The sequence below is a fragment of the Desulfobaculum senezii genome (genome assembly GCF_054657395.1).
The window spans coordinates 807402-922744 of sequence record NZ_BAAHYU010000003.1; the positions used below are offsets into that span (position 1 = coordinate 807402).

Sequence of the window (115343 nt, forward strand, 5' to 3'; positions counted from 1 at the left end):
GGGCGACAATATCCACGGCAAAGCCGAGAATCCAGTAGCACAGCACCGCCAGAGCCAGCATGCCGCCCAGAATCGCCACAAGGTTGCGCAGGGGGTGCTCGTCGGAGACGTTCACGTTGGTCCGCGCGCGGCGGGGAAGGATGCGGGGGCTAGCCACGCAGCACAACCGCCGTACCATAGGCAACGGCTTCTACGCAGCCGACGGCCTTGTTGGAGCGCCCTTTGCTAATGGAGGAGGTCTCCACGCGGACGTTGATGATCATATCGGCCGTCTGGGCCTGCTCCTTCATGCGCAGGATGGCCTCGCGCCGGGCCCTGTCGAGCAGGGGCTCGTACGAGGTCACGCGGCCGCCGATGATGGCGTACAGGCCAGCCAAAAAGCGCTTGAAGAAGTCCACCGAGATGACGGCGCTGCCATAGACGACCTTGGCGGAGCGGATGTCGTCATCGGAGGCCGTGAGATGGCGGGAGGGAAAGGTCGGCACGGCGACCTGTTCCTCTTCGCGCCGTTCGATGGAGGCGTAGTGCTTGCGCTCAACGCTTCGGCCAATGGCGTAGCCAATGGCAAGCAGGGCAAGGAGGAAAAGGAGATCGAGCATGCGGCCTCCTAGTCCACCAGCACGGCGGAGCCGTAGGCGTAGAGTTCGGCGGCGCCGCCGGTGATGGACGAGGTGGCAAAGCGCACGTTGACGATGGCGTTGGCGCCCATCTGTTCGGCCTCGGCCACCATGCGGTCGATGGCTTCCTGGCGGGAGTCCTGCAGCAGCTTGGTGTAGCCGCGAAGCTCGCCGCCGAATATATTTTTAAACTTGGCAATGATGTCGACACCGATGTGCCGGGCGCGGATGGTGTTGCCGGAAACGAGCCCGTAGTGCTCGGTAATGGTCTTGCCCGGGACGGTTTCGACATTGGTGATGATCATGATCAGTTCCTTCTTGAGACTGTTTGAGGGTGAAAGAGAACAGTCTCATAGGTGAGGGGGGTATGCATGTCAACACGAATAATTGCAGGGGCGATAATGACAAAAAAATGACATTGGTGACACGAAGGGTGCTGGGCTTAGGCGCAGACGAGGCGGTTTCGCCCTTGCTGTTTTGCCTCGTAGAGGTTGTCATCCGCGCGCCGGAGCACGTCCTCCAGCGTGGTGTCGGTGTCCCTGAGGGTGGACAGGCCGATGCTGGCGGTAAAGTGCAGGGGCTCGCCCTCGCTGCTAACGGACGAGATGCTCTCAATGCGCTGGCGCAGGCGTTCGGCAACGTCGCAGGCGGCTTCTGCGGTGGTTTCCGTGAGGATGACGGCGAATTCCTCGCCGCCAAGGCGGCCAAAGACGTCGGAGTCGCGCAGGGTGTCGTGGCAGGCGTCCACAACGGCCCTGAGCACTTCATCACCGGTGTGGTGGCCGTAGGTATCGTTGATGACTTTAAAATGGTCAAGGTCCAACATGAGGGCGGTAAGGGCGTGGCCGTAGCGGCGCGCGCGGCGGACTTCGTTCTCTCCCTTTTCCATAAAGCGCCTGCGGTTGAGTGCGCCGGTGAGGGCGTCCCGCGTGGCCATAAGGCGCAGTTCCTCCTCCATCCGGCGGCGTTCTGTCACATCCTCCATCATCCACACGGCGCCCTTGGAGGCATCGCCCGGCACAAGAAAACGGCTGATAAGGCGGCACCAGAAGGAATCGTAGCTCCCCCGGCCCATGCGGATGATGCTTTCGGTGGTGTCGCCGCGGGCGAGGTCCTCGTACGCTCTTGTGCGCAGCTGCTGAAAGTCGTCCTGCGAGGGGAAGAGGGTGTCGATTGGGGCGCCGACGAGCTGCTCCTCCGGCCGCTCCACCATTTCGGCAAAGCGGGTGTTCACCCACTGGAAGGTGGCGTCCTGCACAAGGCCTATGCCGAGGATATCGTTCTCCAGCAGAACCTGCTGCATGCGGTTGGTGTGGCGGAGCTGGTCCTCCATGATTTTTTCTTCCGTGACGTCGTCAATGAGCCACAGCGTGCCATTGAGTGGGGCGGCGCCGTCGATGGCCTTGCCGGTAATGCGGCACCAGTAGCGCATGCCATCGGGCCGGTTCAATTCGTGAATGGCGTCGTAGATATCCTCGCGCTGGAAGGTATTTTCCGTGTCCACGCGGAATTGCTGAAAGTCTTTGGGCGAGGTGAATAGGCGGTCTGGGTTGTGGCGGATCTCCTCCTGCGTGTAGCCCGTGATTTCCGTGAAGCGGAAGTTGGTCCACTGTATTGTGGTGTTGCTGACATAACAGATGCCAATCATGCCGTTTTCCAGCATGAGTTCCTGAAAGGCGTTGGCGCTGCGCAGTTCCTGCTCCATGCGCTGGCGCTCCGTCACATCAATGATAATGGCGTAGATGGTTTGTTTGCCGTCCACAATCATGGGCACGGCGTGCAGTTCAATGCTTCTGACTTCTCCTGAGCGGAGCTGATGGGCGAGGGGGAAGATTTGCTTGTTGCCGTTAACGGCTTCGCCCATGGCGGCGGCGATGGTTTCAGGGTCGTCCGTGTCGATATCGGTCACGTGCATGCCGCGCAAGGTGTCCAGAGGATAGCCGTAAAACTCGGCAGCCGCGGCGTTGGCTTCCGTGATGACGCCAGTTGCGACGTCCGCCACCATCATCACCACGGAGTGCTGTTCAAAAAAGGCGCGGAATTTCTCTTCGCTTTGGCGCAGGGCGTTCTCGGCCTGCATGCGGCTGGTGATATTTCGGGCTTCGTGGAAGACGGCTTCCTCGCCCATGTATTCGATGACGTTGGTATTGAGCTCCACGGGAATGGTGCGTCCGTCCCGGGTGCGGTAGCTGGTTTTGTAGGTGTGGGCGGTGTGCGGGGCGTCCGCGTTTTCGCACGGCAGTTCGTGCATGGGCTCGGCGATGATGTCCTGCATCCGCGCGCCAAGAAGCTCCTCGCGCGTGAAGCCGAGGGTGCGGCAGGCCGCGGGGTTGGCGTCCATAATGTACTCGCCGTCACAAACGAAGGTCATGTCCGTGGCACTCTCGAACAGGGCGCGGTAGTTGGTTTCCGTCACCTTGAGGCGGGAGTACAGCCACAGAATGTGCAGCGTGACGCCCATAAGGATGATTATGGCGAGAAGTGCGCCAAGGATATAGGGCCAATACCGCGCGAAAAAGGCCGCAGGGTCCAGCTTGCCGTAGTCCTCATAAGGGGGCACGCGTAGTTCACGCAGCAGGTCGTGGACGGGCTCGTAGTTGCGGGGGACGCTCCAGCCGGAAATGCCAGCAGTGATGGCGGCGGGATGGTCCGGAGTCATGGCCAGCAGGGCGGCGTCCACAAGGCGGGCCAGGTCTTCAGGGGTGTGCGGCATACGCGACAGGGGCCACTCCGGGTACAGCCGGGTGCTGTGTTCGTAGGGAAAGGTGATGGAGTGCCCGCCAATGGGGCGCAGCACCTTGAACGTGCCCGGCGGAATGCCGCGCTGGGCGCTGAGGCGTTCCAGCGTGCCGGTGCGCACGGTTCCCGCGTCCGCCGCGCCGCTGAGGACGGCGTCCACCACGCTATCGTGCGAGCCGGTAAAAGTGAGTTCGCGCAGGTCCTTGGCCGGGATGATGCCGATGCTTTGCAACTCGCGCCGCAGGGCCAGCCAGCCGCCAAGGGAGGACGGGTCCACCGCCGCAAAGCGGATGCCGTGCAGGTCGCTGATGGTGCTGATGTCCACGCGGTCCGACAGGGTAAAGGCGACGCCGCCAAAGCGCGAACTGGTCACCCCAAGGCGGGTGGTGTTGAGCGTCAACATCGGGCTGATGCCGTTGGTTTTCTCCAGCTCCACGAACAGGGCGGGATTGCACAGCAGAAAGTCGATATCCCGGTTGGCGACAGCAGGGCGCACCTGCCCGAAGGACAGCGGCATAATGCGGAAAACATGCCCCGGCACAGTGGCGGAGAGGTAGGCAGCGGTGAGGTTCCAGCGCGCAAAGCTGCCCGCTTGCCCGCGCTTGGACAACACCCCAATGTTCACCACGCCAAAATGCGCCAGCGCGGGGGTGCTCCATACGCCCAAAAGGACGCAGACGCAGGCCATAAGTCCCAGTTGGACAAAAACGTGGCGAAGCCGTTTCATAGAATATGCGGGGTTGGCAGTGAATTGTGGTCTACAACGATTCTAGCAGATATTCCCCGCACAATATATCGGCAAAATGACGGCCCCGTGCGGTACAAAAGGGATACCGCATTGGCAGCGCAGTGCCGGGTATGCTCGCGAGATTTCACCCTATCGGCAGAAATTGCGGGAGCATTAGGGCGCACTGCCTGAATGGACAAAATCCGCCGCCGCGCATGGCGCATGGACAACGGCGCAAGCGGGGCAGACTACGCAGGGTGTGGGCTGGCGCCGTCATCCGGGGCAGGCTCGATGTCCTCGTGCAGGATGTAGAGGACGGCGTAGCGCTCCGCCAATTCGTCCAGCATGGTGGTCTGCGCGGTGGGGTCCATGTCCTGCACGCGCACCACAACGTGGCGGTTTGGCGCGCCCACGGGCTCGTAAGCGGTGAGGATGCTCATGATGCGGGCGTGGTGGGAGTTGAGAAATTCCACCAGACCGGCCATGGTTCCGGGTTGGTCCGGCAGTTCAATGCCAAACTGAAAGCCCCCGTGCAATACGCCGGTGATGGTGATGAGTACGTCAAAAACGTCCGTTTGGGTGAGGATGCCCACCAGCTTGTCGCCGCCGGTGACCACAGGCACGCCGCCGATTTTGTAGCGCTGGAGGAGAACGGCGGCCTTTTCCACGGAGTCTTCGGGCGAAACCGTGACAAGGCGTGGCCGGGCGGTCATGATGTCTTTGACCCGTATCTCGGAAAGCAGGTAGTACAGCTCGTGCACATCAAGGGTGGTGGCCTGCGAGGGCGAGGCCTCCTTGATGTCGCGGTCGGTGACGATGCCAAGCAGCAGCCCTGCGTCGTCAACGATGGAAAGACTGCGCACGCCTTTGTCCTTCATGAGCTTGGCGGCGCGCATCATGGAGGTATCCGGAGGGGCCGTGACGGGTTCGGTGCTCATCCAATTGCCGACCAGCATGCGCTTTCTCCTTATGTGGCAGAAGACGACGCCGTGCCGCGTGGCGCGCTGTGCGCCCCGCCCCGGAAGGACACGGCTTCTGATAGTATGTAACGTTGCACAGAGGGCGCGGTATTTCAAGGGGATTCTCCGGCTTTGGCCGGTCCCTCTCCCGCCTATGGAGTGGATATGCCAGAACTGTTTATGGATTGCGGCTTCGGCATTGCCGGAGACATGTTCCTTGCCGCCTCGGCCGGCCTTGGGGTGGATGTTGCTCCGGTGGAGACGGCCCTGCGCGAGGTGGGCGTGGACGTGCGTGTGCGTGCGGAAGAAACCCGCGCCACAGGCCTTGTGGGCATGCGCCTTGTCGTGGAGGGCGGGGCGGACCAGCCCCTGCGGCATTTGTCTGAGATTATTGCTATTAGCTCATTTTTGCAGCTTGGCGGCGCTGTGTGCGAGCGCGCGGCGCAGGCTTTTATCAGGCTGGCCGAGGTGGAGGCCGCCGTGCACGGCATACCAGTGGATCAGGTGCATTTTCATGAAGTGGGCGCGGTGGACACCCTTGTGGACGTGGTGGGGGCCTTTTACGCGCTGGAGGCGCTTGGCGTGACGCGGGTTGTGTCCTCGCCCCTGCCGTGGTTTACCGGGCGCGTGCAGTGCGCCCACGGCACACTTGGCCTGCCCGCACCGGCCACGCTGGAACTCTTGCGCGGCAAGCCCGTGTACCCCACGGCGTTCCGGCAGGAAATCATTACCCCCACGGGCGCGCTTATTCTGGACAGCGTGACAGACCATTTTGCCAGCGGTCCGGAAGGCGTGGTGGCGGCTACGGGCACAGGCTACGGCACCCACGACCTTGGTCCCGGCAATGTCGGCCTGCGTTTGATGCTGGTGGACGAATGGCAGGGCGCGCCAGCAGGGTGCGGCGCGCCGCAGTAGGGCGCGAAGAATATTCACCGCGCGGCGCCTGTGCGCCGCGCGACGGCGGAGTGCCCCGGCTGGGCGCTCCGCTTTTTTGCGTGGGGGCTAGAGCACTGCGCCGAGGTACCAAGCCATGATGCGGTGGCCTGCGGTGAGGGTCAGCAGCGCCCCAAGGCACAGAAACGGCCCAAAGGGCAGGGCGGTCTGCATCCCCACGGCGGAGCCGCGCAGGCGGATGGCGAGGGCCGCGCCAAGGGCGGCAAAGCAGGAGAGCAAAATGGTCAGGGGCAATAGCGTCAGCCCTGTGAGGGCGCCAAGGCAGACCATGAGTTTGATGTCGCCGGAACCAAGGCCCTCTACGCCGCGCACGTGCCTGTAGATGAGTTGCAGGAGCCAGAACAGGCCGCTTCCGGCCACTGCTCCGCCCACGCATTCCACCACGGGCATATCCAGCAGGACAATGGCGGCCACCGGGGCGGCCACGGCGCAGGGCAGGGTGACGGCGTCCGGCAGGATAAAGCTGTAGAGGTCGATGAAGCTGGCCGTGGCAAGCACGGCGGTAAAGGCGAAGTACACGGTGAATTCCGCCCCCGGACCATAGCGCAGGGCCAGCATGAGGCTGGCCGCGGCCATGACCAGCCCGGTGAGCAGGGCAAGGCGGCGGTGCGGGGCGTCGTATTCGTCATCGGGGAGGGTGGTCAGATAGCGCCGCACAGCGGTGGCGGCGGGAACACCAAGGGCCAGTCCCAGCGCCGTTGCCGCGGCGGGGAAGGTGAAGTCGGGCAGTATCATGTTTCCGGTCCGGGTTCGCGTCAGTTCAGAAGTCGGGTCAGCCTGTTTTCACGGGCGAATGGGATGCGGCCTTCGCCGGAGCCGATGGTGCCATTAAGAGCCACGCGCGAGAAGAAAAGGTTCTTGCGGAACTCCACGGTGCCCTGTGCGGCCATGGGAAGCGGACCCGCGGCGGACAGGGTGCGGATGATGCCTTGCTCGCCGCGCAGGTCCATGTCCAGCCGGACTTTGCTGGCCATAACGCCGTTTGGCAGCTGCAACTCGTCGGCGTAGATGTCCACATTGCCGGTGCTGGGGTAGCGCGTCCATCCGTCCTGCCATTGGCAGTCCGCCAGCAGGTCCACCTCGCCGCTGAAGTGGCGGCCGGACAGCAGTTTTTCCGCCTTGGCGGAGCCGGTGACGAGGAGCTTTTTCCCTTCATACAGCTCCGCCGTGAGTTCCGGGCCGGTGCTGATGGTCAGCCGGACAAGGGGCGCAAGCCCAACCTCCAGCCGCGCTTCGTCAATGCGCACCGTGGTGTGCCCAAGGTCGAGGGTCACGTTGGTGGCCGTCAGCGGCGTGGTGCTGACGCTGGCGCTGACGGCGTCCGCCGCAAAGCGCATGCGCGGCGTCATGCCCATAAGGTCCGACAAGGTGAAGCGGAACATGCTGGCCTCGTCAAGTCCTTTCCACTTGGCTTCCACTTGGTCCATGCGCGACAGGGTCAGCTGTAGCGCGCCGGACCACACCCGGTCCCACGGGGTAAAAAAGGCGAGCCCAGCCACCAATGCGGCGATGAAGAGCAACGTAATACCCGCTCCGCGCAGGGCGGGGCGGCGTTTTCTTTCGGACAGCAAAATTGTTTCGGCCATGTGTGGGCTCCTTTAGCGCACCAAGATGAGTTGCATGTCTGCGAGGGCGGGGTTGTCGAGGCGCTTATTGAGCGAACAGGACACCACCTTCAGCCCCACCCGGTCCCGCAGGTTCTTGAGCAGGTTCAGGGTCTGCGGCAGGTTCAAGCGTTCAAAGACCATTTGGATGCCGTCGTTGCCGTCCGCCGCCGGAGTGGGGCGGATGGCGGCCAGCCTGTCGTCCATCTTGAGGTCACGCGTGACCTTGCGGGCGGCGGCCAGCGGCTCCATGGATTCAAATTCCGCGCGCTGGGCCTGCATGTAGAGGACCTCGCGCACAAGGGGGGCCGCGCGGGCAAAGCGCTTGTCCGTGTCCTCAATGCGGGCCAGTGCGGTCTGCGCCGCGCCGGAAACCGCCCCCCACAGCAGCAAAAGCACAACCGCCCACGCTCCAAGGGCAAGCATGGCGGCCTTGTCCGGGTGGGCAAGGATGCGTTGTACGGCGGGATGGTCGAAGAGCGACATGGTTCCCCCTACTTCGTGACCGTGACGTTCATGCCAAAGACGACGCCGCCTTCGGCTGTGGTCGCCTGTTGGAGTGTAAAGGTGTAGCCCGGGGCGTCCTTGAGGGCGCTCAGGTACTGCTCCACCGCGTCGTAGTTTGGCAGGGTGCCGCGCAGGGAGCCTTTGCCCGGGGCCAACGTCAGGGAGTCCACCTTCAGCCCCTGCGGCGCCTTGGCGCTGAGGGTGCCAAGCAGACTGAGGACGTCAAACCCGGGGATGTCCTCGCCCTTGAGGCGCGCGTGCAGAGACACCAGCCGCCGGTAAGGGGCCGGGCCTTGGTCCGGGCCAAGGGCGCGGGCGTAGAGCTCGGACAGGGCGGCCTCGCGGGTTTCGGCCTCCGCGCTGTAGTGCAGGTACTGCCGCACGCTTACGGACAGCGCCAGAATGGCGGCCACCGTGATGCACACGGCGGCAATGGCGACGTGGCGCAGCATCCCCTCGCGGGAGCCGGACCGCGTGAGCGGCAGGCGCAGGCGCGACCACATGCGCGGCTGGGTGCCCACCTCGGTGAGGGCCTCGCGCCAATCCACGGCGGTGGGCTGGTCCCCGTCATCCATGCGGCGGGATAGCTCCGCGGAGTCCGGCGTGCGGTGCACCATGCCGCCTTTGGTGAGGATGTGCGGGCTGGAACCGTTACTCATGGTCCAGCGCTCAAGGCTGCGCTGCGCCGCCACGTTCCACCCAAGCAGAAATTTGGAGGAGACAAGGGTCGCGTGGGCAAGGGACTCGGCGTGGCGCTCCCAGAATGCGTCAAGCCCCGGCCCGGTGACAAAGCCAAGCAGGCCCCCCGCGCCGCCATGGACAAGGCCGCGTTCCTGCCCGTCCTGCGGCTGGGGGAAGAGGTGCTCCATACGCAGCAGGCACGCCGCGCGCATGGCCCTCGCCTTGGTCAGCGAAATATCATCTGGATGAAAGAAAAAGATATGGTCGTCCGGAATGAGGGCGACAACGGGCAAGTCCGGCGCGCCGGAGGGCGGCTCGCACGGGGCGAGGCGCGCGCCGTCGAACTGTTCCCAGTGTTCCGTGTCGCCATCGAAGTGCAGGGCGTAGAAGCGCTTTGCGGCCATTGTATCCCACCTGTTTCCGGGGCGTGAGGGGCGGCGCGCTGTGGAGCGGCCAGCCTGTGTACGGGTCGCGTCTTAGTCCTCCAGCCAATTCTCCAACACATCGGCGCAGACGAGTTCCCACTCCGTCTCGTTGACGTTGACGATGCACCGCACGCGCTGGTGCCAGCCTTGGCGGTCCACGTCGATAACCACGCGGTAGGCCCCTGCCGACACCGTGACGTATTGGTCCACCTCTAAAAAAACCTCCTGCGGCACGCCGATGTCGCCGTGCATGAGGTCCGCCGGAGTGCGCAGGCCAAACTTTTCGCGGTAGTGCAGGAGGCTTGGCACATACGGCTCAAGTTCCGGCAGGAAGGCGCGGATAACGTCCTCCGGCGCGAAGTTGAGGTTCAGCGCGGCCTCGTCTTCCCCCCACAGGGTGAAGTGCTCGCGTACCCATTTGGGGGTGGCGTCATCCCACTCGCGCACAAGCAGGGCCTCTTCAGGACGCGGCAGGGCGTCGTTGCGCGGAAAGTAGTCCTTCCCTGTTGAACTATATGCTGATTTTTCACTTCCGTGCAACCTTTCGCGGTCTGTGTCCTTGTCCATCCAGTCCATAAGGTACTGCGCGGCGGTGATGGGGAGCTTTGCATCACGCAGGAGTTCTTCTACCGCGCGCTGTGTGCGTTTGGAGGCATCCGTTGTGGTTTGCTGTTCCGATTCCGTTTCTCCGGGGAGCAGCCAGCCAAGGTCGATATAGGCGTTGCAGGGGATGATGTGCACGGTCATGCCCGGGCCGGACCATGTCTCGGCCCAGTCGTCCAGCGGACCGTCCGCTCCGGGGAGGGTGTCGCGGTTTTGGATGCGCTGGACTGCGGCGGCAAGGCCTGCCTCGGCCAGCATGTCCGCGCGGTATTCCTTGGCCAGCAGGGCTGGCTCGCGCGCTTGGCGAAAGCTCTGGTCCAGCGCGCCAAGGACGAGGGATGCCACCGCCAGCATGCACACCAGCACAAGGATAAGTACGGCCCCGCGCTGGGGGGCGCGGCTGCCCGCAGGGCGCGGCGTCATGGTGCGGCCTCCCGCGTTTTCATGGCGGGCAGGCGTTCAATGATGGTGATCTCCTCGCCGCCTTGGGGGGTCAGGGTCAGGCGCAGGGCCGTGAAGGCCGGAGACTGCATGGAAAAAAGCGTCCGCGCCGGGAGCCAGCGCCGTTTGCCGCTGTCGTAGAGTTCCGCCGTAAAGTCATTGTACCGGGGCAGGACGGTAAGCTCGCGCTCAAGGTCCATGTCTTCCACGGTTTCGCGCCGGATGATGCCGCCGCTGGAAAAGTCCCACTCCACCAGCACGCGGAAGGGGGCGTCCATGCCAAGGGCATGGGTGGTGGGCAGTTCCAGCGCGCCGGAGGTGAAGGTGAGGGTGTCGGTATCGGCGTTGACGAAGTCGCGGTGCAAGAGCCGCCGCAGGCGCGCCATGCGCGTGAGCGCTTCGCCCTGACGCTCCAGCACGGCGTGGTTGCGGATGGTGCGGTCCACGGAGACGAGCACAATGCCCATGACCATGGCGCCCACTACCAGCGCCACCAAAAGTTCCACAAGGGTGAAGCCCGTGCGGCGCGCGGTCATGGTCCACTCCCGGCGATGCGCTCGTTGCGCAGCCACTCCCAGCGCAGGGTGGCGTCGGGCACTTTGGTGGTGAGGGCGTAGCGCCCAAGGCCGTCGATGCTGCCCGTGCGCTCAAGCTGCCACTCTCCGCCGGGCTGCTGCGAGTCCGGCACAAAACCCGCGGACGGGGTGGTGAGGCGGTCCGGATAATCCTCGGCCATGAGGCGCGTGGTCATGTTGAGGTTGTCCCATATGCCCCGCCCGCGCTCGGCAAGATGCACAATATGCCCCTGCGCGCTCATCAGCCCAACAGCCAGCACGGCGGCCACCATCAGGGCGATGAGCACCTCAAGCAGGGAAAACCCGGCGCGGGAGGCATGGGGCATGGGCGTCCTCATGAGTTGGAGTCGAAGGTGTCCCCCAGTGCATCAAGGCGCAGGGCGCTGCCGTCGCGCAGGACAAGGCGGACCTCGTCGCTGACGCCGCTGGGGTAAATGTTGAAGGCAAAGGCCAGTCCGCCCGGATTCTCGCCATTGACCTTGGCGCGCGAGACGGCGGCGGGCAGTTCCATTTCCGTTTCATCCCACACCAGCATTGTTTCGCCGATGGCGATGGTCACAGCCTGTGTGCGCCCGGTGCGCAGGGCTTCTTCGCGCACGGCGTCCAGCGCGGTGGTCAGGGCGCTAAGGCGCTTGGCGGTCTCATCGCCTGCCGAGCCGATGTCCAGACGCGGCAGCACAAGGCCCCACGCCACGGCAACAATCGCCATCACCACGAGGATTTCGATAAGCGTCATGCCAGACGGCGCGCGGCGCACGGGCGAGGGCATCAGCCGTCCTCGTCCAGCGCGCTGATGTCGGCGGCGGTGTCCGTGCCGCCCTCCTTGCCATCCGCGCCAAGGCTGACGATGTCGTAGTCTGCGCCGCCGGGACCGGGAGCTTGGTAGATGTATTCATTACCCCACGGGTCATGCGGCAGGCCGGTGCTTTCCAGATAGTCTCCGGCCAGCACGCCAAGGCCTTCCTCGGTGGTGGGGTAGCGGCCGTTGTCCAGCTTGTAGAGCTTGAGGGCGGTTTCAATGGATTGGATGTCCAGCCGCGCCTTGGTGATGCGCGCCTCGTCCGGACGGTCCATGATTTTGGGCACAAGAAGCGTGGCAAGGATGCCAAGGATGACGATGACGACCATCAGTTCAATGAGGCTGAAGCCGCCGCGTGTGCGGCGCGGTGTGCGTGCGCGTGTCATGGTGCGGACTCCTTGTCGCTGGCGCGTGTGGATGACTCCTCTGACGCTGGCGGGCTGGCAAGCGGTACGCCGCCGGGGCGTGTGTCCGTGCGGATGGATGTCCGCAGGGGCAGTGCGCCGGGCGGCGCTTCGGGGACCCCCTCAACGGAAGGGGATTTTACCCACCATAAATAGAATCCTATACCCGCAATATACCGGCAGAGCAACAGCTTGCCGGAAGATTGCATGATGGGATCCGCCACGCGGTAGCGCTCCTCGCCGTGCAAAATTTCGCCTGTGGCGGTGATGGCGGCGCTTTCCCACGCGGCGTCATCCGGGGCTGTGGTTTCGCGCCCGGTGCGCAGGCTGTACACGCGGGTTTCGCCGTCCATGTCCGCAAGGCGAAGTAGTTCCGCCTGCGGCGCAATGGCCGCCGTAAGGGGCGGCGGGGAGAAGGCAACGCGCTTGACCCAGCGCTTGTCCGGGGCGGTGTAGGTGAGCACGCCCCCGCCGAGGGTGAAGGGGCTGTCGTTTGGCTGTGGGGGCACGGGCGCGCGTGTTGCCACATCAAAGCCCACGGGGCGTCCGTCCTTTGGGGTGAGGGTCAGTACGCGCCCGTCAAAGCGCGCGGCGGCAAATGGTCCGCCCGGGACTAAAAAGCGTCCGCCAAAGGCCATGGGCGATGTGGTCCACAGCGTCACCCAGCCCGCGCTGTCCGCCGCCATAAGTACGGACTCGCCGGGGGTAAAGGCAAAGGCCAGCACCTTAAAGCGCAGGGTGCCCACATGGTCCAGCACGCCAACGGAGGACCCAAGCCACAGTTTGTGCGCGGCGTCCACCACGGCCAGCCACGCCCCGCGCGGCGAAATGGCGATGCGCTCAATATCCCCCCGTACGCGGTGTTCCCCCACCCATGCGCAGCGCTCCACCGCCAGCACATGCACCACGCGCGAGCCCGCCTGCGTTGCCGCAAGGGCCGGATACCCCGGCTGCCAGCTGATGCGGTCCACAGGGCCGCGTCCGGGCAAGGCGGCGGTGCGGCAGTCCTCTGCGCCAAGGATGGTCACGGTGCCGTTTTCAAATCCGGCGGCCACGCCGTCTTCCTTGGCGATAGCGCAGGTGACGCCGCGCAGCAGGGCAACGTCCGGATGTTGGCGCGAGAGCAGTATGGCGTGGCGCGGGTGGCTGATGTCCTCCGGCGGGGAAAAGACGGAGTCCACGGGCGTATGCTGGCGCGTCAGGCGCTGGGCAAGGATGTCCTGTACCGTGGCGGGGCCGGTTGGTGCGGCGTCCTGCGGGGCGGTGCGCGGCGCGCAGGCGCAGACAAGGGCGGCAAGGGCGAGGCCCAGCACGGCAGGGACAAGGCGGTGTGGCAGGTGCATGGTGACTCCTTGGCGAGGGCGGGCGGCCATGGCCGTCCGTCTAGCCTGCGCCCAGCAGGGGGCGGTGGAAATAGAGGGCGTTGTAGACAAAGTGCAGCAGCACGCACAGCGGCAGGCTGCGGTGGCGGTCCCACACAAGGCCGAAGGCAAGGGACGGGACAAAGGTCGCCAGCGCCCACGGCGGACTGTGGGACACAAGGTGCATAGCGCTGAATGTGGCCGAGGCCGCAAGGTTGGCAACGCTCACGGGGCCGAAGGTTCGGTCCGAGACAAGCCGGTGCACGGTCTCCTGCAGGCCAAAGCGGAAGGCGGCTTCCTCGGCGCAGGCCTTGAGCAGCAGCATGCCAAGGGGCAGTGACGCTGCGGGCCGGGGCAGGGCGTAGGCCACCCCCCCGGCAAGCACCAGCGCAAGGTACCCCGGCGACACAAGCCCCCGCCATGTGGCGGACCACTGCCGGAGCAGGGCGCGGGTGAATCTGCGGGAGGGCGTTTGGGTGCCTGATTTGGTCATTTTCCCTCAAAGGCCCGTGACAGGCCGTTATCTGCTGGGTGAAAAGCGCTCGCCTTGTGCAATGATTTGGGAAACGTATTGTAGTAGAGGGTGAAATCGCTTATACCGAGTAATGATGGGGAAACCTCTACATTACAGGTGTATAGCATAACGACGATGAAATTCAATATGTTGAAATGGATATGGCCTATTGTTGTTGGTTTGGCCGCTGCCTATGCAGTCAGCGGGTGGGCTGTGCCCGTGTCCGTGCCGCCGCGGCCCGATGCGCCGGAGGCGGTGCCTGCTTCCGCGGCGGAGCAGAACAGGCTCATCAAGGACATTCGCGACCGCAATATCCTTGGTCTGGCAACGCCGGCGCCCAAGGCCGCCGCGCCCAAGCAGGCCGCGCCCAAGGTCAACCCCGCGTCGTGGCGGCTGCTTGGGACCGTGCTGGGCAAGCCCTCGTACGGGCTGTTCATGGTGGGGCAGGAGTTTAAGACCCTGTCCGCCGGGCAAAACGAGCAGGGCTGGCAGCTGACTAGCGTGGAACCGCAGGCCGTGGTGTGGACGCGCGGAGGCGACACACAGCGCGTGCACCTGCGCGACCAGAAAAACCTGCCCGCGCCGGTAACGGTGGAAAAGTCCGTGGCCGTGAACCTCGACGGCAAAAAGATCGCCCCGTACCTCAAGGACCCCACACAGATGCTCAACCACGCCAATTTCAAGCCCTTCCGCGAGGGGGGCAAGGTGATTGGCTTCCGGCTGCGGGACATCAAAAAGGACTCCATCCTCAGCACCATTGGGTTGGTGGATAACGACGTCCTCATCCGCATCAACGGCAGGCGCATGGACGGCCCGCACAAGCTCCTGATGGCCTACAAGGACATGAAGCCCGGCACCACCGTGACGGTGGATGTGCAGCGCGGCAAGGATGTGAAGACCTTTCTCTTGAACATCGACTAGACGGAAGCAGGATAGAATCAACATCGCGGAAGAACAGGGGGAAACGTGATGCTCAAGCTGATGCGGAATGCCGTGGTGTGCGCGGCGCTGGTGCTGACCTTGTGCGGCGCGGCCGCCGCGCAGGATGGCGCGGACGTGCAGGCCAATCTGGACAACATCCTCATTGGGGACCTCGTCAAGTTTGTGGCCAACTACACGGGCAAGAACTTTGTCTACGACGAGGGCATCCCCGCCCAGCGTGTGAGCATTTATTCCAAGGAGCCGGTCACGGAGTCCGAGCTGATGACCATCCTGCGGCATATGCTGCTGCTGGTGGGGTATGATGTGGTCATCAAGGACGACGTGCACTACATCGTCCGGCGCGGGCAGGTGAAGGAGATTGGCGACACGCTCTATCCCAGCATCAGCCCCGGCGGCGACGACGAGCGCATCACCGTGTTCTACCGCCTTGAGGGCGGGCTGGAGCCAAAGTCCGCCAGCGAACTGGTGGCCGGTATGGTCAGCCCCGGCTACGGCGCGGCGCTGCCCGTCCCGCAGGCGCGCGCCCTGCTCATCAGCGACAAGCGCCTTATGGTGCGGCGCATTGTGGAAGTGCTGGACTCCGTCCCCCTGACGCGTCCGGACTGGAAGCACGACATTGTCCCGCTGGAAAAGGTCAAGGCCACGGACGCCCAGCGTGTGATTGCCAAATTCTATGGCGACCTCAAGGCCAAGGGCTTTGGCGGCGACGAGCCGCTGTCCTATGTTCTTGGCTGGTCCAATAGCGTGCTCATTGCCGGACTGCCCGCGCAGGTGGATGAGGTGAAGGCCTTGCTTCAGCGCCTCGATACCGGCGAGGACGTCACGTCCAATTACAAAATTTACCGCCTGCGCAATGCCAAGGCCAATACCGTGGCCGATGTGCTCTCGTCCCTTGGCGAGCGCCTTGATGAATCCGCCTCGCCTGCGGGCGCGGGCGGCGAGGACGCCAAAACCAAAACCTCCGTCGTGGCGGGCAAGGAAAAGGAGGACTCCTTCCTTGTGTCGTCGGATGTGGATACCAACACGCTGGTGGTGCTGGGCGACCCGGATTTCCTCGCGCGGGTGGACGCCATCGTGGAGGAGCTGGACCGGCCGCTGGATCAGGTGTTTGTGGAGGCGCTCATCTTGGAGACCAGCCTTGAGAACGCGCAGTCCTTTGGCGTGGAATGGCTGGCTGGTGGCGGCGGCAGCAACGTTGGGGCCAGCATTGGCTTTATTGACAACCCCAAGACCGGCGACAGTTCGCTGATTCCCTTCCAAGCCCCAACGCTGGACAGCGACCCGGAGGGGCCGAATTTTTCGGCGCTTCCCGGCGGCTTTACCCTTGGCGTATTGGGCGATGTGGTCACCTACGATGGCGTGCGCTACCCCTCCCTTGGCGCGCTTGTATCCTATTTGAAGGAAGCCACGGGCGTGAACATTCTCTCCACCCCGCAGATTCTGACCATGGACCATGCCGAGGCCGAAATCTTTGTGGGTGAGGAGCGCTTTGTGCTGGAAGGGCGCAACATCACCGACGGCGGCACCACCCAGAACCAGTACCGCGAAAAGGAAATCGGCGTGAAGTTGCAGGTCACCCCGCACATCAACGCCGAGGATGGGCTGATCCATCTGGACCTGTATCAGGAGGTGGCGCGCGTGACGGCCATTTCCGCCACGGATGGTCTGCCCATTACCCTCAAGCGCAACACCAAAACCTCGGTCCAGCTTCTGGACGGCGCGACCATGGTCATCGGCGGCCTGATTCAGGACGACCTGGACCGTGGGCAAAAGGCCATGCCCGGCATCTCCGAGGTGCCGCTCCTTGGCTGGCTGTTTAAGAGCCGCAACACATCGGCCGTGAAGCGGACGCTGATGCTTTTTGTCTCCGCCCACATCGTGCACACGCGCGAGGACGCCATGGAGCTGAGCCGCCGCAAGCTGGACGAGGCGCGCCAGCAGACGCAGGGCGTGCAGGATGCCATTAATAAGGAATTCAACCTCGACGAGGACGAGATTCCGCCCAACTCCGTGGACGAGAGCCTTGAGAGCTTTGGCATGGGCGGCAAGCCCGCGCCCGCGCCCGAAGCGGGAGAAAAGCCGCTGACCGAGACGCCCATCATGGAGGAGCAGTAGACCATGCCCCAGCAGTCCATCCGGCTGGAAAGCCTGAGCGACACCGTGGTGCAGGCCTATTTGTCCTTCCCACAGCGCAACGAGTTCTTGCCCGTTGGCATGGACGGTGACGCCGTGACCGTGTGGGTGCTCAAGGACCGCGCCCTTGTGCAGGCGGACTACCTTAGCTGGATGCTAGGCATGGGCCTGCGTACCGAGGTGGTGGCGGAGGAGGCGTTCTATCCCGCGCTGGAGGAAGCCCTGTCCCTGTGGGAGGAGGAGGGCGAGCAGAGCGAGGAGGACGGCGACCTTGACGCCGCGTCGGACAGTCAGGAACTCCTTGGCTGGGGGCACGACGATGCGCCCATTGTCCGGCTGGTAAACAAGGTCATCCAGCAGGCGGTGAGTCAGGGCGCATCGGACGTGCATGTGGAGGCCAGCGAGGGCCGCTTTCTCATCCGGTTCCGCCTCGACGGCGTGCTGCACACCGTGCGCCAGCTGGACCGGCGGCTGCAATCCACCGTGCTGGCGCGCATCAAGGTCATGGCCGAGATGGACGTGGCCGAAACGCGCGCCCCGCAGGACGGACGCATCCGCGTGAAGGTGGGGCACAAGGACGTGGACATCCGCGTCTCCACCGTGCCCACCCTCAAGGGCGAAAAGGCGGTGCTACGTATTCTGGACCGGTCCAAGACCATCCTGTCCCTGCCGGACCTTGGGTTGCAGGGGGAGGACCTTGTGCAGTTCCGGCAGGTGGTGAGCGCGCCCCACGGCATCGTCCTTGTTACCGGACCAACGGGCAGCGGCAAAACCACCACCCTCTACGCTGCGCTGTCGGAGCTGGTCAGCGAGGCCAGCAACATTATGACCGTGGAAGACCCGGTGGAATACAACCTTGAGGGCGTGAATCAGGTGCAGGTGAACCGCGCGGCGGGCGTGACCTTTGCCGGAGCCATCCGCGCCTTTTTGCGGCAGGACCCGGACATCATCCTCGTTGGTGAGATTCGCGACGAGGAAACCGCCAGCACCGCCATTCAGGCGTCGCTGACCGGGCATCTTGTTCTGGCGACCCTGCACACCAACGACGCGGCCACCGCGGTGACGCGCCTCTTGGAAATGGGCATTGAGCCGTTTCTTGTGGCGTCGTCGGTGTCCCTTGCCATGGGCCAGCGTCTGGTGCGCCTTAACTGCCCGGAGTGCGCCGCGCCCCGCCCCATTGAGGAAGAAACCAAGCGTCTGCTTGGCGAAGCCGGAAAGGACATTTCGGAGCAGCAGGTCAGTCAGGGGTGCGAGGCGTGCATGCAGACCGGGTTTAAGGGCCGTCATGGCATTTTTGAGCTTTTGCCTGTGGACGAAGGTCTGCGCGGGCTGATTCTTGGCAAGGCCAGTGTGGACCGCATTCAAGAGTATGCGCGCGCTGGCGGGCACCGCTCCATGTTGGAACATGGCCTTGAACTGGTGCGGCAGGGCCGGACCACGGTGGAGGAGGTTCTGCGCGTTACGCGTCTGTAGTGCGGCGTGTTGCCGCGTGCACCAGCGCGGTGACGGCGAGAAGCAGCGCCGCAAACGCGGCCAGCCCCCACACCGGGGAAAGAATGTGATAGCGCCTGCCGTATTCGGCCACGGTCCAAAAGGACGCGGGCTGAAAAAAGGACAGCACCATATGCCGTGTTCCGTCGATGAGGGGGAACACGGCATATTCGTTTCCGGGCTGGGCGTAGGGAATGAAGCGGTCCGTCACTCCGGCCCACAGGCCGGTGAGCAGGACGATGCCCCACAGGCTGGCCCCTACGGCGCGGGCGGGCTGGCTGGCGCGCGCTGGGCGGGTGCTGGCCCAGCGCCATAGCATCACGCCCATGGCTACGCCAAGAAGATTCAAAATGCAGTCGTTGCTATCGAGGTATTTGGTGTACTGTGGAAGCAGGGCGTACTGCAGGGCCTCGTCCACGCACCCCGCCAAGGCGCCCAGCAGCATGGCCGCCACGGCGTCCTTACACGCCAGCATAAGCAGCAGGCCAAGCAGGGCGTATTGCGGGTAGTGGACGCGCTCAATGTTGGTGACCACCAGCAGCGCGTCGGCAAGGGCCACAAGGGCGAGAAGGATGGCCCATGCGCCAACCTCGCGGCGGCGGGGCGCACGGCCAATGCGCAGGCGGGCCAGTACAAGCAGGGCGAGGAAGGCAAGGCTTCCGGCATGGAGGGCGGCCTCCATGACCGAGCGGCCAAACAGGGAAAAGATGCGGCCGTACAGCGTGCTTGCCGTGTCGTGCCCGAGGGTGACGGCAAGCCAGTACGTGGCGGCGCACAGCAGCCACAGGAGGGCGGAATGGGCAGGACGACGATGCGGTGTCTCGGGCATCCGGCGCGGCTCCTTGCGGTGCTGGTGTTGTGCGTTTGTGCCGGGTGTGCGGGGCGTAGTGCCCCAAAGACCATGATACCCGACGATGCCCCCGGGGCCAAGCAGGCGGCGGAAAACATCCGGGCCGTTTTGGATGTTGCCGGGGAGAATGCCCCGGAGCTGCGGCGGTTTCTTAGCAGGTACGAGCCCGGTTCCCGGCGGCGGCGCGCCGCGTGGTTTCTGGTGGCCAACCTGCCGCCTGCCGACGCCATGACCATGGACGAGGCCGCCCTTGCCGAGCACGTGGACTACGCTTTCATCGCCCGCCGCGCCATGCCGTGGGGACCCTCCGTACCGTGGGATATCTTCTTGCGCTATGTCGTCCCCCACCGCGTCACGCAGGAGCCAGTTCAGCCGTACCGGCGGGAATTTTTCAGCGCGCTGGCTCCCCTTGGCGTCCTGAGCGGCGATATGCGCCGCGCCGCGCTGTCCTTGAACCAGTGGGTGTTCACCCGTGCGGCCTACGGGCCGTCCTCGCGCCGCGACCAAGGCGTGCAGGACACCTTGGCGCGTGGGGCCGGGCGGTGCGAGGAACTTTCGGCCCTGCTTGTTGCGGCGTGCCGGTCGCTCAGCATTCCCGCGCGTCCGTGCCTTGTGCCCGCATGGCGGCATGATGACGGCAATCATATGTGGGTTGAGGTGTGGGCCGCCGGGGGCTGGTGGCCTCTAGGCGCAGGGGAGATTGACGCGGACTTTGGCGTTGGGTGGTTCCTGAAACCCGCCCTTGCCGCGCCCATCGTTCTGGCCCCGGCCTACGGCCACGGCCCTTCGGATGAGCCGCTCTATGCGCAGAAGCGCTCCTGCGACATCTATAACCGCACCCATGAATACACCCCGCCCGGAGATGTGCTCCTCAGTGTGCGGGGCGGTGATGGGCCTCTTGGCGGCGGCACGGCGTATGTGTTTGTGGTGAATGGCGGCGGGCTGACGCGCGCAGCGCGGGTGGTGCTGGATGAGGACGGTGAGGGACGCATCAGCCTTGGCGGGGGCGATTATCTTATTGGCGTGGGGCGCGGCGGGCATGTGGCCTACGCGTGGACTTCGGTCACCCCGGACGAAGCTGTACAGGTGCACCTTGACCTTGCGCGTGGCGGCGTGCCCGAGGGCGGGCGCTGGGCGCGCTTTCCCCGCTATGCGGAGGTGGAACAGCATTTTTCCGGTATGCACGAGAGCATCAAGGCCCAGCGCAAGGAGGCGACAACCTCCGCAGAAACCCGCCGCATGAGCGAGCTTGGCGCGTTTGCGGGCATTTCTGCCGCCGTGATGCAGCGGCGTAGTGTGCCCGGCAGCGAGGCCGCCCTTGAGGTCGTCCGCGCCGCAGGGCGCGACGGGTACGAGGTGCTCCGCGCGCTCATCATGGCGGCCAGTGAGCCCAATATCCCCCTGCGCGAGGCGCTTGAGCAGATGAGCCCCAAGGACCTTGTGGCCATGCGGCCCGAGGAGGCCGAAGCCGAAGCCCGCCTTGCGCGCGATGCGTGGCAGCGGGCGGGGCATCCTGCCATGGATGACCTGTTCCGGGACTATGTCCTCAGTGGCCGTGTGGCGGATGAGCCGCATTCGCACTGGCGGCGGTCGCTGGCGGAGCGTTTTGGGTCCGGCGGAGTGTCGGTTCTTGGCGCGGCGCGGCGTGTGGCGCGGGGCAGTGCGGCCCTTGCCGTAGCGCCGGATACGGTGCTTGGTCCGCCACTGACGCCAATGCAAAACGCCGCGTCCGGCCTTGTGACCAGCGAGGCGGAGCGCGCGGTCTTTGCCGTGGCGGCCCTGCGGAGTCTTGGCGTGCCCGCACGCGTGGACCGCGACCTGCCGTGGGTGGAATTCCACGACGGGCATGCATGGCGGCCGCTGTATCCGGAGCATGCCTCGGGCGTTGGCGATGCCTCGGCCGAGGCCCGCGCCAAGGCGTGGTACGAGGAGCGGGGCGAATTGGAAATCCGCTTTGCCGCCGGTGGCCGCGCCCTTGATGAAAGCGCGCTGGCCTACGGGCGCGAGTTTGCCGTGGCCGTCATAAAGCCCGACGGCGACATCAGGCGGCTGGAAAATCCCAAACTGCGGCGTGACCCGGAGCGCGGCAGCGTGCATGTGGCGCTGTCTGCCGGGCGCTATGTCGTGACCACGGTGAGCCGCGATGTGACGGGACAGCCCTATTTGCGCTTGCGCCTGCACACAGTACGCCCCGGCGAGGCGACCATTGTTCGGCGGACGCTGGACCATCCGCCGCCAGAGGGCGAGGACGTACAATAACGCCGCAGAGGCGCCAAAACAGACGCGCCCGCATCTTCCGGCTGTCCGGAGAATGCGGGCGCGGTTGCGATTGTGGGACGGGCTAGCGGACCAGCGTTGTCAGGTCGAAGATGGGTTCAAGGATGGCGACCACAATAAAGGCGATGACAAGCCCCACGCACAGGATGAGCAGCGGCTCCGCCAGCGCCACGATGCGCCGCAGGACGTTGTCCACCTCGCGCTCCATGATGCCCGTCACGCGCGAGAGGAAGGGCCCAAGCTGGCCGGTGCGCTGACCCGAGGCAAGGGTGAGGATGTACACATCCGGGAAGATGCCCTGCGCCTCCAGCACCTTATCCAGCGGGCGTCCCGCGGCCACTTCGGCCCGTGCCTCCATGATCTTTTCCTGCAAAAATGCCGAGGACACCGCGCGGGCGGAGCTTTCCATAGCCTGCACCAGCGGTATGCCCGCCTGAATCTGGAATCCCAGCAGACCCGAAAAGCGCGCCAGCAAAAACTTCTGCACCACCGGGATGCGCCATGTTTGACGTGAAATCACGCGGCGCATGGCCGGGAAGCGCCGGTATGCCGCCATCAGGATGAGCACGAGGACGAGGGGAACCAGCAAAACCGACGCGCCAAGAGACTCCATCATCCGCCCAAGGCTCAGCAAAAACGCCGTGGTGGCGGGCAGGTCATTGCCCGAAGCCTGAAAGATGGACGAAATCTTGGGCAGCACATTGGCCAGCAGAAACCACACCGCGCCAAGTCCCACACATAGGATAACGCCGGGATAGGCCATGGCCGTGGCAAGGCGGCCCTGCACTTCGCCCCGGCGCTCCTCGTTGCGGGCTACCTGTTCCAGCACCGCGCCGAGGCGCCCTGTGGTCTCGGCGACGCGAATCATGCCCACATACACTGCCGGGAATTGGCGGGGGTAGTCCTCTAAGGCGCTGGAAAAGGGCGTGCCCTGTTCCACCTTGTCGCGGATGTCCAGCCAAATGCGCGAGCTTTTGCCCGTTGCCATGCGGCCTACAAGGTCCAGCCCACGCGCGAGGGAATGCCCGCTCTGGATGAGGATGCCCAGATAATAGAACGATTCCGACAGCCGTACCCGCGCCGCCGGGACAAGGCGCGAAAGAAGCGACCCGCGCCGCGGCGCCGCGCTGTCCGCCACCGGGGCGAACTTTAGCGGCGTCAGCCCCTTGTCCCGCAGGAGCGTCATGGCGCGGGCGGAACTGTCCGCCTCAATGTAGCCTTTGGCCTTTTTGTTGTCGGCGTCCACGGCGGTGTACTGGTATGTTGGCATGAAAATGACCCGTTCTTTGATGTATTTCGAAGAGTTGTTGACAGAATCCCCATGCATCGTCGTATGATGGATAGGCTCAGGTCTGTCCATCGTCTGGATGATTCGCCTGCATTGTGTGCTTCGTTTTCTGCCGAGAGTGAGACACTGCTTATGCCTAGGGTAGAGTACATGGTTTTCTCGAATATTGGCAAGGTTCTGATGGATTTCCGCAGGAGGCTCAGTTGCGCGCGGACATAAAGGGCATGCTGCTGGTGGCGTGCGCTGTGGCCGTGTTTGCGGCGGCCTTTGGCGTGCGGGCCATGGATGTATCCAAGTGGAATTCTTCCGAGGCCTACCGCGTGGATGGGGAGCGCATCCTTGCCACGCATGACGCCTACGCGTGGCTGGCTGGCGCGCGCGGCGTGGGGCTGGGCACCGGTTCGCCCTTGGCGCGGCTGGCGCGGGGCGTCTGCGCCGCTACGGGGGCGTCCATGGAGACGGTGGCCTTTTGGGCGCCTGCCGTGGCCGCTGGGCTGGTTGCCGTGGTCACCGCCCTGTGGGCCGTAGCCCTTGGCGCGCCCGAGGCCGCGCTGTGCGCGGGGATGCTCGCCACCATTGCGCCGGGCTATTACATGCGAAGCCGCCTCGGGTACTACGATACCGACATGGTGACCCTGCTCTTTCCGCTGCTGCATGGCGTTTTGCTGTGCCTGTGGCTGGGGCCGTGGCTGCGCACTCCCCGTGACCTTTTGCGGCGTGGCCGCGGCGGGGATGCCCCGGCAGATGCGCCCGGCCCGCGCAGCATCCTTGTCTGGCCCGTGGGCATTGGCCTTGCCGCCGTCGCCTGCGGCGGGCAGTGGCATCATAATATTCCCGACTATTACGCCATGGCCTATCTGCTGGCCGCTGCGCTTGTTGTGCTCGTGGGGCGGCGCGGCGCGCGGCGGGGGCTGGTCCTTGGATTGGTGCTCCTTGGCGTTACGGCGTTTTTTGGCGTGTGGGGCGCCGTCACCGGGGCGGGGCTGGCCGCCGTGCTGTGGACCTCGCCAAGGTGGCAGCGCGCGGCGACGGCGAAGTCCCTGCCGCTGACGCTGGCTCTTGTTGCGGTCATGGTGCTGGCGCCTGATGTGCGCGGCCTTGGCGCGTCCGTGGCGGACAAGCTGCTCCTGTACGCCAAATCCTCCGCGGTGGATGTGTGGGACGCCGCCCAGCATGGAGACAACGCCTCGTCCAGCGGGGCTGGTCCGGCCTATCCGAATGTGGTGCAGAGCATCATTGAGGCGGGCAATGTGGACCCGATGGAAGTGCTGGGGCGCCTTGGCGGCAGTGCGTGGTACGTTGTGTCCGGACTGTGCGGGTTCGTTCTTGTACTCATCGCCCGTCCTGGCGCGGTGTTTCTTGCGCCGCTTGCAGCTATGCCGTTTTTGGCGGTGCGCTTTGGCTCTCGGTTTGCCATGTTTGGCGGGCCTGTGGTGGCGCTTGGGCTGGCTGTGGCAGTGGTGTGGCTGGCGCGGCAGTGCATGGGCAGGCGCCGGGGGATGGGGGCCGTGGCCCTTGCGGCCTCGCTGAGCGTCGGCATTGTTGTGTATGTCCCTGCGGTGCGGGGGTATTCCACCCTTGGCGTCTCCCCGGTGATTGACGCCCCCCACGGCAAGGCGCTGAAGGCCCTTGGCGAGTTTGCCCCGCAGGACAGCATGGTCTGGACGTGGTGGGACTATGGCTACGCCAGCATGTACTACTCCGGCCGGATGACCTTTGCCGATGGGGGCCGCCATACCGGGCGCTATTTGTATCCCTTGGCCAAGGCGCTGACGACGCCCTCCGCGCAGCAGGCTGCGCAGATTATGCGCTTTTCCGCGTTGGAGGATGACGAGCCATGGCGGCGCTGGGATGACATGACCGCGCGGCAGGTGCGCGCCATGATGCTGGACCTCGCGCGGCCCGGCGCAGTGCCGCCTGCGGACGGCTCGCGCTATCTTGTGGTCACGTGGGAGAACCTCGCGCTGGCCTCGTGGATTACCTATTTCGGCACATGGGACCCGGTCCTCGCCAGCGGCACGCATGGGCTGTGCCGCAGCCTGCGCCACGCGTTTACCGTGGATTTTGATACCGGCACCGTGGAGGTGCAGGGTCGGCGCTTCCGCGTTGCCACCGTGGACCAACTCACGCGCGAGGGACGCGAGTTCCACGCCTATCCGGAAGCGAAGCTGCATTTGGTCATCAATGTCCCGGCCAGCCGCGCCTATGTAATGGACGACGCCACCTACGCCAGCATGCTGGTGCAGCTGCTGCTTGTCCGGCCGGATTCACCGCGTTTGGATGGGGCGCTCCGCCTTGTTTACGAAGGGTTTCCCCACGTTCGCATTTATGAAGGATTGTAGAACGTCATGCGCATTGTGCACATTGGCAAGTATTACCCGCCGCGTCCGGGTGGCATTGAAAACTTCGTCGCGGACCTCGCGCGGGAGCAGGCGCGCTCCGGCCATGACGTGACGGTGCTTGTGCATGCAGGCAAGGAGCCGGGAGTGGGGCGGATGGTCATGGAGCGCGGCGTGCGCGTGCGCCGGGTGCGCAGCTATGGGCAGCTGGTCTATGCGCCCGTGGCACCGGGATTTGGCTGGGCCTTGTGGCGGACCCTGCGCCGCATCCGGCCCGACGTGGTGCATGTGCATATGCCTAATGTTTCGGCCTTTTGGCTGCTGCTGGGGCTGAAGGGGCGGCCCATGGTGGTGCACTGGCACGCCGATGTTGTCCCCTCCGGCTTTGATGTGGGCCTGCGCGTGCTGTACCCGCTGTACAGGATTTTTGAGCGCGCTCTCCTGCGCTGCGCGGATGTGGTGGTGGCGACGTCCCAGCCGTATTTGGACTCCAGCGACGCCCTGCGCGGCGTGCGGCGCAAGTGCCGCGTGGTGCCCCTTGGCCTGTCGCCGGAGCGTGTGGGCGCGGCCCTTGGCCCCACCGGAAATGCCGGGCGCACCGTGCCCGGTGAGGAGCCGCGGCCCATGATTTTTTCCGTAGGGCGATTTGCCTATTATAAAGGCTATGAGCATTTGGTGCGCGCCATGGTGGACGTGCCCGAGGCGCGCCTTGTCATCGCAGGCAGCGGCCCGCGCCGCGACGCCGTCTCGCGCCTTGTGGAGCAATATGACGTGCCGTGCCGGGTCTCCGCCCCCGGACACGTGGACGAGGTGGAACTGCGCAAGCTCTTTGCCATGTGCGACGTGTTTTGTCTGCCGTCCATTGAGCGGACCGAGGCCTTTGGGGTGGTGCTTTTGGAGGCCATGGCCCACGCCCGTCCGCTGGTGACGACAGCCATTCCCGGTTCCGGTGTGAACTGGGTGAACAAGCATGGCGAAACAGGGCTGGTGGTGCCGCCCGGCGATCCGGCCGCGCTGTCCGAAGCGCTGCGCTGGATGATGGCCCACCCCGAGGAGCGGCAGCGGATGGGCGAGCGGGCGCGGAAGCGCTTTGTGGAGCAGTTCCACATTGTGGCGGTGCAAAAGGCCATGGACGATGTGTACCACGAGGCGCTTGGGCGGGAATGGGTTCAGCGCGCAGAGGAGGAGGCATGAGGAGAGGGTCGCCGGGGGCGCGGCGCATGTGGTGGGCCGCGGCCTGCGTGCTTGCCATTATTCTTGGCATTGCCGGGTATGTGGACGACTGGCTGTTTTTGAGCACGCATGCGCTGTTTCGCTTTGAGGGCGCGCCGCTGTTGCACGCCACGGACGGCTATTTTTATCTGGAGCGGGCGCGGGCAGTGCTGCAAGGCGCTCCGGCGTTGGGTGAACCCTTGGTTTCAGTGCTGACGGCTTATGGCGCGCGGGTGACTGGCGCGCCGCTGGCGCTTGTAGCCAGCGTGGTGCCGCCGCTGTGCGGCGTGCTGACCGGCGCTGCGCTGGTGCTGTGGGGCCGGGCTCTCACGCGAAATATTTTTGCCGCGCTGGTGGCGGCAGTGGTGGGCATGAGCGTGCCGTACTGGCATGTGCGCGCCGGCGTTGGCTATGTGGATACGGACTGCCTGAATGTGTTTTTTGTGCTCTTTGGCAGTTGGCTGTTGCAGCGCTTTGTGCGCAGCACCGGGCGGCGGCGCGTGGTGTGGCTGGCCGCACTTGGCGTGGTGCTGGCGCTGTTTGGCTGGTGGTGGCGGGCCGGGACGGCGGCGTGTGTCGGCCTGCTGGCCGTGACCTATGCCGCGTCCCTCCCGTGGACGCCGACGCGCGGGGAGCGCGCGGTGAAGCTGGCCATTGGCGGCGGTGTGGCTGTTGTGGCCCTGACGCTGGCGGTGTGGGGGCTGGAGCCGTTTCCCCAGTGGCTGGTGCGCTTCCTTGAGGATGCGGTGAACCATATTCGGTTGGTCATGCGGCAGGAGGGCGGCGTGTATCCCGCCGTGTCCGTCTCCATCGGCGAGTTGAAGCCGCCGGAGCTTGGGGAGTTTGTGACCTACGCCGGTGGCGGCTGGCTGACTGTGCCCGCGGGCATTCTTGGGCTGGGGTGCGCTGTGTGGCGGCGCGGCGGCGCGTGTTTGTTCTTGCTGCCTGTGGTGGGGCTTGCCGCCATATCCGCCGTGTCCGCACGGTTTATGCTGTTTGTTGCGCCCCTTGTTGGGCTGGGGTGCGGGGCCCTTGTGGCCGAGGCGTGGCAGGCCGCGCGCGGGGCCGGGCGGTTTCAGCGTGCGGCGCAGGCGGCTTCGCTTGCCCTTGCCGTGGCGGTTGCCGCCGGGCCGGTTTCCGTGGCCATGCGGAGCGCCTCGCCGCCAGTGTTTGCCGGGCCAGAGGCCGTGCTGGCGTCGTTTATCGCCAAGGCGTCGCCGCGCTCGGCGGTGGTGTGGTCGTGGTGGGACTATGGCTACATGCTGCGGTATTTTTCACAGCGCCCCGTGTATTTTGACGGTGGCAGTCAGGACCCGCTGCGGACCTTTACCGCCGGGTGGGCGCTCATGGACCGCGACCCGGTGCGCGCGGCGCGGGTGATGCGCTTTTTTACGGCGCATGGTCCGGGCGCGCTGGGTACCTTGGAGGGCCGCGTGGGCACGCCGGCGCGGGCCGTGGCCCTGCTGCGCGAGGTCTTTGCGCAGGACGCCGACGTTGGCGCCGTGCTTGCCGCCTACGGCCTGCCGGATGACGCCGACATGCGCGATTATCTGTTCCCGGCGGCGGATGTGGTGGTCTATCTGCCCATGAGCATCCTCGAACGCACGCCGTGGATTGGCTATTTCGGCACGTGGGACGTCGCCGAGGGCGCGGGGGAGAAGGCCCGGTTTACGCAACTGCCCAAGGACGGGCATCAGGTGCTGGCGGCCAGTGGGCGCGTGAGCGGGCTGGACGTGAGCAGTGAGCTTTCCGCCGTGGTGCATGCCGGGCGGCGGGGCGTTGGTGTGCGGCGCTATGACGCGGCGGGCGCGCCTGCGCTGGTGGACCTTGAGGCGCTGCCTCATTTTGTGTTGGTGGATGGCGCCATGTTGGAGAGTACCCTCTACCGCCTGCTGTTGGCGGCCCCGGACAGAACGCGGGGCTTTCAGCCGCTGGCGTATGACTCCCGGTTTGGAGGCGTATGGCGGGTGAAGCAGGAATTCTGACGCGGCAGGGCGCCGTGAACGACGAGAGCCGTCCTCTTCTGCTCCTTGGGTGCGCGGTTTTGGCCGTGTACGCGCTTGCCGTGGGCTACGCCCAGCATTGGCGCATGGCGAACGATAGCGCCAACTACGTGGAGCAGGGCCGCCCGCTTTTGCGCAATCTGGATGGCTACTATTTTTTGCGCCTTGCGCGGGAGCGCGCCGAAGGGCGCTATGCCCCGGTGGATGCACTCCGCGGCGTGCGCCGCCCATCTCCGCCGCCGCTTTTGGCGGACACCGCCGCGCTGGTGCAGCGCGCAAGCGGCGCGTCGTGGGAGACCGTCGCCTACTGGATGCCCGCAGTGCTTGGCGTTTCTCTCGTTGCGGCGCTGATGGGCGCGGGGGGCATGCTGGGGAACCTGTGGATAGGCCTTGTGGCGTCCTTTGCCAGCTTTGCGGCAGGGTTTTGGATGATTCGCGCCGGGCCGGGGTTCTTTGATACGGACTGCCTGAATCCGGCCCTTGTCCTTGGCGCGGCGCTCTTTCTGCATGGTTTTGTGACAACGCCCGGACGCGGGCGCTGGGGCTGGGCCGCCGCGCTGGTGTGTGACGCGGTGGTGCTTGCTCTGTGGTGGGAAGCGTGGCCGTCGGTGCTGGCGCTGGTGGTTGTGGCCTACGCGCTGACCTTTCCGCATCCGGCGCACAGCTTTGAGCGCGGCGTCAAGCTGACGCTGGCCGCCGCGGTCACCGCCTGCGCCGGGTTTGTGGCGCTGTATGTGGCTGGGGTGGTGTCTTCAGGCCCCGATGTTTTGGTGCGCGTGGCTGAGCATGTGCGCCTTGTTCTTGGGCGCGAGGGGGCGGGGTTTGCCTCGGTGACGCGCTCGGTGCAGGAGCTTCGCGGCGTGGACGTGCGCGGCATGGGCGCGGCGCTGATGGGCACTTGGGGCGCGCTGGTTTTGGCGGCGGCGGGCTGTGTGGTGGTGCTGGTGCAGCGTCCGCTGTTTGCCGTGTGTGTGCTCCCCTGCGCCGTGCTGGCCTGTGGCAGCGCGGTGTCCGCACGGTTTTTTATCTTTGCTACGCCGGTTTTGGCCCTTGGGTACGGCGTGCTTGCAGTGCGCGCGGCGTCGCTGTTTCGGATGGCGCAATTTGCCCATGTGCCGGGCCTGCGCGAGGCGCTGTTTGCCTGCGGCTTTGTGGCGCTGCTGGCGCCGGGGCTGGTGCGTAGCGCCACGCAGTGGGTGCCGCCGGCACTTACCGCGCAGGACGTAGCGCTGGCCGAGTCCATGCGCACCCATCTGCCGGAGACGGCGCAGGTGTGGAATTGGTGGGACAGCGGCTACATGGTGCAGTACGCCTCGGGCCTTATGACCATGAGCGACGGCGGCCGCACCAGCCCGCGGCTGACGTTTGCGGTGGCCTATCCCTTGGCGGTGCGCCAGCCCCGGTTGGCCGCGCGGTGGATGCGCTTTGTGGCGGCACGGGGCGAGGGCGTTCTTGATATTGCCGACGAAGTGGCGGGGCGCAGCGGGGGCGGCATTGGTCTTGCGGAGCGGGTGCTTCTCGACCCTGCGGGCGCTGCGGACGTCTTCCGCCAGCGTGGGCTGGACTGGACGCCTCAGGCGCGGGAACTGTTTTTCCCCAAAGCGCCGCCGGTGGCGGTGTATCTGCACCGCGCCATGGTGGACACCGCCTACTGGTGGGACCGCCTTGGCACGCGGCAGGCGCGCGCGGCGCGCGGCTTTGTCATTGACCGGCTGCCCCGCCATGGTCTGCACATAGACCGCCCGGCTGGCGTGGTGCGGCGTCAGGGGCAGGGCACGCTGCGTGTTGGGCATGTGGTGGATGTGCGGGCAGGCCGTGTGGATGTGGCGCGGACGCCTCATCCCGGCCCGGCCTGTGTGATCTATCATGATGAAGGGCTTGTCTATTTCATTCGCGCCAGCTTGTTCGACAGTGTGGGCTTTCGCCTGCTGTACCGCCCGGAGACGGTGCGGGAGTGGTTTACACCTCTTGACGTCCGGCCCGGACGCGGCGGGGTGTGGCTGGTGCGGGAGGAGCGGTCATGACGCAGACGGCTCGCGAGCTTGTAGTCATCCCTGCCCACAATGAGCAGGGCAGCGTGGGGCAGGTGGTGCGCGCCATACGGGAGGGATTTCCCGATGTGGATATCCTTGTGGTGGACGACGCCAGCCGCGACGCCACGGACGCCGAGGCGCGGGCCGCCGGCGCCGGAGTGGTGCGGCTTTCCCTCAACCTTGGCGCGTGGGGCGCTGTGCAGACCGGCATGCGCTACGCCGTCCGTCATGGGTATTCCCATGTGGTGACCATGGACGCCGACGGTCAGCACGAAGCACAGGATATGCCCCTTGTCTTGGAACTTTTGCGCTCCGGCGGGGCGGATGTGGTCATTGGCGCATGCGTGGAGCGGGGGAGTCTGTTGCGGCGTATTGCGTGGAGCCTGTTCCGCAAGGTGAGTGGGCTGCGCATTCGTGACGTGACCTCGGGCTTTCGCGGCTATGGTCCGCGCGCGGTGAAACTGCTCGCCTCGCCCGAGGCGACGCTTCTGGACTATCAGGACGTTGGGGTGCTGCTGCTTTTGCAACGCGCTGGGTGCCGGATAGTGGAGCGCAAGGTGCGCATGTGTCCGCGCGTGAACGGCCACTCCCGTGTGTTTGGCACGTGGCGCGTCATTGTTGTGTATATGGCGCTGAGTCTCGTTCTTGCTCTGACCCGGACGACCTACGGTGGCCGGGTTCGCGAAATGGTTTCCAAGGTCAAAGGGAGGTCCCGGTCATGATGAGCTATCAACTGACCACGGCGCTTATCGGCATTGGGTTTGCGGTGTGTGTGCTCCTGCTTGTGGGGCGCGACAGGCTCCATACGCGCTACTCCCTGCAGTGGCTGGCGGCGGCGGGGGGCGTGGTGCTCTTTGCCATGGTGCCCCAGTTTGCGGACCGCGTGGCCCACGCCCTTGGCGTGTCGTACCCGCCAACGCTTGTGCTGCTCCTTGCGCTTATACTGCTGGGGGTGAAGTGCCTCGTCATGGATATCGACCGCTCGCGGCAGGAGCGCGCCCTACGCCGACTGACCCAGCAGCTGGCCCTGCTGGAGGGCGGACAGCAGGGCGAGGGTGACGGAAACTAACCGGCAGTGGACGCACTGAATCTTGGTGAGGCGCTTCGAAAGAGGCGCCTTTTTTCTTGCGTGGCGGGTGAAATGATTTGTGCAGACATTTGAATATGTTGTGATGGGTGCTTGAGAAAGGTGTAAGGGTTTTAGTGTAATGCAGTAATGTGTATTTATGTTGGTGGTATACGGGGTGGGAAGGCAAAAAAATGCAGTGAGCAGTGCTTAAATGTTGCAGAGTGTGTTGAAGCACTGTGAAAAGTTCGATATTGTATGCGTTATGTGTAGGGTAGAGGTTGGTTTAGGTTGGCCGTTGCACCACTAGCTGTGAGGGGTATGGCATCAGGTGGAGAGTTTTGCAATCAAATTGAATGGTTTGGCTCTGTTCTCAAAGCCAAGAATTCAACACGCAAAGGAGAGGTGGCAATGAGGAAAAAATGGTTGGCATGGCTGCTCACTGTGAGCTTCATCACGATGGCCAGTGCCGCACTTGCGGGGGTACCCCCGTCCATACTGAACGGCACGAACTGGACCTTTACGGGCATTCAGTTCACGGCTGAAGGAAACGCGACGTCTACGCCCTCTGTCTTCTGGGGGCCGGACATCGAGTCCCTCGCCCCGAACGACAATCCCGTATCCACACCCAGACCAACGGCCTTGGTAACAGCTCCATTTCCGACATCACGGTGTGGAACTTTGCCGGGACGTCCTTTACGGACACGTCCGCTGGCGCTGTGGACTTTGCCGAAAACGCAACGAAGTGGTTTGGCGACGAGGTTGCCTTCTCCGACGACCCCGGCAACCTGACCGACGACAACTGGGACGGCAACACCCTGACGAGAGGCCTTGACGGCGTCGTACGGTTGGCAAACGCCACCCAGAGCGTGGACAACACCACCGACTACTTCAACTATTACTTCATCACCAACGAAGACCAGAGCCTGTTCGCAGGTCTCGGCCGTTCGCCCATCGATTGCACGGCAACGGCATTCTTGGACGGTCCGTCCATGGGTGTGCTGTTCCAGAACCAGACCATCACCAACAACACAACCTTCGGCTCCTCCACGTGGTACTACTACGCGTACGGCGCTGATGGTGATGGCGCGGGTGATGGCGTAGCCTACCTTGGCTCGCTGACCTTCGATGATGGTGCGTGCAAGCTGTACAAGTTTGACACCAGCGCAACCACCGGTTCCGCGGTGACGACGGAAACCTCGTTCAACAGCACCGTTTCCAGCGGGTATGTTGAGGTGACCACCACGGGCAGCGCGCCCATCAAGCTGTTCACCAAGGCGAACCTGAGCAAGAACGGCAACATTCTGTCCGGCTTTGCTCTGGATTCCTCCAGCCAGCTCCTGTACGCCATCGCGCTGAAGGATGCCTCTGTGCTGGCTTCCACGGACTTTGATGACGACTCCAAGACCTTCGTCGGTATCGGCCAGGGCTTCTCCAGTGCGACCAACGCCACCGCGCAGGGCCGCATTGGTAAGTTCCTGCTGAAGGACAGCGAAGTGACTGACGGTAACGCCACCTTCGTGGGCTTTAACGCCACCTTCGGTGACAACGAAGGCACCGACCTGTCCATGGCAGACATGGACGAAATGACGTGGAGCGTTGCAACGTCCAGCAGCCTTGGCGGCGTGACCCATGGTAACGCGACCCTGCTCGACTCCGACGACAACTACTTTGCCCACTTCCTCGGCCGTAAGGTCGGCGATGTGATCGCAGGTATTTGGGTTGCCGCCGGTAGCTCCAACTCGACCTCCGCATACGGCACCGCAGGCGACAGGACTCTCGGCCTGCAGGTCATGACGGATCTCGGCTTTGTGGTGCCGCCCGCATCGGCGACCTCCACTGCCGACATCAACACCATCGTGAGCAGCTTCGGGTCTCTGGCATCCGGTGTGACGGTGCGCGCGGCTACGGCCATCGACATCAATAACATCCCCAGCGACGCAAGCGCCGTGCTCAACAAGAGCTCTGATGACCTGGTGAGCCAGTTCGGCCTGTCCAGCGGCCAGAGCGTAACCAACCTGACGTCCTTCGTGGCAACCCTGCCCGCCGCCTCCAGCCCTGGTGATCTGACGATCTTCCAGCGCACCATCGACGGCGCACAGGTCCACGGAAAGACCCCCAACACCCTTGGTACCTACACCAAGATGTACACGGCCGACCGTGTCGCGGTGAGCGGACTCTCCGCTGCCCAGACCGCGAACAGCACCAAGGCCTTCACCTACAACCCCGGTACGTCGACCCTGGCAGAAGGACAGTACTGGCTGTCGTTCGAAGGTACGCCTTCGTACTTCATCCCGGCCAACTTCTCCCTGAACGACGCCTTCGACTATACGCTGTACTTCACCATCGCGGACAACGGCGTGTACGACGTGAACACCAGCGAAGACATCATCGGCGACCCGAGTGGCTTCGTGTCCGGTACCACGTCCAGCTCCACGTCCTCCGATAGTGACAGCGACGGTGGCTGCGTGTTCAACCCGGCCGCTGCATGGAGCATCGAGTTCCTGCTGCTGCTCATCGCTCCTGCCGCATTCCTGGTGCGTCGGCGCATGAAGAAGTAGCTGACTCGGACCAATCCGTAATCTGAAACAGGCCGCCCGGCATATGCCGGGCGGCCTTCTTTTGTGTGCGGTGAGGTGTTGACGGGAGGGGCGCTTAGGCTGGCGCGCCGTCTGATGCGTTGCCGGACGCGTCATTTTGAGCACCATCAAAAGCCGCGGCGCTGAGGCGGCGGAGGAAGGCATCCTCGCTGAAGTCCTGTGCGCGCGTGGTGCAGGCCTGACGCATGGCGCGGGCGCGCTCTGGCGTCAGGGAAGAGACGGCTTCGGCAATGGCCTTGGGGGGCGGGTCCGGCGGCAGAAGGATGCCGGTTTCGCCGTGGACCACGGTTTCCCGCAAGCCGCCTTCGTCCACGCCGATGACGGGCTTGCCCGCGGCCATGGACTCCACCGGCGACATGCCGAAGTCCTCGTCGCGGGGGATGTAGATGGTGGCGATGGCGCGGCCCATGAGGTCAATAAGCGCCGGTTCGTCAATCCATCCGGTAAAGCTGATATTGGGCGCGTCTGCGGCGAGGGCGCGGAGGCGGGCTTCCTCCGGGCCGCCGGAGGCGACCACAAGGCGCCTTTCCGGCATGGAGAGAAAGGCGGTGACGATGCGGTCCACACGCTTGAGGCCATCAAGCCGCGCGCAGGAAAGATAATAATCGTCCTGCCCCCGCCACGGGAAGGCGTGGGTCATGCAGGGCGGGTGTACCACGTGGGCGTCCTGCCCAAGGTAGTGCAGCAGGCGCTGGCGGACATTTTCGGAGTTGGCCAGCACAACGTCCATGGCGCCGAGGGCGTCGGTGTAGACCCCCTTGAACCAGTGCATGAAGGCCCGCATGGCCGGGCGCTGCCACGCTGGGGTGGCGGCAAGGGTTTCGCGGCGCAGGTCAAAGAGGATGCGCGGCGGGGTGTGGCAGTACAGTATTTTGCGGCCGCTCACGCTGGCGTGGGCAAAGAGGCTGACCGTGCCGGTAAAGATCCCCCACGGCGCGTCCTGCTGCGGCAGAGTGCAGAAGGCTTTGCGCAGGGCCGCGGTTTGGGAGAAACGCGCCAGCAGCGGCGCGGCGCGAAAGGCGTCCAGATTGGTGAAGGGGATGCCTTCAAAGGCGTCTACGGGAAAGGGGCGGACATCCACGTGCCCGGTGACGACGCGGGCCGCAAAGTGGCGGGCCATGAACAGCGCCACGCGCTCCCCGCCGCCGGGAAAGCTGAAAAAGTCGTGCAGGATGAGCGGCGCGGTCATGACTGCTCCAAGGCTGCGGTGAAGCCGTCCCACGTGAGGCGGGCGGTGCGCTCCCAGGTAAACTGCGCCGCACGGTCATACCCGGCCTGAATGAGCTGTTTCCGGTGGGCGGCGTCCTCCGCGATGCGTCCCATAATTTCGCCAAGGGCCGCCGCGTTGTCTGGCGGGTCGAAATATGCGGCGGCATCTCCCCCGACCTCGGGCAGGCTGGCGCAGCGCGTGGTGATGACCGGACACCCGCAGGCCATGGCCTCAAGAACCGGCAGGCCAAAGCCTTCATAAGTGCTGGGCAGAATGGTCATTGTGGCGGCGCTGTAGGCCGTGGCAAGGGTTTCGTCGTCAATGAACCCGAGGGGGATGACGCCCTGTGGCGGGCTGTCCTGCCAGCCGTCCCATCCGGCGACAACAAGAGGGAGGGTAAGACCGGAGGCGGCAAGGGCCTTTGGGATGACGTGCATATTCTTGCGCGGGTCCCCGCTGCCGACAAAGAGGGCGAAGCGCTCCGGCAGGCCGTAGCGGGTCCGCAGGGCTGCATGGGCGGAGTCCGAACGCGGGAAAAAGAGCGAGGTGTCCGGTGCAAGCGGCGTCACCCGCACGCGCTCCGCCGGGACATCCGTCAGGGCGGTGAGCTCATCCTTGGTGAATTGGCTGATGGACAAAAACGCGTCAACGCCGCCAAGGCTTTTGGCAAAGTGTCTGTTGAAATACAGCACGCGCTCGCGCGGGTGGTGCTCGGGAAAGCGGGCGAGGGACATGTCCTGCACCGTAAAGGCGGTGGCGCAGCCCGTTGCCGTGGCAAAGGGAAAGAATGCGGCCTCATGATACAGCGCGCAGCCCTCGGTCAGCCGCCGAAACCGCCGCGCCCGCCGCGCGTGCAGGGCAAGGCGGATGGCGTAGGCCACGCGCGGGGGCAGTCGCCAGAAAACATCCGCAAGGCGTGACCAGCTGCGCAGGTTCTGCGGCCCTGTGGGCATGGTGCGGCGCAGGGCCTCGCCGTCAAAGTACACAAACTCCGCCGTGCCGGAGTACAGGCGCTCCAGCTCGGAGTACAGGCTCCGCAGATAGCGGCTGATGCCCGTGGCGATGTTGCACAGGGGGATGGCGTTTACGACGATGCGTGGTGGTGTGGGCATGATGCGTCCTTGTGGGATGAGGCGTGGTGCGTCGCGGCGATGTGGCGCAGGCGCCGGGCCAGCCCGCCAAGAAGCGCCGCCATGAGCACGGCTTCCGTGGCGATGGTGGCATAGGCGGCGCCGTGCGCGCCAAGGTCCGGGATGAGCAGGATATTCAGCGCGATGTTCATGACGGCCGCGCCAGCGGCGCACGCGGCGTAAAAGCGTTCAATATTCAGGGCAATGGCGGCCTGCGTCAGCAGTCCTGACGGCAGAATGAAGAGCAGCGCGGCGAGGAGCAAGGGCAGCAGGCGTGCGGCTTCGTCGTAGCCGGGGCCGAAGGTGAGGCGCACAAGGGGGGCGGCAAGGGGCACGCCAAGGGCCAGCAGAACGCCGCCCGCGCCCGCAAGGGCGCAGCTGACGCCGGCCAGCAGGCGAAGAAAGGCGCGCGGAGCATCCATGCGCTGGCGCAGGGTGCGAAAGCACACCACCCCCACGGGCGCGGCCAGCAGGATGATGCCGTCCAGAAAGCGGTAGGCCGCGGCGTATTGGCCGGTTTCCGCCGCGCCGGAACCAAGGTGGCGCAACAGGAGAATATCACAGCGGTAGTAGATGGCGGTGGCGGCGTCCACGGCCATGAAGGCCACACACGCGGTGAACAGACTGCGCCGCATGCGGCGGCCAGTGCGTTGCCGTCCAAGATGCCGGGGACCAAGGTGGCGCCGCATCATGACAAGGAGCGGAGCAAGCCCCAGTCCCCACCCGGCAAAGACCATCCACGGTGCGCCGGAGGCCCCAAGCAGGAGAACGCCGACAATGCCCACGGCGCTGGCGGTGCGGTAGGCGCTTTGCCACACGGCGTCGGCGTGGAAGTCGCCTTTGGCGCGCAGGGAGGCAGAGACGAACACACAGGCCGTTTGCAGGCTCAGGCAGACAACGGCCACCGCCGCGTGCCAGCCGTAGGGCGCGGGTGTGGGCAGGCACAGGGCCGCGCCAAGTATGGTGACAAGGGCCACATGCCGCGTGGCGCGTCCTTGAAGTTCCGGCAGGCTCGCGGCGATATCCGGACTTGGCCGCGCGCCTTCGCGGTAGAGGAGGGTCTTGAAGCCGCCGTCCTGCACAATGGCGAACAGCGCGCCAAGGGTGAGCAGGGCGGAGTAGTCACCAAAGCCCTGTGGTCCCAGAAGCCGCCCCAGCACAAAACTGAGGCCCATGGAGACCACGCCGACGTATCCCGCCGCGCCCCATTGGGCCAAGAGTGCGGTTTTGGGCGGCGCGCTCATGATGCGGCCTCATGGGGCTGTGGCGTGAACATGCCGCGTGTGCGCCATCCGGCGAGTGCCAGCAGATAAAACATGGCGAAGGCCAATATTTCTGCGCCGGGGAGGAATCCTGCTACGCGGCAGATGATGAGGCCGAGGAGGGCCAGCCCTGCGGCGGCGAGGGTGCGGCGCGCCGGATGGGCGGCAATGTCCGGGGCAAAGCGCCGGGTGAGCGCCGCGCCCGCCATGGCAAGCAATATGGCGGCCCCGCCGCCGGAAAAGAGCGTGGCGGTGGCGTTTGGTCCCGGCTGGACGATATGCACGCCGCTGCCTCCGGCAATGAGTAGCCCCGCAATGGCGCACTTCACCGGTGCGGAGCGCCGCAGAAAGGCGCGGCGGACGCCGCGCAGGGCGCTGACGGGCGCGCCAAGGCCAAACCTGCCAGTTTTAAAGAGCGCATACATCGCAAGGCCAGCCATGGCGAGGATGAGAATATCCGTACTGATGAAGGGGAGCGCGGCGCGCCTTTGCGCGGCGTGTTCATCAGCGGGGTCGCGGCGCAGGCGGGGCGGCGTTGGGGTGATGATTTCCACGGCGTCCACGGCAAAGAATGGATGCGGGCGCAGGGTGATGGCGGTTTCTCCGGCGGCAAGGTGCATCTGCGCCGCGTCCGCCCAGCCGCCATTCCATGTGGCGCCAAGCGCTGCCGGTGTGGTCGCCGATGCGCCGTCAATATGCAGAAGCTGCGCCGCAAGGGTCTTTGGAGTGTGGCTGCGCATGCCAAACAGCTCAACGCGCGGCGGCGTGATGCCAAAAAATGGCTCGGTGCCAAGGTAGCTGACGTCCACCGTAAGGGGGGAGCCGCCGCGCATGTGCGGGGCCGCGTCCCTTAGGGAGAAGGTTTCGCCCGGGGCAAGGGGGCGGCTGGCGCCGTCCGGCAGATTGAGGGTGATGCGCGAGGGGTAGGGCGCAACTGGGGCGTGGAGCGTGTCCCAGCGCAGGGCCGTGACCTGCGGCGCGGTAAAGCGGACGAGGGTTGGTGGGGCGATGTCCGTTGCCACAAGCAGCGCGCCGCTCTCTTGCCGGGTTATTCCTGCACGCGTGTGGTGGGGCATGACGATGGTGTCACGCCGCGTCCACCATTCACGGGCGGCAAGGGGAACGGGTGAGACCGCGCTTTCAGTCATGATGAGCGGCGTCAGGAGCGCTGTCGTCCCTGCGGGGAGGGAGAGGCCCACATCTGGAATGGCGGTCAGCCTTGTGATGGCTTTCTGCGCCATATCGCCGGTCTGCGCGGTGAAGTGTGGCGGCAGGTCCATGAGGGCGGTGGACCCGTCCGTTGCCGTGGCATTGACGGCTGTTGGAATTGGTGCTTCCGGCCACAGGCCAAGGCGCCAGAGCGGGGCTGCGGGGGGGGCTTGCCGCAGGTACTGCGCGCGCCATGTTTCGTCATCCGTCAGGGAAAAGATGCCCTGCACGGGCATGGATACCGGACGCAGGAAAGGGGACGCCGCGCGCGGCGCTGCGGCCCATGTCTGCACGGCGTCGCCGATGGTTTTGTCCAGCGCGGGAATCTGCGCAGTGGTGAGGTCCAGCAGGCGGATGCCAGTGACGGTGATGGCCTGCGACGGGGCGGGGAGCATGGTCAGCAGCATGTGCCGCAGGGCCGCATCCGGCGCCGCTCGGGTGCCAAGGGCGTGGCGCAGATCAACAAGCATGGTGGTGCTGGCTGCGCCGTGGGGCAGAAATTGCGCCGTCACTTCCCGCCGCTGTCCGCTCAGGTCCATGGCATGGAAGGAGAGCGTGCGCGCGGCGCTGGAGCGCGCCGCCGGGGAATCCGCCGGGTAGAAGAGCAGAACCTCCATGACCGTAACGCGCTGTGGCCGCAGGTGCCGCGCCCGCAGGGCCGGGCGCAGGTCCAGCGTGGTGATGGTGCTGTCGCCGACGGTGGTGTCCTGCCGCGTGACCTCGCCGGAGTAGAGGAACACGTCGCGCCCCGGGGCGGCGTTGGTGCTCAGGGAAAACTGTATGGACTTTGGCTCCTCCCCGCGCGGAGAGCGTAGGCGCAGCAGTCCGCCGTCGGTGACGGGAATATCCACGCGCCCCTGCAAAACAACATGCTGGCCGTCAAACGTGCGCCGCCAGCCGCCGGAGGCGCCAAGCCCCAGCTCCCGGCGCACCAGATAGAGCGCGTCCTTGTTGCCGAGGCTGGCGGGGACAATGTCTACGCGCTTTGCCGGCTCTTTTGTCGTGTCCAGTTCGTTTTCATACACGAGGGTAACGGGCGCGGTGTCCTGCGCCCCTTGCAGGCGGGCGCGCAGGCGAATGCTGGGCAAGGCCTGCGCGCCACTGGTGGTCCATGTAACGGCAAGATAGGGCAGCCGCGCCACGGGGGCGGGGTCGTCCGTGAGGCTTATGCGCCACGTGGGAAATTGGCCGCGTTGACCGCTGATGATGGTCCGCGCTTCATTGGTGAGGATGCGGGAGTCGCGCACCACGTCGCGCTGGATGGTGCATGGGGTGATGTGCGCGCGGACGAGGGCTGTGTGCTCCTCCCCTAGGGTGAAGCGCCACGTGGCGTTGGCGGAGCATGTTTCGGCGCGTGCGGGCGCGGCGCATGCGGCAAGAACGAGGGCGAGAAGCGTAACGAGGGCGAAGCGCATGTCCTGCTCCGGCTAGGAGGTTTCTTCCATGGTGTGTCCGTTCATGACCATGCGACGGCGTACTTCGGCCTTTTTGCCCACCAGCAGAAACCACACGGTGGTGGCCGCCAGAATGCTTGCGGCGGCGGCGAAGAGGCTCCACGCCACCTGTGTTTCCGTGGCGTGGAACATGGTGATGAGGGTAATCATGCCCGCAAGTCCCGCGCCCAGTATCCAGAGGTACCCGTACAGCGAGCAGGCAAGGCAGTAGGTGAACAGAACATTCGCCACCGCCATGAGCGCCATGGCCGTGACCACCAGCCGCAGCGCCGGGGCCGAGGCCAGATACTCCGGCCCAAACAGCGCAAGGATAACCGGCTCCGGCCACAGCCCGCAGACAAGGGCGAAGCCGCCGCCGAGCAGCAGCGTCAGCCCCATGCTCAGGGCAAGGGTTTTGCCGCTTTCCTCACCGGAGGCGCTGGATTTGGCGACCTCGGGAAAGAGCACCATAAGCAGGGCGTTGGGGAGGAAGAAGGCAATGCGCCCCAGCACGGCCGCCATGGCGTAATGCCCGGATGCTTCGGGCGTGCAGTAGTGGCGCGCCAGAACAAGGTCCAAATTGCCAAGGCCCATGATGAGCGCGGCGTTCAGGAGGACCGGCACGGTGTACCACCCCACCTGCCGTAGCATGTTGGCAGGCAGTGGCTTCGCAGGGCCGATGACAAGGTCGCGCAGGAAAAAGAGGGCAAGACCCAGCGCGCCCACAACGCCAATAATGCCCGACAGCAGCGCCCCGCCAACGCCGTGACCCAGCATGGCCACCAGCAGGGCGGCGCTTATGAGCCGGATGGCCGATGAGGAGCAGTTGCCAAGGCCAAAGCCCGTGAAGCGTTGCAGACCCATCAGGATGCCAAGGGGGACGGGCATGATGAAGCTGATGCTGGTGAGCGCCAGCATCAGCAGAACAGGCCCGGTGGATTCCACATGCAGATAGTTCTGGATGCCGGTGTGCGCCAGCGTGCCCAGCAAAAAGACCGCCGCCCCCGCGAGCGTCAGCAGCAGAAGAGCGGTGCGCAGCAGGCCGCGCAGGGCCTCTTTCCCCTCCGGTTCCATGCGGATGGTAAAGCGCGAGAGCACAAGCGGCACAACGATCATGGGCGCGGATGCCAGCACGGCAAGGGAGTTCAGCGCATTAAAGACGCCGAAGTCCTGCGGCGGCAGGCTGCGCCCGACGAGGAACTGGAACATGTAGTTGAACAGGTTCCCCGAGTTCAGAAGGACCAGAATAAGAACGTTCTGCCGCAGGAAGCGCTTCATGATGGCGTGTCCTTGCCCGCTGGTGGTGATGACGGCGCGCCGCGCCGCCGGAGGATGATGAATCCGTCGCGTTCAAAAACCGGCGTGGTTGTCTGCCGGGTGCGCTCCACGGCGGCAAGGAAGTCGCGGCGGACGGTGTCGTCCGTGCACGCTCCGTAGCGCCAGTCGCACCCAAGGTCCCCGAGATAAAGGGGACGCATCAGGTCTAATACCACAAAATCAGCATGAAAGGACACCTCGGATGTGTACGCCGCGCTGTGGGGGGCGTTGGCGGCGCGGCGGGGGAAGACGCTGCGCTCCGACAGCGCCTGCAAATCCGGCAGGGCGAACGCGGCATACGCTGCGGCGGGAAAGATCACCACGCGCTCTGCGCGCAGCAGGCTGTGCCAGACCACCGTGTTCTGCGCGCTGATGCAGGTGACGCCGCTTTTGGGGATGTGCTCATCCAGCGCGCGGCGAATCATCGCATCCCTCGCCGTGGGAATGTAGGCGCGCCAGCCATAGGCCCAAATCTTGTCCGTCCAAAACAGGCGCGAGGCCGGCGAGGGGGAGATGCCCACATGCACGGCCAGCAGCGCGCACAGCGCCAGCGCCGTGACCGTGCGCGGGCGGACAATGGCCGCGCCCCAGTCCCGCACGCGGGGCCATGCGGCGCAAAAGGCCATGGTTAGGGGCGGCAGAAGTCCGGCGGTGTAGTGGTGCCCAAGTCCATAATGATTGGGCTGGGTGGACAGGAGGGACAAGGCGAGGGGCGGCAGGGCCACAATCCACCACGACGGCGCCAGAAGCGGCAGCCCCAAAAACGCGGCAATGAGCGCGCCCACGTACAGCAGCTTCCCCGGCTCGCCGAACATCACGCTCAGGACCCGCATGGGGTCCGTGAGGATGGTGCGCAGCATCTCGCCAAGGGAGCCGCCCAGCCAGCCAAAAGCGCCCGCTCCAATGGGGCCGCCGCCGCTGGGACCAAGCCCCGGCAGCAACACTCCCACAGCCAGCACAAAATACGCCGCGCCAAAGAGCACAAGGCCGCCCCCAGCAACGCGGGCGCGCCGCCCGTGGCGTACCAGCAGAAACAGGCCGCAGGCCACGGTTTGCAGGGCAAAGGTCTCCTTCACCAGCGCCAGAAGAATGGCCGGAATGCAGGCGCGTCCAAGGCGCCCATCCGCCTCGGCAAAGGCGAACCAAAAAAGCAGGGGCACAGCGACGGCGTCGATGTGCACGTCAAAGAGCGCAATGTACCACAGCGGAAAGGCCAGGGCGTACACGGCGTAGCCCATGGCTCCGTGCCGCCGCCACAGTGCGGCGGCAGGCAGGCCGAGCAGAACGGCCTGTCCAATCAGCAGCGCCGGGATGCGCGCGGCATCTGGCAGGGCGGCGTGCAGGGCCGCAAGGGGGATTTTGAGCGGTTGCAGGTGCCCCCAAAAGAGCACCGGCCACCAGCCCCGCTCGCCGAGGTGCTCCAGATGGTCCACCAGCAAAATGAGGTCCGCAAAGGTGGCATGCAGGGCCAGATATTTGGCCGTGGCCATGGCCGCTAAAATGGCGCACAGCCCGAGGGCGGGCAGCAGCCCGTGGCGATGGGGGAAATGATGCGTCAGGTCGGTATCAGCAGCCATGAACCACCGTTTTTGCCATTTTGTGTGCAGGACGGGGGGAGAAAGTTCGAGCAATATCGTCAGTGTATGATACAGTATGGAATGTAGCGCTGTTTATCAAGTTTGCATTTGACTTGTCTGACGCGTTTCCGTATATGATTGAGTAATCGCAAAAGTCTCATTTATCAGTATAAACGGCGGTTTTGCTGCACTATGAAGACACGCATCGCAGTGGTTGTTCCCGTGTACAACGAGGCCGAAAACCTTGAACTCCTTCACGAAAAGGTGAGCGAGGCGTTTGACGCCGTGCCCAGCTATGAGTGGGAGCTCCTGTTCGTGAACGACGGGAGCAAGGACAATTCGTGGCAGGTCATCGAAAAGCTGGCGCGCCGTGACGGGCGCGTGTGCGGGCTGAACCTGTCGCGCAATTTTGGCAAGGAGATGGCCCTCACCGCGGGAGTCACAGCCATGAACGGCAGCGAGGCTGTGCTGTTTATGGACTCGGACCTCCAGCACCCGCCGGACCTGTTGCCGGAGTTTATCCGCAAGTGGGAGGAGGGCGCGGACATCGTGGTGGGCATCCGCAAGCACAATGAAGGCACGTCCTTTATTAAGGTTCATCTCCCAATTCCGGGGAAGGCTGCTCTGATTTTGAGAAAGAAGTACTCGTCGTCGAGAAAGCCGTAGGCCATCCGTTTGATCACCTTGATCTTGTTGTTGATCCCTTCGAGTAGGCTGGTGTGTAGCGGATATCGGCAGTGTGAGATAATGCCCGAGATGTAGGGTTTGAGGCGCTTAGCGAATTTAATGAGCGGCTCGACTCGGCTTTGCATGGCGCGGCGGTACCAACCTTTCCAAAATCGCTTGGCAGCTTTGGAGTATCGGTAGTCCCAGAGTCGCTTCAAATCCTCCTTGAGGATATAAACCTTCATCAAATTTTTGTTGGCTCGAAGCAGGTCATAGAGCCGGATTCGATCTTCCTGTCGCATGAGATTCCGCCTGTTGCGCAGGAGCAGCCATCGTGAGCCTTTGACAACCTTACGGGCGTCTTTGTCATGATTGAGGCGATTGGCCTCATCGTTTCGGACGCGGTCGATTACTTCTCGGCCATACTTGGCAACGACATGAAATAGATCGTAGACGATCTCGGCTTTCGGGCATTGCGCCTTCACCTCGGCGGCATACGCACCGTTCATGTCCATTGCAACGGCCTCAATTCGGGCACAACCATCACGGCCAAGCAGTTCAAAGAATGGTCGGATGCTCTCCCGGCTGTTGCCTCTTCCTACCCACAGAACCCGCTTGGTGTAAGGCTCGACGATGATCGTGGCGTAGCGATGTCCTTTGCGGATGGCAAACTCATCCATTGCGACAACCTTGACGCCTTTCAAGTCAATGGGATTGAGTTTTTCCGCTAGGTACCGCTTGTCGATTGTCTTCACGGTCTTCCAGTTCAGGCCGTAGCATTCCGCGATGTGCTTAATGGGAAGTATGCGGCAGAGCCGAACAACGGACTCGGCCAGCCGCCTTGTGACACGCGAATACCTGTCGAGCCAAGGAAGCTGCTCCAGCTTTGGTCCACAGACGGGACAATGGACCCGACGCCGGATAACGAGCAAATGCGTTGCCGCGTCGAATACAGGCAAGTCACGAACCCAGCGTTCGACATAGTCGTGAACTGCGCAGACAAGCCTGCCGCACCCGCTGCATCTCATTCGCCTTCGCCTGATTGGAATCAACTCGATCCAGACTTCGGGGTGCTTCCGAGCTTCGCTGGCTTCAAGGCGCTGAACAGTTCCAACACGATACCCTTTCCAGTCTCCCAACAACCGGGTAATCTTGCCCTTGGACAACGGTGCCCTCCTTGTAGCTCTCGTCTGTTGTGCAACTGTCGAGATTACTGAGGGTTTCCGTTGTCCTCAATTTTTTATGTTTCCCCCGGAATTGGGAGATGAACCTTTATTAAGCGGATTGGCTCCAAGGTGTTTTATATGCTCATGACGCGCCTGTCCGATGTGGAAATTCCGCCCAACAGCACGGACTTTCGTCTGCTGGACCGTGGCGTGGTGGAAACACTGTGCACGTTTACCGAGCGCACGCGCATGTTCCGCGGCATCATCGACTGGATGGGCTTTAACAAGAGTTTTGTGGAATTTGTGGCCCCGCGCCGCAGTTCCGGCCGCCCCGCCTATTCCCTGCGCAAGCTCGTGCGCCTTGCGGTCAACAGCCTGACGTCCTTCTCCCTCGCGCCCCTGCGCTTCACCGGGTATCTGGGAATATTCATCATTTTCATCACCGCTCTTTTGCTCAGTTATATGCTGGTGACGGATGTGTTTTTCGATGTGCTCTATACGCCCATGGCCTACGTGGTGGTGCTCAATACGCTGCTGGTGGGCGTGATTTTGGCCGCGCTTGGAATGATTGCCCTGTACATCGGGCATATTCATACGGAGGTGGTGGGCCGGCCCCTGTTTATTGTGCGGCAGGCCTGCGGCCGCCTTGCCGAGGACGATGGTTCGCCCCCGGAGCGCAGCGTGAGCGTCTGTAAACATCCCGATATCGGGAGGTGGCACGCGCATGGCTGAGGTGTCGGTGATTATTCCGTTTCAGGTGCCGTCGGACTATCTGCGCCAGACCCTGACCCACCTTGGCACCCTGCGCGGGCCGTCCTTCGAGGTCATCCTGCTGCCCGACGGCCCCATGGAGGACGAACTGTCCGAAGCCTTGGGGCTGGATGTACGCATCATCCCCACCGGTCCGGTGAGTCCGGCCATCAAGCGCGACGAGGGCGCGGCCGTGGCGACGGGGCGCGTGCTGGCCTTTATCGACGACGACGCCTACCCCGCCGGGGACTGGCTGGAGAAGGCCGTGGTCCATTTTGAGGACGAGACCATTGGCGCAGTGGCCGGACCGCAGGTGACGCCGCCGGATGACGGCTTTTGGCAGAAGGTATCCGGCGCGATATTCGTCTCGCCCCTCAATGGCTCCGCCGCGTGGCGCTATTGGCCCGGAGACCGCCGCTTCTTTGTGGACGATTGGCCCTCGGTGAACCTGCTGGTGCGTACCGAGGACTTTCACGCCGTCAACGGCTTCGACAACGAATACTGGCCCGGCGAGGACACCAAGCTGTGCCTCGACATCGTGCGCGAGCGCGGCAAGCGCATTCTCTACGAGCCGGAGGCTGTGGTGTACCACCACCGGCGCTCCGGGTTTGTGCGGCATATGCGGCAGGTGGGCAACTATGGCCTGCACCGCGGGTTCTTTGCCAAGCGCTATCCCGAAACCTCGCGCCGCCTCAGCTACTTTATGCCCATGGCGTTTTTTCTGTTTGTGGTGGTGGGCTGGGTGGCGCTGTTTGCCGGGAGCGTATTTGCCGGACTGTATACCCTTGGCTGGGCGCTCTACGCCCTTGCCATTGCCTTTTCCACACTGGGCATCTTCGCGCGGCTGCGCGACGCCCGCGTCGCCCTTGCCACGGTCCCCTACGTTGTGGGGACGCATTTCTGGTATGGGTGGCGGTTTCTGAAGGGGTTCCTTTTCGTCAGGGACCTCAAGAGCACACTCGGACGATAGCTACGACGACAGCGAGCTTCCTCCGCGTTCTGACCGGCCATGGTGGCCGCATCCGCAACGTCGCGCCGGAACCGACTAACGAGAACGGGGCACTGCATCATGAAGGTTTCCATCACCTATCCGCCTCTGGAATCATCCAGAGGGGTTCCCTTGCTTTCACAGAACCGGCAGTTCCAGTGGTTCTGCAACCCGACCTACATTTATCCCATGGTGCCGGCCTCTGCGGCCACGCTGCTGGCCTCGCGCGGGCATGAGGTGCTGTGGGACGACGCCATCGCGCAGGAGCTGGACCACGAAAGCTGGTTCGCGCGCCTGCGCGTTGAGCGCCCGAACCTCATCGCCATGGAAAGCAAGACCCCGGTCATCAAGCGCCACTGGACCATTGTGGACCGCATCAAGCGCGAGTGCGACTGGGGGCCGAAGGTGGCGCTGTTTGGCGACCATGTGACGGCCCTGCCGCGCGAGAGCATGGACGCCTGCGGCGTGGACTATGTCATCACAGGCGGGGACTACGATTTTGTGCTGGCGGACCTGTGCGACGCGCTGGACCACGGCGGCGAGTTGCCGCGCGGCGTGTGGCACCGGCGCGGCGCGGATGTGGTGAGTACCGGCGAGCCGGACGTCAGCCATAATCTGGACCAGCTGCCCATCATTGACCGCCAGCTGACCCAGTGGGAGCGCTACGCCTACAAGAACGGCAACTTTAAGTACACGCCCGGCACCTATGTGATGGCGGGGCGCGACTGCTGGTGGGGGCGCTGCTCCTTTTGCAGTTGGACCACACTGTACCCCGGCGCAACCTACCGCACCGTGAGCGTCAAGCGCCATTTGGATGAAGTGGAGCGGCTGGTGACGGAGCTTGGCGTGCGCGAGATTTTTGACGACAGCGGCTGCTTTCCCAAAGGCAAGTGGCTGGAGGAATTTTGCGAGGGCATCATTGAGCGCGGCCTGCACCGCAAGGTGGTGCTGGGCTGCAATATGCGCTGCGGCGCGCTGAGCGCGGAACAGTGGAAGCTTATGAAGCGCGCGGGATTCCGCTTCATCCTCATTGGCCTTGAGAGCATGGTGCAGTCCACGCTGGACCTGCTGAACAAGGGCCTAAAGGTGGAGCAGATTTCCCAGACCCTGCAATGGGCCAAGGAGGCTGGGCTGGAGCCGCACATCACCACCATGGTCGGCTACCCGTGGGAGACGCGCGCCGAGGCCGAGCAGACCATCGCCTTTGCCAAGGACATGTTCTCGCGCGGGTATATCGATACGCTGCAAGCCACCATTGTGGTGCCGTATCCGGGGACGCCGCTCTTTCAGGAAGCCCGCGAAAACGGCTGGCTGACCACCGAGGACTGGGACGACTACGACATGAAGCGCTCCGTGTGGAAAAGCCCGGTGGACGAGGACGACGTGATGGGCTTTACGCAGGAACTCTACCGCGCGGCGCTGTCACCGTCGTTCCTTATGCGCAAGGTGGTGTCCGTGCGCAGTGTGGACGATGTGCGGTTCTTTATCCGCGCCGGTCGCAAGCTGTTTGCGCATCTGGCCGACTTTAGCAGGACGTAGGCCATGCAGCACAGCGACTATCACGCCACACGCTTTACCCACGACCCGCGGCGGCGCGGGGTGTGGAACGAGATTGCGGCCTATCTGCGGCCCTTTGTCCCGGACGGGGCGCGGGTGCTGGAGGTGGGCGGCGGCTACTGCGAATTCATCAACGCCGTGCCTGCGGGCGAAAAGCACGTCATGGACCTGTTCGCGGACGTGGGGCGCTACGCCGACGAGGGCATCACCGCGCATGTGGGCGACGCCACGGACCTGTCGCGCTTTGAGTCCGGCTCCATGGACGTGGTGCTGGCCAGCAACTTTTTTGAGCACTTGGAGCGCGACACCTTCGAGGCCTGCGCGCGGGAAATCCACCGCGTGCTGCGGCCCGGCGGGCGGCTCCTCGTCATCCAGCCCAACTTCAAATACTGCGCGGATTCCTATTTTGACGACTACACCCACCGCCTCATCTTTACCGATGCGGGGATGAAGGACTGGCTGGAGAGTCTGGCCTTTGCCGTGGAGCGCGTGGAGCCTCGCTTTTTGCCCTTTTCCATGAAGAGCCGATTGCCCAAGGCCCCGTGGCTGGTGCGGCTGTATTTGCGCAGTCCCATCCGGCCCATGGCCGGGCAATTCTTCCTGTGCGCAGTGCGCCCCGGAGGTGGTGATGGATGAAGGTGAGGTCATGACCCAGCGCCATGGCGCGCAGAGCGCCGCGCCGGAGCAGGACATGCGCGCCATTACGCATCCGTCCGAAGGCACCCTGCGCCAGCGGCTGACGTACTTCTTGGGGCAGGGCTACACCCTGCGCGAACTGGCGTGCAAGGGTCTGCGGCTTATGGTGTGGGCGCGCATTCACCGGGCGCTGCGGCACCGCTTTCGCTCCTGCGGGCGCGGGGTCATCGTGGACCCCACGTGCAGTGTGGACGGCGCGCGGTTCATCGCCCTTGGGGACAGGGTGTGGGTGCAGCGCGGCAGTTGGCTGTGCGTGCCCCTTGTGGAGATGCCGCGCCCTGATGCCCGCGCCTACCTGAGCCTTGGCAGTGGCGTTCGTGTTGGGCCGGGATGCACTCTTGCCGCCGCAAACCGCGTGGACATTGAGGACGACGTGCTCTTTGGTCCCAACGTCACCGTGCTGGATCATGCCCACGCCTACGAGGACGTCACGCGTCCCGTGTCGCGGCAGGGCATCAAGACTGGCGGGCGTGTGGTGGTCCGGCGCGGGGCATGGCTGGCCGCCAATGTGGTGGTGCATGCCTCGGGCGGACTGCTGGAAATTGGCGAAAACAGCGTTGTGGCGGCAAACTCCGTGGTGCTTTCCAGTGTGCCGCCGCGCACGGTGGTGGCGGGCAATCCCGCCCGGCCCATCCTGTGCTATGACGACAGCGCGCAGCAGTGGACCCGCGTGAGCGAACCCCTCAAGCAGGAGGCAGACCATGAGCCAACGCCGTAACCCTGGCCGCTCCCCGGACGCCCGCCCCCTTGTGCTTGCCTTGGCCGTGGCGGGGCTGCTGCTGACGGTGCTCGCCGCGCATGTGGAACTGCTCTACGACGAGCTGACCTACGTTGTGGGCGGCGCAACGGCGCTGCGCAACTTCGCCACCCTGACCTTTGATCCGCAGTTCTGGAGCTTTGAGTTCCACCCGCCGTTTATGATGTATTTCTACGGCGGGGCGTTTGCCGTGTATGTGCTGGTCAACGTTGCGGTGACGGGCCTGCCCGGCTCCATGGCCGAACTTGCCGCGCAGGCGGCGGGCCTGCTGAAGAGCGACGCGGCGGTGATGGCCTTTCGCGTGCCCAGCGTGGTTGCGGCCCTTGTGGTGATTTTTGTGGCGTGGCGCTGGGGCGAGCGGATTCTTGGCAGCCGCCGCGCGGGGATGTTCAGCGCGTTTTTGCTCATTGCCCTGCCGCCGTTCATGGGAATGGGCAGTGTGGCGTATTTGGAGATTGGCATGGTCGCCACGCAGGCCGTGGCCGCCTATCTGTTCATGACGGCCCTGCGCGACGGCTCGTGGCGGCGGTATTTCCTGTCCGCCGTTTTTGTGGGCTTTTCCGCCGGGACCAAGCTTTTTTCCGGGAGCATCGGCTTTGTCATCGCCACCTACATGCTGCTGCTGGCGTGGTGGTATGTGCGGGACAATGGGCGCGATGCGGCGCTGTCGTGGTTGTCCGCCAACCGCAGGGCGCTCCTCTGGTTCCCCATCTCGCCGCTGGTTCTGTACGCGGTGTGGCCGTGGCTGTGGACGGACCCCACGCTGTTTTTCAAGAACCTCGCCGTGCAGTTCACCATTGTGGGGCATGGGTTCTACAAGGGGACAACAGAACTGGGGCCGGACTACTATCTTGTCTACCTTGCCATCTGCACGCCCATACCGTTCCTCATCGCCATGCTTGGCGGCGGGGTGGCCCTGTGGCGTGAGCGGCGGCGGGACTTTTGGTTCCTCGCCCTGTGGGTAGCGTTTACCTTTGGCATCATCACCTTGAGCAAGGGCAAGCATGGCGGCTACCGCCACATAATGCCCGCCTTTGTGCCGCTGGCCGTCATGGGCGGCTACGGCGTGGACCGCTTGCTTGCGTGGGCCGCGCGGCGGCAGGACGCCCTGCGCCGGGTGGTGGCCATTGCCGCCGTGGTGGTGGGCGGCGGCTGGCTTATTGCTTCCAACGCCATCGTTTTCCCGCACCAGAAGGACTACTTCAACGCCTTTGTGGGCGGCATGCAGGGCGCCAGCGAGGACTTCATCGTGGCCGACAGCGGCGTGGGACAGCGCAAGGCCATTGAGTACGTGGATAAGGTCGCGCCCCCCGGCGCAACGGTGTGGGTGTGGGGCACCAAGCCCAACGCCTTCATGTACTCCAGCCGCGTCAATGTGCCGCGCTCCTTGGCCGGAAGCGCCGTGTTCACCGCGCGCGACAAGGAGGGCATGCCCCAGAACGAGTCCATCTATCCCCTTGAAGGCTTTGGGGCCGGGGATTTGACCTTCCGGTTCCCCTATTTTGACGAGACGAGCCGCCGCATGGGTTTTGACGCCCTCCAGCGCAGCGGGGCCACGCATGTGGTGGTGCACCGCCTGTTCCGCTACCCCGGCATGTTCCCCGGCGAGGGGCACAACCGTCTGCGCAAGCAGATTGAGGAGCGCTTTGCCCCGGTGAAGACCTTTACCGTGGATGGGGTGCCCGTGGCGTGGGTGTACGACGTGCGCGGAGAAACGGGCGTGGCCGCCGGCGATGGTTCGTCCGCGCGCAGCACAGGAGGACACAATGGCTGAGCCGCTGGTGAGCGTGGTCATCCCGACCCACAACCGCGCGGGCGACCTTGAGGAGTGTATCCGGTCCGTTCAGGCCTCGGACTATGGCTCCATTGAAATCGTGGTCGCGGACGACTGCTCCACGGATAACACCGCCGCCATGGTGCGCGAGCGTTTTCCGCAGGCGCGCTACGTTGCCACGCCGCATAACGGCGGCGCGTCGTTGGCGCGCAACACCGGTGGCGAGGCCGCAACAGGGAAGCTTCTCTTTTTTGTGGACAGCGACGCCACCGTTGCGCCGGACGCCATATCGCGCCTTGTGAGCGAGTTTGTGGTCAACGCGCAGTGCGGCATGGCCGGGCCTGTCATCAACTATTACGATGAGCCGGACCGCGTGTGGTTTGCCGGGGCGGATATCGACCTCGTCACCGGGCGCACCACGTACCTGACCACGCCGCCGGACCGGGGGACATCGTACCCGACGGGGCACATTCCCACGGCGTTCATGGTGCGGGCCGAGGTGTTCCGCGCCGTGGGCGGCTTTGATACGCGGTTCTTTATCATCTTTGAGGAGTCGGACTTTGCCGAGGGCGTGCTGCGCGCGGGGTACGAGGTGCGCGTGGTGCCCGGAGCTACGGCGTGGCACAAGCTGTCCATTGCGGACTTTTCCGACGCGGACCAGCGCATCCAAAACGCCATCGGCCTGCGCAACGCCGGGCGGGGGTACCTTGTCTCGCGCAACCGGGTGCTGTTTATGCGCAAAAACGCCAGCCGCGTGGGCTTTGGGGTGTTTCTTGTGTGCTTTATGCCGCTTTTGACCGGGTATTATGTGGCGCAGTCCCTGCGCTTTCGGCGGCCGGACATTGCGTGGGCCACGCTCCGCGGCGTGGCGCATGGGCTGACCGGACGCTTTGCCGGGGTGGGGTGATGTGACGACACGGCTTGGGAAACCCTTCAGGGGGAGTCTTCATGACGGACCGGAAACGGGCAAGACGGGTACCACTGGCGCTGTATGGCATTGTGCTCTTTGGCGTGGCGCTGGCCATGTATGTCATTGGCGTGGCCTTGGGCTTTCCGCGCAACATTTTCTTTCCGCACAACGACACGCTGACGTGGATAAACCGCGCCATCGTTTTGTACAGCGGCATCCCGGCCATCATTGGCGTGTTCTTTATCTGCGTGGACATCTACGTCTTTCGCCCGCGGTTCAAAAACGGCGGCACCGTCCGGTTTGACGACCTTGGCGAGCAGACCTGCACCGTGGTCCTCACCGCCTATAACGACGAGGAAGCCATCGGCCCGGCGGTGAAGGACTTCCTTGCCCATCCGGCGGTAGAGCGCGTTATCGTCATCAGCAACAACTCCAAGGACGCCACGCTGGAGCGCGCCAAGGAGGCTGGCGCCATTGCCTACAACGAGTGCGTACAGGGCTACGGCGCGTGCGTGCACCGCGCCCTCAAGGAGGGCCTCAAGTGGGACGACACGGCCGTTACCGTGCTGTGCGAAGGGGACATGACCTTCCGCGCGGCGGATATCGACAAGTTTTTTGCCTATCTGCCGCACTGCGACATCGTGGTCGGCACGCGCACTGTGGATCAGCTGCAGGAGGAGGGCACGCAGGTGACCCCCTTTATCCACTACGGCAACACCTTTGTGGGCAAGATGCTGGAGATGAAGCACATTGGCCGGTGCACGCTGTCCGACGTGGGCACCACCTACAAGATGTGCCGCAACGACGCCCTGCGCGGCCTACTGGACGGGCTGGATTTCTACCGCATCAATTTGGAGTTTAACGCCTACTTCATGGACAAGGCCCTTGAAGCGGGGCTGTCCATTGTGGAGTGCCCGGTGACGTTCTATCGCCGGGTGGGGCTGAGCAAGGGCGGCAACGTCAATGCCATGGTCGCCTTCCGCCTTGGTCTGCGTATGATTCGGGGCATCCTCTTTGGCTGGTGGGACGAGCCGGAGGACCGCACCCATTGTCCAGCGCCCGGCGCGCTGAAGGAGTCGAAATAATGCGGCGCTGTGTTGTACTCTTTGCCGTTGTGATGCTGCTTCTTCCGGGCGTGTGCGGTGCTTCGCCAGCCGTGCGCCAGATGGTGACGCAGGACTGGCCGGGCGACTGGGACGTGCGCGGGGCAGAGATGCAGGCCGTGGACGCAACGGCCCTGCATAGGATGGCGACGCGCATAGTGGCCGCAGGCTCGCCGCAGGTGCTTGGGACCGCCGGGCCGGTGGCCGCTGGCGGAGACACCGTCCAGCGCATGCGCAACGCAGGCTGGACCGCCTTTGCCGAGGATTTTTCCGCCGCCTGCGCCGCCGCGCGAAAGGGCCACGCCGACAAGGCCGTCGTCCTGCAGGTGGCCTACACGGCGTCATTTCCCACCACGCTGAGCTACACCCTCCTCGGGCGCGAGCGGCAGATGTTTCTGCCTGCGGCGCCGGCCGAGGCGCGCAGTATCTGCGTCCCCCTCGACCCCGGAGCCGACGCCCCGCGCTGGCACGCCACGCCGGAACTGCTGCGCAATGACCTGCGCGTTGAAAGCGTGAGCGCCGTGGCCCTTGCCGCCGCCATGCATGACCGCGCCGTTGCTGTGGCGCTCTTTCTGGACCGCATCTTCTATCCCTATGCCGCTTCGTTTACGTTGCCCGGCGGCATGCTGCCCCTTGGGGACAGCGGGGTGAATTCGTCATTCTTTCAGTCCTCCATTGACGGGGCGCACAGCACGGTGCGTCCGTCGCTGCTCATTGCCGCCGGGGCCGAGTTGGCGAAGACCGTGACCCTTGCCGGAGACGGCGAGGTGCGCATGGACGTGAGCGCCGCGCCCCTTGGCGTACTCAGTCCCGTTACGCTGGAACTGCTCGCGGAGCGGGGCGGGCGCAGAACCTCCCTATGGCGCGAGAGCTTTGACCCTGCGCAGGACGTGGACGGCGCGCCGTGGTCCATGCGCACCGTGCGTGTGCCGCTGCGCGTTGCGCCCGGCGAGCGGGTGCGCCTTGTGCTGCGGGCCGAGGCCGAAGGCGGTGAGCCGGGCCTTCCCGCCGGGGTGGGCATTGTGTCGGGTATGAGCGTGACGGGCGTTGTCCCTGCCGCGGCGCCGGACCGCGCGCAGGACATCGTGGTGGTGGTGCCGGATTCCCTGCGCGCGCAGACCGCCTATGATAAGCGCGCCATGCGCGCCGGGCGCGGGTTGGCGCGGCTTATGGCGCGGCCGGATACCCTGACCTTTACCCACGCGTATTCGCCCTCCAACACGACGACGCCGTCCACCAACGCCGTGCTGCACGGGCGGCTTTTGGCGGAGTTCCCCATCTTTTATTATCCGGCCCAGCCATCAAACCTGTTTGCCTACATGCGTTCGCATGGCTACCGGACCTACTGCGTCACCACCAATCCGTATTTGATTCCGCGTCTGGAATTCTATGTGGACGAATACATCTATCACTTCGGCATCATGCACGGGGAGAAGCTGTTCACGGCGGCGGAGGAGATTCTGGCCCGTCGCGACGCTGATGGCCGCCCGGCCTTTGTGTTCATTCAGGCCATGGAGACCCACTCCCCGGATGCGGTGGGACGTGTGGTGTCGGACTGTATGGACAAGCCGGAAAGCCTTGTCCAGTACATGCGCCACCTTGGCAAGAAGCCCTTTGCCGACATGGGCACCGTGACGCGGGTGCGGCAGGGGCAGGACATGATGTTGACCAATTACAAGGGCGCGTCCGACGCCTTTGAGTGGAACGCGCAGGAGGCCGCACTCACCGTGGACGGCGCGCAGCGCCTGCTCATGGGCACGGGCTCCGGCGGGCTGGTGCCCTTTGATGACGATGTGGTTCTGCGGAGTTTTGACGTGCGGGTGGAGTTTGGCAGTGCGGCCATGCGCGGCGCGCTGTCGCATGTGGAGGTGAACCTTTTCCGCGAGGATGGCTCCAGCCAGCTGTACGCAGAGGCCCGCCCCATTGCCGAGGACGGCGCAGAGGTGACCTTCCGCGTCAATGTCTCCCACATGCTGCGCGGTGGGCCGGACGCGGTAGACGTGCCGCTGGAGGCGTTTACCGGGCCGCAGGTTCTGCAACTGCATTTTGACGCTCCGGTGAGCGGGACCATTACCGTGCGCAGTGTAGCGCGGCATACGCGCTCGCGTCAGCTTGTGGCCTTTTTGGATGAGGCGCGGGATATGGCGGCGGCGGATCCGCTACCTCGCGGCACCCCGCCCACCATGAAGACCGGCAAGCAGTACGCCCCGGAGAATCTCCAGCACTTCCGCGACGGCTACCGCATGAAGTGGATGTACTTTGACGCCAAGTTCGATGCCTTCCTTGATGCCTTGGACGCGCGCTACGGCGCGGACGGTGCAAACGGCGGGGTGGCGATGCTGTATTTCGCCGACCATGGCCAGTCCCTTGGCGAGCATGGCGTGTATGGGCACGGTTCGTCACTGTACAACCAGCAGATTCACGTGCCGCTCATCGTGCATGTGCCCGGACGCTTTGACGGAGCAACCCGCACAGTGGCGGGGCCGGTGTCGACGGTGTCCGTTTATGCCACGCTGGTGGACCTTGTGGAGGGCGCGGGCAGTGAACTGCTGCGCGGGACAAGCCTGCTTGCCGCGCATGGGCGCGCGCCGCAGGGCGTGGCCTTTGCGCAGATTGACCCGCGCGAGGCCCCCCAGCGCGTTGCCTTTATGCGGGCGGACGGCAAGGTGGTCATGGACCTTGGGCAGGGCTGGACCCGCCTTACCGCCAACGATGCCGAGGAGCGTCTGCTCATGGCCGCGCCGGATTTGGAGCGCGCCGCCCTGTGGCGCGCCAAGTGGTACCGGGGGCTGGGCAGTGGCGCCGGGGCGCAGGCGGGCCGCGCAACCACGCGGCTGGACGTGACGCTCAACCAAAACCTCAAGGCCCTGCAGGACCTTGGGTATGTGGAGTAGCACAGTGCAGGCTCATGACAAGGTGGTCGTTCTTGGTTTTGACGGGTTGGAACCGCGTGAAGTGCAGCGGCTGATGGACGAGGGGCGGCTCCCTGCGTTTTCGGCCATGGCGGAGCGCGGCGCGTTTTCACCGGTGCGCACCACCACGCCGCCGCAGTCGCCCGTGGCATGGTCCACCATTGCCACCGGATGCAACCCCGGCGGCCACGGCATTTACGACTTTGTCCACCGCTCCCCCGAGGAGTACCGGCTGGACCTGTCCATCCTCAAGAAGACCGGGCGCAATCCCTTTGCCGCGCCGGGCAAGCAGTACTCCCCGGCGCGCGGGGGCGTGGCGTTTTGGGAGCAGGCCTCGCGGCACAAGGTGCCCGCCACCGTCATCCGCTGGCCCGTGACGTTTCCCCCGCCCATGAATGGAACGCGGATGCTGGCGGGCCTTGGCATGCCGGACATTCAGGGCAACCTTGGGCGCTATCTCTTTTACTCCACGGACGACGCCGACCTGACGGGCAGCGGCGCGGAAAAGGTGCGCCCTGTCACGTTCTCCGGCGGCAAGGCCAAGGCCGCGCTGGAAGGGCCGCTGTATCAGGCCCTTGGCAAGCCAAAGCCCAGCGAGGTCGCCATGACCTTTGAGCGCGCAGGTACTGGCGTGGACGTGCATCTGCCGGACTCCACCATGCATCTGGAGCCGGGGCAGTGGAGCCCGTGGCTGCGGGTACGCTTCCCCTTGCCGCCCTTTTCCAAGGCGTGGGGCATCTGCCGGATGCTGTTGGTGCAGGTGGAGCCGGAATTCCGGCTGTATGTGTCGCCCATCCAGATTGATCCGCGTTCGCAGTATTTGCCGCTGTCGGCTCCGGCGGAATTCGCGGCCAGCCTTGGCGGCGGGCGCAGTTTCTTTACCCTTGGCATGCCCGAGGACACCAAGGCCGTCAGCGAACTGCGCATCGGCGAGGACCATTTTCTGGCCCTGTGCGACGAGCTTATGGACCAGTGGCGGCGGATGTTTTTTGCCCTGCTGGATGATTTTCAGTCCGGGGTGTTGGCGTTTGTTTTCGACACGACGGACCGGGTGCAGCATCTGTTCTGGCGGCACAAGGACACGGCGCATCCCTTCCACGACGCCGCAGCCGCCGCGCAGTACGGCGGCGTGGTGGACGACTATTACCAGCGCGCCGACGCCATCCTTGCCGAGGTGGTGCGCAGGCTGGGGCCGGATGTGCCGGTCATCGTCTGCTCCGACCATGGGTTCGAGACCTTCCGCCACAGCTTCCACATCAACACGTGGCTGTCCGGCGAGGGGCTGCTCACCCAGCACGCGGAGGGCGACGGAACGCTCTTTCGCGGTGTGGACTGGGAGAAGACCTCGGCCTACGCCGCTGGCCTCAACGCCGTGTACATCAACGAGCGCGGGCGCGAGGGCGGCGGGATGGTGCCGCCGGAGAAGCGCCGCGAGGTGCAGGAGGACATCCGCGCCCGGCTTATGGACCTACGGCACCCGGCAACGGGAGCGCGCGCCGTCAGCGACGTGGCGCTGGGGCAGGACGTCTACAGCGGCCCGTTTGCATCCGGCGCGCCGGACCTTGTGCTGGGCATGGCGCCGGGCTTTCGTGTGTCGTGGGAGAGCGCCCTCGGCGGGCCGGGAGAGGGCGTCTTTGAGGACAATATGAACCATTGGAGCGGCGACCATTGCCAAGCGCCGCAGAATGTTCCGGGAATTCTGCTGTCGAACCTGCCGCTGGAGACGCAGGGTGCGGGGCTGGAGAACATCGCCCCCACCGTGCTGGAGGTGCTGGGCATCCCCCGGCCGGACACCATGCAGGGCGAACCACTCGTCAAACGCTGAACGGAGTGCATATGGACAGGCTGACACGGCTTGAGAACGACGCGGTGTACATCATCCGCGAGGCATACGCCCGCTCGCGCAGGACGGCCATCCTGTGGTCCATGGGCAAGGATTCCACAGTGCTCCTGTGGCTGTGCATGAAGGCTTTTTTGGGGCGCATCCCCGTCCCTGTGGTGCATATCGACACGGGGTACAAGTTTCCGCAGATGTACGCCTACCGCGACCGCTGGGCCGAAGAGTGGGGGCTGGACGTGCGCGTGTTCACCTGCCCGGACAGCGTCACCGCGCGCCCGGATGGTTCCAGCAAGCTGGAGTGCTGCACCCAGCGCAAGACCAATGTCCTGCGCGATGCGCTGACCAGCATGGGCTTGGAGTCCGTGATGGTGGGCATCCGCCGCGACGAGCACGGCATCCGCGCCAAGGAGCGCGTGTTCTCGCCGCGCGGCGAGGACTTCCGCTGGGACTACATGCGCCAGCCCGCTGAAATGTGGGACCTGTACCAAAGCCGCAGCGAGGAGACGCACCACCTGCGCATCCATCCGCTTCTGGGCTTCACGGAAGTGGACGTCTGGGAATACGCCCTGCGCGAAGGGCTGGAACTGAATGAATTGTACTTTGCCAGTGACGGCAAGCGCTACCGCAGCCTTGGGTGCATGCCCTGCTGCAACCCCGTGGAGTCCGAGGCCGCAAGCATTGAGGCCGTCATCGCGGAACTCACACACACCAGCGTGGGCGAGCGCGCGGGCCGCGCGCAGGACAAGGAGGACGCCTTCACCATGCAGAAACTGCGTTCACTGGGGTACTTGTAATGACCGAAGCGCGCAGAATGAATCATGACGGCCAGCGTCCCGGCCGCGCGGTGGTGGTTGGGGATGTGGACCACGGCAAGAGCACTCTCATCGGGCGGCTGCTCTTTGACACGGGCAGTCTGGATGCAGACCGCCTGCACGATTTGGAGCTCTCCGCCAAGGACGGCGGGCCGGACTTTTCCCGCGTGATGGACGCCCTTGCCGAGGAGCGGCGCGACCATATCACCGTGGACACGGCGCAGACCTTCTTTTCCACGGCGGTGCGGCAGTATGTGCTCATCGACGTGCCGGGTCACCGGGAGTTCATCCGCAACATGGTCACCGGAGCTACTCAGGCGGACATGGCCGTGGGCATTGTGGATGTGGCGCAGGGCATAGGCGACCAGACGCTGCGGCATCTTGCCATCTTGCACATGATTGGTGTGCGGCGGTGGATTGTGGCCGTGAACAAGATGGACGCCGTGGACTACGCGGAGCAGGCCTTCCGCCGCGTGGAGGAGGCCGTGTGCGACTTTGCCGCGCGCCTTGGGTGCGAGGTGGCGGCCATGGTGCCCGTCTCCGCCGTGCGGGGCGACAATGTGGCGCAGCAGTCGCGCCGCATGCCGTGGTACGGCGGCCTGGCGCTGGTGGAGGCGCTGGACGCGCAGCCCCTGCCTGCCCCCATTGCGGGCGCGGCGTGCTTGCCGGTGCAGGATAGATACGACATGGACGGCACCCCCGTGCATGTGGGCCGCATCCTCAGCGGCGTACTGGAACCGGGCGCGCGCGTTGCTGTGCAGCCCGGTGGGGGCGAGGCGCAGGTGGCACATCTGGTGCGCTTTCCTGAAGGCGTCATCGCCTCGGCCAGCCCCGGGGAGAACGTGGGCGTGGTGCTGGAGGGCGAGGCCGAACCGGCGCGCGGGGATGTTTTATCCGATGTGGCGCTGAGCGTTGGCGACAGCATTGCGGTGCGTCTGGCCTCGCTGAGTGAAGCGCCCCTCGGCACCGATGACGGCTATATTTTGCGCCTTGGGCATCAGGAAGTGCCGTGCAGGCTTGGCCCCTTTGCCACGCGGATGAGCTTTGACGCGGCAGGGGCGAGGACCGGCGCGCAGGAGGGAGATGCTGTTTTCTTCGGTGATATTATGGTAGGAAATATACAGGTGGAAAAGCCTGTAGCGTTCCTGCCCTTCCTGCGGTGCCCCGAGCTGGGCCGCATGGTTGTGGAGCGCGGCGGAGAGGCCGTCGCGGTCGGCGTTGTGGAGGAAACGGCGGATGTGAACGACCGGGCATAATCAGCAAAGGGGAACAGACGTGGTGCATCGTATGAAGCAAGGCGCAGTGTGCGTGGCCGGTCTTGGCGTGGTGCTGATTCCGGCGACGGCATGGGCGTATGTGGATCCGGGAACCACCAGCGCCGTGTTTGGCGGGCTGGCGTATATTTTGGCCTTTGTGGGCGCTGGGGCGGCGGTGCTGTTTCGGCCTATCATCAAGCTGTACCGCAAAGTCCGTGGCCGGAAGGACACGGAGACGACCAAGGTCGAGGAGCACGGATGAACCGCCGCCAGTTCGTGAAAGGGTGCGCCGCGTGTGGCGCCATGGCGTCCTTTGGATTTCCCGCCATGGTGCGGGCGCGGCCGAAGGGCTATCGCCGGGTGGTGCTCCTTGGCATGGACGGCATCGACTTTGGCCTTGTGCACAAGTACGCCGCCGCCGGGGAGCTGCCCGCGTTCAAGGCGCTTCTTGAGGGCGGCAAGGCCGCGCCGCTGGCCACCACCACGCCGCCGCAGTCGCCGGTATCGTGGACGAGCATCGCCACGGGCGTTGGTCCCGGCCAGCACGGCATGTTTGATTTTCTGGAGCGCGACCCCGAGTCCTACACCCCCCGCCTTGCCATCACCAGACAGCAAAGCGGCGGGGCGCTCTTTGGCGCGCCGGAGTACGTGAATCCGGTGCAGGCGCGCCCCTTCTGGGAGGATGTGGCGGACGCGGATATTCCGGCCACAGTGCTCAAATGGCCCGTCACCTTCCCCGCGCCGGACAAGAGCCGCGCAAAGCTCCTTTCCGGCATGGGCGTTCCTGACGTGCAGGGCAATATTGGCCGGTATGCCTTCTATACGGACGCCCCGGACGATGGCGGTCCGGCTGGGCACAAGGTGGTCCGGCTGGCCTTTTCCGGCGCGGCGGCGCAAACCGAGGTGCGCGGCCCGTTGGTGGCGGGGCTGACCGGTACCAAGCCCGCCACTGTGGACATGACCATACGCCGCACGGCGGACGGCGTGCGGCTTGTGGCGGGCGAGCATGACCTCACCCTTGCGCCCGGGGCGTTTTCGCCGTGGCTGACCTTTTCCTTCAACATGGGCTTTGGCCGCACGGTGAGCGCCATGGGGCGCTTTTGCCTTGTGCAGGCTGCCCCGCATGTGCGGCTGTACCTGACGCCGCTGAACCTCACCCCGGCGGACCCGGCCTTTCCCATCAGCAGTCCGGCAGGGTATGCGGGCGAATTGGCCGAAAATATCGGCAACTTCGCCACCCTTGGCATTCCTGCGGACACCAAGGCCCTCACCGAGGGCCGCCTGACCAACGAAACGTTTTTGACCCTGTGCTACGACCTGCTCACCGAGCAGGAAAAGCTGTTCGACTACGGCTTTGCCAACGCGCCAGAGGGCCTCATGGCCGGGGTGCTGTTCACCACGGACCGCATCCAGCACATGTTCTGGGCCGCGCTGGACCCCAAGCATCCGCTGTATTCCAAGCAGTACGCCAAGCGCTATGGCGGCGTGCTCCTTGAGCTGTATAAACGCATGGACGCGCGCCTTGCCCGTCTAATGCAGGATGTGGACGACAGAACGCTGCTGCTCGCCTTCTCGGACCATGGGTTCAGCACCTACCGCCACTCCGTGCATGTGAACCGCCTGCTGGCGGCGAAAGGGCACCTGACGCTCACGGGCGCGGCGGACCCTGCGGACCCGGACGCCGGGGCGCTGTTTGCCAATGTGGATTGGGCGCAGACGGCGGCCTACGCCGTGGGGCTGAACAGCGTGTACGTGAATTTGCAGGGGCGCGAGGGCGAGGGCGTTGTGCCCCCGTCGCGCCGGGATGAGCTTGTGCGGCGCATCGCGGCGGACCTTGAATCCTTCCGCCATCAGGAGACGGGCGAGCAGGCCGTAGCCAAGGCCTTTGACGGCCGAAAGCTGTATGGCAACGCGCCGGGCGCGCCGGACATCGTGCTTGGCTTCCGTCCGGGATACCGCTCCAGCTGGCAAACCGCCGTGGGCGGCTGCCCGGAGATGATGGTCTCCGCCAACCGTAAAAAATGGAGCGGCGACCACTGCATCGCCCCGGGCTTTGTGCCCGGCATTGTGTGCTCCAACGTTCCTCTGGCTGCCAAAGCGCCAAGTGTGCGCGACATTGCGCCAACCGTGCTTGCCGCGTTGGGACTTCCGGTTCCAAAGCGCTACACCGGGGCGCCCCTCGCGCAGGCGGCATCGGGCCGTCCTGCTTCCGGATAGACGGCATTGGTCTGGCGCGGCTGTGGCCGCGCACGCTGCACCTCGTGCTGGTCTGGACCTTCCGCTCCATCTGACTGTGCAACTGCACCGAGCTTCGCAACGCAAGTGGATAGTGCCATGAAACGACGTGACTTTTTGAAGGGCTGCGGTGGTGTGGCTCTGGCTTCCCTGTTTGCTCCAGCGTGCCGGATAACCGCTGTGGACAGCGACATCCCGCCCGTCCAGCGCCTTATGGCCCCCGGCGGAGAGGGCGCGCGCGAGGTGACCCTTGGCGGGCAGACCATGCCCACGCGCGTGGTGGAGCTTGGCCAGCCGCTGGATATTGGCTCCTTCCACACGGCGCGGTGGTCCCGCCTTGAGGTCGCCATAGGCCTTGAGGAGGACGCGCCGCGGCAGGACCTGCGCGTTACCATCGATACGCCAGAGGGCAACGTGACCCGCGAATGCTCGCCCGAGCCGGGAACGTTCACCACGTTGACGGCGCAGGTGGGCGGCCTTGGCGGCGCAGCGCGCGTGGCGGTGAAGGGGGCGACCTCCGCGGGGCAGGTGGTCATTGGCAATCCTTTGGTGCTGACGCCGCAGCGCACGCTACAGCGCCCCAGCGTCTACCTTGTCACCATCGATACGCTGCGCGCCGACCATATGTCGGCTTACGGCTACCACCGCAAAACCACACCCGTCTTTGACGCCCACATGGGCGAGGGCACGCTCTTTGAGCGGGCCTACTCCGCCGCGCCATGGACGCGGCCAAGCTATGCCTCCCTGCTCACTAGCCTGCCGCCGTCGGTACACATGGCGGTGTCCAAGCGTGTGGCGCATGAGGGACTGATTCCGGGGCTGGAGGCCATTGGGCCGCAGTTCACCACCCTTGCCGAACGCTTTCGCGATGCAGGGTACCTGACCCTTGGGCTGTATACGGTGGGGAATTTAGCGCCGACGTTTGGCTTTGCGCAGGGGTTCGATCAGTACGGCTACATCCGCGAGAGTGTGGACCTGCCCGAAGGGGGGCGGCGCTTTCGCATGGAGCTGGCGCGCTATTCGGCTGAGGCCTACGCCGAGCAGCTTGCACGCTACGCGGACCTGCCGGTGTTTGCCTTCATCAACATCATCGACCCCCACGCGCCATACCGCCCACCGCGTGACTTTTACCGCGGTTACCTTGAACCGGGCCACGGCGACTACAAAGCGCTGGAAGGCTATTCCATCGGCGCGGGATGCTACAAGTGCGACAAGAAAACCGTCCGCCGCGAGGACCTTGTAGCCATGTACGACGGCGAGGTGCGCTACACGGACTTTCAGTTGGGGCGCATCTTTGGCGAACTGCGGCGCAGTGGGCGCTATGACGACAGCCTTGTGGTGCTCACCGCCGACCACGGCGAGGAGCTTGGCGACCGTGGCGGGTGGGGGCATGGCCAGCGCCTGACGGACGAGCAAATCCGTGTGCCTCTGTGGATGCGCATGCGCGGCCGAATGCCCCATGGGCTGGTGACCACGCCGGTGAGCCAGATGGCCCTTGGGCCGACCATCCTCGACCTTGCAGACATTGGGTACGAGGCCGATGGCATGTGGGAGCCGGGCTTGCTTCCTCACGTGCTGGACGGCGCTCCTGCTGGCCCGGTGTACAGCGAGGTGCTCAACCACAAGCTGGCGCCCGAGGCACAGGACGCCATGGTCTACGGCGGGGCCAAGCTCATCCGTGGCCGCATGACCGGGAGCTATGCCTTTTACGACCTTGGCGTGGACCCCGGCGAGCGCACCAATACTGCCGACAGCGCAGGGGAGGCCGGGTACCGCCTGAATGCGGCGCTGGTGGCCGCCCAGTCGCGCTGCGCGGCGCTGCGCACGCGCTACGCCAATGCGGACTTTGTGCCGCCGGACATCCACAAGGACCCGGCACTTATTCAGCGGCTGAAGGATCTTGGCTATCTCTAGCCCCGGTCACACGCAGCATCCGGAAATGGGAATGCCATGACGCGCAGAGACACAGCACTCTGGTGGCTCATCCGCCTTGCACCCGCTCTTTTGGCGGTGGCGTGCATGTGGCGTCTTTTGCTCGTGCCCGGATGCATGGGGCATTTGAACGACTGGGCTGTTCCCCCACATTCCTTTTACTTGGCAGACGTCTTTCGCAGCGCATTGTATGCGTGGGAAAAACATTTCCTTGGTGGTGTGATGAGCATGAAGCTCACCACCATCATTCCCGTGACGCTGTATTCCTCCCTTGGCCTTGTGGATGTGGACGGGCACCTTGCCACCAAGCTGTGGGTGGCGGTGTTCATTGGTGGCTCCGTGTGGGGCATGGCCTCGCTGTGCCGCTGGTTGCTTGCGACCAGCGAAAGCACACGGCGCGTGGATGGCCTCCATGTCGAGGCCGTGGCCCTTTGCGCGGGTATTCTGTACGGCATTTCGCCCTTTATGTTCGGCTCCGTGGTGACGGGGTCCTTTGTGCAGTTTTTTATGTTTCCTGTGCTGCCGCCCATGGTGCGGCTGATGCTGGAATTGGCCGAGGGCCGGCCCGCGGCGCCGCGCGTGGTGGGGCTGGCGCTGTGCTTTTCGCTGGTTGTGGCCTCGGTGCAGAACTATTTCATCATGTGGGGGCTGTTTGCGCTCATTGTGGTGGTGCGGTGGCGGTGGCGTTTGGTGGCGGCATGTGCGGCCACGGCGGTACTGACCTGCCTGCTGAATGCTTACAGCTTTCTGCCGCTGTTTTTGGCGAGCGGCGGCCTTGGCGGCGGCGTGGAAGGTATGGACTACGTTGCACAGGCGGCAGGGATTATTCGCCATGCGCAGAATTTGTACCTAACCGTACTCAATGCAGGGTGGAAGCACCGGGACCTGTTCCTGAAGGCTGTTCCGCTGACGCCGTGGCTTTTTGTGGCGTGCGCCGCGCCGCTGCTGCTCATGGCCGGGGCGGGCGTACTGCGCTGGCGGCGGGAGTTTGGCTGGCGCGAGCGGCTGTTCATCACGCTATGGATTGTCAGCGTTGGTGTGGCCGCATCGGGCAAGGGACCCTTCGCCGGCATCATGATGCTGGGGTATGAGAACATTGGCGCGACGCATATCTTCCGCTCCCCCCAGCGGCTGATGCTGCTGCCGACGCTCTTTTTTGCCATTGTGGTGGCGCTTCTTGGCGCGCGGTATGTGCGCTCGTCCCGGCGGGGCGGGCTGGTGTGCGCCGTGCTTGTGGCGCTTGCTCTTGTGCGCGGCGCGTCCTTTTACGGCGGGGACCTTGGCATCTGGAAGCTGGAGCACGAGCCGACAAATAGCGCCATGGACAACTTCCGCACCGCGCCGGAGTTTGCGCGCTTTCTTGGTGATATGGCTGTGGACTCGCGTAGTGGGCGCATCCTGTTCTTGCCCCTCGCCCATGCCGCGAAATTTTTGCAGCGGGACTACCAACGTTCAAGCATTGGTGGCGATCCGGTTTTCCAAACCTGTCCGAAGGCGGCCGTGCACACCTTCCCTTTTCATAGCGCGTATCCGTTTCTGACGTCGCTAAGGGAAAACACCTACAAGGGCGACGCACGCAGCATCGCCATGCTTGGCGGGGTGTTTTCCGCCTATGAGCTCGTCATCCGCCGCGACGTGGAGGACCATTCGCGCTTCAAGGGCATCTGGCTGGAGAACCGCGAGATGCTGGACCGCACTCTGCCAGCCATGGCCGCCCTGCGGCAGGAAAGTGAGGCCAAGGAGTGCGGCGTGTACGCCCTGCGCGGGTACGCCCCGCTGGTGCGCGGGCTTGGCGGGGCTGTGGCGCTGTCGTCCCCGGCGTGGGGCGCGGGCGATGTTTCGCAGGCTGCGCTGGCCGCTCAGGGGCCGTCCAAGATGCAGGGGGTTGTGGCCCTTGCCGTGGTCTTTGGCATCATTGCCCTGCGTGGGCGTGGACGGCTGGTGCGCGGGGCCGGGGCGGCGTACGCCCGCATTCCGGACCCGGTGCTGGCCGCCGCGTGGCTGGTGCTTGGCGCGGCAACGTATTGGCCGTCCCTTGAGCGCGCCCGCACGCAAGTGCCGTTTTGGGATGCGCCGTGGGGCGAGGTGATCTTTTTGCGCACCTTTTACGACGCCTTCACCCTTGGGGGGATGGCGCTGGTGCTGGTGGTGTGGCACGCCGGACGCGCCGTCCACCGCCGTATTGGCGAAGGGCCGGGTGGGGTGTTTGCCGCGCCGGAGCGGCTGTTTGTGGCGGCCGCGCTGGTGCTGGGCGGCTGTTTGGCCGTAGCGGCCGCGCTGGACAGCGTGCTCCATGGCCGCGCGCTGATAACGCCTGTGACCACGGCCATGTACTATCTAGCCGGAACGGCCCTTGTGGCGGCCACGTTTCCGGCGCTGGACGGGGGACTTGTGCGGGCGTGGGGCGCCCGCCGCGTGGCGCATGTGGCGCAGACCGAGCAATCCGTGGGGGAATGAGCTATGGCGAGAGTGCTGTTGGTGTATCCGAGTTTGCGGCTGTTGGGCTACCGGTTCCCGTATTCCCTCATTCCCATTGCCAACTACCTGAAGGCGCGCGGGCACGAGGCCGTGGTCTTTGACGCGCAGGTGGAGGACATGGCGGATTTCCACCCGGAGGGGTTCGACCTTGTGGGCTTCTCCATCCTGTCCGGCCCGCAAATTAAGAGCGCCCTTGCCATGGCGGCCACTGTGCGCCAGCGCTGCCCGGATACGCCCATCGTTTTTGGCGGCGTACACGCGACGCTTCTGCCCGAGCAGACCGCAGAGCATCCGTTGGTGGACATCGTCACCCGGCAGGAAGGGGAAATCACCACCTGCGAACTGGTGGAAACCATTGTGGATGGCGGCGACCTGTCCACGGTGCAGGGCATCACCTATACGAAAGACGGCGAAGTCGTCTCCACGCCGGACAGGCCGTTTTTGAACCTCGATGAGACGCCGTTCCTCAACTATGACTTCCTGAAAACCGAGCGGTATGTGGAGTTCCAGCGTAAGCCCTCCATCATTTATCTGGAGACAAGCCGCGGGTGCCCGCACAAGTGCGGCTTCTGCTACGATCCGGTGTTCCACAAGCGCAAATGGCGCTCCAAATCGCCGGAGCGTGTGGTGGACGAGCTGGAATTCGTGGTGCGCAAGTACGGCGTGGAGCAGGTCTGGTTCACCGATGACGAGTTCGCCGTCTCCCAAAAGCGCGTGGCCGCCATTGCGGAGCTGCTCATCAAGCGCGGGGTAAAGCTCAAGTGGCCCATTTTCTCGCGCGCCAACTACGTGGTGAAGTACGACAAGGACTTTTTGGACCTTATCCGCCGCGCCGGGTGCGACTGGATCAACTTTGGCGTGGAGTCCGGCTCGCCGCGCATCCTGAAGCTCATCAACAAGCAGATTACCGTGGATCAGGTCATCCGCTCCGTGGAGATTCTGCGCGAGAACGACCTGAACGCCGGGCTGTCCTTCATGATTGGCTTCCCCGGTGAATCGGTGGATGAAATGCGCCAGACCTTTGAGCTGATCGACACCTGCTCCAACATGTACGACAAGGTGTGGATTGGGCAGATTTCGGCCTTCACCCCCCTGCCGGGGACGGCGCTGATGCAAAACTGCATTGATGAAGGCTACACGCCACCCGCCTCCCTCGAAGAGTGGGGCGAGTTCTATTACAACGACCCCAAGAATCTGGCGCATTTTGAGCGCTCCATGTTCCGCCTTATCCGCACCATCACCCTGCTGACCAAGTTCGACTTTGCCTACCGGGGCTACCGGGGCGCGGGCATCCTTGAGAACAGAAAGCTCCTCAAGGCCATCCACTACAGCCTGTGTAAGGTTGCCCAGTGGCGCTGGCAAAAGAAGCTGTTCGCCTTCCCCGTGGAGTGGGTGGCGCTGGACTACGCCCTCAGCTGGCTGAAGTTCGGGGAGCGGTAATGAGCGCAGGGCGTCGCGCGTTGCTTCTGGTGGCCTTTGCCGCGCTGGCGGCGGGCGCGCTGTGGCGCTTCGCCCTTGAGCCGGGCACGGTGGGCCACAATTGGGACGCGCCCATCGCCCCGTATTCGTTCTATCTGGCGGACATTTTTCATTGCGCGCCGTCTGCATGGGAGAAGCACGCCCTTGGCGGGCTGATGGGCATGAAGCTGACCACGCTGCTCCCCGTGTGGGTGTACAGCGGGCTTGGGGTGCTGGGGCTTGATGGACACGTGGCGTCCAAGGCGCTGCTGTTTGCGGTGCTGACGCTGTCCATGCTCAGCATGCGGTATGTGCTGGTGCGCGTGCTGACGGCGGCGGGCGAGGGCCGCGCAGAGGACGAGCGGGTGCAGGTGGCGGCGTGGCTTGGCGGCGTGGCGTATGGCATTTCGCCGTTTTTCTTCAACATCACCATCGGCGGGGCCGTGCCGCAGTATGTGACCCTGCCGCTCCTCCCCCTTGTGGTGTGGCGGGTGGTGTGCTTCACCTCCGGGCGCTATGGCGCGGGGGATGTGGTGGCGTTGGCTGTGCTCCTCTCCCTTGTGCTCCCATCGGCGCAGAATTTCGTCCTGTGCTGGGGCTTCTTTGCGCTGTGCTGCTTGTGGTGGCTGTCGTGGCGCAATGTGGCGGGCTTTGCCCTTGTGGCCGGGGTGAGCATCCTATTGTGCATGTACGCCCTCGCTCCGCTGTTTTTGACGCAAAGCGGCCTTGGTCTTGGCGTGACCATGCAGGACTACAGCCTGCAGGCCGAGGGCATCCCTAGAACCTCACAGGCGCTGCATCTGACTTTCTTTGGTGCGGGGTACAACAACCGCGACTTCTTCCTGCGCGCGCATCCGTCCACGCTGCTGTTCTTGGCGGCGTCCGGCGGCGTGCTTGCCGTGGTGCTGTGGCGGATGGTGGGCCTTGGCCGGGCGCTGGACAGGCGCGAGCGCTTGCTGGTTGGGGCGTGGCTTGTGGCTGTCGGTGTGGCGGCGGTGGGCAAGGGCGTGTTTGCGCCGGTGCTCATGTGGGCCTTTGAGAATATTCCGGTGACGCATTTGTTCCGCTCGCCCCAGCGGCTGATGGTGTTGCCGACGGTGCTGTTCCCCTTTGTGCTGGCTCTCGCCCTTGGCGCGCGCTCCACCCGTCCGGGGCTGGTGCTTGTTGTGACGGCGCTGCTGCTCCTGCGCGGGGCGTCGTTTTGGAGCGGCGACTTTGGGCGCGAGCGCTTGGTGCCGCAAAAGGTTGGTGTGCTGGATAACTACACGGTGCCGCAGGAGTACGGCGAGGCGCTGTGGGGCGCGCGGGCGGACAGCCGCCTTGGCCGGGTGGCCTTTCTGCCCGTGAGCATTAGCCCGCGCTACCTTGCGAACACGCATCAGGTGGCGGCCCAGTCCGGGGACATGCTGGTGCAGGCCTGCCCGGATACGGCGGTGTATGCCTATCCTTTTTCCGGCGCGTTTCCGGCGGTGCGGACGTGGACGCAGCGCTTCTACCAGCAGCAGGACAGCGCCGACGTGGAGCGCCTGAACGCTCTGTTTTCGGCCAAGGCCGTGCTCTTTCGCCGTGATGTGGAGGAGGACGGCCCGCTTATGATGGTGTGGCGCAATGGGCGGCGGAGCATGCAGGACGCACTGGAGCAGTCCGGCGCGCTGACGCGGGTGGTGCGCGGGCCGTGGTGCGATATGTACGCGCCGCGCGGGTTCGCGCCCATGGTGCGGCCCGTGCCCCGGGCGCTGACGGTGGAGGCAGGGTCATGACCGAAACACTCCGGGAAGTCCCCAACCGGCCAGGCATGGCGGCAGGCGGACTGCGGGCCATATTGCCGGAGCTTGCCCTTGCCGCGCTGTGTGTGGGCGCGGGCGCGGCGTTCTTGGGCTGGCGCATGCTGGATGCGCCGGTGGACTATCCTTTTTTTGTGGCGGGGAATCTGGCCTTTCAGGGCTGGACCAAGAGCGGCGACTACGCGGCGTTTTACTGCGGCGTGGGGGCCTTTCTTGCGGCGTTTGCCGCCCTTGCGTGGGCGGGCGCGCAGGCCCTGCGGCGCGGCCTTGGGCAGCCGTATGCTGGCCTTTTGGCGGTGATGGCCGTCCCCGCGCTGTTGTGGTTGGCCTCGCGCGTGACGCTCACCTACGCCATGGAGCATCTGCTGTATGCCTCGGCTGCGGGCGCGCTGGGAGTTGGCGCGCTCACCTGCGTTGTCCTCTGGCGGGTACGCCGCTGTGATGAGGCGGCGCTGACCGAGGCTGTTGGCGGTGTGGCCGTGGTGGGGCTTCTGGGCATGGCCGCCGGAGTGGGCGTTATGGCGGTGGCGGATCGGCTGTTTTTTGCCGCGCCCGGCCTGCACGCGCCGCAGGCCATGACGGCGCTGACCACCGGCGGACTGGTTGGCGCGGCAAGCGCGGCCCTGAGCGCCGTGATTGGCGGGCGGCGGGCGGCTGTGCGGCGGCGCCTGAGGTGGCTGCTTGTGGTCGTACAAATACCTGTGCCGTGCATTCTTCTGCTCCTGCTCCCGCTACCGTGGATGGTGGATGGCGTGGAGCACACCTTTGCCCGTGGGCATGCGCTGGAGGGCTTTACGGCGGTGATGCTGGCCGGGGCGTACGCGGACCTCATCCGGGTGACGCTGCGTAGCCGCAAGGGGGGCGCCGGACTCTTTGCCGCGTTATCTCCGGCGTGCGTGTGCGCGGCGGTGTTTTTCATGAAGGCCTCGGGGAGTATGATTCCGCATCTGGAGCGCAGCGACTACCACACCGGCGAGCAGTTGCTGCCGTGGTGGATGCTGAAGGAGCATGGCGCGCTGCCGTATGTGGACTTCGACCCCGTTCGCGGCTTGGTCAGCTACTGCAAGATGTTCTTCACGGACCTGTTTGGCGATGGCTCGTCCGGGACGTTCTTCCTTGCGCGCAACATGCAGATGCTGTTGTTGCTGCTGCCCGTCTACGCCGCGGTGTCGCGCGTGGCGGGGCGCATTCCGGCGCTGGCGTGCATCATCTTTTTGCCCCTTGATGGCCTGCTGCGTATTCACGCCGTGCTCACTGTGGGGCTGTGCGGATTGGCGCTCCTGTGGTGGCGGCTGTCGCCGTCGTGGTGGCTGGCGGCGTGGGTAGCCATTGGCACGGCGTTGGTGCTGTTTGCTCCCGGACAGGGGGGCTTATTGGTGCTGGCGACGTTTCCCCTTGGCGGTATGGCCCTGTGGGGCGCGCTGCGCAGTGAACGCGCTCTGCTGGCGCGCGTTGCCGTGGGGGGAGCGGCCATGGCGGCGGTGGTGCTGTTTCTGACCCCCCTTGGGAGCATCATCTTCGGCGCGGTGCGCTATGGGCTGGAGAATGCGCAGGTCAACGACGTGGCGAACTCCCTGCCGTGGTCGCTGACGCTGGCCAAGCCCACGGTGGAGACGGCGCCGGGCCTGTGGGAATTCATTCGCTTTGGCTTCATCTTTATGGCTGTCGCGCCTGTGGTGCTGCTGGTGCGGGACTGGGGGCGTCCGCATTGGGAGCGCCTTGCCGTTGTTGCTGTGCCCATCAGCATTTTGATGGTGCTGTTTGTGGTGCGCTCCGCCGGGAGCATTGGTTCCGGCATGTCGCGTCCGGGTGTGGCTACCATGTGGGCCATGGGCGCACTGCTGCCCCTTGTGCTCTTTGCGCGGCGGCGCGGATGGCCCATGGCGCGGCGGTTGTGGGGGCTGGCCCTAGCCGCCGGAGTGGTGGGCATGGTTTACGGGTTTTGGCAGTTTTTGCCGCAGGCTCGCGTGCAGGCGCTGTTCAATATGCCGCGCTATTCCGAACCGCTGTTTGAGGGGGCGGATATCGGCATCCCCAGCTTGCAGACCTTTTATATCAAAAAGCGCCCCGGCCGCGAGGCGCGGCACATGAACCGCCTGCAAAAGGTGCGGATGCTTTTGGACGCAGTCCTGCGCCGCGGCGAAACGTATTTTGATATGACCAACCACAACGCGCAGTACTTCTACTTCAAGAAGCGTGTCCCCGTGAACATCCCCGCCGTGTACAACATGCCGCACCCCGGCCAACAGCGCCGCGCCGTGGCGCGGCTGAGCGCGGACCCGCCGCCCCTTGTCCTTGCCTACGCCGACAACCAAAACCACAACGGTGGCACCGCCGCCCTGCGCGCCCATCTTGTCTACCGTTACGTCATGGAAAACTACGTGCCCTGTGAGTGGTACGGGCTGGTCTTTTTGCTGCGGCCCGATGTGGTGGACCGCGCCACAGCCTTGCCCGGCGGCGTGACCGTGGCGCGCATGGTGGACGAGACGGCCCTGTCGCTGTGGAACCGGGCGTTTTACCAGCGCGATGTGGAGCGCTTGCCAGCGTCGTGGGGGCAGTCCGAGGCGACCCTTGCGGACCAGATGCGGCCCGTGACGGCCTGCGCTGTGAAGCCGGACCCGGCTGTTCCCGTCACCGGCGGCTGGTTGCGCCCCAAGAATGGACGCGACGCCGTGACCATCGTCCCCGGCGGGGACGACGCAACCGGGCGCGGTGCCGGGCTGCTTGTGCTGCGCCTGCGGTACAACGTTCCCGGCGCGGTGGGGCGCGTTGAGGCCCGGTGGGGGGACAGTCCCGGACAAAGCATGACATTTTCTGGCGGTAGCGGGACGTATATTGTTCCTCTGGATGCCGCCCCATCGTGGTTGATGTCGCCGCAGGTGTCGCCGGTGACGCTTCGCTTTTCAGGCATGAAGACCAAGTGGGCGGTGCGCGTGGACGAGGCGGCGCTGATGCAGCGCGCCGGGGCCCCGGACCCGAAAAGATGACGCCCCGCCTTGGCGCAGTGGTGCGGAGCGTGTATTGTGGCATGAATCTCTGAAATGTTTCAAAGAACCGCCATCGCATGGCAGGGAGCGCGCCCGTGAAGCATGTCCGGTTTGCCATCCTCGGTGCGGGGCCGTCAGGCCTTGCTTTTGCCCATGGGCTCCTGCGCCGTGGCGAGGACTCCTTCGTCGTCCTTGAGGCCGAGGAGGAGGCCGGCGGGCTGTGCCGCAGCAGGCTGGTGGATGGCGCGCCCTGCGACATTGGCGGCGGGCACTTCCTTGATGTGCGCGACCCTGCCGTGCTGGACCTGCTCTTTTCCTTTATGCCCCAAAGCGAGTGGGCGCGGCACGAGCGCCGCTCCACCATCCGCTACAGGGGCGCGGAGATGGATTATCCCTTTGAGGCGAACCTCTGGCAGTTGCCGCTGGAAGAGCAGGTGGCGTTTTTGGTCTCTATTGCCGAGGCAGGATGCACCACGGGAGCGCCGCGGCCCACAGGGTTCGAGGACTGGATTGTGTGGAAGCTGGGCCGGCGCATCGCTGACGAATATATGTTGCCCTACAACCGCAAACTGTGGGGCGAAGACCTGTCGCGCCTTGGCACCTACTGGCTGGAGAAGCTCCCGGACGTTTCCCTGCGCGACAGCATCGAGAGCTGCCTTGCGCGGCGGCCGGAGGGGAAGGTTCCGGCGCATGCCGCGTTCTATTATCCGCGCGCGGCGGGCTACGGCGAGGTGTGGCTGCGCATGGCCGAGGCGCTGGGGGACCGGCTTCTCACCGCGACCCCCGTGCGCGCTGTGGAGCCAGGCACCCTGACGGTGAACGGCCAGTGGCGCGCGGAGCGCATCGTCACCACCATCCCGTGGCCGCAGTGGCGGGAGTTTCCGGGGGTGCCGGATGCCGTGGCGGGGGACATGGCGGCCCTGCGGCATGTGGGCGTGCGTGTGACTCCTGTGGCGGCGCGGCCACAGACGCGGGCGCACTGGGTGTATGTGCCGGACGAGAATGTGGCGCATCACCGCGAACTGTGGCGGCAGAATTTCCTGTCCGGCTCGCGCGGCGGCTGGACCGAGACGGCCCTGCACCGCGCGCCGCAGGGCGAAGGCTTTGCGCATGAGTACGCGTATCCGCTCAATACCGTCCGCAAGCCGGAGCGCATGCGGCGCATCCTTGGCTGGGCCGAGGGGATGGGCATTACCGGCCTTGGCCGCTGGGGCGAGTGGGAGCATGTGAATTCCGATGTGGCGGTGGCCCGCGCCCTTGCCATGGCGGACCGGATGACCGCGCGGGACTGCGGCGGGGAGCGTGCATGCGGCTGACGCTGTGCATACTGTGCTGGAACGAGGTGGACGGATGCCGTCATGACATTCCGCGCCTGCCCATGGACGCCTTTGACGAGGTGTTTGCTTTGGACGGCGGCAGTGACGACGGCACGGTGGACTTCCTGCGGGAGCAAGGCGTGGACGTGCGCCCCCAGCGCCGCAAGGGCTACAATGCGGCGTATTTTGAGGCCGTAGAGCAGTGTACGGGCGACGCCATCGTGTTCTTTCACCCCAAGGGCAGCATTGACCCCGCCTGCGTCTTGCGCTTTCGCGAAGCGTTCGACGCCGGGGCGCAACTGGTGGTGGCCAGCCGCAACGCTCCCGGCGGGCGCAACGAGGAGGACGACACCTTCTTTCGCCCGCGCAAATGGTTTGTGCAGGGGCTGGCCCTTGCCGCCGCGCTGGTGTGGAAGCGTGAAGGCGCGCGCATTGGCGATGTGCTGCACGGCGTGCGCGGCATCACCACCGCCGCATTCTGGCGTATGGGGCTGGAGCGCAGCGGCGTGAGCATTGATCTGGAAATGGTGGTGCGCGCCTACCGCATGCGCCTGCCGCGCGCGGAATTCCCCGTGCGCGAGGGCGGGCGGCTGGCCGGGACAACGCACTTTAAGGCGCTGCCCACGGGTTGGCGCATTCTCTGCTTTTTTGCGCGCGAATTGCGGCGCCGCGGCGCGCGGCGGCCATGGACTGCGGAGTCGGTCATCCCTGCACAGGCCCACAAGGAGGACGCATCATGAGTGGTGGTTTCCGGCGGTGGCGTATCGCCCTTGCGCTTGTTGCGGTGTCGGTACTGTTTGCCGTGGGGCTGGTGGAGGCAACCTTGCGCATTGCCGGGTGGTCCTTTGAGCCGTACCTGACGCAGGTGCAGTTTGGCTGGCCGCACCCCAAGGCCATCCGCGAGGCCTACACCATTGACGATGACCTGTTTTGGGTGACCAAGGACTACGCGGACTCCTTCCAACAGGCGCGCGAGAATCCGCCGCGCATCGTGTTCGTTGGCGATTCCTGCACGCAGATTGGCTCCTACGACAGGCAGTTTGCGGAGTTGGTGGAGGCCGAAAGCCCCGGTAAGAGCGTGCCGTATCTGAATGCCGGTGTGGCCGGGTGGTCGTCCTATCAGGGCCGGGTGCAGGTGGCGCGCGACGTGTTGCCGCTTCGGCCCAAGGTGGTGACCATCTACTTTGGCTGGAACGACCACTGGGCCAGCTTTGGTGTGGAGGATAAGGATATCTCGTCCGTACTGTTGCCCATGGGCCTCAGCCATCTGCGGGTCGTGCAGCTTATGAACAAGCTGTGGGCGACCAACCTCGTCAAGCCCGGTGTCATTACCCTCGGCAAAAACCGCGTCACCGAGGCGGACTACCGTGCCAACCTTGAGGCCATGGTGGATATGTGCCGCGCCGGCGGGGCCTCGCCCGTTTTGTTGACCGCTCCCACATCCCATGAGCGTGGCAAGGAACCGGAGTACCTCAAGCGGCGCTGGCTGCACGACCTTGCGGACCTCATCCCCACCCACCGCCGCTACAACGCCATTGTGCGCGAGGTGGCGCAGGAGCGCGGCGCGGCGCTGTGCGACCTGGAACGCATCTTTGACGCCCTGCCGCGCAAAGTGGTGCGCGAAACCTATTTCCGTAAGGATGGCATCCATCTGCACCCGCCGGGGGACGCCGTCATCGCTGCGGCGCTGTACGACACCCTTCGGCGGAGCAAGCTGATGAGCGCGGTCCTTGCCCCCAAGGACAAGACGACCTCCGTCGCCGCTACGGATGGGGGCGCGTAGCATGTGCGGCATCCTTGGCATGGTGGAGCCGTCCGCCTTTGGTGTGGACGCGGGGACATTTCGCACAATGCTGGACGCCATCGCCCACCGGGGGCCGGACCAGTCCGGCGTGTGGGAGGGCGAGGGGGTGCTCCTTGGGCACCGGCGGCTCTCCATCATCGACCTGACCGAGAATGGCCGCCAGCCCATGCACGATGCCACCCGCCGGGTTGTGGTGGTCTTTAACGGCGAAATCTACAACCATCGCGTACTGCGGGCCGAACTCACCGCCCGCGGCTATAGCTTCATCGGCCACTCGGACACGGAGGTCATCCCCGCCGCGTATTTGGAGTGGGGCGACACGTTTGTGGAGCGCCTGAGCGGCATGTTTGCCTTTGCCCTGTGGGACCGCTCGCGGCGGCGGCTCATCCTCGCGCGCGACCGCTTTGGCGAGAAGCCCCTTTACTGGCGGCGCGAGGGCGGGGCGCTGGCCTTTACGTCCGAAATGAAGGCCATGCGCGGCGCAGTGCCCCTTGGTGAGGATGTGGACGCGCTGTCGACGTATTTTGTGCTGGGCTACATCCCTGCGCCGCAGTGCGCCTTTGCCGGATGGTCCAAGCTGTGCCCCGGGGAGATGCTGGTTTTTGACGCGGCCACCCAGCGCGAGGAGCGCAGGCGGTATTGGAGCCTTGACGGCGCGGTGGGCTCGCTGAACGGCGTCACCTACGCGCAGGCCGTGGACGGCGTGGACCGCGCCCTCACCCGCGCAGTGGCCGAGAGGCTGGAGGCGGACGTGCCCCTCGGGGTGTTCCTGAGCGGCGGCATTGATTCCAGCCTGGTGGCCGCCCTTGCCGCGCGCGAGCATCCGCGCATCAGAACCTTTTCCGTAGTGCACGACGACCCGTCCTTTGACGAGAGCCGCTACTCGCGCATGGCGGCGGAGCACCTTGGCACGGACCATACCTATCTGCCCATGCAGGAGGGGCACGCGCGCGAGGTGGCCGGGGATATTGGCACGCTGCTGGATGAACCTTTTGCGGATATGTCGCTGGTGCCCACGTATTTGCTGTCGCGCCTCACGCGCGGGCATGTGACGGTGGCCCTTGGCGGCGACGGCGCGGATGAATTGTTTTACGGCTATCCCACCCACCTTGCCCACGCCCTTGCCGGGGCTGTGGACTGGCTGCCGCGTATGGTGTTTTCCGGTGTGCGGCGGGGCGTGGATTTGCTGCCCACTTCCTACAAGGACTTCAGCCTCGATTTTCGGCTGCGGCGGTTTACGGCGGGGCTTGGCCTGCCGGTGCTTGAGCGGCACTTTGAGTGGCAGGCCCATGTGATGGCGGGCGAGCGCGAAAGGCTGTTTGCCCATGGCGCTCTGGCCGCGCCGCGCTTCCCGCGCGAGGCCGAGGCCGGATTTCTGCCGGGGGCGGAGACGAGCCGCCGCGTGGAGCGCGCGGACCTTGAATGGTACCTGCCCGGCGACATTATGCACAAGGTGGACCTTGCCAGCATGGCCAACGCCCTTGAGGTGCGCGCGCCGTATCTCGATCATGATTTTGCGCGCTATGTTCACGCACTGCCCGTGCGCTACAAGTGGGGCTGGCGGCGGACCAAGAGCGTGCTGCGCACGGTGGCGGAGCGGTATTTGCCGCGCGAGATTGTGCACCGCTCCAAGCAAGGCTTTGGCTTTCCCCTTGGGCGCTGGCTGCGGCGCGAGCTTGCCGGAACCATGCGCGAAGCGCTGGCCGAAAGCGAGCTTGCCGCGTGTGGGCACTTTACCCCGGGCTACGTGACGCGCCGCATTGAGGAGCACGTGGACGGCCGCCGGGACAACAGAAAGCTGCTGTGGGCCATGCTGGTCTACATGCAGTGGAGGAGGGCGTATCTGTGAGCGCGCATCCCGTGGTGTCCTTCGTCATTCCCACCTACAACTGCGCGGCGGTACTGCGGGAGTGCCTGACGTCCATTGCGGCGCAGGACTATCCGCCACAGGCCGTGGAGGTGCTCATCCTTGACGGCGGCTCCACGGACGGCACGCGCGAGGTGGCGCAGGAGTACGGCGCTACGGTGCTGGAGAATCCGCACGTCATCCATCCCAAGGGCCGCCCCATTGGTTTTGCCGCCGCACGTGGGGAATTGGTGTGCTGCCTCGACAGCGACAACGTCCTCGTCGGCGCAGACTGGCTGACGCGCATGACCGCGCCCTTTGCCGACCCGGACATCTGCGCCAGCGAGCCGCTCAACTACCTGGCGCGCGAGGGGGACAGCGTGCCCACGCGCTACTGCGCCGCCATTGGCGGGGACGACCCGGTGGCGCTGTACCTAGGCTATTACGACAGATTTTCCGCCGTCACCGGCGACTGGACGGGAGCGCCACGCACCGAGGAGGACAGGGGAGACTACATTAAAGCGGTGCTGACGGACCCGGACCGCATTCCGCCCCTTGGGGCCAACGGCTTCATTGTGCGACGGGCGGACCTGATGCGTGTGCCGCATGCGCCGTTTTTGCATGTGGATGTGGTGCACCAGTTGGTCAAGAGCGGACGCAGGGCGTTCGCCAAGGTTCGGGCCGGGGTGGTGCACATCCACGCCGGTGACGCGGAAGCCTTTGTGCGCAAGAAGAAGCGGCGCGTTATGCGCCGGGTGGACCGCGATGTGCGGGCGTTTTACTCCTACCGCTTTACCCTGCGGGACTGGGCGCGGCTGTTTCTGCGGGCGGCGCTGGTGCTGCCCCTGTGGCGCGATGCGCGCCGCGTGCGGCAGGTGGACCCGGGGCTGGGGCTGTTTCACCTGCGCATCACCTACCGGGTGCTGGCCTTGTACTGCATGACGCGGCTTTTTGGACGGCTTGCCGGGGGCGGAGACGCCTACGAACGGGTGTAAGGACAGAGGGCATGGACGAAAAAAAACTTGGATTCCGCCAGAGTGTGGCCCTTGGCCTGCGGTATTGGCCGACCTTCATCAAGCTGCTGCCCAAGCTGTATGTGGAGCGCTTCAACCAGCGCAAGGAGCTGGGCTTTCCGCGCATCATCACAGTGTTTGCCACGGAGCGGTGCAATATGCGCTGCCCTATGTGCCTTGTGTGGAAATCGCGCGAGCAATTTGGTGCGGACGGCGAGACCATCAGCGCCGAGTCCATGCGCCCTGTGCTGGACGAGGCCGAGCCATGGGGCACGGGCTTTTACTTCACGGGCGGGGAGCCGCTCATGAACCGCGAGGTGCCGGACATCATCGCCATGGCGTCGCAGCGGCGGCTTTTGACCGGGTTGACCACCAACGGCCTGCTGCTGAAAAAGCGCGCGCAGGAACTGCTGGACGCGGGGCTGACCTTTCTCTCCGTGTCCATTGATGCGCGCGAGCCGGTGCACGACGCCAACCGGGGCCTTGAGGGCGCGTTCGCCCACGCTGTGGCGGGCATTGAGGCCATGCAGGACATTGCGGCGCGCCAGCGCTCCGTATTTCCCATCATCAAGCTGAACGCGACGTTTTTTCCTGAAAGCCTTGGCGATTTGGAATATCTGGTGGCCCTTGCCGGACGCCTTGGCGTGGCGGAGATTACCTTCCAGCACCTCAGCTTTGTGGATGACGTGTGCCGTGAGCCCCAGCGCCACTACGCGGAAAAGCTGCCCTATGGCGATTCCTTCCAAGGCATGGACGTTGGCGAGCGGTGTTTTTCTCCAGAGCAGATTCAGCGCATTGCGGCCTTTATGGCCAACGCGCCCGAGCTGGAGGCCCAGCACGGCGTGAAGGTGGGCTTTGGGCCATCGACCAACAGCGTGGAGGGCTACTATACGCCGGGGTTCCCGTCGCGGCAGTCGTTCTGCTCCATTCCGTGGTCGGAGCTGAGCATCCGCGCCAATGGCGATCTGGAGATGTGCCACGGGCACGTCATCGGCAACATCACGTCCTCGCGGGTGCACCGCGCATGGAAAAGCCCGGTTGCCAAGGAGTTCCGGTCCTTCATCGCGCGGCATCCCAATGCGCCGCCGTGCTACCGGTGCTGCGCCCTGAAATACCACTTTGCCGAAGGGGGAACATCATGACCATGCACCAAAGCGCCGTTGCCGCCATGGTGCTGGCGCTGTGCCTGCTGACGTGTGCGGGCGCGGCCCGCGCCGCGGAGGACGCCCCGCCGCCGGACCCGCGCACCCTGATGGTGGACATTGTCCGCGACCCTTCCTTCACCTTGGAGACGGGCGTCTTTTTTGCGGACCAGAATGAGGAGGGCGCGGCGCTGCTTGACGCTGTCATGCGTGAGCGCGGCGTGAGCGGGCGGTTGCTCCTGAAAAAGGACCGTGAGCAGCCGGTGCAGATGACGCAGACGCTGACGGATTTTGCCCTGCCCATGATGGAATTTCGCAAGGTGAGTCCCGTGCGGTACCGCATCCGCGTGCACGGCGCGCGGGGCGGGTTTCCGCTGTTGGTGAACGAGACTTTCCATCCGCAGTGGCGGCTGTACCTGCGCCCCTTTACGCCGCAGCCGCGACGGCAGATGGACGCCCTGCTGGCGCAGTACCGCGTACTGGAAGGCAACGAAGCCGGGCAGGCCGCGCCGGAGCGTGTGCGGGAGTTTATCGGCAAGGGCTGGGTGAGCACGCTGGGCGACGGCGCAGAGAAATCGCGCAAGCATTACGGCTTTGATGAGGACGGGCGCGACTACGTGGACCATGTGGAGACGTATACCGTGGACTTTGTCTCCCGCGCCTACCACCGCAGCATCCAAAACGACAACCTGCCCGCCGGGACCTACGACGAAAACTGGGGCGCAGGGCACATTGCCGCCAATGCGAAGGAGTGGCTGAACGTGGATGAGCCTTTTGCCCCGGCGCATTGGACAGCCTCGTCCGGGACGGGGGCCAGCTATCAGTGGCCCGCGGAGTTGCACTGGGTGGTCAACGGCTTTGCCAACAGCTGGTGGGTGGACCCGCGCCTTGTGCGCCTGCTGCCTCAGGCAACGGAGAACCAGCCCGGCTACTGGCGCGAGGGCCCGGAGGGCATCGACTTTGAAGTTGTGGTGGAATTTGAGCCGCAGCGGTATTTTTTAACTGGTGCGGCCATCAGTCTTGGCACCCTTGGGGTGTGCCTTGTGGTGCTGGGCTGGTGCTGGGTACGGCGGCGCAGGGAGCGGTAGCGCTGGGCGTTGGCGCTTTTCACGCAGGCCAAAGTTGAGGCAAAAAAGAAACGGCGGGCCGTCCCTTATGGGGCGGCCCGCCGCTGTGTGGTGCATGGATGCGGAGACTAGCGTCCGCCGAGGTCGAGGTGCATGTCCTTGGGCCACTCAAGGGAGTAGCCGTACTGGATGCGCTCCTCTGCGCCGGGGGCGAGGGTGGCGGTCCAGACGGCAAGGCCGTCCTCCTTGTCCGCGCCGCCAAGGCGCATATCCACGGAGATCGCCTTGTCGCGCAGCTGGGGCAGGGCGTCCTCCACGCGGATATCCACCGGCGTGGCGTGCTGGTTGCGCACGGTGAGGGTCCAGTTCCAGTCGTAGGTGTTCTTGGTGGTCAGGAACCCTTCACTGCCGGAGGTCTTGTCGTCCGTGGTCAGGGACACGTTAAGGAACGGGTCCGCGCCGAAGTAGAGGTCTGCCGTGGTCTCGTTCATGGCAAAGCTGCGCTTGTGGATGAAGGCCGAGTCCAGAAGGAACGAGGCCTCGCCGCGCGGCAGTCTGGGGGCGGCGTCCAGCTTGATGGCGGCGTGGACGTAGGCGCGGTCCGATACCTGCGGGCGGATGATGGCGTCAAAGTCGGCCTTCCACGTCAGGCGGCGCAGGGCAATGCGCCGGGTGTCGCCGGACTGGATGGACACGGTGCCTGCGTCGTATTCGTCAAAGGCGGTGCGCTGGGTGGCCTGTGGCCCGCCAGCAGCGGGGGCGGCCATCATGGCCATTTCCACATTGGCGTCAGCGGCGCGCAGGGTTTTGACGCGCGGGCGTACCTGCACAGGCTGGATGACCCACGGGCGGTTTTGCGGGGGCACCGTGCCGCCGGTAAAGCGCGCCGTTGACAGAGTGAGGGCGACGTCCTTCCACTCCTGCCCGCTCTTCTGGGTGATGACGGCGTCCCACGCCACATCCACAGCGCCCTTCTTCGGATGGGCGTTGATGACGTAGTGCGCGGACCAGCCGCAATTGTTCAGGCGGTAGGAGTACATGGCGCGCGCCGTGGCCGCGGGGTGCCCGGAGAAGCGGGCAGTGACCAGCCAAGCGGTGTCGCTGCCGCCGGTCAGGTCGTTCAGCTTGCGGCGCAGGCGGGCGGCCTTCTGTTCGGCGTCCTGAATCTGCGGAATCAGCTCCGAGGCCGCGCGCAGGGATTTGAGGACGCCTGTGTGGATGGCGGTGGCAAATTCCGAAGCGTCGCGTCTGGTGACGGCGGTGCTCAGGGACTTCCAGTAGTCGGCCGTGGCGGTGTGTGCGGCGCGGGCGTCAATGAGGTCCTGCAACTCGGCAACGGCCTTGGCGTGGGCCTCGCGCGCGGCGGCGATGCGGGCTTCCTCCTGCCGGACGTCTTTGTCGACGCTGAGATCCTTAAGGGTCAGGTCGCCGGCGTTTTCAAGGGAAAAGCGCAGGCTGTTCGGGTCCGCGGAGTGGGGCAGGGTAAAGGTCGCCGTTGCGCCCCCTTCGGTCTGCGTCAGCGGCAGGGTGGCGGTTTCGGTAACGCGGGCAAAATCGGGATAGACGACCGCCCGAACCGGGGCGGCCAAGGCGCTGAGCGCCGGGTAGAGCGCGATGACAGCGGCACAGATGACCGTGAGTAGGCGCATGATATCCTCCTGAAAAGTTAACGGCAATGCTGTTGCCGGACAGTCCTTCAGGTGTATCGTCAGCGGCAGGGGTGGTCAATATGGCGGCGTGGGTTTTGCGGTGCAGGGTGGAGAATGTCTGGCGTGGGCGGGGCGGCGCGGCCCTCTCTGCGTGCCGTTGGCGGCAGGGCGTGTTGCGGCGCTATATGGTGAGCCGGCGGCGCCGTACACGGCAAAACGGTGGGCGTTTGCTGCGGCAGGGGACACATCCGGGCCGCAGCGCGAAGGGCGATGGGCGAGTGCGCCCTTATGCGCCGGGCGGGGAGGGGCGCCGGGCGGCAATGGGGGCCGTGGCGCGCGGGCTGCCGTCCCCAGCTGGCGCGGCGGCCCACAGAATGGGCCATACGCCGCGCCGGATGTGGCAGAGAAGAGTTAGACGTCAATGGTGCGCGAGGACCAGTCCTTGTGCGTGAAGTCGTAGGCGGTGAGGGACAGGGTGCCGTGTGGGGACCAGTCCTTGCCGATGATGATGCCCTTGCCGTCCTCGTCCACCACATCGGCAAGCAGGTCAAAGACCGACGAGCGGTTTTCCTCGTCATCCTCAAACATGGGGGCCGCACCGCTGATATAGACTGCCCCGGAGCCGTCCATGTGCTGGTAGGAGACTGTTTCGAAAGCGTTATTCAGAAGCTTGTTCACCTTGCTGAAAGACCATTCGCCGATGCCGTAAACCCAACCTTCGTACACAGTGCATCCCTTTTCCATCGCAAACTCTCGCAAATGCTTTGGCCCGGTGCGGGCGGTTGTTTGTGCAGGCACGGGTGTATCGTGCGTCCTTCGTCATACTGCGAGACGCGGCGCGGCTCAAGGCTTCATCAGCATTTTTTGGAGCAATGCCGCAAAACTGGCCGTTGCCAGTGCTCTGCGCGGACTGGCGGAGGGCAAAAGTTTCGGATTGTAAAATCCCCCGCGCGCGGGTGCGGCTGCGCGCGGCTGGGGAGGGGGCGCGGGGGCTGGTCGCCCGCACCTGTTGGGCCATGGCTGTGTGGGGCGTGCGCCTGCGGGGCGTGCAGGCATGGAGCAGGGTGTGCCGCATGGATGAACGCGCGCCGCCCCACGGTGGGCATTTGGCATTGGGGCAACGGAAAAGCACATGTTTTAAGCTGGTTAGCGTGGAAAATGTCGCGCATGGGCAAATTCCTTTGCAAAACGAAAATCGGCAACTGCCCGGATTCTCTGGCGATTGGGTCAAGAGATCGGAAAAATGGACGTTTTGAAAGGCTTTTCTTTCTGCTGCGGTGGTGCTATGTGGTGCTGCATGAGAATGCTTAAAGCGTGCTTTCATCCGGAAAGGAGTCTGGGACCAGTCATGAAGAAAAAACCCATGCTGGCGCTTCGCATTGTTCTTGGCGTGGCGCTCTATGTGCTGGCCGTACTGCTTTCGGCGTCCGTCGTGAAGGCATAGGCTCAGGACATCCGGCAGTGCCGCGGCATCTGCCTGAAACAGGCCGCAGTTCCCATTTGCGTGGGAACTGCGGCCTGTTTTGTTTTGCGCTCTGCAGTAATCTTTTTTTTGCAATGCATGGGTACTCTTGTGCGGGGCGTTTCGGCGGTGGGGTGTGTGCTCAAAATGCGTAAGCAACAGATGGCGGAATGCAGGAATATCCCCGTATGACGGGATTGTGTGAACTTGCACAAGCTTGACTTTCGCTGAGCTTTCTGGTCATTCACTTTCGCTGTTGTACACGAGGAAATTCGTGTGGATGGCCTGCAATACTGTTTGTGCAATCAAACAGCTTTGACGCACAGAACTGTTTGAGCGCACAATCAGTGCCTTCCTGCAGGGGAAAAGTGCTCCGGATTTGTGCCGGGGTGAGCAGGTGCAGGGATTGTGTGGGGTCCGCGGCTGGTAGGGCCGCATGTTGTGTAAACGTCATGTTATCTGGAAGAGGTACAATGGAATTCCTGCAATTCGGGGTGGCTATCCTCCCTATCATCTGGCTCATGTTCTCGCTGGGCGTTCTGCGACTGCCCGCCTACAAAACCTGTACGGCAACCCTTGTCGCCACCCTTGCCATTGCCGTGTTTGGCTGGTGGCAGATGCCTGTAGCGGACGCCGCCGGCGCGGCGCTGGAGGGCGCCGCCCTCGCTGTGTGGCCCATCATGATCGTCATCATCGCGGCCGTGTTTACCTACAACCTGTCCATCGCCACCGGCAGCATGGAAATCATCAAGGGCATGCTCTCGTCCATCACCACGGACAGGCGCATTCTCGTGCTGATTATCGCGTGGGGCTTTGGCGGCTTCCTTGAGGGCGTTGCGGGCTACGGCACCGCTGTGGCCATTCCCGCCAGCATCCTTGCGGCCATGGGCTTTAATCCGCTGTTCGCCGCCATTATCTGTCTGGTTGCCAACACCGTGCCCACAGCCTTTGGCGCCATCGGCATTCCGGTGACCACCATGGCGAGCGTGACCGGCCTGCCCGTCACGGAGCTGAGCTATTTCACCGCACTGCAGCTCACGCCGTTCATCATGGTTATCACCTTCCTGCTGGTGATGCTGACGGAAAAGAGCGTGCGCGGTGTGAAGGGTGTGTTCTTTATCACTCTCGTGTCCGGCGTGTCCTTTGCCCTGCCGCAGCTGATGGTTGCCAAGTACCTTGGCGCGGAGCTGCCCTGTTTGGCGGGCAGTGTGTGCAGCATGGCCGTCACCACGCTGGTGGCGCGTACCATGTACCGCCACACCGCCGGCGAAGCCACGGACGGCACCTCCGGCCGTGACAAGTTCATGGCGTGGCTGCCCTACATTCTTATTTTTGCCTTCATCATCCTGTGCAGCAACCTGTTCCCCGGCATCAAGCATGCGCTGTCCAGCGTGAAGACCACCGTTGCCATCTACGGCGACCATCCCTTCACGTTTAAGTGGATAGCCACGCCGGGAACGCTCATCATCATTGCCACCTTCCTTGGCGGCATGCTGCAGGGCCAGTCCTTTGGCCGCATTGCCGGGATTTTTACCAACACCACCCGCCAGCTTGCCATGTCCGCTGTGACGGTTATCGCCATTGTCGCCATGGCAAAGGTTATGGCCTACAGCGGCATGATCAACACCATCGCCGTGGTGGTTGCCGCCGTGACCGGCAGCTTCTTCCCGCTTATCGGCCCGATGATTGGCGCGCTTGGCACCTTTGTGACCGGCTCCGATACGTCCTCCAACGTGCTGTTTGGTAAGCTCCAGTTGGAGATTGCCCGCGAGATTGGCGTGGACCCGCGCTGGCTGGTTGCCGCCAGTGCTGGCGGCGCAACCGCTGGCAAAATGATTTCGCCCCAGTCCATTGCCGTGGCTACAGCCGCTACCGGCCTTGTTGGCTCCGAGGGTGAAATCCTTGGCCAGACCGTCAAGGTCTGCATCGGCTACCTTGCCCTGTACGGTGTGCTGACCTACGCGGTCATCATGCTGGGCTTCGTCTAGCCCGCAGGACGTCTTCGCCCACGGCGAAAACGCGTCAAAAAAGCCCCCGCATCGCTGAGCGATGCGGGGGCTTCGTTATGTCAGGTGGCCGCGCCCTTAGCGGCGCATGGACTTGTAGGCGTTGATGAGGGCGTTGGTGGAGGCGTCGTGCGAAGCCACGGGCACGTCGTCGTGCAGTTCCTTCTGGATGGTGGCGGCAAGCTGTTTGCCCAGTTCCACACCCATCTGGTCAAAGGAATTGATGTCCCACAGCGCGCCCTGCACAAAGATTTTGTGTTCGTACAGGGCAATAAGCGCCCCAAGAGTCGTGGGCGTCAGCTCCCGCATGAGGATGGTATTGGACGGGCGGTTGCCGGTGAAGGTCTTGTGCGGGGCAATGGCGTGAATGCGGTCCTTGTCCGCACCGGCACGCTCCATCTCGCGCGCCACTTCCTCGGTGGTGCGCCCGTGCATCAGGGCCTCGGACTGGGCGATGACGTTGGCCATGAGCACATCATGGTGCTGGCCCAGCGGGTTCAGGCTGCGCGCGGGGGCGATAAAGTCGCAGGGGATGAGCTTGGTCCCCTGATGGATGAGCTGAAAGAACGCGTGCTGACCGTTGGTGCCGGGCTCGCCCCAGATAATGGGGCCGGTGCTGTAGTCCACGGGGATGCCCTCGGCATTGACGGCCTTGCCGTTGGATTCCATATCCCCTTGCTGGAGATAGGCGGGGAAGCGGGCGAGGTATTGGTCGTAGGGCAGAATGGCGTGGGTGCCGCAACCGAAGAAATTGTTGTACCACACCCCTAACAGGCCCATGATGACGGGGATATTCTTCTCCAGCGGAGCCGTGCGGAAGTGTTCGTCCACCTCAAACGCGCCGCCTAGCAGGTCCTCAAAGCGGTCCATGCCGATGCTGAGCACAATGGACAGCCCGATGGCGCTCCACAGGGAATAGCGCCCGCCGACCCAGTCCCAAAATTCGAACATATTGGCGGTGTCGATGCCAAAGGCGGCCACGCCCTCGGTGTTGGTGGACAGCGCCACAAAGTGCTTCGCCACCGCGGTTTCGTCGGCGGTGGCCTGTTGCAGCCACGCCTTGGCCGAAGCCGCGTTCATCATGGTTTCCTGCGTGGTGAAGGTCTTGGAGGCGATGATGAACAGGGTGGTTTCCGGCGAGAGGGGGCGCAGGGTTTCGCTGAGGTGCGTGCCGTCCACATTGGAGACAAAGTGGACGCGCGGGCCGTCGGCGTAGTGCCCAAGGGCGCGGACCACCATCAGCGGCCCAAGGTCCGACCCGCCAATGCCGATGTTGACCACATCCGTGATGGGTTTGCCGGTAAAGCCCGTCCATGCGCCGGAGCGCACGCGCTGGGAAAAGTCCTTCATCTTGGCGAGCACGGCGCGCACGCCGGGCATGACGTCCTTGCCGTCCGCGAGGATGGGGCGCGAGCTTTGGTTGCGCAGGGCCACGTGCAGCACCGCGCGGTCCTCGGTGAAGTTGATGTGTTCGCCTGCGAACATGGCATCGCGTTTTGCAGTGAGGCCGCGCTCCCTGGCAAGGGCAAGGAGCAGGTCCATGGTCTCCTGCGTGATGCGGTTTTTGGAGTAGTCGAAGAGGATGTCTTCCAGACGCAGCGAGAACGATTCGAACCGATGGGGATCGGCGTCGAACAGTTCGCGCATGTGCACGTCCTTGATGGAATCATAGTGCGCCTTCAGGGCCTTCCAAGCCGCCGACTGCGTAAGGGTTGTCATGACAGTTCCTCTATATGTGGTTTTCGGACCAAGGTGATAACCGCTTTAGTTCGCAGTCTAATTTGGACGAAACACGGCGGGAAGTCAACGCCGCGGCCGGATGGAGGTCCTTGACAGCAAGGACAACCATTGCCTACTCAACCAGTTCGCAATCGGATATCCTTCCGGTTTTTTTCGCATAGGGAGGTCTTTGACATGCTTGGTTTTGACAATGGCGCCGTAGCGCTTGCCGTGTGGTTGACCCTTGGGGCCGCCGCCGCAAGCGTCATCTACGGCGTGGTCAACTGGAACAGGGGAGGAGAGGACGCCGAAGGGGTCGGTACGTCATCTTCCGGGGAGGAGCCGCACGAATGATGCTGAAGGCTCTGGCCACAACCCTGTACATGCTGGTGGTGTTCTATCTGGGCTACAGAGGCTGGAGGGACACCAAGGTCGCCACGGACTACATGCTGGCCGGACGGCGGATGCATCCGTTTGTCATGGCTATGTCCTACGGGGCGACGTTTATTTCCACATCGGCCATTATCGGCTTTGGCGGCGTGGCCGGAATGTTCGGCTTTTCGCTGATGTGGCTCACCTTTTTGAATATTGCGGTGGGCGTGTTGTTCGCCATGACCGTCCTTGGCAAGCGCACCCGCCGCCTTGGCCTTGCGCTGGACTGCTTGACCTTTCCCGAGCTTTTGGGGGCGCGGTATCAGTCGCGCTTTATTCAGGGCTTTTCCGGGGGAGTGATTTTCCTGTTCGTCCCCGTGTACGCGGCGGCGGTTTTGCTCGGCATCTCGCATATGATTGAGGTGTCGCTTGGCATCCCGCTGGAGACGGCCATGGTGGGCTTTACGCTTATCCTTGCGCTGTACGTCATTACCGGCGGCCTGAAGGCCGTGATGTATACGGACGCCTTTCAGGGCACCATTATGGCCGCCATGATGGTGGTGCTGGTCACCGTGACGTATTCCAAGCTGGGCGGCGTGACGCAGGCGCATCAGACGCTGGCGTCCATGGCGCACTTGATGCCGGAATCCCTGCGCGCAGGGGGCATGGAGGGCTGGACGCAGGGCATTCGCTTCGGCACGCCCATCTGGCTCACCGTGTTTACCACCATCGTCTACGGGGTGGGCATTGGCGTCTTGGCACAGCCACAGCTTGCCGTGCGCTTTATGACCGTGGAAAGCGACAAGGAACTCAACCGCGCTGTGCTCTACGGCGGGGTGTTCATCCTGCTGCTGCCCGGCGTGCCCTACGTGGTTGGCGCGCTGTCCAATGCGGTGTTCTATGAGACCTTCGGCAAAATCGCCATCGTCATGGCCGAGGGGAACTACGACCGCATTATCCCGCTGTACATTGAGCGCATCATGCCGGGGTGGTTCTCCGCGCTGTTCCTTATGGCGATGTTTGCCGCGGCCATGAGTACGCTGTCGTCCCAGTATCATGTGGGCGGAACGTCCCTTGGGCGCGACGTGTTCCACAAGGCCCTGCGCCTGTCCAATGGCGAAACGTTCAAGGTCACCCAGATGGGCGTGGCCGTGACCATCTTCATGACCCTTGTGTGGGCGTGGGTGCTGCCGGGGAGCGTGATAGCCCGGGCGACGGCGTTCTTCTTCGGGCTGTGCGGCGCGGCGTTTTTGCCCGCCTATTGCCTTGGCCTGTATTGGCGGGGCATGACGCGCACCGGGGCCATAGCATCCATGATGGGCGGCTTTGCCGTGTCCATGTTCTGGCTGCTGTTTGTGCACCTGAAGGAATCGGCGGCCCTTGGGCTGTGTCAGGCCGTCGCCGGTGTGCCGTCCCTTGCGGCGGCCGCGCCGGAGGGCAGCACGCTGTGGCTGCTGCAATGGCTGGACCCCAACGTGGTGGCCCTGCCCGTGAGCATGACCCTTGCGGTGGTGGTCAGCCGTATGTCCCAGCCAATGGACGCCGCGCACGTTGCGCGGTGCTGGCGGTATTTCCGCTGACGCTGGGCACAATGAACCGACCGACAGGGGAACGCGCGTGGCGCGTTCCCCTTTTTTCTTGGCATATCGGTGCGCTGTGCTGGTACGAGGGGCGCTGTGTATGATAGGTATGGTGATGCATTGCCCTGTGGTGCGCCCACGCGCCGGGAGCGGGGCGGGTGCGATTCTTGCTAGCATGACTCCGCTTTGGTGGGGCGCGTCGGGAATCCGGCGGCGCTCCGAAACCCTTCCTAGGACAGAGGATTGACGATGCATATCAGAAAGCGCGTGCTTGTGACCGGTGGCGCGGGATTCCTTGGTTCGTTCTTGTGCGAGCGGCTGCTGAATGACGGCTGCGACGTGCTGTGCGTGGACAACTACTTCACGGGAGCGCGGCGCAATATTACGCATCTGCTGGATAACCCGTACTTTGAGCTGATGCGGCACGACGTGACCTTTCCGCTGTATGTGGAGTGCGACGAGATTTATAATCTGGCCTGTCCGGCCTCGCCCATCCATTACCAGCACGACCCGGTACAGACCACCAAGACGTCCATCCACGGGGCCATCAACATGCTGGGCCTTGCCAAGCGCACGCGCGCCAAGATTTTTCAGGCCTCCACATCCGAGGTCTACGGCGACCCGGAGGTGCATCCGCAAAACGAGTCCTACTGGGGCCGCGTGAATCCCATAGGCCGCCGCGCCTGCTACGACGAGGGCAAGCGCTGCGCCGAGACGCTGTTTTTCGACTACCACCGCCAGCACGGGCTGGGCATTAAGGTGGCGCGCATCTTCAACACCTATGGCCCGCGCATGCATCCCAACGACGGACGTGTGGTGTCCAACTTCATCACACAGGCGCTGCGCGGCAAGCCCATCACCGTGTACGGCGATGGTTCGCAGACGCGCTCCTTCTGCTATGTGGACGACCTGATTGAAGGTTTTGTGCGCCTGATGGATGCGCCGGACGAGGTGACCGGGCCTATGAACCTTGGCAACCCGGGCGAGTTCACCATTTTGGAGCTGGCGGAAATCGTTATTGAGATGACTGGCAGCCGCTCCACCATCGACTTTAAGCCCCTGCCCGGTGACGACCCCACCCAGCGCAAGCCCGACATCACCTTTGCCCGTGAGACGTTGGGCTGGGAGCCGCGGGTTGCGCTGCGTGATGGCCTGAAGAGCACCATCGCGTATTTTGACGACCTGCTGCGCGAAATGGACGACATCTCCCTGGGCCGCCTGAACTAACGCCGGGGCCGCGGCGTTCTTCGCAGGGTGGGTTTTCCCCTGTGCGTGCTTCGGCCCTTTTGCTTGGGGCTGGAGTTTGGTATTCGTGGATGGGAGCGGGAGCAGAACTCCCGCGGTCTTCCCGTCCTGCGCCGCTTGGGCCTCGCGCCCTTGGCGGCGGCACACGAAAACTGGGACGGACACGAACGTCTAAACCCGGAAGGATAGTATGCGAACGAAGATCATCGCCACGCTCGGCCCGGCCTCCATGAAGTACGACATCATGAAGGGCATGGTGGAGCACGGGGTCCGCATTTTTCGTTTGAATTTTTCGCATTCCAATGCCGAGGCCTTTAAGCCCGTTGTGGCGGACATCCGCAAGCTGGAGCAGGAGACCAACCTCCGCCTGACCATCATGGGCGACCTGTGTGGTCCCAAAATCCGCATCGGCGAGGTGGAAGGCTCCCCCTTGCAGATCAACAAGGGCGACCGGGTGCTCCTTGGCCTGCCGAGCTACCAGCCGCAGACCATAGGCCGGACTTTTGTCAGCCTTGATGTGCCCGAACTTTTGCAGGGGCTTGGCGTTGGCGACGCGGTGTACCTTGCCGACGGCATGCTGCGCTTTACCGTGACCGAGGTGCAGGAACAGGACGAACTGTTCGAGATGGAGGCCAATACCGAAGGCCTGCTCACCTCGCACAAGGGCATTGCCTTCCCGGACAAAATTCACCCGCTTCCCGCCCTGACGGAAAAGGACAAGCAGGACCTCGCCGAAGGCCTGCCCATCGGGCTGGACGCTGTTGCCATGTCTTTTGTGCAGACGGCGGCGGATGTGAAGGAGCTGAAGGACCTGATTGCCCAGCATGGGTCGTCGGTGCCCGTGGTTGCCAAGCTGGAGCGCAAGCGCGCTGTGGAGAATGTGGAGTCCATTGTTGAGGCGGCGGATGCCATTATGGTGGCGCGCGGCGACCTTGGCGTGGAGTGCTCGCTGTCCACCCTGCCCGTGGTGCAAAAGCGGATTATCCGCGCCTGCCGCCACAAGCAGAAGGCCGTCATCGTCGCCACGCAGATGATGTTGTCCATGGTCAAGAATCCCGGCCCCACCCGCGCCGAGGCAACGGACGTGGGCAACGCCGTTATGGACGGCGCGGACTGCGTGATGCTGTCCGAGGAGACGGCCATCGGCAACTATCCCGTGGAGACCTGCGCGTATATCCAGGGCATTGCCCAGTACTGCGAGGATTACTATCTGGAGCGCCTTGGTGGCGCCTTCCGGCCGAGTCCGGAGAAGAACATCGTCAAGTACCTTGCCTATTCCGCCTGCGTGGTGGCCGAGCATGCCGAAAGCGCGGCGCTGGTCTGCCATTCCACCAGCGGCAGTACGGCGCGGATGCTGTCCAGCCGCAGGCCGTCGCTGGTCATCTATGCGCTGTCACCGGATGAAAAGGCGCTGCGGATGCTGAACTTTTTCTGGGGTGTGGTGCCGCGCGGGACGGACCCCAGCATAGAGAGCCACCTCCAGCGCGCCATTGCCTTTGTGCGGGCCGAGGAGAGCATAGCCCCCGGACACTCTGTGGTCATTACTTCGGGGCAGCCGCATCCGCCGGGACAGCCCGAGACCAAAACGAACACCATTAAATTGTTCTATAAGTAGAAACTTTTTTCTTCGGAAACAGACAGTGCCCCGCAGCCGACGGCTGCGGGGCGCTTTTGCGTTGGTGGCGGGGGTTGGGGGCACTTTTCCTGTGCAAAATCCAAGGGCGGATACCTGTATGCTGTGGCGTGGAGTAGTGGTGATGGGTTGTGTGTACTTGATGTGTGTTGACGGGTGTGGTCGTGGCGCTTTGTGTATGAAAAAAGGTGTGCAGCGCCGTGATGCATTCTGCGGATGCTCTGTTGTGTGTGTCCGGCCTGCGCGGTGCGGTGTGTTTTTCGTTTTGTGCTGTGAAAACATGGGCGCTGCGTTTTGCGAGGCGTGCACAGCGGTATTTCTGACAAGACTAGTCATCTGCAAGGAATTAGGGTATGCCGTCCGGATTCCAAAAGTTTTGAATCGGTGCCGGTAAAATTGCGTTCGCAATTTATTGTTAAGCACAACGGTTTATCTCGGCGGTGAACCATGCCGTATCAATGGCGCACGCCATGTTCAGGCGGCGGATAATTGACACCGCAATACGTCGGTCCCGAATCACTGATGCAGCTGAGATGATGAAGAGAGGGTTGTATGAAATCTGTTTTGAAGTGTCTTGTCCTGACGGCGCTCATCGTGATGTGCGCATTCCAGAATGTGCAGGCCGCGGGGTATGGCCTGTACGAATTTAGCGCGCGTGGCAACGCGCTGGGCGGTTCGCTCATCGCCCGCACGCCAGATGCCTCCACGGCTGTCTTTAACCCCGCCAACGTGACCAACTTGCCCGGCACGCACTTTCAGGCCGGGTTCACGGCCATTAATCCGTATTCCACCATCACCTTTGATGACGACAAATACGGCGACGCTACGGGCAAATCCAATCTGTGGATTCCCCCGCACATGTACTTCACCTACCAGCAGGGTGAAAACCTATGGATTAACCTCGCCACATTCTCCCGCTTCGGCCTTGGCACCGAGTTTGAGGAAGACTGGTCCGGCCGCTACAACGTGAACTACGCGGGCATCGAAACGGTGTCCTTTAGCCCCTCCATCGCATGGAAAGCCAACGACAAGCTCTCCCTCGCCATCGGCCCGGAGTTCATGTGGTTCAAGTTCCGGCAGGAGAAGGTGCTTGACGCAAGCAAGCACAATAACCCAGCGACTGACGAATACGATTTTGATATGGCTCTTGAGGGCGATAGCGTGGGCATGGGTCTGATGCTGGCCATGCACTACCAGTATGATGACGACCTTGCTTTTGGTCTGACCTACCGCAGTCAGGTGAAGCAGGACGTGCAGGGTGATTTGACGTTTTCTATCCCTGATTCAAATCCTGCAGCGGCAGGGCTTCGTAAGATATACAAGAAGACAGGCGCAGGGGCGAAAATCATCCTCCCCGATGAAATATTTGCCGGCGTGTCCTACAACGTAACGGACCGCCTTTCCGTGGAAGCCGACCTCGTGTGGACCAACTGGAGCTTGTACAACGAACTGAATATTAATAATGACAGCGACGCTATTCCGAATTCCAGCTCCACCAAGGACTACAACGATACCATCCGCGTGCAGCTTGGTGCGGAGTACCAGTACAACGACTGGCTGACCCTGCGCGGTGGTTACGTGTTCGACCAGTCCCCCATCGAGGACGAATACGCCGAGTACCTGTTGCCCACGGGCGACAGGCACCTGTTCTCCGCCGGTACCGGCTTCCGCTTTGACGAGCATTGGACCCTCGACCTGTCCTACACCTACCTCGTCGCCGAGGAGCGCCACTTTGATGAGCGCAAGGCCGAGGCCATCTACGACTCCAAGGGACACAACACCTTCACCCACCTTGTGGGCGTGACCGTGGGCTACGACTTCTAGCAGCCCGCTGAAGACGCGAAAAACAAGCGGCCCGGATGTCCAAGGACATCCGGGCCGCTTTTATTTTGGAAAAGTGTCGTGCAGGGGGAGAAGGGCGGAGGCGTCTCGCCGACGGTCCGGCCGCGTGTCTGCTGGTCAGCCGTTAGCTACTTTCGGGCGGCTGGGAGGACGAAGGCGAGCGTTAGCGCCAGAGGAGTGGCGCGCCGCGCGCTGCTACGCCACCTCATGCGCGGGCTTTGCCGCTTCCGTGAAGGTGCGGCGCAGGTCCGAGACGGAAAAGGGCTTGTCGATAATCGTCACCTGCGGGGCAAGGTGCGGTTCTGCCGCCGGGGGCCGGCGGTAGCCGCGCAGCCACACCACAGGCGTCTCCCCGGTGCGTGCCAGCAGGCTTTCAATATGCGCGGCCGGGCCGTCCCAGCACACCACGCCAAGGCGGTAGGGCGCAAAGTCCGGCATGGACGAGCGCGTGGGCAGCGGCGCAAGGTCCACCCGGTAGCCCGTATCCGTCAGCATTTCCACCAGCAGGTCGCGCAGGGCATCGTCCGGGCACAGAAGCAGCGCGGGGTGCCGCTCCACAGGCGGGGCGGCAGGCTCCATCTTCGGCTCCGCCGGAGCGCTGGAAGCATCGCCTTCAAAAGCATCTTGCGGCGCACGCAGGGGGGCGGGCTGGTGGGAGATTGGCCGAAGCGGCGCGGGCTGGGCCGCAGGGGGCGCCGTGTGGGAGCTTTGGAGCCGGGCGCGCAGGTCGCTGATGCGCTTTCGCACCACGGAGCGTGTGGCCGCAGTCTGCGCGGGGCTGACGTCCGTGTCGATGCTTTCAAGCAAGGCGTCGATGCGGTCCAGTTCGTGGATGGCGTGGCGCAGGATGGGCGTTGACGCTCCTGTGGCGGGGTCCTTTCGCGGGGCGTCCGTGGTTTGCTTCAGCCGCATGACCGAGGCATCCAGAAAACGGTGCGGGCTGATCATGCGGTTTTTGGACACGGCGGTGGAGCGGATGCGCGAGGCCACGTTCCGCAGGGCCATGGCCGCGTTGGAGCCGGGGTGCGTCTCCATAAGGGGGCGCTGAAATGCCGAGGCCGAGGCGATACTTCTGTCCTCCGGAATATGCCCGAGGAAGGAGCAGTTCAGCCCAAGGCGCTGGCCAGCCGTGGCGCGCAGCTTTTCAAAGATGAGCCGCGCCTGTTTAGCGCTGCGGGCGCGGTTGACGAGGATGCGCGGCATCCACCACAGCCCCTCGCGCGAGAGGACTTTGGTCAGGGCGTAGGCGTCGGTGATGGAGGTGGCCTCCGGGTTCACCACAAGGATGACGTCCTTGGCGGACAGGCACAGCGAGGTTACCTGCGCGGTAATGCCCGGTGAATTGTCGATGATGATGTAGTCATAACTGCCAAGGGTGGCGCACTGCGTGACCAGCCGCTTGCGCATGGGGCGGGTGAGCTCGGCCAGCCGCGGCACGCCGGATGCGCCGGAAATAAGGTCCACACCGGGGCCAACGGGCATGATGGCATCACGCATGGGCAGGTCGTCAAAAAGGACGTCCTCCAGCGTGTGGCGGGGCTGGATGCCCAGCAGGATGTCCACGTTGGACAGCCCAAGGTCCGCATCCAGAATGCACACACTGTGGCCCATCTCGCCCAGCGCCCACGCAAGATTGACGGTGACGTTGGTCTTGCCCACGCCGCCCTTGCCGCTGGCGATGGACAGGATGCGCGTGGGCGATTCTCCCGGTGGCATGTGCGTCATGACTCCTCCTTCCCCAGCAGGGTCTCCACTTCGGTCAGCAGGGCGTTTATCTCAAAGGGCTTGCGGATGCACCGCCTTGCCCCAAGGCGCATGGCTTGGTCGATTTCGTCCGGACCGGCCATACCCGTCAGGATGACAACGGGCATATCCGCCAGCTTGTCCTGCGCGTGGGTCAGCAGCGACAGCCCGTCGCGTGAGGGCATGCGCAGGTCGAGCAGCAGCAGGCGGTAGCTGTGGGAAGCAAGGCGGGCAAGGCCTTCTTCACCATTACAGGCGGTTTCGACGCGGTAGCCCTTGGCCTCCAGCGATTCGCTGAGGATGTCGCGGATGTGGCGTTCGTCGTCCACCACAAGGATGGCGTCATCCACAGGCGGCGCTGGGGTGGGAGCGGGCGTGCTGGCCTGCGCGTCCGGCGTGGCAAGGGGCAGGGTCACGCGGGCGGTGGTGCCGCGCCCCGGCGCGCTTTCGTACGTCATTTCGCCGTCATGTCCCGCAACAATGCTGTAGGACGTGGACAGCCCAAGGCCCGTGCCCTTGCCTTCCTCCTTGGTGGAGTAGAAGGGGTCGAAAATTTTCTTGAGGGTTTCGTTCGTCATGCCCACGCCGTTGTCCGTTACCGTGAGCACCGCGCGGCGGCCACTGCCCGTCAGGCGGGTCCGGACGTGGATGCGCCCAGGCGTGGCCGGGTCTTCGCGCTCGGTAATGGCGTGTTCCGCATTGATGACAAGGTTGAGGAGCACCTGCTCCAGTTGGTTGGCGTCGCCAAGAATGTGGGGCAAATCCGGGGCAAGGTCGGTCTCCAGCCGGATGCCCTGCTTGCCCATTTCGCCGCGCACAAGGGCCAGCGTCCGCGTGACCACGTCCGCAAGGTTCGTCTTTTGCATCTTGGGCGGCATGGGGCGCGCAAAGTCCATCAGATTGCTGAGGATGGACGTGATGCGCTCAATCTGCTCCTTCATTTGGCTGAGGTCGCGCTTTTTTTTCTCGTCCTGCTCGCGGTGCTCCATGAGCTGCGTGCGCGCGTAGATGATGGCAAGAGGGTTGTTGATTTCGTGCGCGGCCCCGGCGGCAAGCTGACCCACGGCGGCGAGGCGTTCGGCCTGCACCAGTTTGGAGTTGAGGCCTTTGAGCTTGCGCAGGGTGGTGGCAAGGTGCTCCGCCCGGCTTTCCAGCCGCGCCAGCAGGTCAAGACGCTCCAGCGTAGCGGCCAGCAGTCCGGCAAGCTGGCAGTAGCCGATATGCTCCTGCGTCAGCAGCCGCGCCGAGGGCTGTTCGGGCACAAAAAGCATTTCCCCGATAAAGGCGCTGCCCGTTGCGAGCGGCGCAATGCAAAACGGCGACTGCACGATAAGGCGCGTTGGCGCTTCGCCATCCGGCACGGGCGAGCGCGACAGGTAGCCCGTCAGCACCGCGGCGAGGGCGCCGGATGGGATGGATTCCGCCGCATCCTGTGGCAGGGCAAGCTCTTCGGTGAGGGGCAGGCGCAGTTCCTGCGTGGTGGTGCCGTTCCAGTACAGTCCCTCTATGGCCGGGAGGTCCGCATTGACGCGGTACACAAACCCCTCGCGCGAGCCGAGGCGCGTGCGCATGGTGGAAGCCATAAGGATAAATGCGTCCCACGGGTCGTGCATGGCGGCAAGGCTTGGCCCCACGACGCCAATGGTCTCCAGAATGCGCCCCGAGCGGCGCAGGCGCTCCGACGTGTCAAAGAGGTTTGCGTTCATGCCCGCAAGGCTGGCATTGGCGCGCTGCAGTGCCTCGAAATAGAACCGTGCCGCGTCGGCATCCAGATCAAAAATGGCCGCGCGCTTGGCATACCCGTGGCCGATGCGGCTTTTGATGGCCTCTACCGCATCGTCCGTCAGGCCAAAGTGCGCCACCAAGGCGTCGCGCGTGGTGTCCTGCGGGCGCGACCAGCCGTCCACCATCACATCATGCGCCAGCAGGTTCCCCAGCTGCACAAGCGTAATGAGCCTGCGGTCCACTCCCAGCCCCGCAAGGGCGTCTGGCGTTTGGTGGTGCAGCCACGCCGCATCCGTCAGGCGGGCGGGCAGTTGCCACTGCTGGAGCAGCCATTTCCCGGCCTGCGTGTGGTCCACGCCAATGGCCTCGGTTTCAAGGTCCAGCATGGGCGCGCCCGTGGTTTTGCTCTCGTCCAGCAGGCGTTCGTAGATATGCGGCATGGCCATGAGCAGGACCAGCTTGCCGCAGTCGTGTACCATTCCGGCGGCAAAGGCCACGGATACAAGCTCCGGCGCAACCTCTTCGGCCAGCAATTCCGTTGCGACGGCGCTGGCGAGGGTGTGCTTCCAGATATTCGTCAGGTTGGTGTCGCCCTGCTGCGGCTCCGCAAAGAACGTGTCGCGGATGATGACCGAGAGCATGGCGTTCTTGAGGCTGGTAAAGCCGATGGTGGACAGCGCTTGCTCTACATTTTCAATGTGGCCGCGGTAGTCGTACTTCATGCTGTTGGCCATGCGCAGGACCTTGACCGTCAGCGCGGGGTCGGACTCGATAAGGTGGGAAATATGGGCGAAGTCCGCCGTTTCCTCCATGACTTCGGTCAGGATTTTTACGGCCACGGGCGGCGGTGCGGGCAGTTGCTCAATGTGGCGGATAACGGCTTTGACATCAGCGCCGCCGGAAGTTCTGGATTCGTCGGAGTGCATGGCCAGCCTTTTTCGTAACGGGTGTGCGGTGGACCGGGGAGCGGGTCCGGAACGGATCTTCTGTTCTCCGCATTACTGGAAGTAGGCAAAAAAGGCAAAAGCCGAGGGGGGATGCGCCACGCCGGAACAAAGGCCCACAGCGCCGTCTGGACAAGGTGCGCCGCCGTCATGTATGGCAGGAGAGCAACTGAGAAAGTGGTCCCTCCGGCCGCGACATCTCCCGCAAATTCGCACGCTTTCCAAACAGGGCTCCCACCCGACAAACGATCCAGACAGGCATGCAGCAGCACACCATTCTTCTCGTGGACGACGAAGCTGGAATCCTCGACATTTACCGAGAGGTGGTCGAAGAGGAAGGTCATACCGTGCTTACCGCAGGCAATGGCCGCGAGGCGCTTGATATGTTGGCCGCCCAGCCCGTTGATCTTGTGGTTTCCGACATTCGCATGCCCGTCCTCGACGGCCACGCCATGCTCGACGAAATGCGCCGCCGCGGCATGGATGCCGACGTCATCTTTCTTACCGGATACGCCACTGTGGACAGCGCCGTGCAGTGCTTAAACAGAGGGGCCAGCGATTATCTGGAAAAGCCCTTCAACGTCTTTAAGTTTCGCGACAAGGTACACGCCGTGCTCAGCAAGCGCCAACAGCGCCGCGCCCAGCTGGATGCGCCAGACGCCCTCGGCCTTGTTCATAATCTGCGCGAGGCCATCGCCGCGCACACCGACTTCAAGTCCATCGTTCGCGAACTGCTCAGCCACACCCGCAAGGTGTTCGACCCCGACGGATTAGCCCTCTATCTCGTCGGGAGCAAAGGCGCCGCGCCCAGCCCCAAAGTTGTCTGGGGCGAAGCCTTTCGTGGCGGGTGCGGGTGGTTCGACGCCGCTGCGCCGCATCTGTTCACCAGCGACGATCCCGTACTTTTCAGCCCCGGCGAGCTGACCGCGCATGTTCCCGACTGCCCCGCCGCCGTCTCCGTGATGTGCGCGCCCGTTGCCATGGGCCGGGGCGGGTATCTCGTCGTTATGCGTTCGCGCGAGTCCCGCGCCTATTCCTCCGCCAATCTCAGCCTGTTGGCGCTCTTTGCCATGCACGGCACCAGCGCCTTCGAGACCCTGCGCGTCGGCCGCAAGATGCAGGAGATGAATCTGGAGATCATCACCTCGCACGTTGCCTCCGTGGAAGCCAAGGACATCTACACCAAGGGGCACTCCGAGCGCGTCGGCCAGTACGCCGTCCTTCTCGGCCGTCAGATGGGTCTGCCCGAGCGTGAGCTGGAACTTCTCCGCTTCGCAGGCATTTTGCACGACGTCGGCAAGATCGGCATTCCCGACGAAATTCTCAACAAAGCGGGCCGCCTCACCGAAGACGAATTCGCGCGCATGCGCCAGCATCCGGCCATGGGACGCGACATCGTCTCCAAGATTTCCTCCTTCAAGGAACTGGTGCCCATCATCTATCACCATCACGAGCGCGTAGACGGCGCAGGCTACCCCGGTGGCCTTACCGGCGACAGCATTCCCTTCCTCGCCCGCCTCATCAGCGTCGTTGACGGCTTCGAAGCCATGACCTCCGACCGCTCCTACCAAAAGGCCCGGAGCGTCGAGGACACCGTCTCCATTCTGCGGGGCAATGCCGGCACACAATGGGACGCCGCCATCGTCGACGCATGGTGCGACGTGGTGCACAAGGAATTCCTCTTCCTGCCCAATTAGCGCCGCCCCGCGCCACCACTGAGGCAGCACGCAAAGCCGCCGCCCTGAGTTTCTCGGGGCGGCGGTTTTGTTTTGGGCTGAGTGGGTCGTTACGCGTGGGTCAAGAGGGTGCCTCCGGCGGCTCAAGGGTATGATACCCTTGAGAATCCCCAGGATTTTTCTGGCGGAAGCCGCCAGAAAAATAGGGGGTGGGGTGCGTTGCTGTACGTTTGGACAGTGTCCCGCGTTGGTGGGGCGGCTCTGTCGGGGCCGGAGAGAGGCTGTGTGGGGGGGACGGAAAAGTGGCGTATAAATGGGATCGTTAAGGGCCCGCGGCCCTTAACCCTGCGGAGCAAAAAAACGATGGCAAAAAGCCCCAAGACCCGCATGAAGTCGGCGGTCTTGGGGCGTAATGTTGTGGGCGTTGCGGCCAGCGCGTGGTGCGGCTAGGGGCGCAGGAACAGGCCTTTGGCGAGGGCGGGGTGGTTGGCGCGCAGGGTGAGGGTGAGGCCGGAGTGGCCGATGTCGCGTTTTTCGCCAAGGTCGTTTTCCAGCGCGTAGCTTCCGGCGTCGAGGACTGGGCGTTGGAGTCCGGGGACGAGGATGCGCACGGGCTGGGTGGTATCCCACTTGGAGCGTACGGCCACGGTCCATGCGTCGTCGCCGGTTTGCTCCACGATGCGGGCGAGCACGGGGCGCTGCTCTGGCGCGGCGGGGTAAGTGACGCGCTTGTCGCCGGGCAGGAAGAACCCTGTCGTCAGCGGGCGCGAGGCCGTGTTGAGCAGTTCGTGGAGGTAGGCCTGAGGGCGGAAGATGCCGTTTTGGACGTCGCGTAGGGCGGTGGCGTAGGCGTCCACCACCTGCGCGAGGTAGCCGCCGGATTTCATGCGGCCTTCGATCTTCAGGGACGTAATGCCCATGCGCATGAACCACGGCAGGAACTTGACGAGGCAGAGGTCTTCCGCCGCGAGGATGCTGCTCCAGCCGTCTTCTTCGTGGATTTCCCATGCCAATTCGCCGGGGCGGGTCTTTTCCTCCACGGCGATGGCGCGGACGCCGTAGTTGAAGCGGCACGGGTGCGTGCACTGCCCAAGGTTGGCCGAACGCGCGTTCATGTGCGCGGACATGGTGCAGCGTCCGGAGACGGCCATGCACATTGCGCCGTGGGCGAAGACTTCCAGCTCCAGCCCGGGCGTGGCGGCGGCGATGTCGCGGATGCCGCGCAGGCCAAGCTCTCGCGCAAGGTTGACGCGCGTGACGCCGAAGTCCTTCCAGAAAGCGGCGGATGCGGCGTTGGCGGTGTTTGCCTGCGTGGAAAGGTGCACCGGAATGTCCGGCAGGTGCTTGCGGGCAAGCATCAGGACGCCGGGGTCGGCGATGATGAGGGCGTCCGGGCGCGCGGCGTCCGTCATGTCGCCAAGGCGTTCCATGGCTTCGGCCACGCGCGGCAAGTCCTGCTGACGGGGCAGGGCGTTGAGGCAGACATAGGCGCTGACGCCGCTGGCGTGAGCTGTGCGCACAGCGTCGGCGAGGCCGTCCCATGTGAACCCGGCGCTTTTGGCGCGCAGGTTCATGGTGGGGCCGCCAAGGTACACGGCGGATGCGCCGTAGGTCATCGCTGTTTCGAGTTTTTCGCGGTTTCCGGCCGGGGCCAGAAGTTCGGGGGTGGTGGCGTTCATGATTCTAGGCGGGAAGTCCCTGCTTGATGCGTCGTTGTTTTATGGCGTCCAGCACGCTGACCGGGATGGCGAGGTTGCCCTTGCCGGTCCCCAGCTGGACATCTGGCTTCACGCTGCCGTGGAAGTCCGAGCCGCCGCTGACGGCAAGGTCCAACCGGTAGGCGAGGCCTTCGTATTCCTTTGTGAGGCGGTTGGAGTGCTCGGTATAGTGGCACTCCAGCCCATCCAGCCCCATGGCCTTCAGGCCCTTGAGGCAGTGGTAGAGGTCTTCGTACGCAAGGCGCAGCGTAAACGGATGCGCAAGGATAACCGTCGCCCCTTCGCTTTTCAGCAGTGCGATGGCTTCCTCGGGCGTCAGCTTTGCCTTGGGCACATAGGCCCGGCCCTTGTCGCCAAGGTAGTCCGTAAACGCCGCCTGAATGGTCGGCACGTGCCCCTTCTCAAGGAGCAGCTGGGCAATGTGTGGGCGGCCGATACTGCCGTTTCCGGCCTTAGCGCGAAGCTCCTCGTCCGTAATGTCCACGCCGCCGCTGCGGAGCTTTTCAAGGATGAGCGTGTTGCGGTTTTGGCGGTGCTCGGTCAGCGTTGTAATTTTCTCCACCAGCCGTTCGGGGCGCTCCGGCAAAAAGAGGCCGACAATGTGCATAAAGCCATGGTCCGAACTGACGCTGAGTTCGCAGCCGCCGATGACTTCCACCCCGTACTGCTCCCCAGCGGCAAACGCCTCGCCCAGCCCGGAAACCGTGTCGTGGTCCGTCAGCGCCAAGGCCGCGATGTCGCGCTCTTTGGCAAGGCGGATGAGTTCCGTTGGGGTGAGGGTGCCGTCAGAGGCCGTGGAGTGGGTGTGGAGGTCGATTATGGGCATGCTGCGTCCTTGTGTTCGCCGTGTGGCGGGTGGTATAGGCTTGAGGCATTGGCTAGTGCATACGCGCCGGGAGGTCAACGCCCGGCCTTGTGTCGCAGAAGGAATGCGGGTATAGCGTGGCAAGCGCCAGCAAGGAGGATTGAAATGGCTCTGAACAAGGAACTTCTCGATATTCTCGCCTGTCCTAAGTGCAAGGAATCCATTCATTTGACCCCAAAAGGGGATGGGCTGTACTGCGCCGCCTGCAAAAAGGTGTACCCCATCCGTGATGAGATTCCAATCATGCTGGTCGAAGAAGCCGTGCCCGCCAATGACTGGCCCGGTGGCGTCGGTCAGCCCGCGAAAGCCGACTAGACCCGCGAAGGTCTTTCTCCAGCAACAAAGCCCGCTGCTCTGTATGAGCAGCGGGCTTTTGTGCGTTTGGTGGTGGAGGCGTCGGTGGTGTCGGTGGTGGCGGGAGAGTGGGAGAGGGTGGTGGCGTAAAGAGGAAGAAGTGCCTCCGGCGGCTCAAGGGGCGTGCCCCCTTGAGAGTCCCATGTGCGCACAGACCGGGTGCGCTTGGATTGGGCGGTCGTCACCCCTGACGGCTCCCGCCTGAGTAGATGGGGAAGGTTTTTGGGGGGGCGTTGTCGCCGAGTGCAGACCGGTGAGAATCCCTGACAGGCGTGCGCAAGAAAAGGCAGAAAACCCGCCCACCCACCCTTATTTTCAGGAGCGGCTTCCGCTCCTGAAAATCCTGGGGATTCTCAAGGGAATCATTCCCTTGAGCCGCCGGAGGCCCTCTTCTCCTTTCTCTCCAGCCATGTAGGGGCGTCATTTGAGATGGACGTACAGAACGCGTGCAAAATCGGGATTTTGCTTGCGTGTGGGCTGTGGAGCGGCTATTTTCAGATGATCGGAAAAGTGTGTGCGTAGGTCTGCGGGGTGACTGACATCTTCATTCCAGAGGGGACGACAATGCGCGATATTGGGCAATGCCGGAGCGATTCGGCGGCCACGGCTGTGACGGATGCGCGGCGGCGCGCGGTGGACACGGGGCAGGCCATGGTGCTGGTGTGCCTGATAGCCTTCCTTGTGACCGGGGTGCGGGCGTGGGCGCTTGGGGCAACGGCGTGCATTGTGGTGACGATGGTTATCCCGCGTGTGTTTGCGCCTGTTGCCGTGGTGTGGTTTGGCGCGTCGCACGCGCTGGGCACCGTGGTGTCCAAGGTGCTGTTGACCATTATCTATTACGCGCTGGTGACGCCTGTTGGCCTGCTTCGCCGCGTCCTTGGCCGCGACCCGCTGCTGCGGCGACGGTGGAAGGACGGGGGCGGTTCGGTCTTTGTCCAGCGCGACCACACATTCACCGCAGCCGACGTGGACCGACCGTATTAGGCGCACCCGTGCGCCCCCAATTCACCCTCAGCCGGGAGGAGGCAGAAGTGGAGTTTCTGCGTGATTTATGGGGTTTTTTAGTCGTTCGGAAAAAGTTTTGGCTGTTGCCTATTATTTTAACGCTCCTCGTCTTTGGCGTGCTCATCGTCTTGACCAGCGGCACTGCCATTGCGCCATTTATTTATACGGTGTTCTAAGGACGCCAAAAAGTGGAAGAAAGAAGAAGGAAGGGGAAGAGTGTGCTCCGCAGGTTTAAGGGCCGTGGGCCCTTAAAAATCCCATGTGCGCACAGACCGGTTGCCTTTGAAAAGGGCGGCCGTCACCCCTGACGGCTCCCGCCTGAGGGGATGGGGAGAGTTCTTGGGGGGGGACGTTGCCGCCGAGTGCAGACCGGTGAGAACCCCTCTTGGGCGCAGAGAACGGGGAAGAAAAAGGCAGAGAACCCCGCCCGCCCACCCCCTTATTTTCGGGGCGGCTTCCGCCCCGAAAATCCTAAGGATTGTTAAGGAAATTATTTCCTTAACCCGCCGGAGGCCCTCTTCTGCCTTTTTCTTCCTCTTCTCTTCACAAAATCGAATCGCATTGCATCATGACCAGCACATCGCCTTTGCTTGAGACTGGGAGGAACGGATGAAGGGCGCGATACTCGGAATCTCGGCGTTTTATCATGACAGTGCCGCAGTGCTGTTGCAGGACGGCGTGATTGTGGCGGCGGCGCAGGAGGAGCGGTTTACGCGGCGCAAGCACGACCCGGATTTTCCGCGGCGGGCGGTGCGGTATGTGCTTCGCGAGGGCGGACTGACGCTGGATGAGCTTGATGCGGTGGTGTTTTATGACAAGCCGTATTTGAAGTTTGAGCGCTTGCTGGAGACGTACCATGCGTTTGCCCCGCGCGGGCTGACGAGCTTTTTGTCCGCGATTCCGGTGTGGATTAAGGAGAAGCTGTTCATGCGGCGGCTCTTGCGCGAGGAGCTTGGCCCGGCGCTGGACCATGGGGTGAAGCTGCTGTTTCCGGAGCACCATCTGTCGCATGCGGCGTCGGCGTTTTACCCGTCGCCGTTTGCGGAGGCGGCGATTCTGACGCTGGACGGCGTGGGCGAATGGGCGACCATGAGCATTGGCGAAGGCAAGGGCAAGGACGTGACGATGCTGCGGGAGCTGCGGTTTCCGCATTCGCTGGGCCTGCTGTACTCGGCGTTTACGGCGTTTTGCGGGTTCCGGGTGAATAGCGGCGAGTATAAGCTGATGGGCCTTGCGCCGTATGGCAGGGACGGCAGCGAGCGCGTGCGCGAGTGGAAGGCGCGGATTCTGAATGAGCTGGTGGACCTGCGCGAGGACGGCTCCCTGCTGCTGAACATGGAGTATTTCAATTACGCCACGGGCCTGACCATGTGCTGCAATGACAAATGGCAGCGGCTGTTTGGCATTGCCCCGCGCCAGCCGGAGACGGAGATTTCGCAGGAGTATATGGACATGGCGCTGGCCATCCAGCAGGTGACGGAGGAGGCGGTCTTTCGGCTGGCGCGTACGGCGCGGGAGCTGACGGGGCAGAGCAACTTGGTGATGGCTGGCGGCGTGGCGCTGAACTGCGTGGCTAATGGCAAGCTGATCCGCGAGGGCGTGTTTGATGATGTGTGGGTGCAGCCTGCGGCGGGCGATGCCGGGGGCGCACTGGGCGCGGCCTATGCCGCGTGGCATATCTGGAAGGGCGAGGAGCGCCCTGCGCCGGAGGGCGACGCCATGCGCGGGGCGTATCTGGGGCCGGAGTTTGAGGCCGGGGCGATACAGCGCGCGGCGCGGCGGTTTGGCGCGGTGTATGAAACGCATGATGATTGTGATGCGCTGTGCGAATTGGTGGCGGGGTATATTGCCGAGGGCAAGGTTGTCGGGTGGTATCAGGGGCGCATGGAATTTGGCCCGCGCGCGCTGGGCAACAGAAGCATCGTCGGCGACCCGCGCGACCCGGCGATGCAGAAAAAGTTGAACCTGAAGATTAAATACCGCGAGGGATTCCGTCCCTTTGCGCCGTCCGTGATGGATGAGGAACGCCAAGCGAATTTTGACCTTGATAGACCGTCGCCATATATGCTGGTGGTGGCCCCGGTGGCTGAGGGAGTGCAAAAGCCGCTGCCGGAGGGCTACGCGGAAATGCCCATGTACGAGCGGCTGTACGTCCAGCGCTCGACGATTCCGGCGGTGACGCATGTGGATTACTCCGCACGCATCCAAACGGTGCACCGGGAGACGAATCCCCGCTATTGGGCGTTGATTGATGCCTTCCGGCGTCGTACGGGCTGTGGGCTGGTGGTGAATACGAGCTTTAACGTGCGCGGGGAACCCATCGTATGTACGCCGGACGACGCGTATACGTGCTTTATGCGCACGGAGATGGACGTCCTTGTCATGGGCGACATGGTTTTTGTGAAGGAGCGCCAACCCGCGTGGAACGAGGATGGCGACTGGCGCGAGAGCTTTGAACTGGATTGACGGATGTGCGGGGCCGGGGCCGAGCGGCGAGGCGCACAACGTGCGGGGCCGGGCCGCCTGCGCCACGCCGCCAGCCTGCGTTCTGCTTGCCCAGAGAGTGCCCGGCGTACGGCATGAGTGAGAGACGTGGCACGTCGCCCCCGCGCGGCAGGTGGGCCGAGCAAAAGAAAAAGCCCCCGGAGCGTTGGCTCGGGGGCTTTGTTGTGGCGTGTGGTCGCTCTGCGCTATTGGGCGAAGCGGTCGTAGACCTTTTTGAAGCCTTCGGCGGAGCGGCGGATGACTTCCTCGCCCACACAGAACGTGAGGCGGAAGTGGCCGGGACAGCCGAAGCAGGAGCCGGGCACCGCGAGGATGCGCTCTTCCTGCAGGGCGGCGCAAAAGGCCTTGTCGTCCCCGCCGGGCGCCTCGGGGAAGAAGTAGAACGCGCCCTTAGGCATCACGAAGTTGTAGCCCGCATCGTCGAGCACGCGGGTCATGGCCTTGCGGCGTTCGGCGTAGACGGTGACGTTCACCTGCGAGCCGATGGCCTTGGCCATAAGCACCTGCCCGATGGCCGGGGCATTCACAAAGCCAAGGATGCGGTTGGTCAGGGTGATGGCCCCGATAAACTCGCGCAGCTCCGGCATATTGGGCGAGGGAACAACGTAGCCCACGCGCTCTCCGGCAAGGGAGAGATTCTTGGAGACGGAGCTGATGGTGACGGCGTAGGGGTACAGCGGCAGAATGGAGGGAACCTCCACCCCGTCAAAGGCGAGGAAGCGGTACGGCTCGTCCGCGATAAGGAAGATGGGGCGGCCGTATTCCTCGGTCTTTTTGGTGAGCAGGGCGGCCAGTTCGGTCAGCTGCTCGCGGGTGTAAACCACGCCGGTGGGGTTGTGGGGCGAGTTGATGAGCACGGCGCGGGTCTTGGCCGTGATGGCGTCGCCTATGGCGTCGATGTCCAGCTCAAAGGTGCCGGGGCGCGCGGGCACGGGCCGCAGGCTGCCGCCGTGGTTGCCCACATAAAAGCCGTATTCCACAAAATAGGGGGACGGACAGATGACTTCGTCACCCGGCTCAAGCACGGCGCGGAACATGGCGTTCAGGCCGCCAGCGGCGCCGCAGGTGATGATGAGGTCGTCCGCGTCGATGGCGATACCCTGTTCGCCGGAAAGATACTCGGCAAGGGCCTTGCGCGCGAAGGGATAGCCGGAGTTCGGCATATAGCCGAAGGTGAAGGGCTTGTCGGCGTCGGCGGCCAAGTCGGAGAGTGCCTGCCCCACTGCGGGCGGTGCGGGAAGGTCCGGGTTGCCAAGGCTGAAATCGCACACGGCGTCTTCGCCGTATTTCGCCTTGAGTTCCAGCCCGGCCTCGAACATCTTCCGGATCATGGATGCGCCCTTGAGATGTTCCGTAATTTCAGAGGCCAGAATCTGCATAGCTCTATCCTTTTTGCAAGTGCCGCAAGCGCCCCGTTGCGAAGAGGGCGCTTACGTTACGGTATCCGTGTTCCCCGTGTGTTGCGTCAGGGAACGGTCAGTCCCAGTTTTTTATATTCGGAGATCTTGTTGCGCAGGGTGCGCACAGAGATGCCCAGAAGCTCCGCCGCCTGCGTGCGGTTGCCGTCGGTCTGCTCCAGCCGCTTGAGGATGGCTATGCGCTCAATGTCCTGCAGGCGCATATCGTTCGCGCCAAGGGCGTCCTCCAGCGGAGAGTCGTCGTCAGCGCCAGCGTTCACGTCATCCTCGGGCAGTGCGCCGAGAACGTCGTCCTCCGGCAGGGGCCAGGAGTCCGAATCCAGCAGAAAGTGCACCTCGCGGATGGGCCCGTCTCCGGCAAGCAGGACGGCGCGCTCCATGAGGTTTTGCAGCTCGCGCACGTTGCCCGGCCAGTCGTAGGACAGCAGCCACTGGCGCGCCTCGTCGGAGAAAGCCAGCTTGGGCAGCGCGTATTCTTTGGTATAGTGGTCCACAAAGAACTGCGCAAGCAGGATGATGTCCTCGCCGCGCTCGCGCAGCGGGGGCAGGCGCAAGGGGATGACGTTCAGGCGGAAGAAGAGGTCTTGGCGGAAGGTCTTTTCCTTGACGCTTTCCTCAATGTCGCGGTTGGTGGTGGCCAGCACGCGAACGTCCACCTTCACGGTGTCCGAGCCGCCAACGCGGTCGATTTCGCCTTCCTGCAATACGCGCAGCAGCTTGGCCTGCAGGCCGAGGTCCATCTCGGTGATTTCATCAAGGAGGATGGTGCCGCCGCTGGCGAGCTCGAACTTGCCGAGCTTGCGGCTGATTGCGCCGGTAAACGCGCCCTTTTCATGGCCGAAGAGTTCGCTTTCCAGCAGGTGCTCGGGCAGGGCCGCGCAGTTGATGGCTACAAAGGGGCCGCCGTCGCGCTTGCTCTTGTGGTGCAGAAAGCGGGCGAACATTTCCTTACCAGTGCCGGATTCGCCGGAGATAAGGACGGACGCCTTGGACGGCGCAACCTGCGCGGCAAGGGCCAGCACGCGGCGCATGACGGGGTGGCGGCCAATAATGGTGACGCCGGACCCGGACCCGCTGGCGGAAGCGGCGGGCGCTTCTGCGGCCTGCGGGGCAGGCTTTGAGCCGTTGGACTGCGGCAGAACGGCGCGGATTTTTTCCCAGATGAGGGGCTCCAGCCAGTAGTCGCGCGCGCCAAGCTCAAGGATGCGCCGCGCTTCGGATGCGGAGCCGCGCTCGGTAAAAACGATGACGGGCGGAAAGTCCGCCACAGTGGCTGCGTGGCTCAGCAGGTCGTCGACCTTGTAGCCCGGCAGCGTGCTGGCGGAAAACACAACGCACGGCCCACTCTTGGCGATAAAGTCAAGAGCGCCGGAAAGGTTCTCGGCCAGTCCCGCGGTGATGCCTGCTTCCTTAAAGGCAGGAAACAGCTCCGTCACGGACTGGGGTTTAGACAGAAAAAGTATGGTCTTGCCCGACATGAGACAAGTCAATATCCTTTCCGCCGAGTATTTTCAATCGTTTGGCCGCCAGGAGGACGTGTCTTCCCGCCGCGGCGGCGGTCTGATGGCGGGAAGGGGCCGCACCCTCGGCGTTGGTGCCGGCCTCTCGTCAAAAACAAGGACACACGGTCAAAAAAGGAGAACCCATGAACGGTTCCGATCTGCTGGCCCTTTTTGCGCAGATAGCAGAAGGGGGCCTGTCGCCCGATGCAGCGCTGGAGCGCTTTACGGCCATGCCCATCGCGGAGCTGGCGGGCGGCGTTACCCTTGATCCGCACCGCCTTGCCCGGACCGGGGTTGGCGAAGTGGTCTTCGGCCCTGGCAAAACTTTGGCGCAACTGGAAACCTGTCTTCGTGGGTTGCAGGATGCAGGCCAACCTGCGCTAGCCACCCGTGTGGCGCCGGAAAAAGGCTACGCGCTCGGCGAGCGTCTGCCTAGTGGAATCTACCATGAACAGTCCGGAATGTTTATTCTTGGTGCGGATTTGGGCCTTGAGGGACCGTATCCGCAGCGGGGCGAGGTGTGCGTGGTGACGGCTGGGGCCTCGGATATGGGCGTGGCGCTGGAGGCCTACGGCGCGGCGCGCTTCTTTGGGCTGGACTGCGGGCTGGTGACGGATGTTGGCGTGGCGGGCGTGCACCGGCTGACGCCGCATCTGGAGGCCTTGTCGAGTGCGGCGGTGCTCATTGTGGTGGCCGGAATGGACGGCGCACTGCCCAGCGTGCTTGCCGGACTTGTGTCCCCGCCCATTGTTGCGGTACCCAGCACATCGGGCCGGGAGAATCAGATGGGCGGCGTGTCGTCACTGATGGCTATGCTCAACTCCTGCTCCCCCGGCGTTTCCGTCATGAATATCGACAACGGCTTCGGCGCGGCGGCCTTTGCCGCCAAGGTGGTGCGCGCCGTGCACAGAGCGCCCAAGCCAAATCCGGCGAAAGCGGAGGACTGAGTGGACGAATTGCAAACAGCCCCGGCGCGTGGGCACATGCCCTTTTGCGTGCGCATTGCCGACGCCGGGGTGGACGACATATGCGATATTGCCGCCGTTGCGGATTTTTTGCAGAACAGCGCGGCGGGGCACGCCGCAGACCTTGGCTTTCATAACGACGTGCTGGCCGCCGAGGGGGTGGCGTGGGTGCTGGTGCGCGAGTATATCGCCATGGACCGCTACCCCGCCATTGGCGAGCCGGTTACTGTGACCACATGGCCTGCGTCCCTCACGCGTACCCGTGCGCGGCGCGATTTTGTGCTCACCGGGCGCGATGGCGAGCGCCTTGGCGTCGCCACCAGTGTGTGGGTGACCATTGATGTTGCCAGCCGCCGCATTGCGCCCATACCGGCCATCGTGGCCGCCGCCTATCCGGATACGCCGGACCACAGTGTGGAATTGCCCGCAGGCAAGGTCCCCCGCCTTGGGGACGGCGCCACGCAGCGCACGGCCCGCATCCTGACGCGGCGCAGCGACCTCGACAGCAACGGCCATGTGAACAATGTTCACTATGTGGAGTGGGCTATGGAGGCCCGCCCGGAGGACCTGCCCGCGCGTCCGCTGACCTGTGACATCACCTTCCGCGCCGAGGCCGGAGCGGGGCAGATGCTCCTTTCCCACGCCGGGCGTGTGGACGGCAGGGTGCTGCACAGCCTTGTGCGCGAGGAGGACGGCGTGGAGGTGGCCCGGCTTGCCACCACGTGGCCGAAGGCCGCTGTTGCATAATTGGGCGCCTGCTTGGCGCGCTGGGCAGGCGGTCGCCCGTGGAGCGTGGCTCCGCGTTGGCGCGGCGTGTTTTCGCGCTCCGCATCGCTGTATCGGCACAAGATATCCCGGAGCGTGCTCCCCGTCACATTGACCAGACAACGGAAAGGACGACTGATGACTTCAGACATTTTCGCCTCGCGCCGGAACAGACTGCGCATGAAGCTTGTGGAGCATGGCCTTGATGCGGTGCTCATCTCCTTTGCGGCCAACAGATACTACCTGAGCGGCTTTGAACTGCACGACCCGCAGTGCAACGAGTCGTCGGGCATGGTGCTGGTGACCCGCTCCGGCGAGGACTGGCTGTTGACGGACTCGCGCTTTGTGGACGCCGCGGCGCGGCTGTGGAACCCGGAGCGTGTGTTTATCTACAAGGCCCCCCGGCACGACAGCATCGGTGCGTTTTTGCGCGACCAATGCACCGGGCCTGTGGGGTTCGAGAGCACGAGCTTCAGCTACCGCTTTTGGAAGGACCTGTCCGGCCACGTGAGCCTGATGCCCACCACGGGCATGGTGGAGAAGCTGCGCCTTGTGAAGGACGAGCGGGAAATCGCCGCCATGCGCGCCGCCTGCGCCCTGAACCACAAGGTCTTTGAGCAGGTGGAGCGCGACGTATTGCGCCCCGGCCTCACCGAAGCCCAGTTGGCGTGGGAGATTGAAAAGCGCTACCGCGAGCAGGGCGCAAGCGAGCTGGCCTTTGCCACCATCGCTGCCGTTGGTCCCAATGGCGCACTGCCGCACGCCATCCCCGGCGCGGACACCATCACGGAAAACTGCCCGGTGCTCATCGACAAGGGGTGCCGTGTGGATGACTATTGCTCCGACCAGACCCGCACCTTTTGGGTGGGAGACGCGCCAACGGACGCCTTCCGCTACGCCCTCGACAGAACGCGCGAGGCGCAGGCCGCGGCCATCAAGGTCATTCGTCCCGGCGTGCCTATCCGCGCGGCGTACGATGCCGCTGTGGACGTGTTTGCAAAGTATGGCGCGGAGAAGCATTTTACGCATTCCCTCGGCCATGGCGTGGGGCTGGAGACGCACGAACAGCCCGGCGTCGGGCCGCGAAGCGAGGGCGAATTCCGCCCTGGTATGGTGGTTACGGCGGAGCCGGGGCTGTATTACCCCGAGTGGGGCGGCATCCGCTGGGAACACATGGTGCTGGTCACCGAAGACGGCTGTGAGGTTTTGTGAGAAAACGACGTATAGGAAAGGCCAAAAGCCGCGCCTACGCGGAGGCGGCAATCCGCCCCGCGCGCTCGCGCCGCGTGTATTTACGCATGAATCCGGCGGATATGGCGTACCTCAAGTTTATTCTGGAGGGGTATGACAATTTGGCCTATTTGAGTACAGTGGACAGGTACAGCGCTGTGGCGCAGTTTGTGTACACCAAAGGGCAGGAGCGCGAGGCGCTAACCTTCCTTGAGGATATGCGCAAGGAACTCGGCTTCACCATTATCAAATCCTGCACCGGAGAATAACCACAAGGACGGCTGAGCATGGGACGCACCCGGAGAATGGCGATTGTGAGCGTGTTGGCCTTGGTGAGCCTTGTCTGTCTTGGAATGGGCAGCATGGGCCAGTCCGTAAAAGTGACCAAGGTGCCTGAGCCGGACCGGCTGTTCACTGCCGAGGTGGTGGACGCCGAGGATACGTCCTACACCGTGCGCCAATTCTCCGTGGAAGGGCTGACGCTGGTGCCGGTCACCCTTGGCAAGGCCGAGGTCAGCATTGACTTTGCCGCCATCCGCAGTGTGGAGTTCCAGTATGATGAGCCGACCCTTGCCGCCGTGGTCACCTACCGCGACGGCAGTACCCGCAAGGTGCGCGTGGAGCCGGGGGTGAACTTTTATGGCCGCACCAAGTGGGGCATGCTCCGCCTTGCCGCGCGCGACGTGCGGCGGGTGACCTTTGTGCAGCAGGAGGCGACGCCCGCGCCGTAATCCTGCTCCAGCAAGTCATATGACAAGGCCCGCACCGGATGCATCCGGTGCGGGCCTTTTTTTGCGTGTATGGCGTGGGTTAGCTGTCGCCGCGGTGGACCGCCAGCGGGGCAAAGGCCTGCTGCACGGGCATCAGCTCAATGGAGTTGATGTTGACGTGCGCGGGCTGGCTGGCCGCCCAGAAGATGCTCTCCGCAATGTCCTCCGGGGTGAGGGGGGAGACATTTTCGTAGACCTTGGCGGCCTTTTCCGCGTCGCCCTTGAAGCGGACCACGGAGAACTCGCTCTCCGCCAGCCCCGGCTCAATGTTGGTGACGCGGACGGGCGTGCCAAGCAGGTCCGCCCGCAGGTTGCGGGAGAACTGCTTCACGAAGGCTTTGGTGGCGCCGTAGACGTTGCCGCCCGGGTAGGGGTAGGTGCCCGCGATGGAACCAAGGTTCACAACGTGGCCGCGTCCGCGCTGAATCATGCCCGGCGCGATGAGGCGGGTCATGTACAACAGGCCCTTGATGTTGGTGTCGACCATGGTTTCCCAGTCGCTGAAGCGGCATTCCTGCGCGGGCTCCAGACCAAGGGCCAGACCGGCATTGTTCACCAGCAGGTCGATGTTTTTGAACTCCTCAGGCAGGGAGGACAGGGCCTCTTCAATGGCTTCGCTGTCGCGCACGTCGAACTGCAGGGGGTGAACCTTGGCCGGGGCCAGTTCGTCCACAATGGCGTCAAGGCGGGACTTGCGGCGGCCGGTGATGACCACCGTCCAGCCCTCTGCGGCAAAGCGTCGGGCTGTGGCAAGGCCAAATCCGGCAGTGGCGCCGGTGATGAGTACGGTTTGAGACATGGAGGAGCCTCCTCTGTGGCTGTATGAGCATGAAATGAATGGGCAAGGTGTACCGCATCATGGGGGCAGTGCACAACAGGCCGGGGCCACTCTTCCCGCAGGGCACACGGAACTGTCGGCGCGCTGTCACAAATGGTCTGTTTTGGTTTGTAGAGGTTTATCTTACTGAAACCTGTGAGAAATATTGACGATTATGATCTTGAATCAGTAGCACAGTCAGTTCGGACGGTGTGGTTTTTGTGATCATGCCGGGGAGTTGTGCGGGCGGACGTCTTTGTACGTGGTCTGGGGTGCCGCCTGCCTATTGGGAACCGGACCAG

At 64.2% G+C, this 115343-nt stretch carries 90 protein-coding genes (1 of these 90 only partly in view); 55 read left to right on the forward strand and 35 right to left on the reverse strand.

From position 1 onward, the window contains the following. The 5 genes from ACYQ2T_RS12625 to ACYQ2T_RS12645 all read right to left on the reverse strand — a co-directional run. Positions 1-178, reverse strand: partial view of a M48 family metallopeptidase gene (locus ACYQ2T_RS12625; RefSeq protein ID WP_459901010.1) — the beginning only. 692 nt of this gene lie to the left of the window's left edge; the window shows 178 of its 870 coding nt (coding positions 1-178); it begins with the start codon at positions 176-178; its stop codon lies beyond the left edge, outside the window. Then, positions 150-599: a YbjQ family protein gene (locus ACYQ2T_RS12630; protein WP_404843447.1), complete on the reverse strand. Its 450-nt coding sequence runs from the start codon at positions 597-599 to the stop codon at positions 150-152. Before ACYQ2T_RS12630 ends, ACYQ2T_RS12625 begins: the two co-directional genes overlap by 29 nt. An 8-nt stretch (positions 600-607) precedes the next feature. Then, positions 608-922, reverse strand: a complete 315-nt coding sequence (locus ACYQ2T_RS12635) for a YbjQ family protein (protein ID WP_404843446.1) — start codon at positions 920-922, stop codon at positions 608-610. Between the two features lie 137 nt (positions 923-1059). Beyond that, complete coding sequence (locus ACYQ2T_RS12640; protein ID WP_459901011.1) at positions 1060-4083, reverse strand: PAS domain S-box protein; 3024 nt, start codon at positions 4081-4083, stop codon at positions 1060-1062. Between the two features lie 248 nt (positions 4084-4331). Continuing rightward, positions 4332-5039, reverse strand: a complete 708-nt coding sequence (locus ACYQ2T_RS12645; protein ID WP_459901013.1) for a CBS and ACT domain-containing protein — start codon at positions 5037-5039, stop codon at positions 4332-4334. 168 nt (positions 5040-5207) lie between these two features. On the opposite strand from ACYQ2T_RS12645, the gene larC reads away from it, so the two are divergent. Next, the gene (gene larC, locus ACYQ2T_RS12650; protein ID WP_459901015.1) at positions 5208-5957 is read left to right on the forward strand and encodes a nickel pincer cofactor biosynthesis protein LarC; all 750 of its coding nucleotides are present in this window, start codon (positions 5208-5210) and stop codon (positions 5955-5957) included. Between the two features lie 87 nt (positions 5958-6044). Here larC and ACYQ2T_RS12655 read toward each other — a convergent pair whose 3' ends face one another. From ACYQ2T_RS12655 to mrtJ, 11 genes are all read right to left on the reverse strand, one after another. Then, complete coding sequence (locus tag ACYQ2T_RS12655) at positions 6045-6731, reverse strand: prepilin peptidase (protein WP_459901017.1); 687 nt, start codon at positions 6729-6731, stop codon at positions 6045-6047. 20 nt (positions 6732-6751) lie between these two features. Next, positions 6752-7582 (reverse strand): hypothetical protein, encoded by an 831-nt coding sequence (locus tag ACYQ2T_RS12660; RefSeq protein ID WP_459901018.1) that lies wholly within the window; start codon positions 7580-7582, stop codon positions 6752-6754. Positions 7583-7594: 12 nt separating this feature from the next. Continuing rightward, complete coding sequence (locus ACYQ2T_RS12665) at positions 7595-8086, reverse strand: type II secretion system protein M (RefSeq protein ID WP_404843440.1); 492 nt, start codon at positions 8084-8086, stop codon at positions 7595-7597. Between the two features lie 8 nt (positions 8087-8094). Then, positions 8095-9192, reverse strand: coding sequence for a hypothetical protein (locus ACYQ2T_RS12670; RefSeq protein WP_459901020.1), 1098 nt, complete (start codon positions 9190-9192; stop codon positions 8095-8097). 72 nt (positions 9193-9264) lie between these two features. Then, on the reverse strand, positions 9265-10239 hold the full coding sequence (locus ACYQ2T_RS12675; protein ID WP_459901022.1) for a type II secretion system minor pseudopilin: 975 nt from the start codon (positions 10237-10239) through the stop codon (positions 9265-9267). Further along, positions 10236-10793 carry a prepilin-type N-terminal cleavage/methylation domain-containing protein gene (locus tag ACYQ2T_RS12680; protein WP_459901024.1) on the reverse strand — a complete coding sequence of 186 codons (558 nt, stop codon included), beginning with the start codon at positions 10791-10793 and terminating at the stop codon, positions 10236-10238. Before ACYQ2T_RS12680 ends, ACYQ2T_RS12675 begins: the two co-directional genes overlap by 4 nt. After that, complete coding sequence (locus tag ACYQ2T_RS12685) at positions 10790-11158, reverse strand: prepilin-type N-terminal cleavage/methylation domain-containing protein (protein ID WP_459901026.1); 369 nt, start codon at positions 11156-11158, stop codon at positions 10790-10792. Before ACYQ2T_RS12685 ends, ACYQ2T_RS12680 begins: the two co-directional genes overlap by 4 nt. A gap of 8 nt (positions 11159-11166) precedes the next feature. Further along, the gene (locus ACYQ2T_RS12690) at positions 11167-11601 is read right to left on the reverse strand and encodes a pilus assembly FimT family protein (RefSeq protein ID WP_459901027.1); all 435 of its coding nucleotides are present in this window, start codon (positions 11599-11601) and stop codon (positions 11167-11169) included. Next, positions 11601-12017, reverse strand: coding sequence for a type II secretion system major pseudopilin GspG (gene gspG / locus ACYQ2T_RS12695; RefSeq protein ID WP_404843434.1), 417 nt, complete (start codon positions 12015-12017; stop codon positions 11601-11603). Before gspG ends, ACYQ2T_RS12690 begins: the two co-directional genes overlap by 1 nt. Next, a complete protein-coding gene (locus ACYQ2T_RS12700) occupies positions 12014-13378 on the reverse strand; it encodes a WD40 repeat domain-containing protein (protein WP_459901029.1) in 1365 nt (454 codons plus the stop codon). Before ACYQ2T_RS12700 ends, gspG begins: the two co-directional genes overlap by 4 nt. Before the next feature lie 40 nt (positions 13379-13418). Then, on the reverse strand, positions 13419-13889 hold the full coding sequence (gene mrtJ, locus ACYQ2T_RS12705; RefSeq protein WP_459901031.1) for a JDVT-CTERM system glutamic-type intramembrane protease MrtJ: 471 nt from the start codon (positions 13887-13889) through the stop codon (positions 13419-13421). A gap of 168 nt (positions 13890-14057) precedes the next feature. On the opposite strand from mrtJ, the gene ACYQ2T_RS12710 reads away from it, so the two are divergent. Genes ACYQ2T_RS12710 through ACYQ2T_RS12720 form a run of 3 tightly spaced genes read left to right on the forward strand, consistent with a single transcriptional unit; the run spans position 14058 to position 18458 of the window. Next, positions 14058-14831, forward strand: coding sequence for a PDZ domain-containing protein (locus tag ACYQ2T_RS12710; protein WP_459901033.1), 774 nt, complete (start codon positions 14058-14060; stop codon positions 14829-14831). Between the two features lie 48 nt (positions 14832-14879). Beyond that, a complete protein-coding gene (locus tag ACYQ2T_RS12715; RefSeq protein WP_459901035.1) occupies positions 14880-16967 on the forward strand; it encodes a secretin N-terminal domain-containing protein in 2088 nt (695 codons plus the stop codon). A 3-nt stretch (positions 16968-16970) separates the two neighbouring features. Continuing rightward, on the forward strand, positions 16971-18458 hold the full coding sequence (locus ACYQ2T_RS12720; protein ID WP_459901036.1) for a GspE/PulE family protein: 1488 nt from the start codon (positions 16971-16973) through the stop codon (positions 18456-18458). Here ACYQ2T_RS12720 and ACYQ2T_RS12725 read toward each other — a convergent pair. Beyond that, the gene (locus tag ACYQ2T_RS12725) at positions 18445-19305 is read right to left on the reverse strand and encodes a VanZ family protein (protein ID WP_459901037.1); all 861 of its coding nucleotides are present in this window, start codon (positions 19303-19305) and stop codon (positions 18445-18447) included. The two genes, ACYQ2T_RS12720 and ACYQ2T_RS12725, sit on opposite strands and share 14 nt — an antisense overlap. Between ACYQ2T_RS12725 and ACYQ2T_RS12730 the strand changes: the two genes are divergently transcribed. After that, positions 19273-21585 carry a transglutaminase domain-containing protein gene (locus ACYQ2T_RS12730; protein ID WP_459901038.1) on the forward strand — a complete coding sequence of 771 codons (2313 nt, stop codon included), beginning with the start codon at positions 19273-19275 and terminating at the stop codon, positions 21583-21585. The genes ACYQ2T_RS12725 and ACYQ2T_RS12730 overlap by 33 nt on opposite strands. A gap of 82 nt (positions 21586-21667) precedes the next feature. Here ACYQ2T_RS12730 and ACYQ2T_RS12735 read toward each other — a convergent pair whose 3' ends face one another. Then, positions 21668-22873, reverse strand: a complete 1206-nt coding sequence (locus ACYQ2T_RS12735) for a type II secretion system F family protein (protein WP_459901040.1) — start codon at positions 22871-22873, stop codon at positions 21668-21670. A gap of 221 nt (positions 22874-23094) precedes the next feature. On the opposite strand from ACYQ2T_RS12735, the gene ACYQ2T_RS12740 reads away from it, so the two are divergent. The 7 genes from ACYQ2T_RS12740 to ACYQ2T_RS12770 all read left to right on the forward strand — a co-directional run bounded on the left by ACYQ2T_RS12740 (position 23095) and on the right by ACYQ2T_RS12770 (position 34105). Further along, a complete protein-coding gene (locus ACYQ2T_RS12740; RefSeq protein ID WP_459901041.1) occupies positions 23095-25233 on the forward strand; it encodes an STT3 domain-containing protein in 2139 nt (712 codons plus the stop codon). A 6-nt stretch (positions 25234-25239) separates the two neighbouring features. Beyond that, the gene (locus tag ACYQ2T_RS12745) at positions 25240-26424 is read left to right on the forward strand and encodes a glycosyltransferase (RefSeq protein ID WP_459901042.1); all 1185 of its coding nucleotides are present in this window, start codon (positions 25240-25242) and stop codon (positions 26422-26424) included. Continuing rightward, on the forward strand, positions 26421-28427 hold the full coding sequence (locus ACYQ2T_RS12750; RefSeq protein WP_459901044.1) for an STT3 domain-containing protein: 2007 nt from the start codon (positions 26421-26423) through the stop codon (positions 28425-28427). The genes ACYQ2T_RS12745 and ACYQ2T_RS12750 overlap by 4 nt, the downstream gene beginning before the upstream one ends. After that, positions 28403-30469, forward strand: coding sequence for a hypothetical protein (locus tag ACYQ2T_RS12755; protein WP_459901045.1), 2067 nt, complete (start codon positions 28403-28405; stop codon positions 30467-30469). The genes ACYQ2T_RS12750 and ACYQ2T_RS12755 overlap by 25 nt, the downstream gene beginning before the upstream one ends. After that, complete coding sequence (locus ACYQ2T_RS12760; RefSeq protein WP_459901047.1) at positions 30466-31200, forward strand: glycosyltransferase family 2 protein; 735 nt, start codon at positions 30466-30468, stop codon at positions 31198-31200. Before ACYQ2T_RS12755 ends, ACYQ2T_RS12760 begins: the two co-directional genes overlap by 4 nt. Next, complete coding sequence (locus ACYQ2T_RS12765; RefSeq protein WP_459901048.1) at positions 31197-31547, forward strand: DUF2304 domain-containing protein; 351 nt, start codon at positions 31197-31199, stop codon at positions 31545-31547. Before ACYQ2T_RS12760 ends, ACYQ2T_RS12765 begins: the two co-directional genes overlap by 4 nt. Positions 31548-32215: 668 nt before the next feature. Next, positions 32216-34105, forward strand: a complete 1890-nt coding sequence (locus ACYQ2T_RS12770; RefSeq protein WP_459901049.1) for a hypothetical protein — start codon at positions 32216-32218, stop codon at positions 34103-34105. Between the two features lie 94 nt (positions 34106-34199). Here ACYQ2T_RS12770 and ACYQ2T_RS12775 read toward each other — a convergent pair whose 3' ends face one another. The 6 genes from ACYQ2T_RS12775 to ACYQ2T_RS12800 are packed head-to-tail and all read right to left on the reverse strand — an operon-like array spanning position 34200 to position 43282. After that, complete coding sequence (locus ACYQ2T_RS12775) at positions 34200-35333, reverse strand: glycosyltransferase (protein WP_459901051.1); 1134 nt, start codon at positions 35331-35333, stop codon at positions 34200-34202. Beyond that, positions 35330-36466: a glycosyltransferase family 4 protein gene (locus ACYQ2T_RS12780; protein WP_459901053.1), complete on the reverse strand. Its 1137-nt coding sequence runs from the start codon at positions 36464-36466 to the stop codon at positions 35330-35332. Before ACYQ2T_RS12780 ends, ACYQ2T_RS12775 begins: the two co-directional genes overlap by 4 nt. Next, positions 36439-37728, reverse strand: coding sequence for an oligosaccharide flippase family protein (locus ACYQ2T_RS12785; RefSeq protein WP_459901054.1), 1290 nt, complete (start codon positions 37726-37728; stop codon positions 36439-36441). The genes ACYQ2T_RS12780 and ACYQ2T_RS12785 overlap by 28 nt, the downstream gene beginning before the upstream one ends. Continuing rightward, on the reverse strand, positions 37725-40370 hold the full coding sequence (locus ACYQ2T_RS12790; RefSeq protein WP_459901055.1) for a hypothetical protein: 2646 nt from the start codon (positions 40368-40370) through the stop codon (positions 37725-37727). The genes ACYQ2T_RS12785 and ACYQ2T_RS12790 overlap by 4 nt, the downstream gene beginning before the upstream one ends. A gap of 12 nt (positions 40371-40382) precedes the next feature. Further along, the gene (locus ACYQ2T_RS12795) at positions 40383-41666 is read right to left on the reverse strand and encodes an MATE family efflux transporter (protein ID WP_459901057.1); all 1284 of its coding nucleotides are present in this window, start codon (positions 41664-41666) and stop codon (positions 40383-40385) included. Continuing rightward, positions 41663-43282, reverse strand: coding sequence for a DUF2079 domain-containing protein (locus ACYQ2T_RS12800; RefSeq protein WP_459901059.1), 1620 nt, complete (start codon positions 43280-43282; stop codon positions 41663-41665). The genes ACYQ2T_RS12795 and ACYQ2T_RS12800 overlap by 4 nt, the downstream gene beginning before the upstream one ends. A gap of 192 nt (positions 43283-43474) precedes the next feature. On the opposite strand from ACYQ2T_RS12800, the gene ACYQ2T_RS12805 reads away from it, so the two are divergent. Beyond that, positions 43475-43948 (forward strand): glycosyltransferase family 2 protein, encoded by a 474-nt coding sequence (locus tag ACYQ2T_RS12805; RefSeq protein ID WP_459901060.1) that lies wholly within the window; start codon positions 43475-43477, stop codon positions 43946-43948. Here ACYQ2T_RS12805 and ACYQ2T_RS12810 read toward each other — a convergent pair. Next, a complete protein-coding gene (locus tag ACYQ2T_RS12810; RefSeq protein ID WP_459897527.1) occupies positions 43879-45114 on the reverse strand; it encodes an ISL3 family transposase in 1236 nt (411 codons plus the stop codon). The two genes, ACYQ2T_RS12805 and ACYQ2T_RS12810, sit on opposite strands and share 70 nt — an antisense overlap. A 138-nt stretch (positions 45115-45252) precedes the next feature. Between ACYQ2T_RS12810 and ACYQ2T_RS12815 the strand changes: the two genes are divergently transcribed. The 26 genes from ACYQ2T_RS12815 to ACYQ2T_RS12940 all read left to right on the forward strand — a co-directional run bounded on the left by ACYQ2T_RS12815 (position 45253) and on the right by ACYQ2T_RS12940 (position 81552). Further along, the gene (locus tag ACYQ2T_RS12815) at positions 45253-45846 is read left to right on the forward strand and encodes a hypothetical protein (RefSeq protein WP_459901062.1); all 594 of its coding nucleotides are present in this window, start codon (positions 45253-45255) and stop codon (positions 45844-45846) included. Then, the gene (locus ACYQ2T_RS12820; RefSeq protein ID WP_459901063.1) at positions 45839-46834 is read left to right on the forward strand and encodes a glycosyltransferase; all 996 of its coding nucleotides are present in this window, start codon (positions 45839-45841) and stop codon (positions 46832-46834) included. The genes ACYQ2T_RS12815 and ACYQ2T_RS12820 overlap by 8 nt, the downstream gene beginning before the upstream one ends. A gap of 150 nt (positions 46835-46984) precedes the next feature. After that, positions 46985-48391 (forward strand): B12-binding domain-containing radical SAM protein, encoded by a 1407-nt coding sequence (locus ACYQ2T_RS12825; RefSeq protein ID WP_459901065.1) that lies wholly within the window; start codon positions 46985-46987, stop codon positions 48389-48391. Between the two features lie 3 nt (positions 48392-48394). Continuing rightward, positions 48395-49045 (forward strand): class I SAM-dependent methyltransferase, encoded by a 651-nt coding sequence (locus tag ACYQ2T_RS12830; protein ID WP_459901067.1) that lies wholly within the window; start codon positions 48395-48397, stop codon positions 49043-49045. After that, positions 49038-49823, forward strand: a complete 786-nt coding sequence (locus tag ACYQ2T_RS12835) for an acyltransferase (RefSeq protein ID WP_459901069.1) — start codon at positions 49038-49040, stop codon at positions 49821-49823. The genes ACYQ2T_RS12830 and ACYQ2T_RS12835 overlap by 8 nt, the downstream gene beginning before the upstream one ends. Next, positions 49807-51636, forward strand: a complete 1830-nt coding sequence (locus tag ACYQ2T_RS12840) for an ArnT family glycosyltransferase (RefSeq protein WP_459901070.1) — start codon at positions 49807-49809, stop codon at positions 51634-51636. The genes ACYQ2T_RS12835 and ACYQ2T_RS12840 overlap by 17 nt, the downstream gene beginning before the upstream one ends. Further along, a complete protein-coding gene (locus ACYQ2T_RS12845; RefSeq protein ID WP_459901072.1) occupies positions 51629-52543 on the forward strand; it encodes a glycosyltransferase family 2 protein in 915 nt (304 codons plus the stop codon). Before ACYQ2T_RS12840 ends, ACYQ2T_RS12845 begins: the two co-directional genes overlap by 8 nt. A gap of 41 nt (positions 52544-52584) precedes the next feature. After that, positions 52585-53631 carry a glycosyltransferase gene (locus tag ACYQ2T_RS12850; protein WP_459901073.1) on the forward strand — a complete coding sequence of 349 codons (1047 nt, stop codon included), beginning with the start codon at positions 52585-52587 and terminating at the stop codon, positions 53629-53631. Further along, positions 53631-56543, forward strand: a complete 2913-nt coding sequence (locus tag ACYQ2T_RS12855; protein WP_459901075.1) for a sulfatase-like hydrolase/transferase — start codon at positions 53631-53633, stop codon at positions 56541-56543. Before ACYQ2T_RS12850 ends, ACYQ2T_RS12855 begins: the two co-directional genes overlap by 1 nt. Further along, on the forward strand, positions 56533-58386 hold the full coding sequence (locus tag ACYQ2T_RS12860) for an alkaline phosphatase family protein (protein ID WP_459901076.1): 1854 nt from the start codon (positions 56533-56535) through the stop codon (positions 58384-58386). The genes ACYQ2T_RS12855 and ACYQ2T_RS12860 overlap by 11 nt, the downstream gene beginning before the upstream one ends. A gap of 11 nt (positions 58387-58397) precedes the next feature. Beyond that, positions 58398-59195: a sulfate adenylyltransferase subunit CysD gene (gene cysD / locus ACYQ2T_RS12865; RefSeq protein WP_459901077.1), complete on the forward strand. Its 798-nt coding sequence runs from the start codon at positions 58398-58400 to the stop codon at positions 59193-59195. Next, positions 59195-60469: a GTP-binding protein gene (locus ACYQ2T_RS12870; RefSeq protein WP_459901078.1), complete on the forward strand. Its 1275-nt coding sequence runs from the start codon at positions 59195-59197 to the stop codon at positions 60467-60469. The genes cysD and ACYQ2T_RS12870 overlap by 1 nt, the downstream gene beginning before the upstream one ends. A 31-nt stretch (positions 60470-60500) precedes the next feature. Beyond that, the gene (locus ACYQ2T_RS12875; RefSeq protein ID WP_459901080.1) at positions 60501-60731 is read left to right on the forward strand and encodes a hypothetical protein; all 231 of its coding nucleotides are present in this window, start codon (positions 60501-60503) and stop codon (positions 60729-60731) included. Then, positions 60728-62686: an alkaline phosphatase family protein gene (locus tag ACYQ2T_RS12880; protein ID WP_459901081.1), complete on the forward strand. Its 1959-nt coding sequence runs from the start codon at positions 60728-60730 to the stop codon at positions 62684-62686. The genes ACYQ2T_RS12875 and ACYQ2T_RS12880 overlap by 4 nt, the downstream gene beginning before the upstream one ends. 117 nt (positions 62687-62803) lie before the next feature. Continuing rightward, positions 62804-64618 carry a sulfatase gene (locus tag ACYQ2T_RS12885; RefSeq protein ID WP_459901083.1) on the forward strand — a complete coding sequence of 605 codons (1815 nt, stop codon included), beginning with the start codon at positions 62804-62806 and terminating at the stop codon, positions 64616-64618. Between the two features lie 240 nt (positions 64619-64858). Next, the gene (locus ACYQ2T_RS12890; RefSeq protein ID WP_459901085.1) at positions 64859-67093 is read left to right on the forward strand and encodes a hypothetical protein; all 2235 of its coding nucleotides are present in this window, start codon (positions 64859-64861) and stop codon (positions 67091-67093) included. A gap of 3 nt (positions 67094-67096) precedes the next feature. Further along, entirely contained in the window at positions 67097-68554 is a 1458-nt protein-coding gene (locus tag ACYQ2T_RS12895; RefSeq protein WP_459901087.1) for a B12-binding domain-containing radical SAM protein, read from the forward strand. Beyond that, the gene (locus ACYQ2T_RS12900) at positions 68554-70332 is read left to right on the forward strand and encodes a hypothetical protein (RefSeq protein WP_459901089.1); all 1779 of its coding nucleotides are present in this window, start codon (positions 68554-68556) and stop codon (positions 70330-70332) included. The genes ACYQ2T_RS12895 and ACYQ2T_RS12900 overlap by 1 nt, the downstream gene beginning before the upstream one ends. Then, positions 70329-73343 carry a hypothetical protein gene (locus ACYQ2T_RS12905; RefSeq protein ID WP_459901090.1) on the forward strand — a complete coding sequence of 1005 codons (3015 nt, stop codon included), beginning with the start codon at positions 70329-70331 and terminating at the stop codon, positions 73341-73343. Before ACYQ2T_RS12900 ends, ACYQ2T_RS12905 begins: the two co-directional genes overlap by 4 nt. 95 nt (positions 73344-73438) lie before the next feature. Next, complete coding sequence (locus tag ACYQ2T_RS12910; RefSeq protein WP_459901091.1) at positions 73439-74659, forward strand: protoporphyrinogen/coproporphyrinogen oxidase; 1221 nt, start codon at positions 73439-73441, stop codon at positions 74657-74659. Then, positions 74650-75399 carry a glycosyltransferase gene (locus ACYQ2T_RS12915; RefSeq protein WP_459901093.1) on the forward strand — a complete coding sequence of 250 codons (750 nt, stop codon included), beginning with the start codon at positions 74650-74652 and terminating at the stop codon, positions 75397-75399. The genes ACYQ2T_RS12910 and ACYQ2T_RS12915 overlap by 10 nt, the downstream gene beginning before the upstream one ends. Next, the gene (locus tag ACYQ2T_RS12920) at positions 75396-76442 is read left to right on the forward strand and encodes an SGNH/GDSL hydrolase family protein (protein ID WP_459901095.1); all 1047 of its coding nucleotides are present in this window, start codon (positions 75396-75398) and stop codon (positions 76440-76442) included. The genes ACYQ2T_RS12915 and ACYQ2T_RS12920 overlap by 4 nt, the downstream gene beginning before the upstream one ends. A 1-nt stretch (position 76443) precedes the next feature. Continuing rightward, positions 76444-78312 (forward strand): asparagine synthase (glutamine-hydrolyzing), encoded by a 1869-nt coding sequence (gene asnB, locus ACYQ2T_RS12925; protein ID WP_459901097.1) that lies wholly within the window; start codon positions 76444-76446, stop codon positions 78310-78312. Beyond that, the gene (locus ACYQ2T_RS12930) at positions 78309-79304 is read left to right on the forward strand and encodes a glycosyltransferase family 2 protein (RefSeq protein ID WP_459901098.1); all 996 of its coding nucleotides are present in this window, start codon (positions 78309-78311) and stop codon (positions 79302-79304) included. The genes asnB and ACYQ2T_RS12930 overlap by 4 nt, the downstream gene beginning before the upstream one ends. Before the next feature lie 11 nt (positions 79305-79315). Continuing rightward, on the forward strand, positions 79316-80464 hold the full coding sequence (locus ACYQ2T_RS12935) for a radical SAM protein (protein WP_459901100.1): 1149 nt from the start codon (positions 79316-79318) through the stop codon (positions 80462-80464). Then, entirely contained in the window at positions 80461-81552 is a 1092-nt protein-coding gene (locus ACYQ2T_RS12940) for a hypothetical protein (RefSeq protein WP_459901101.1), read from the forward strand. The genes ACYQ2T_RS12935 and ACYQ2T_RS12940 overlap by 4 nt, the downstream gene beginning before the upstream one ends. A gap of 107 nt (positions 81553-81659) precedes the next feature. Here ACYQ2T_RS12940 and ACYQ2T_RS12945 read toward each other — a convergent pair whose 3' ends face one another. Continuing rightward, positions 81660-83180 (reverse strand): mucoidy inhibitor MuiA family protein, encoded by a 1521-nt coding sequence (locus ACYQ2T_RS12945; RefSeq protein WP_459901102.1) that lies wholly within the window; start codon positions 83178-83180, stop codon positions 81660-81662. Between the two features lie 411 nt (positions 83181-83591). Beyond that, complete coding sequence (locus ACYQ2T_RS12950) at positions 83592-83924, reverse strand: hypothetical protein (protein ID WP_459901104.1); 333 nt, start codon at positions 83922-83924, stop codon at positions 83592-83594. 1191 nt (positions 83925-85115) lie between these two features. On the opposite strand from ACYQ2T_RS12950, the gene ACYQ2T_RS12955 reads away from it, so the two are divergent. Then, the gene (locus tag ACYQ2T_RS12955) at positions 85116-86630 is read left to right on the forward strand and encodes an L-lactate permease (RefSeq protein ID WP_459901106.1); all 1515 of its coding nucleotides are present in this window, start codon (positions 85116-85118) and stop codon (positions 86628-86630) included. Positions 86631-86726: 96 nt separating this feature from the next. Here the strand turns inward: ACYQ2T_RS12955 and pgi are convergent, their stop codons facing one another. Continuing rightward, the gene (gene pgi / locus ACYQ2T_RS12960) at positions 86727-88367 is read right to left on the reverse strand and encodes a glucose-6-phosphate isomerase (protein WP_459901108.1); all 1641 of its coding nucleotides are present in this window, start codon (positions 88365-88367) and stop codon (positions 86727-86729) included. 195 nt (positions 88368-88562) lie between these two features. On the opposite strand from pgi, the gene ACYQ2T_RS12965 reads away from it, so the two are divergent. The 5 genes from ACYQ2T_RS12965 (at position 88563) to ACYQ2T_RS12985 (ending at position 95021) form a co-directional block, all read left to right on the forward strand. Then, on the forward strand, positions 88563-88721 hold the full coding sequence (locus ACYQ2T_RS12965) for a symporter small accessory protein (protein WP_404843382.1): 159 nt from the start codon (positions 88563-88565) through the stop codon (positions 88719-88721). Continuing rightward, positions 88718-90319, forward strand: a complete 1602-nt coding sequence (locus ACYQ2T_RS12970) for a sodium:solute symporter family protein (RefSeq protein WP_459901109.1) — start codon at positions 88718-88720, stop codon at positions 90317-90319. The genes ACYQ2T_RS12965 and ACYQ2T_RS12970 overlap by 4 nt, the downstream gene beginning before the upstream one ends. A gap of 249 nt (positions 90320-90568) precedes the next feature. Continuing rightward, a complete protein-coding gene (locus ACYQ2T_RS12975; protein ID WP_459901111.1) occupies positions 90569-91546 on the forward strand; it encodes a UDP-glucuronic acid decarboxylase family protein in 978 nt (325 codons plus the stop codon). Positions 91547-91754: 208 nt separating this feature from the next. Beyond that, a complete protein-coding gene (gene pyk / locus ACYQ2T_RS12980; RefSeq protein WP_459901113.1) occupies positions 91755-93179 on the forward strand; it encodes a pyruvate kinase in 1425 nt (474 codons plus the stop codon). Between the two features lie 570 nt (positions 93180-93749). Next, complete coding sequence (locus ACYQ2T_RS12985) at positions 93750-95021, forward strand: OmpP1/FadL family transporter (protein WP_459901115.1); 1272 nt, start codon at positions 93750-93752, stop codon at positions 95019-95021. Between the two features lie 213 nt (positions 95022-95234). On the opposite strand, the gene ACYQ2T_RS12990 is transcribed toward ACYQ2T_RS12985, so the two are convergent. Continuing rightward, a complete protein-coding gene (locus ACYQ2T_RS12990) occupies positions 95235-96764 on the reverse strand; it encodes a MinD/ParA family protein (RefSeq protein ID WP_459901116.1) in 1530 nt (509 codons plus the stop codon). Continuing rightward, on the reverse strand, positions 96761-99433 hold the full coding sequence (locus ACYQ2T_RS12995; RefSeq protein ID WP_459901118.1) for an HDOD domain-containing protein: 2673 nt from the start codon (positions 99431-99433) through the stop codon (positions 96761-96763). The genes ACYQ2T_RS12990 and ACYQ2T_RS12995 overlap by 4 nt, the downstream gene beginning before the upstream one ends. Before the next feature lie 278 nt (positions 99434-99711). Here ACYQ2T_RS12995 and ACYQ2T_RS13000 point away from each other — a divergent pair, with 278 nt between their 5' ends. Next, positions 99712-101148 carry an HD domain-containing phosphohydrolase gene (locus ACYQ2T_RS13000; protein WP_459901120.1) on the forward strand — a complete coding sequence of 479 codons (1437 nt, stop codon included), beginning with the start codon at positions 99712-99714 and terminating at the stop codon, positions 101146-101148. A 425-nt stretch (positions 101149-101573) separates the two neighbouring features. Here the strand turns inward: ACYQ2T_RS13000 and ACYQ2T_RS13005 are convergent, their stop codons facing one another. Beyond that, positions 101574-102806: a peptidase U32 family protein gene (locus tag ACYQ2T_RS13005; RefSeq protein WP_459901122.1), complete on the reverse strand. Its 1233-nt coding sequence runs from the start codon at positions 102804-102806 to the stop codon at positions 101574-101576. 4 nt (positions 102807-102810) lie between these two features. Next, complete coding sequence (locus ACYQ2T_RS13010) at positions 102811-103671, reverse strand: PHP domain-containing protein (RefSeq protein WP_459901123.1); 861 nt, start codon at positions 103669-103671, stop codon at positions 102811-102813. 144 nt (positions 103672-103815) lie between these two features. On the opposite strand from ACYQ2T_RS13010, the gene ACYQ2T_RS13015 reads away from it, so the two are divergent. The 4 genes from ACYQ2T_RS13015 to ACYQ2T_RS13030 all read left to right on the forward strand — a co-directional run bounded on the left by ACYQ2T_RS13015 (position 103816) and on the right by ACYQ2T_RS13030 (position 107535). Next, on the forward strand, positions 103816-104025 hold the full coding sequence (locus tag ACYQ2T_RS13015) for a Trm112 family protein (protein ID WP_404843372.1): 210 nt from the start codon (positions 103816-103818) through the stop codon (positions 104023-104025). A gap of 603 nt (positions 104026-104628) precedes the next feature. Next, the gene (locus ACYQ2T_RS13020) at positions 104629-105048 is read left to right on the forward strand and encodes an SxtJ family membrane protein (RefSeq protein ID WP_459901125.1); all 420 of its coding nucleotides are present in this window, start codon (positions 104629-104631) and stop codon (positions 105046-105048) included. A 47-nt stretch (positions 105049-105095) separates the two neighbouring features. Beyond that, positions 105096-105245 (forward strand): DUF5989 family protein, encoded by a 150-nt coding sequence (locus tag ACYQ2T_RS13025; protein WP_404843370.1) that lies wholly within the window; start codon positions 105096-105098, stop codon positions 105243-105245. A gap of 433 nt (positions 105246-105678) precedes the next feature. Next, complete coding sequence (locus tag ACYQ2T_RS13030) at positions 105679-107535, forward strand: carbamoyltransferase family protein (RefSeq protein ID WP_459901126.1); 1857 nt, start codon at positions 105679-105681, stop codon at positions 107533-107535. Between the two features lie 224 nt (positions 107536-107759). On the opposite strand, the gene ACYQ2T_RS13035 is transcribed toward ACYQ2T_RS13030, so the two are convergent. Beyond that, positions 107760-108953, reverse strand: a complete 1194-nt coding sequence (locus ACYQ2T_RS13035) for a pyridoxal phosphate-dependent aminotransferase (protein WP_459901128.1) — start codon at positions 108951-108953, stop codon at positions 107760-107762. Between the two features lie 86 nt (positions 108954-109039). Beyond that, positions 109040-110470: a sigma 54-interacting transcriptional regulator gene (locus ACYQ2T_RS13040; protein ID WP_459901130.1), complete on the reverse strand. Its 1431-nt coding sequence runs from the start codon at positions 110468-110470 to the stop codon at positions 109040-109042. Between the two features lie 167 nt (positions 110471-110637). On the opposite strand from ACYQ2T_RS13040, the gene larB reads away from it, so the two are divergent. From larB to ACYQ2T_RS13065, 5 genes are all read left to right on the forward strand, one after another. After that, positions 110638-111441, forward strand: coding sequence for a nickel pincer cofactor biosynthesis protein LarB (gene larB, locus ACYQ2T_RS13045; protein WP_459901132.1), 804 nt, complete (start codon positions 110638-110640; stop codon positions 111439-111441). Continuing rightward, positions 111442-112206 (forward strand): acyl-[acyl-carrier-protein] thioesterase, encoded by a 765-nt coding sequence (locus ACYQ2T_RS13050; protein WP_459901133.1) that lies wholly within the window; start codon positions 111442-111444, stop codon positions 112204-112206. Between the two features lie 156 nt (positions 112207-112362). Beyond that, on the forward strand, positions 112363-113436 hold the full coding sequence (locus tag ACYQ2T_RS13055) for a M24 family metallopeptidase (protein ID WP_459901135.1): 1074 nt from the start codon (positions 112363-112365) through the stop codon (positions 113434-113436). Beyond that, positions 113433-113723: a DUF4911 domain-containing protein gene (locus tag ACYQ2T_RS13060; protein WP_459901137.1), complete on the forward strand. Its 291-nt coding sequence runs from the start codon at positions 113433-113435 to the stop codon at positions 113721-113723. The genes ACYQ2T_RS13055 and ACYQ2T_RS13060 overlap by 4 nt, the downstream gene beginning before the upstream one ends. Positions 113724-113741: 18 nt before the next feature. Further along, entirely contained in the window at positions 113742-114185 is a 444-nt protein-coding gene (locus tag ACYQ2T_RS13065) for a hypothetical protein (protein WP_459901138.1), read from the forward strand. Positions 114186-114264: 79 nt separating this feature from the next. Here the strand turns inward: ACYQ2T_RS13065 and ACYQ2T_RS13070 are convergent, their stop codons facing one another. Beyond that, positions 114265-115023: an SDR family oxidoreductase gene (locus ACYQ2T_RS13070; protein ID WP_459901140.1), complete on the reverse strand. Its 759-nt coding sequence runs from the start codon at positions 115021-115023 to the stop codon at positions 114265-114267. Positions 115024-115343 lie beyond the last annotated feature (320 nt).

Bases quoted from the DNA above. Each gene is read 5' to 3' on its own strand.
- ACYQ2T_RS13000 (WP_459901120.1), top strand. From the start codon at position 99,712: ATGCAGCAGCACACCATTCTTCTCGTGGACGACGAAGCTGGAATCCTC.
- ACYQ2T_RS12670 (WP_459901020.1), bottom strand. From the start codon at position 9,192: ATGGCCGCAAAGCGCTTCTACGCCCTGCACTTCGATGGCGACACGGAA.
- ACYQ2T_RS12840 (WP_459901070.1), top strand. From the start codon at position 49,807: ATGAGCCAACGCCGTAACCCTGGCCGCTCCCCGGACGCCCGCCCCCTT.
- ACYQ2T_RS12800 (WP_459901059.1), bottom strand. From the start codon at position 43,282: ATGGCTGCTGATACCGACCTGACGCATCATTTCCCCCATCGCCACGGG.
- ACYQ2T_RS12635 (WP_404843446.1), bottom strand. From the start codon at position 922: ATGATCATCACCAATGTCGAAACCGTCCCGGGCAAGACCATTACCGAG.
- ACYQ2T_RS12935 (WP_459901100.1), top strand. From the start codon at position 79,316: ATGGACGAAAAAAAACTTGGATTCCGCCAGAGTGTGGCCCTTGGCCTG.
- ACYQ2T_RS12775 (WP_459901051.1), bottom strand. From the start codon at position 35,333: ATGACCGCGCCGCTCATCCTGCACGACTTTTTCAGCTTTCCCGGCGGC.
- ACYQ2T_RS12690 (WP_459901027.1), bottom strand. From the start codon at position 11,601: ATGCCCTCGCCCGTGCGCCGCGCGCCGTCTGGCATGACGCTTATCGAA.
- ACYQ2T_RS12900 (WP_459901089.1), top strand. From the start codon at position 68,554: ATGAGCGCAGGGCGTCGCGCGTTGCTTCTGGTGGCCTTTGCCGCGCTG.
- ACYQ2T_RS12995 (WP_459901118.1), bottom strand. From the start codon at position 99,433: ATGCACTCCGACGAATCCAGAACTTCCGGCGGCGCTGATGTCAAAGCC.
- ACYQ2T_RS12885 (WP_459901083.1), top strand. From the start codon at position 62,804: ATGAAACGACGTGACTTTTTGAAGGGCTGCGGTGGTGTGGCTCTGGCT.
- ACYQ2T_RS12955 (WP_459901106.1), top strand. From the start codon at position 85,116: ATGGAATTCCTGCAATTCGGGGTGGCTATCCTCCCTATCATCTGGCTC.
- ACYQ2T_RS12665 (WP_404843440.1), bottom strand. From the start codon at position 8,086: ATGTCGCTCTTCGACCATCCCGCCGTACAACGCATCCTTGCCCACCCG.
- ACYQ2T_RS12735 (WP_459901040.1), bottom strand. From the start codon at position 22,873: ATGCCAACATACCAGTACACCGCCGTGGACGCCGACAACAAAAAGGCC.
- ACYQ2T_RS12725 (WP_459901037.1), bottom strand. From the start codon at position 19,305: ATGCCCGAGACACCGCATCGTCGTCCTGCCCATTCCGCCCTCCTGTGG.
- ACYQ2T_RS12990 (WP_459901116.1), bottom strand. From the start codon at position 96,764: ATGACGCACATGCCACCGGGAGAATCGCCCACGCGCATCCTGTCCATC.
- ACYQ2T_RS12715 (WP_459901035.1), top strand. From the start codon at position 14,880: ATGCTCAAGCTGATGCGGAATGCCGTGGTGTGCGCGGCGCTGGTGCTG.
- ACYQ2T_RS12755 (WP_459901045.1), top strand. From the start codon at position 28,403: ATGGCGGGTGAAGCAGGAATTCTGACGCGGCAGGGCGCCGTGAACGAC.
- ACYQ2T_RS12890 (WP_459901085.1), top strand. From the start codon at position 64,859: ATGAGCATGAAGCTCACCACCATCATTCCCGTGACGCTGTATTCCTCC.
- larC (WP_459901015.1), top strand. From the start codon at position 5,208: ATGCCAGAACTGTTTATGGATTGCGGCTTCGGCATTGCCGGAGACATG.
- ACYQ2T_RS13035 (WP_459901128.1), bottom strand. From the start codon at position 108,953: ATGCAGATTCTGGCCTCTGAAATTACGGAACATCTCAAGGGCGCATCC.
- ACYQ2T_RS12880 (WP_459901081.1), top strand. From the start codon at position 60,728: ATGAACCGCCGCCAGTTCGTGAAAGGGTGCGCCGCGTGTGGCGCCATG.
- ACYQ2T_RS12945 (WP_459901102.1), bottom strand. From the start codon at position 83,180: ATGCGCCTACTCACGGTCATCTGTGCCGCTGTCATCGCGCTCTACCCG.
- ACYQ2T_RS12975 (WP_459901111.1), top strand. From the start codon at position 90,569: ATGCATATCAGAAAGCGCGTGCTTGTGACCGGTGGCGCGGGATTCCTT.
- ACYQ2T_RS12870 (WP_459901078.1), top strand. From the start codon at position 59,195: ATGACCGAAGCGCGCAGAATGAATCATGACGGCCAGCGTCCCGGCCGC.
- ACYQ2T_RS12760 (WP_459901047.1), top strand. From the start codon at position 30,466: ATGACGCAGACGGCTCGCGAGCTTGTAGTCATCCCTGCCCACAATGAG.
- ACYQ2T_RS12895 (WP_459901087.1), top strand. From the start codon at position 67,097: ATGGCGAGAGTGCTGTTGGTGTATCCGAGTTTGCGGCTGTTGGGCTAC.
- ACYQ2T_RS12730 (WP_459901038.1), top strand. From the start codon at position 19,273: ATGGGCAGGACGACGATGCGGTGTCTCGGGCATCCGGCGCGGCTCCTT.
- mrtJ (WP_459901031.1), bottom strand. From the start codon at position 13,889: ATGACCAAATCAGGCACCCAAACGCCCTCCCGCAGATTCACCCGCGCC.
- ACYQ2T_RS12875 (WP_459901080.1), top strand. From the start codon at position 60,501: ATGAAGCAAGGCGCAGTGTGCGTGGCCGGTCTTGGCGTGGTGCTGATT.
- larB (WP_459901132.1), top strand. From the start codon at position 110,638: ATGAACGGTTCCGATCTGCTGGCCCTTTTTGCGCAGATAGCAGAAGGG.
- ACYQ2T_RS13020 (WP_459901125.1), top strand. From the start codon at position 104,629: ATGCGCGATATTGGGCAATGCCGGAGCGATTCGGCGGCCACGGCTGTG.
- ACYQ2T_RS12785 (WP_459901054.1), bottom strand. From the start codon at position 37,728: ATGAGCGCGCCGCCCAAAACCGCACTCTTGGCCCAATGGGGCGCGGCG.
- ACYQ2T_RS12710 (WP_459901033.1), top strand. From the start codon at position 14,058: ATGTTGAAATGGATATGGCCTATTGTTGTTGGTTTGGCCGCTGCCTAT.
- ACYQ2T_RS12820 (WP_459901063.1), top strand. From the start codon at position 45,839: ATGGCTGAGGTGTCGGTGATTATTCCGTTTCAGGTGCCGTCGGACTAT.
- ACYQ2T_RS12790 (WP_459901055.1), bottom strand. From the start codon at position 40,370: ATGCGCTTCGCCCTCGTTACGCTTCTCGCCCTCGTTCTTGCCGCATGC.
- ACYQ2T_RS12645 (WP_459901013.1), bottom strand. From the start codon at position 5,039: ATGCTGGTCGGCAATTGGATGAGCACCGAACCCGTCACGGCCCCTCCG.
- ACYQ2T_RS12765 (WP_459901048.1), top strand. From the start codon at position 31,197: ATGATGAGCTATCAACTGACCACGGCGCTTATCGGCATTGGGTTTGCG.
- ACYQ2T_RS12640 (WP_459901011.1), bottom strand. From the start codon at position 4,083: ATGAAACGGCTTCGCCACGTTTTTGTCCAACTGGGACTTATGGCCTGC.
- ACYQ2T_RS12855 (WP_459901075.1), top strand. From the start codon at position 53,631: ATGCGGCGCTGTGTTGTACTCTTTGCCGTTGTGATGCTGCTTCTTCCG.
- ACYQ2T_RS12805 (WP_459901060.1), top strand. From the start codon at position 43,475: ATGAAGACACGCATCGCAGTGGTTGTTCCCGTGTACAACGAGGCCGAA.
- ACYQ2T_RS12745 (WP_459901042.1), top strand. From the start codon at position 25,240: ATGCGCATTGTGCACATTGGCAAGTATTACCCGCCGCGTCCGGGTGGC.
- ACYQ2T_RS12720 (WP_459901036.1), top strand. From the start codon at position 16,971: ATGCCCCAGCAGTCCATCCGGCTGGAAAGCCTGAGCGACACCGTGGTG.
- ACYQ2T_RS12795 (WP_459901057.1), bottom strand. From the start codon at position 41,666: ATGAAGCGCTTCCTGCGGCAGAACGTTCTTATTCTGGTCCTTCTGAAC.
- ACYQ2T_RS12850 (WP_459901073.1), top strand. From the start codon at position 52,585: ATGACGGACCGGAAACGGGCAAGACGGGTACCACTGGCGCTGTATGGC.
- ACYQ2T_RS12950 (WP_459901104.1), bottom strand. From the start codon at position 83,924: ATGGAAAAGGGATGCACTGTGTACGAAGGTTGGGTTTACGGCATCGGC.
- ACYQ2T_RS13055 (WP_459901135.1), top strand. From the start codon at position 112,363: ATGACTTCAGACATTTTCGCCTCGCGCCGGAACAGACTGCGCATGAAG.
- ACYQ2T_RS12700 (WP_459901029.1), bottom strand. From the start codon at position 13,378: ATGCACCTGCCACACCGCCTTGTCCCTGCCGTGCTGGGCCTCGCCCTT.
- ACYQ2T_RS12860 (WP_459901076.1), top strand. From the start codon at position 56,533: ATGTGGAGTAGCACAGTGCAGGCTCATGACAAGGTGGTCGTTCTTGGT.
- ACYQ2T_RS12965 (WP_404843382.1), top strand. From the start codon at position 88,563: ATGCTTGGTTTTGACAATGGCGCCGTAGCGCTTGCCGTGTGGTTGACC.
- cysD (WP_459901077.1), top strand. From the start codon at position 58,398: ATGGACAGGCTGACACGGCTTGAGAACGACGCGGTGTACATCATCCGC.
- ACYQ2T_RS13015 (WP_404843372.1), top strand. From the start codon at position 103,816: ATGGCTCTGAACAAGGAACTTCTCGATATTCTCGCCTGTCCTAAGTGC.
- pyk (WP_459901113.1), top strand. From the start codon at position 91,755: ATGCGAACGAAGATCATCGCCACGCTCGGCCCGGCCTCCATGAAGTAC.
- ACYQ2T_RS12750 (WP_459901044.1), top strand. From the start codon at position 26,421: ATGAGGAGAGGGTCGCCGGGGGCGCGGCGCATGTGGTGGGCCGCGGCC.
- ACYQ2T_RS12675 (WP_459901022.1), bottom strand. From the start codon at position 10,239: ATGACGCCGCGCCCTGCGGGCAGCCGCGCCCCCCAGCGCGGGGCCGTA.
- ACYQ2T_RS13005 (WP_459901122.1), bottom strand. From the start codon at position 102,806: ATGAACGCCACCACCCCCGAACTTCTGGCCCCGGCCGGAAACCGCGAA.
- ACYQ2T_RS12835 (WP_459901069.1), top strand. From the start codon at position 49,038: ATGGATGAAGGTGAGGTCATGACCCAGCGCCATGGCGCGCAGAGCGCC.
- ACYQ2T_RS12815 (WP_459901062.1), top strand. From the start codon at position 45,253: ATGCTCATGACGCGCCTGTCCGATGTGGAAATTCCGCCCAACAGCACG.
- ACYQ2T_RS12985 (WP_459901115.1), top strand. From the start codon at position 93,750: ATGAAATCTGTTTTGAAGTGTCTTGTCCTGACGGCGCTCATCGTGATG.
- ACYQ2T_RS12915 (WP_459901093.1), top strand. From the start codon at position 74,650: ATGCGGCTGACGCTGTGCATACTGTGCTGGAACGAGGTGGACGGATGC.
- ACYQ2T_RS12660 (WP_459901018.1), bottom strand. From the start codon at position 7,582: ATGGCCGAAACAATTTTGCTGTCCGAAAGAAAACGCCGCCCCGCCCTG.
- ACYQ2T_RS12830 (WP_459901067.1), top strand. From the start codon at position 48,395: ATGCAGCACAGCGACTATCACGCCACACGCTTTACCCACGACCCGCGG.
- ACYQ2T_RS12655 (WP_459901017.1), bottom strand. From the start codon at position 6,731: ATGATACTGCCCGACTTCACCTTCCCCGCCGCGGCAACGGCGCTGGGA.
- ACYQ2T_RS12970 (WP_459901109.1), top strand. From the start codon at position 88,718: ATGATGCTGAAGGCTCTGGCCACAACCCTGTACATGCTGGTGGTGTTC.
- ACYQ2T_RS13030 (WP_459901126.1), top strand. From the start codon at position 105,679: ATGAAGGGCGCGATACTCGGAATCTCGGCGTTTTATCATGACAGTGCC.
- ACYQ2T_RS13065 (WP_459901138.1), top strand. From the start codon at position 113,742: ATGGGACGCACCCGGAGAATGGCGATTGTGAGCGTGTTGGCCTTGGTG.
- asnB (WP_459901097.1), top strand. From the start codon at position 76,444: ATGTGCGGCATCCTTGGCATGGTGGAGCCGTCCGCCTTTGGTGTGGAC.
- ACYQ2T_RS12845 (WP_459901072.1), top strand. From the start codon at position 51,629: ATGGCTGAGCCGCTGGTGAGCGTGGTCATCCCGACCCACAACCGCGCG.
- ACYQ2T_RS12680 (WP_459901024.1), bottom strand. From the start codon at position 10,793: ATGACCGCGCGCCGCACGGGCTTCACCCTTGTGGAACTTTTGGTGGCG.
- ACYQ2T_RS13040 (WP_459901130.1), bottom strand. From the start codon at position 110,470: ATGTCGGGCAAGACCATACTTTTTCTGTCTAAACCCCAGTCCGTGACG.
- ACYQ2T_RS12780 (WP_459901053.1), bottom strand. From the start codon at position 36,466: ATGCCCACACCACCACGCATCGTCGTAAACGCCATCCCCCTGTGCAAC.
- ACYQ2T_RS12630 (WP_404843447.1), bottom strand. From the start codon at position 599: ATGCTCGATCTCCTTTTCCTCCTTGCCCTGCTTGCCATTGGCTACGCC.
- gspG (WP_404843434.1), bottom strand. From the start codon at position 12,017: ATGACACGCGCACGCACACCGCGCCGCACACGCGGCGGCTTCAGCCTC.
- ACYQ2T_RS13070 (WP_459901140.1), bottom strand. From the start codon at position 115,023: ATGTCTCAAACCGTACTCATCACCGGCGCCACTGCCGGATTTGGCCTT.
- ACYQ2T_RS12685 (WP_459901026.1), bottom strand. From the start codon at position 11,158: ATGCCCCATGCCTCCCGCGCCGGGTTTTCCCTGCTTGAGGTGCTCATC.
- ACYQ2T_RS12920 (WP_459901095.1), top strand. From the start codon at position 75,396: ATGAGTGGTGGTTTCCGGCGGTGGCGTATCGCCCTTGCGCTTGTTGCG.
- ACYQ2T_RS12940 (WP_459901101.1), top strand. From the start codon at position 80,461: ATGACCATGCACCAAAGCGCCGTTGCCGCCATGGTGCTGGCGCTGTGC.
- pgi (WP_459901108.1), bottom strand. From the start codon at position 88,367: ATGACAACCCTTACGCAGTCGGCGGCTTGGAAGGCCCTGAAGGCGCAC.
- ACYQ2T_RS12905 (WP_459901090.1), top strand. From the start codon at position 70,329: ATGACCGAAACACTCCGGGAAGTCCCCAACCGGCCAGGCATGGCGGCA.
- ACYQ2T_RS13010 (WP_459901123.1), bottom strand. From the start codon at position 103,671: ATGCCCATAATCGACCTCCACACCCACTCCACGGCCTCTGACGGCACC.